Source organism: Sphaerospermopsis sp. LEGE 08334, from assembly GCF_015207205.1.
Lineage (GTDB): Bacteria > Cyanobacteriota > Cyanobacteriia > Cyanobacteriales > Nostocaceae > Sphaerospermopsis.
Window position 1 is genome coordinate 1 of sequence record NZ_JADEXH010000017.1, and the last position, 104,225, is coordinate 104,225.

A 104,225-nucleotide genomic window follows, 5' to 3' on the forward strand; every position below is an offset into this window, starting at 1 on the left:
CATCATTAATAGTACCTTTGGCTGTACCATTGGTAGAACTAATAATTGATCCATTAGTGGCATTACTTAAACTGACTGTAAAAGTTTCATCACCTTCAAATAAGGTGTCTTGAGTTGTTTGAACTGTGAAAGTCTTGCTTGTTTCACCTTGTGCAAATGTTAGAGTTTCTGTTTTTGCAGTGAAGTCATTTGCACTTGCTGTGTCACCACCAGCTATGGATGTTGCTACGTTTACTGTTTGGTTAGTTTGAGCGTTACCTGTACGAGTAACTGTGAAAGTAATTTGATTACCTTCTATTGCGGAAGCATTAGTGATAGAGAAAACGGGAACGATAAAATTAAAGTCATCTGCTGTTAGAGTATCGGCTTGGACATTTCTTAAAATTCCTAATACTCTCTGAGAGCCATCAATTAGTGCTTTGATTTTAACGATGGTATCATTTCCATCTTGTTCTAGTTTGATATCATCAAAAACTTGAACTTGGGTAATACCAGCAATGATAACTTTATCATCTCCCTGGGTGAAGTCTAAGACTTCTGCTGGTACATCAGGGATAGAGCCATTACCAAAATAAAAGCGGTCTAATCCAGCACCGCCAGTCATTTGTGTACCTAGTTTACCAGCGTACAGAAAATCATTTCCTGCATCACCAAATAATTTGTCGCTTGCTAAATATCCAATCAGAATATCATCGCCTTCACCACCTTCTAAAATGTTATTACCTGTGGTACTTGATGTTTTGAGGAAATCATTACCCATCCCACCTTTGAGAGTATTTAAGCTACCTTCGATTACATATAGCTTATCATCTCCATCATCACCATTTAATCGGTTAAAATTTCCTTCAGAAACAAATAATTGATCATTGCCAGCACCACCATTTAATTTGTTATTATTCCCTTCGACAACAAACAAGAAATCATCATCTTCACCACCTTCTAGATAGTTATTTCCTGAACTTCCTTCAGCATATAAGCTATCATTCCCTAAACCACCAATTAAAGTGTCGTCATTGTCTGCAAAAAGTTCATCATTACCATCAGTAGCGTATTGTGGTACGAGGTTCTTTGATAATTCCAAAATCCCTAATTTTATAGGAATTGTTGTACCACCGACACTGAAATCATTATCATTCAGTAAAGCTAAAGTATTGCGATCAACTAACGCTAAACCCTCTAACTTTTCAACTCCTGTATAACCTACCTCAGCAGCATTAACAATCAGTTTTTTACTAACTACAGAAATGCCCGCCGCAGTTAATTCTGCCTCAGTTAATTGTTCAATTGTCGTCTTACCAGCAGGGAATGTAACTGTCAGATTATTAATATTTGTCGCCCCTGCTAAATCAATTTGATAGATGAGTTTGTTAGAATTTTCATTACTTAAATCATCTCTTTCGACCACAGCAAATTTACCACCACCCAAGGAAACAGCATCACCAATTTTATCAGTTTTGGCATTACCAGTTCCGGTAATATCATCAAGTAGATAGAGATATTCACCAGTTACCTGTTGAGTAGCTACATCAAATTCTAAAATTCTCAAATTACGGGAATTTCTAGAATTTGCATCATTAGTAACATCAGGATTATCAATTGCACTTTGAATAAAAGCATAAAGCTTATTACCTTCCAAAGCTACTGCTTCAAAACCTCTGTTATTGCGACGTTGAGCGTAAACTGCTGGTAATACTTCCGTGCCAAAAGTTCCTTCAGTTTGACTTACTGCTGCTGCTGTTCCTTGGGGAATAAAACGAGCAATTAACTTACCATTGACATCAAAATGATAAATTGCTGGACGGTATTCATCTACCATCCAAAAATCACCATTAGGTGCAACAACAATACCTTCTAAATCTGCACCAAAGGGATCATTTTGTAAAATTTGACCATCTAAATTAACACCAATTTCATCAGTGTAAGCAGTTCCACCCGCACCTGCTTGTAAATTTGGTAGTCCAGTTAATGGAGTAGTACCATCTTCTCTAAATAACCCAGTTCTCTTGGTAATTGTAATTTCACCAGTAGTTTTATTTAACTCAAAACTAACTATTTCTGGTTGAAAATCAGGTAACAAAAACGGTCTATTTTGTCCTGTAGGTTCACCATTAGGACCTCTGTCTGTATGGGTGACAAATTTGAGATTACCGTTTGCTGCAACTCCTTGGAAATACAACCCAGAAAAACCACCTAAAAAGATATTTTGACCTGCGGAAGTTGTTCCTAATAATGGCAGGTTTTGAAATTCATAATTAGTTAAAGTTGGTGGTGGCAGAATTTCATATAAAGTCACAGTATTACTCACTTCATGAGATACTGCCAACATTGGTTTATTACTGGGACTATCTTCAGCAGCAATAAATTTTAAACCTTCAGGACTGACATCTCCAGGAGTTCTAATATATTGCACAAACTGAGGTGCTGTTGGGTTACTGAGGTCATAAACCATCACCCCACCACCAGCACGTTCTAACCCAATAAACCCATAGGGTACACCATTAATTACACCCACAACTACACTTTCTGGTTCTGGACCTTTATTATCAGAACGAGTATCACGATCATTGGTAGAACCATTATTAGCATTAAAAAGTGTAGGAGTTTTTTGGGCTGTAATTTGCTCTAATTGATCACCACTATCAAAGACTAATTTACCTTGGCTATCCCATATAGAGAAAGAACGAGCGCCGAAAGTATAAAGCTGATCATAATCTCCGTCTCCGTCTGTATCTCCTAGTTTATTAGTAATAGTGAGACGACCTAAATTGGCATTATTTTTTAATTCTGCTGCATTAGGAAAGGCTGTTGGATCAAGTATGACACTACCACTACCAACCCTGACTTCTTCATTAAATATTGACCCTTCATTACCAAAGCTATTATTTGCTGTGGGACGGATGCGAGCATCTCCTTCATTAGCAGTAATATAATAGGTTGTACCATTAATTTGAAAGGAGCTAATACCGTCAGGTTGGTACATTCCAAAAATAGGCCAGTTTTGAATGTTAATTTTACCACCACCTGCGGAAGTTCCATTAACATCTCTATCACTAGCGTCTAGAGCATTTCCTGGTAAACTATGGTCTTTATAACCCAGAGGTACAACATCAGTAATAGTACCGCTTGCAATATCCAGAATTGCAATAGCGTTATTGTCTTGTAATGTGATAAAAGCCGTTTTACTATCAGGAGAAACTGCAATATATTCTGGTTCTAAATCTTGAGCTACTGTAGCGTTAAGTCCAAAAATTCTTACTCCTGCTGCTTTTAATGTTGCTTCTTGACTATTAAATGTAGTGAAAGTTGCAGTAGTGACTTTACTATTATCTAAACTGGCAATATTTCCCGAAACATCAATGATACTAATTGAACCTTCTGGGTCAATAGTATAATCTTCGCTGGGTTCTCCTTCGTTAGCAACCAGTAATTTACTACCATCGGGAGTGAAGGTGATCATGTCAGGTAAAGCACCTACTGTCACTTGGGAAATTTTCGTGAGAGTAAAGGCATCGTAAAAAGCAACTATACCCGGATCTGTGATATTATTCCCAGAGATAGCGACAGCAACAATGCTATTTGCTGTTCCTGTTCCTTTCCTAACTGCTACGCTTTGAATTCCTGCGCCTAAACTAGAAAGATCAATTTGATTAATTTGTGTAGGATGCTGTGGATCTGAAATATCAACTACTTGCAGAACAGGTTTACCTTCAGCTTCTCCAGTTACGAATAAGCGTTGAGTTTTGGTATCAAAATCAGAAATTTCTGCCCCACTTAAATTGACAGTACCAATATGGTTAAGTCGGATGTAATTTGTCATTTTTATTTCTAGAATTATTGCTTGAATGCGACTAAGTTGGTAGTGAGGACTAAAGTCCTATAGTAATTTTAGCACAAGGGTTAAAACCCTGACTACAAACAAAAAGCTATCCCAGTTAAGTTAAGAGATAACTAACAATAGTTTAAAAAATTAGATATTAATACAAGTTGATAGCAAATTTGAAACTTAAAATTTCCAAAGATAGGAGAGGTGAAATAAACCATGCTCTCCTATTTGCCGAAATTTTTACACAAATGCGAAGTGATCAGCAGTTAAATTTGCAGTATTAACACCATTGAGAACTGCAACGGTTGTTCCATTAATGATAATACTATTACCACTCAAGGTCAGATCATCAAAACCAAAATTAGCACCTTGACCAGCAATACCCAAAACATCAATACCCATTGCAAAGTCAAGGATGGTATTAGCAGTAGCAGGTAGATCACCGTTAACGATCCAGAATTGATCCGCACCTGCACCACCGGAAATGATATTGTTTCCACCTTCTTGAACAAAGAATTTATCATCACCGTCACCACCCAAAGCGCGACCATTAGCACCCAGGTAGAAGGTATCATTACCAGCACCACCGGAGAGACGATAACCTGTAGCTTCGGTAGCGTCTAATGTATCATCACCACTACCACCAAAAGAGCGATCGCTATTTCCTGCATAAATAATATCTGCACCGCTACCTGTGAAAACACGGTTATCACCAGCGCGACTACCAGCAAAGGGAACATCTACCTCATCGTTTCCTGCACCGGTGAAAACTATATCTCTGATAGCATCAAAGTCTATTCCACCGATTAATGTATCATTACCGGGAGTTGCAAAAACTAGCGTTTGAGCAGCATTGTTTAAAACCGTATCTTCTCGAAAATTGAGGTTTTGAATTCTGGTATCTTCCTCTGGGGAAGTTTCTATCATATTGAAAGCTATATTTCCACCAATGGGGAAATTTTGCGCGAAAAATTCCGCTAGGGTATCTTGTTCTGAACCATCCGCAGCAAAGGTAGCTACACCGGTTCTAGGTGCATCCGCAGCTTGAGTTAAATTAACACGATTTTCACCAAATACAGGGAAGGGATAATTATCTCCACCACTGGCCAGAAAATCTAAGGTTACTAAACGAATTTGCCGATTTGGGTCTCCTACTAATTGCCCATTTTCGACAATTACATCGAGAATTTGGTCATTTTCAGGATTGACGATTGCTAAACTACGAATGCGATCTCCATCGGTTTGGATACCAGTAACCATACCATTTGCGTCTCGTGTAAATGCGATCGCCTGTTGACTCGGATCAAAACTAAACTTAATCCCACCTACCTGGGGAAACTGACCAGGAGTAGCACCTTCAGCAGTTGCAGCTACACCATATTCTAAAATCTGCTCTAATTCTGCGGCAGTTACAGTTAATAAAGATAAACCATTATTGAACCGCAAACTATTTAAAATGTCTAATTGGGAAATTTCCCCAGCTTTCTTACCAGAAATAGGGTTTGCTTGGGGAGGAAGCAAAGTCCCAAATTGATCTACCTCACCAATAGCAGCACGAATACCACCACCATTTTTAATAGATACTTGCACAGTCGGATCAATAGTTTGAGCAAAGCTCAAGTTTGCATCCGCGGATAAATTACCCAAAGTAGTTTCTTGGGTTCTCACCTGTTCTCGACGACCTTCAATAAATACCTCAGTCCGACCAAAAACATTACCATCTTGTACTCCAACCAACCCTGCTACAGCATCAGTTAACTGTTTAACTAGATTACCTTTTGTACCTTCCGCAAAAGCAGTTTCTATACTACCCCACAAAGCAATTACATTTTCATCTGTGGTGGTAACTGGTCCATTAATACTTAAATCTAAATCACTAACTTCATCTATGGGATTACCATTAGCATCCACTAAAATACCATTAGTATTAAAATCTACTACTAATCTTCCCACATAGGAATATTCGCCATCGGTGCTAACAATGACTGCGGGATCTCCATCCGCATTGGTAGTCACAATAGGATAGGTATTTGCGGGTACATCTCCCAGACGTAAAATATCATCATCATTAGCCAAAATGGTATCAGAACCACCGGCAACAACTACATCTACACCACGTAACTTGGTAATTAATTCCTGTTCTAAAGCAATTTGTTGGAGATGGGAAACTACAATGATTTTATTAATACCTTGGTTTTGCAACTGATCGATCACAGGCTGCAAAATAGCAGCTAAAGCATCCATATCATTGGAGTTTATTCCCTTTACCGTTGTCCCAGTGGGGGAAGAAATACTTTCTAATAATTGGGTAGTAGCACCAACTACACCTATTTGTTCACCACCTCTTTCAATTATTGTCGCTGGGGCAATTTTGGGGGTGGTTGTTCCTGCTAAGGATGCAGTGGGATCTGTTTTAAATGCAGTATTGAGAAGAATATCAGGAGTAAATAAACCAGATAAATTACTATCTGCGGAAAAATCCAAGTTAGCGGATAGGTAAGGAAACTGAGTCCCTACCCATCTATCATCACCTAAACCCGCACCTCGAAATTCTGGTGAGATAATTGTTCTGATGACTTCTGAACCCAAATCAAATTCATGATTACCAAGGGCAGAAGCATCAAAGCCGATGATATTCATAATAGAAATATCAACTCTACCACTACCTTCTCGCAAACTACCATAGACATCACTGATGCTTGCATTAGGTAAACCAAAAAGTTGATTATAGACATCGTTGAATAAACCGTTGTTGCGGAAAGTTATGTCTCCTGCGGCACTAAAAAATGGTCCGGCTATGTAGTTATCTCCCGCAGATAGAGTAATGGAATGGTCAACTAAGTTTTCTAAGCTATCAACAATGGCCGCAAAGTTAGGTGCATCAGAAATCGCATTTACACCACCTTCTAAGTCTGAAGCATGGAGAATTTGCAGTCTAAAACTTGTCATAGTGTAACCTAAAACTCTTTAGACTAGAATTTAATAGAGATGTTAAGATAGAATAAAGAGTATATAAAATAGTAGTTAATTTTTTAAATTTTTGTAAAAGTTTCTATAGATCCCCGACTTCTTGGAAAAGTCGAGGATCTTATTTAATACCTGCTGGTTTTATACAAAAGCGAAGTTAGCAGCAGTTAAAGTTGCGGTGTTAACACCGTTCAAAATTGCCACAGTTGTTGCACCGATCGCAACACTATTACCACTCAAGGTCAGGTCATCAAAACCAAAACCAGCACCTTGACCAGCAATACCTAAAACATCAGTACCCATGCTAAAGTCAAGGATGGTATTTGCAGCAGTAGGTAGATCACCATTAACGATCCAAAATTGATCCGCACCTGCACCACCGGAAATGATATTGTTTCCACCTTCTTGAACGAAGAATTTATCATCACCGTCACCACCCAAAGCACGACCATTAGCACCTAGGTAGAAGGTATCATTACCAGCACCACCGGAGAGACGATAACCTGTAGCTTCGGTAGCGTCTAATGTATCATTTCCACTACCACCAAAAGAGCGATCGCCATTTCCTACAAAGACGGTATCAGCACCGCTACCTGTAGCAATGCGGTTATCACCTGCGCGACTACCAGCAAAGGGAACATCTACCTCATCGTTTCCTGCACCGGTGAAAACTATATCTCTGATAGCATCAAAGTCTATTCCACCTATTAAGATATCTGCATTCGCTGAACCTGTCACCAGGTCTTGTGGTGGTTCACCTAATTCTGAAGCTAAGTTAAGAGGTTGATCTAATTTGAGAACAATAACTTCATTGTTGTCAATATCTGGACCACGACCAACAGAAAAAGGATAGTTATTGTCATTTGTCACCACAATGGTATTTTCGTTAATAACTAACACACTTTCAATGGTAACAAATGGGAAAGTAAAGGTAGTTTTACCATCTCCGTTGAGGTCGTTAGGATCTTGGATATTTAACAGATCAACAATTTCTACCTTTTCTACAAAGCCGGTAGCATCTCTTTTAGATAAATCAACTTTGTAGATTTTCTTAAACTCAGCCGCTGCACCTTGACGACCATCTCTTTCAATCACCAAAAATTCATTCCTATTGATGGGAGTAAAATCACCGATCGCATGACCAGCAACTTCAGTCCGATAATAACCTAATAAACCTTTGTATTGTTTGGTAGCTACATCAAATTCATAGATCCGCAATGAATTAGCTGGATCACCCTGGACTGTTCCTTCTAATAAAGGATATAGGGTACTCCGATCAGGGCTATAAGCCATCCCTTCAAAGCCACGGGAAGTAGCAAGGTTGGGTAAATATTCATTTAATACCATTCTTCCAGTTGCAGGAAAATCGGTAAAGAAACCATCTACCCCTAATTCAATTAATTGTCTATATTCATCCTCTGGACTTTGAGGAGTACCATCAGCATTTAAAGTTAAAAACCGTTCTTCATTCCGCAAAGTGTAGGGGTGAACCTGCATTCCTGCTTCATGCGCCCATTGAATAAAAGGACGAACTTCGCCGGTGAGTTGAGTTCTAATTTCTGCTACACCATCACCATTTCCATCTACAGGAGTGGCGATACTTTGCCTTAATAAAAAGCTATTTTTCCAAGGTCCAACACCTTCAGCGTAAGCACTACCAATATACTCAAAAACTTCTCTGGTAGCTAAATCTTGGTAATTGGTGTCTTGTATACCATCACCAGTAATATCTTTACCAAAATTGGGAACGATATCAACTAAATTACCGTAAGTTGCACGGGCGGCTGCTTCATCAAATGCAGGATTACTGAAGTTATAAAGGATATCGTAGGGAACAGAGAAAGGTCCTCCACCAGAATCAGAATTACCTGCTTCTACATCTCCATAAAGTTGTACCAAAGGCAGATTTTCTAAACCCGCAGCAGGTAAAAGATTATTTTGTAAGTCAATGAGGTTGGCAAATTCAAAAGACTGGATAAAAATGCGACTGGGATCTGTAAAACCAGTTGCTTGTAAAGTGGCAATTAAAGGTTCTTCTAATGATAAATTTTGCTTATCAAAGAAGGTAGGATGTTTAGTTTCGGGATAGATGCCAATTTTTTTCCCAGTTTCCGCTTCTACTTGTTTAACTAATTCAATTACTTCTTGAAAAGTAGGAACTTCATAGAGTCCATTAAAACTTTGATCGCGGTAAGGACGGGGTTGAACCGCACGTAATTGTTTAATTTCTGCGAGGGTGAAATCTTCTGCAAAATACGCTGTTACCTCGACACCATCCAGCATTTTTGTAGATTTGCGCTCTAAACCAAAAACTTGAGCAACGTTGGTGGTATTATCAAGCATAGGCTCATGACGAGCAATGAGAACACCATCTTTAGTAATGACTAAATCGGGTTCAACAAAATCTGCACCTTGTTGAATTGCTAATGCGTAAGCTGCTAAAGTATGCTCTGGTAAGTCTCCACTTGCACCTCTATGGCCAAGAACTAAAGGTGCAGCACCTGTGAGAGAATTAAATGGTTTTTGTGGCGATCGCACTCCCGGAGTTTCTATAGGTGCTTCTAGTAATTTTCCAGTGGCATCAAAATGTAAGAGATAGGGTCCAAATTCATCACCGATCCAAAAACTACCATCTTTACCAACTACTATTGATTCTACATCTAAATCAGCACCAGTTAATAATCTTTCGTTAGTTCCTTCATTGACTATTCTAAAAGGAATTTTATTATCAGGATCAGATAGCTGAATGTAGCCTAAAACTTTAACAGAACCATCGCCATTTTCTATTCCTACAAAGCTTGGATCTACTTCATAAATTCGCAGTAAATAATCTGCACTATTCTGTTTACTACCGTAACCATTGTCTGACAGAAAATAGAAACTATTATCGTTTGCAAATTGTATACCGCTAAAACCTTGGACTGGTTGTCCTGGAAATAGACCAGTTCTACCATTTGCAGAAATTCCATTACCAGAATCAGGACCTTCTGCAAAGGTATCAGCAGGAAGAGAAGCAAACCCGATTAACTGAACATTCTGAACCATATCTTTATATCTCTCTTCTTGGTTGTTGTGATGCAGATCATCAATTTTTCTCTACTCATGGCAAACAAATACCTCTAATTTCATCACAAGGAGGTGATTGAAATGAGTAAGAGATCATTTTTTGATTGCTAGTCATTATTCCTTATAAATTTCATATAAAGATTAAGAAAAAAGTAAATTTATTCAAACAAAAGGTTAAAATTAATAGAAGTTAAGAAATCACTATAGTATGACTATCTTTTAATTATTGCTAGGTTATTAATTAGTTAAAATCAGTAATTTTCAGTATAATAAATGTGTTGGGTTACATTTCATTTAACTCAACCTACAAGAGTAATTTAAGCTATAAATTAACCATTATCAACATCTTCTGAAACAGATTCTAGATCATCGGAAGCCTTTAAAAGATCATCCCAACTATCTGGAGGATTACCACTTGCAAGCATTTTACTAAAAATGTTGTATGGATCTGTTTTTGCTCCCTCTTTCCTAAGCGTATTTTAATCATTTATCCAAGCATAAATAATGACTTTTTCTGTACTGCTATAGCGAAAGAATAAACGAAATCTTCTATTAAATTTAGCTCGAAACCAATGTTTTTTATCTGTTCCTAATGTTTTACCTTGCCTAAATTCTGGTGCGCTCGGATCTTCAGGTATTCTCCTAAAAATAAGCTCATTAATGTTGTTGAGAAACTTTGTAGCTGGATGTTGCTGATATCCTTCAGGATCTTTTTCTTTAAGTTCCTCAACCTGAATAATTAATTTTTTATATTTTTCACCAAAGGCAGGATGAATTTTTAATGTCCACCCATTAACATTCATACAAACATGAAATCCTCTGGTAATTCTTCATCCAGATTAGTTTCCATTCCTTCTGTAAGAATAGATGCACGACGATATATATCTTCTGTAAGTGGTTCAATATTGCTGGGATTTTTCTTGATATCTCTAGCAAGGAAATCTAAGAACGCCTTAACAAAAGAATGATTTTTTGTGATTGTAGGCACTATTTTTTTCATTTCTAGTGTTTCTCCCTTTTTCTGATGAATAATTATGTACTTACTGGAACGATTTACACCAGTGCGAGAAGAGTTTGCATTGTTGCGAAGCTTCACTTTCATGATTCTAACTCGTTTGTGTTGACGTAATAATATTTATACATATATTTTCAATGATACCATATTTTTTAAAGCCTGGGAATTAATTCCCTGTCTAATAGCAAAAGTCGGCTTCAGCCGACTATAATATTTTCATTTTTATGATAGGTTTGTGATTAATTCTGTAGGTTGGGTTGAAGCAAGGAAACCCAACATCAATTAATAATAATAAATGTGTTGGGTTGAGTTGCATTTCATTATAAATAAACCCAACAACTATTTAAGATATGACCTATTGATAAACCCAGTCTTAATTCTCTCAAACACTAAATCCATCAGTTTATCAACCAGTTTAATTGCTCTTTCTAAATCTTCTCTATTGACGACTATAGAACTTTGTTGTCCATGAGCAACTGCATTTCTAATTTTGATAAATTGACTCAGTTCGGCTTTAAATGAATATCCAGATCCAGGTTCTGAATATTCTGGAATTTTATCTAAATTAAAATCTGACAATATTCTATTTAATACTTGAAAACCTACATTGCTTTCTGTATTGATATTTGGATTAATTTCCAACGGATTAGTTTTATAAAATAACCCTAATTTATTAAAAAAAATTACTTTTTTGTTAAATTTATCTGCATCTAGATATTGTTTAAATTGGGGAAATGTAGATTCAATGTGATATATTATTATTGAATCACACACTTGATCAATAGTAAGTTCTAACTTATTTAACTCTCGAACATAGATTTGCAAAGAAGTTTGAATAAAACCTTCCCAAATAGCATAAACTATGGGGATGGAATAATAAAGAAATAATTCCTCATCTATATTTGAAAATCCATATCTAGCGCACAGCAATTTTAACCATGACATTAACTCTCTTCTTTCCTCAATGTCTGACATTATTTCTTGTTCTAAAAGAGTGATATTATTACTCATTACTTATTAATTATTTATTGATGTTGCCAAATATTCGCTTTGCTTCTGTCAGACGATTGATAATTCTATCTTTTTGATTATTTCCGCCTCTTCTAGAAAACTTGATTAAAATTGTATCTGTACGCACTTCCTTGTTTATTTTATTTAAGATCACATTTGAGGGTTGAGATTTGTAATAATCATAGTTTTCTGCAACACCAATAGTAATAACATCATAAAGAGCAGTGGCAAAATTGCCGTCATTCTGACGAAAAATCTTTCTTCCTAAAGGTTGGAGCAATGCAAAAACTTGAGTAAATATTTTTTTGTAACCTTCATAATCAAAATGTTGATTTTCTAACGCATCCTTCATGAACTTAGTCATGTGTTGTGAAATACTGGTGCGAACTTTTTTGAGATTTTTGTAAAGAGAAATAAATCTCAAAGCCAACTCTTCATCATATAATTGCTCATACTGCTCATTACTCAAATCAATTAATGTCCGAAAATCTTGATTAGCTGCAAGTTCTTTAAGAAAATCATTAAACTTAGGTGAAATATCCCTGTAAATACAATTTCTAATCTCCTGAGTAGTTAAAGGAGAACCACCAGTATTCAATCTATTAAAAAGTTCAAACCGCATATCATAATTACTATTGGTTCTAAGAATTTCTACTCTACAATTAGCTCTTTTTAAATTTAATCGAAATTTATTGGGTATAGTTTCATAAGTGAATCCTTCCAAAGATTCAACTTTTTCACCTGCTGTTAACATCCAATTGTTATTCTTCCTAATACCTTCATCTTCGCTTTTCAAAACTCCAAAAAAGGAAAGTACAGTAGAAATTCTTTGCAAACCATCCACTAATTCCCATACTCCTTCACTGTCTTCAGCTACAAATATGGGAGGAATAGGAATACCTAAAAGTATAGATTCAATAAACCGTGTTCTCTGTTCTATATCCCAACGAAAATATCTTTGAAATGCAGGTTTAATAACTATTTCCTTACGTTCATACATACCCATTATTTCACCGAAGGATACGTCAAGTCTATCGGTATGTAATAAATTTCTCTGTTCTTCGATTTGTATTGTTAGTTTTTCCGTATCCATATTATTTACCGTTAGCAATGGGTAATTGTTATTATCTGATTATATCAATTTGTAGGTTGGGTTGAGGAAACCCAACATCAAGCAATAATAATAAAATAATCCGCATGGGAATTAATTCTCAGTCTCATAATATAACTGCCTGGGAATTAATTCCCAGTCTAATAACAAAAGAATTCATTCTGAGGCGGGTTTGGTGATAATTGTAAGATGGAATAAAGTTCACGGAAATAATCCCAAACGAATCCATAATTGCCTTGCTATCACTTGTGATTGACTATTGAAATCTAAACAGTTGACAGTTACTCTTCCGATAGGTGTTATACCCATAATCAAACCCGGTTCAGAATTAACTTGAAAATGATTTTCCCATCTATCTTCTCTAGGATGAAAAAGACGTACTTCCGTATTAGATTCAGAATCTATTTCACTAAGACGAGAACCTTTACGCAGATTACAAGAACGACAAGCAAGGGCTAAATTACTTTCAACATTAGCACCTCCACGAGAAGTAGGAATAATATGTTCAACTTCAAAGGGAAAATTAAATACTAATTCTGGTGCATGACAATATTCACAGCGATGAAAGGCGCGATCTGCTACCAGATGATAAAATGGATTCATTGATTTAATTGTTGTACTAAAGATGCACTTCTAGCGGTAGCAGCGTTGAGTTCAAGATTTACAAGATTATCCAATTCAATTTGTAATTCTTTAGGAAATAAATTTCCTTGATCTCTTGCATTTCTCCACATAGTCATGAGTTCAGATAAACGCTGTTGTTGTGCGCTAGTAAAAAATTGATCAGGTTGAAAATTATCAATAATTAATAATGCCCGAAATTCAACTTCACCTAATTGTTGAGTTAACGCATCTAAAGCTTGACCGGCTGTTTTACCAATAGACTGTTTATCTCCAGCGATCGCACGGTAAGACTTTTCACCATTGGCATTTGATGTAGGTACAATAGCAACTGTAGTCATAATGCTGATTAAGGATATCTGTTATTTATCTATTATAGTCTGTAGGTTGGGTTGAGAAAACCCAACATCAAGCAATAATAATAAATCTGTTGGGTTGCATTTCATTTAACACAACCTAATTCCCAGTCTAATAGCAAAAGTCGCCTGAAGCCGAATATAATATTTTCATTTTTAATTTTCAATTAATTTATATAGAGTCTTAAAAAAATAAGGAATATGATTTTCAACATTTCCATCTTGTTTTGAATAAAATTTACCAATTTCTAAAGATAACTGTTCTCTAAATTTATGTTCTGAATATGGCCAATTCTCATCAGGTAAAATCTGTTTCCAATATTCCTTAGATTTCACCAACATTAATAAAGCATTGATTAATTTATTCTTATCATCTGAACTTTGATGATTACAATACTCTTGATTCCAGCAATATTGAAATTTATCTATTTCCACACCATCCAAATTAGCAAGATAACTAATTCTCTGAATGACTCTTGACCAATGATCTTGTAATTCTTTATCATTAGTCATATCATTAATCATATCTAGATAAATATTTTCTAAATTCACAGCATTTTCTTTATATAACGGATAACTAACATAATGATTATCAAAAACTTCCTGAATACCAGGGGATAAAAAATATGCCTCTTTATGAATTAAACCTGTAACCCAAATACGATGATGGTCTGTGTTAGATTCATTGATATTTCCTTGATGATAAAGACTATAAAAAATATCTTCTGTATTTTGAAAATTGTAATCTTCTTTAATTTCTTCTGATTGAATATCTAAATCTACAATAGCAAAAAGTTTATCAGGATTTAAAAATGATTGACTACTGTTAGCATTATGCAATTCTAGAATTTTAAAATATGTCTTTAAGACACTACTTCTACCTCCACAATTAAAAAATTGCGGTCTATATTCTTTCCACCATGTAGGTACACAAGCATGATAAAAATTAGCATCTGGCATTTGTTCCATTTGCTTGTATAATTGCGGTGAACGTCTCCCTTGTACTTCCGAAATCACACCTTCACAGAGAATCACTATTCTATTTCTGATTCTTGCAGATTTAATAATATTTAAACAATGTTCTTTTAGTTCGGTTTCACTTAAACTCATATTCTTTTTTATACGGCTTATTAAATAGTTTTTGATGGTAATTTTGGTTCTAATTCTTTAACATGAGCAGGTGTAACTGCTTGACAAATTTCATAAGAGTGGGTAGCTAAAATATATTGATTAGTCGCACCCCATTCTTCCAAATCTCTAACTATTTGATATTGCCAATCTGGATGAAATGATATTTCTAATTCATCCATAAGGACAATTGCATCTTTTATATTATTATATTTTAACCACATATAAATACATAATCTTTTTAATTCTCCATGACTTAAATCTTCTGGATAAAGTTCTGTATCATCACCATCAATTTTAAAATTAATTCCCGATAAATCAGGTTGGACATTAATTTTTTTATTAGTTAAAAGATTATTGAGTTCAGCTAATAGTTTTACATAATTATTACCATAATTTCCTCCTTGCTCTACAGCTTGTTTAAAATCTTCATCCCGTGCTTTTTTGAATGCTTCAATCAGGATATCTATGGCTAGAAAATCATAGGTAAAAAATCCAGGTAGTTTAGAATTAGCTGTTTTAATTATTTGGTAATAGTTGGTTTGATTGTTTTCCTGTTTTTTAAATAGAGATTTTCTATTATTTGGTTGTAAAAATAAGAATATTTGTGAAATATGAGCAGCTAGGAATATTTGGTTTGAGATGGTTATTAAAAACTCATTTCCTTCATTTATATCAATACCGTCAATTTTACATACTAGAGCTTCTTCTTTTAATTGGTTATTTATAGAGATGTTTTTGTGAGCGGAAATAAGCAATAATTTATTTCTTTTTAAGAAATCATTTAGTAAAGATTTTTGATTTGTGGATAGTTCTGTTTGATTACTATTAATAACAGATAATGTTTCATATTTAGCGGCATCAGCTTCATTATAAACTCTTATAAAATTCAATATATAACTTTCATTACAAACAAAGAAATCAAGTCTAATAGTTTTACTGCCATCCCAAATATCAATAATAGCTAAAGTCCTTTTTCCTGATTCATCATTAACCTGAAAACTATAAAGTAAATTTGGTATAAACCCTACTCTATCAGGATTACCAGCACAGTGCAACAAAACAAAAATCAACTGTAACAATGTACTTTTACCCCCTCCATTTTGACTACCAAGGGGAAAAATACGCGGAATAAATTCCTTCTCAAAAGTAATATCTACATTTTCTAAAGCTCGAAAGTCAGGTACTTGGACTCTTTGTATGTGCATAAGTAAAAAATATTGTGTTAACTGTAAAGTCCTATTATACTATCTTCCCAGTCTAAAATTACTTATCTTATTTTCTTCTTTCTTCCTTCGTGTCTTCGTGCTTCAATCACTCCATAGGTTGGGTTGACGTGAGGAAACCCAACATCAACCAATAATAATAAATGTGTTGGGTTGCATTTCATTTAACCCAGCCTACGAACTTTCATCCCCAATGTGGTTATTAAGCCCAAATCCATACATGATAAGCGTTTCAGGCTATTTGCAGTTAATGTGGTTTCAAAGCCGTTGTTTGCAGTTTCATTTAGTCTTATTTGCAAATAATGTGGTTTTGTGAATATTTTTATTTGCAAATAATGTGGTTTCAAAAATGCCTTGTTTGCAGTTCGCTACAAATATTGCTATTTTTGCCCTCTTGATGCCTTGTATTTAGCAAACCAGTCCATCAATTCTGCCCTGTGTTGGATGCAGATATTGTCAACAGCGGAAGTTGTTACACCAAGAGCATACGCTACTTCTTCTGCAAGTCTTTTGTCGTCACCTTGGTGGTTTTTGTAAATTGCAGAGAACACAAAATAAAAATGATCAACAACGGCATATTCCTGCAATAATACACAAGCGATATATCCATCACGTCGCCTTTCCCTCTTTGTTTTTCTTGCATAAGCTCCCGTGTTCAATATGGTACTTTCGCTCATAAAGAATGAAGCTAAGTCCATTTCGTAGCGGAGGAATTGCACTTCTGTTGGCATTGGTATCTCCGCTGGAAGTGCTAATCCTGGAATGCTAGAAAACACTGATAGCGCGATCGCCGGAGTAGCTGCTAAAATCTTGTTAAGCATAAAAAATATCCTGAAGTCTCTAACTCCAGGATACCCGTATTGCTAAATCAAATTAACAATTAATAATTTCTAGATATTGAGCCGAGGTACGTAGTCTGTAGGTTGGGTTGAGAAAACCCAACATCAACCAACAATAATAAATGTGTTGGGTTGCATTTCATTTAACCCAACCTACAAACTAAAAACCTAACCCAAAACGAAATTCACCAACTTACCAGGAACAACAATCACCTTCTTAACTTCCTTACCTTCAATATAACGCTTCGCCACCTCAGACTCCCGCGCATATTTTTCCAACTCAGCTTTATCTAACTGCGAAGGAACTTGAATAGCACCGCGAGTTTTACCCATAATTTGAATTACCAAAGTAATCTCATCAGCTATCAACGCCGCAGGATCAAAACTCGGCCAAACTTGAGTATGTACCGTCCCCTTATTCCCCAACAAATGCCATAATTCATCAGCAATATGGGGCGCGAAAGGCGCTAACATAATCACCAAAGTTTGAATCCCTTCCGCATAAATTGGCGAATTATTACACTTAGCATCAGTCAACGCATTACTTAACTTCATCAATTCCGAAATAGCAGTATTAAATTGATATTCTTCCTGCACATCTTCCGTAATTGCTTGAATCGCTAAATGAATCGCTCTCCGTACATCTTTTTCCTCTTTACTTAACTTCTCCAAATCAGCTTTTTGCTTACAAACTCCCGCCGCAGCGTAATCAGTAACCAACCGCCAAACCCGATTTAAAAATCTAAATTGCCCCTCAACATCAGCTTCATCCCATTCTAAATCTTTCTCTGGAGGTGCTTTAAATAAAATGAACATCCGCGCTGTATCAATGCCATATTTATTAATCACATCTTCCGGTGCTACACCATTTCCTTTAGATTTAGACATGGTAGCATAAACCTTTTCTAAAGGTTCTCCAGTTTGCGGATCAACAGGATTATTAACATCAACTAAATGAGAAGGAATCCATTTATCCTTACCGCTTTTTTTCGGGTTCATGTAAGTTAAACCCTGTACCATTCCCTGAGTTAATAACTTTTGAAATGGTTCATCAAAATTCAGTAAACCTCTATCTCTTAATACTTTGGTAAAGAAACGAGAATACAACAAATGTAAAATTGCGTGTTCAATTCCTCCCACATATTGATCTACCGGCATCCAATCATTTACCCTACCACCATCAAATATTTTCTCTGCATTTGTGGCATCAGTAAACCGCAAGAAATACCAAGAAGAATCAATAAAAGTATCCATCGTGTCGGTTTCTCTTTTTGCTGGAGTACCGCAACTGGGACAAGGAACATTTACCCAACTTTCTAATTGTCCTAAAGGTGAACCACCACGGCCACTTAATTCAATTTCTTCTGGCAATTGTACAGGTAAATCTTTTTCTGGTACTGGTACAATTCCACATTCAGGACAATGAATAACAGGAATAGGTGCGCCCCAATAACGTTGACGAGAAATTAACCAATCTCGCAAGCGATATTGTACCCTTTCTTTACCAAAACCATGCTTTTCTGCATAGTCAGTAATTGCCTTTTTCGCATCTACTGAATTTATGCCATTAAACTCACCGGAATTAACTAAAATTCCCGGTTCTGTATAAGCTGCTTTTAAATTTTCATCTGCGCCAATTTCGGGAACAATGACAACTTTAACCGCTAAATTCTGTTCCTTTGCAAATTTGAAATCTCGCACATCATGGGCAGGTACTCCCATCACCGCACCAGTACCATATTCATACAGTACATAATCTGCAATCCAAATGGGTACTTCTTCCCCGGTGAAGGGGTTGATAGCTTTCCCCCCGGTGGGTATACCCCGTTTTGGTTTGTCTTCTGCGGTTCTTTCTAATTCGCTTTGGTTAGTAACTTCCTTGATAAAAGCCTCTACGTCCGCTTTTTGGTCTGACGTGGTGACAACTTGAGTTAAAGGGTGTTCTGGGGCTAATACAACGTAACTCACGCCATAAACGGTGTCGGGACGGGTGGTATAAACGGCGATTTTTTCATCTAAGCCGACTATGGGAAATTCTAAATATGCACCAGTGGATTTACCTATCCAGTTAGCTTGCATTACTTTAACTCGTTCTGGCCAACCAGGTAATTTATCCAAATCATTTAATAATTCTTCGGCATAATCGGTAATCTTTAAAAACCATTGACGCAATAATTTACGTTCTACTATTGCTCCACTACGCCAAGAACGTCCTTCACTGTCTACCTGTTCGTTAGCTAGTACGGTTTGATCAATGGGGTCCCAATTTACAGCCGCTTCTTTTTGATAAGCTAAACCCGCTTCTAAAAATTGCAAAAATATCCACTGTGTCCATTTATAATAATCGGGAGAACAGGTAGCCAATTCTGCATCCCAATCTAAGGATAAACCCAGACGTTTTAATTGCTGTTTCATCTGGTCTATATTTTTATATGTCCATTGGGCAGGAGGTACACCCCGATCAATGGCGGCGTTTTCTGCGGGTAATCCAAAGGCATCCCAACCCATTGGATGTAATACTCTATACCCTCGCATTTGTTTAAAGCGGGCGATTACGTCTGTAATGGTGTAGTTACGGACGTGACCCATGTGCAAGCTACCGGATGGGTAGGGGAACATGGAAAGCGCGTAGAATTTAGGCTTGTTTTTGTCTTGAGGTGTTTTATCTAAGCCTAATTCTAACCATGTTTGTTGCCATTTTTCTTCAATTGCGGCTGGGGTGTATGATGCTTTTGGGGTGGACTCCACAACTAAAAACTCCTAATATTTTTCCTAGTTTCGCTATTGTGGCATAATATAGAGTTGTCCTGAAGTCATTCAGCCAATCGCTTTCTATCTTCCAAAAACTCATCAGCAGTACAAGTTCAAAAACTCAAACTGAAAAATTTTTATGCAAGACTCAGTGAGTAATTAGCAAAATTGACATAGCTGTCATACCCCAAACATGAGAAAACACCTACAAAAAAATTCTTATTTGATCAGCATTTGAGGCTTATTGATAGAAACTCAGTGTAGTAGCAATTGTTTGCTATATAATTGCTCAGATGTACTGGTTAAAAATAAACTTAATAGGGAACACTAAGTTCTAAATCATTGACTCGATGTGAGGGTAAAATTAAGCCGTTATTAGTAAGGATTGTTTCGATTGTTTGTTGACTCACCATAAAATATTCGGATGCTTCTTCTATCGCAGACTCTGAGTAGTCATTATTCAAATAAGCCTGCAAGCTATCGAGGGGACAAAGAAGCTCTGCTGCAAAAGCACGCTGATATTTTTGTCTTGATGTTCTGATGTCAGTGCTGGCAAGCCATGATTTCCCACCGTTGCCATAAAGCAAATAATCACCAATAAGCCTGGCAAATTCAAATCTTTTGGCAAGTGGATGGCTTTTTCTCGGATGATAGTGAAACCCATTGTTACCTAATGGGACTGCAACTGAAATAGGTTGTCGTTTCTTTTGAGGCTGCCAGTCGTCATATTCAGATTCCTTTATACCAAGCAAATCGGAAAGGATTTTGTTTGTTAGGGGTTGTTCCTCGTTGTCAATCTCCTTACGCACAAAAGATGCAACTTCCTTTGCTCGTTGCCAAGGCACTTTTGCTGTCTCTTGATTTACAGGCAAATTACTCCAATTAATTGGTTTTCCTTTGAGTCCAGTGGATTCTATCAGTTCTCTAATTGCCCTGAAAGGTTTACTTTCTGATGATTCTTTGCCGCAAGTGGGAGCTAGTTCAGAAAGCGTTTCATTTCCCATTTGTTCAGCCAAATCAAGAGCATCTTTGACGATATCATCGGGGCATTCATCGGGATCAAAGCCTAATTCAGCTTCACGACGACGGTACATTGTTGAATACGGGTCAGATCGTTCTTCCTGAACTTCTTCCCAAAGGTGAGCTAAGGACGTGGCATGAACTCCTGTTTCATGAAGATGGGATATAACAGACTCTATGAATGCTGTTGCTATGCTATCAAATTCAAGGAAGTTTTCTGAGATTGGGCGATCAAGACCATTTATGTATCTAACTGACTGTTTATCACTAGGATTCGATGGAGTAGCCCATATTTGCATAGATTCAGTATCAGAAGCGAATATGACCCTTGGCCAAATAAACCCTTGATTGGATGCAGTTAGTTCATGCGCCATTCTCCAATCAACTGAGGGTTTAATTCCTGGGGGTGGAAGAGGCTCGAAAAGTAATCTCCACCATGAGGAGGCCATCCACGATGCAAGCGGATAGGCAGAAACCAGAACGCTAGGGTAAATCTCTTGAGACCAAATACTCTTGTTTTCAGTTAAATTTACTTCTCCTGCTTGCAAACTAAACATACCCATAGTCTGATGAATTTCGGGCAAATCATTTCCTCTGGGCAACCAGTTAAAATTAAGACTGAGCTTTTTCACTCCGAATCCTCCATTGCTTAATGACCTCTTCACAGAAAGGATCTTCCTTTGGCATAGGATAACCATGATACGATCCTTGCTCAGACGACTCAAGCTGTGCTTCTAGTGGAGTCTCATCATCCATGATAGACCAAACATTTTTTGGACACTGACCTATAAAGCGATCGCTAACTAATCCATTTTTAATGCCTTTTCTCAGCACAGCTAGAGCTTCCTTTCTGGTGAAAACCTTAACGGAGTCACAAAGTGATTTAGCTGATCTAGGAGAACTAGGGGGCGTAAGATTGAAATCACCTGGATTCTTTTTATGTTCGGGATTTCCGCCATACTGCACTTTTGATGCCAGGTCTGAAAGGTGTTGAAAATCACATTCCTCCAAATTACACATTTTGCGTTTGGGGTTGAAATTTCCGCTACGTTTTTTCATGAAAATAAAGTGATGGCTCAACCGTAGAACATTTCAGTCATCCAGTAGTTATCTTGCAGTGCTTTTATTTTTAAACTCTCTCTAACTATGGATTATACAGAAATTTTCTAGATAATACCCCTAAAGAAACGATGATGAACTCTGAATCGCAATTTTTGGTACTAATAATACTAACTAACCGAAACCCAAAAACTAGGTATCTTGCTATAGGATAATTATAAAAATTACTGTACCTGAGAAATCACAGTGATTAACGTTTTTGTGTATGGTACTTTAAAACCTGGTGAATCAAATTATTACCTATGTGAAAATTATGTGATAGCAGCAAAACAAGCGATCGCATCAGGTAAACTATTTAATTTACCAATGGTTTATCCAGCAATGACTCTGGGAGATGGCAAAGTTTATGGCTATTTACTGTCTTTCCCAGACTCCCAGATTTTACCAGCATTGGATGATTTAGAAGATTACGAGTCTACCAGACCAATGTCAAAAAATCTTTACAATCGCCAATCTATCGAGATTTTTGATTTAGATGGCTTGTCTTTAGGTTGGGCTTGGGTGTACTTAATGACACTAGAAAGAGTTGATAAACTCAGTGGTATTCCTCAGATGGACGGCTGTTGGATCAGTTTCAGTTAAAGTCAAATCTTTTAAACTGTCACCTGTCACCTGTTACCTGTCACCTGTCACCTCTAATTAGTTAATATCTAATTCCGTGCCTTTTTCTAAAGTTTTTGACTGATTAACTGGCTTTTTCGGAGAAGCTACCGCCGTTTTGGGAATTTCAATCACTGGGTTATTCAAAGCTACCATTAACGGTGAGGTAGGAACTGCTGGCTGTGTTGTTACCGTTATTGGCTGTATTTTCTGTTGTGCCAGTTGCAACTTGGATGTATTACCAGGTATGAAACCAGATATTGAGCCAATGATACAAGCAGCTACAGCAGCCCCTCCAAACATCCAACCTAGTTGGTAACGGTAGCTCAAGCGTTTCCAGACTCGCTGGAATGTAGCTTCTGGAGGCTGTGCAGATGCTGGTATGGGCATGGTTCTTACACCTTGCCGCAGTTTTAACAGTCGTGCATACAGACACTTAACTGATTCATCTGTGGACAGCCATTGCTCTACTTGCTTACGTTCGGCAGCGGTAACTTCGCCATCTAGGTAAGCACTTAATAACTCAAAGCGGTCAGTTTCGTTGTGTTGTCGGCAATCATGTTTCTCCATATCCTTAGTACCCGTTGATTCATTGGTATATTTAGCCATTCCATTTGCTACATCACTAGGGAATTGGGAGGGGGAACGGTCATCAAACTGAGAATCAGTATTCATTTTAACGTTTTTACCAAGTCATACACGGGTAAACACAGCGGATAAATTTGAGAATTTAAGCAATTTTACTTCCAAATGGCAGAAAAAAATTGAGATTTCACCACAGTTCTTGATCTTTTAAAATTCTACCATTGAATTAAGGAAAGATGTTGTAAATTTACTTAACCATCTAGATAACTTTGCAACTGTGTTTGCAATCTGGATCTAGCCCTAGCTATTCTCGATTTTACAGTTCCTAGAGAAACGCCGGTAATTTCGGCAATTTCTTCATAGGGTAATCCTTCGATTTCTCTCAGGACAATTGTAGTACGGAACACCTCTGGTAAATCGGCGATCGCATCTCGCAGTTGTTCGTAAAATTCTCTAGTAGTGAGTTCTTCCTCTGGTCCTGGTGTATCACCAGCAATTTCCCAATCCATCTCGCCGTCGTCTACCGAGCGGGGAGCATCCAATGACAGGGGGCTAACAACCCGTTTGCGTTTACGCAACTCGTCATAAAACAAGTTAGTAGCAATACGGCTTAACCAACCCCGAAATTTAGCAGGGTCTTGTAAGCGGTTAATATTCCGATAGACTCGAATCCACACTTCCTGAGCCAAGTCGGCTCTGTCAGACCAATCAGGAGCCAGATGGTATAAAACCCTATCGACTTGAGTCTGATAGCGCCGCAACAGTTCTGCAAAGGCAGCTTTATCTGGGCGCAGTCCTGCTTGACAGCGTAAAATAATATCGTGGTTTGAGAGTTTGTCAACTTGCACCGATGCTTGTGAATAATTGGCATCAACAGTTGACCAGGATACAGTAATCGATTGACTCATAGATCGTACTGGCTGTAAATCATCCCCTCCTATTAGACTAGATAATTAGAGAGATGTTCCTGGGTTAAGTGACGGATTTATGAGATCAACACGGAAATATAAATCAGGAATTATAAAAAAAGTCTTGAGTCTACAATGCCGAGTCTTGGGTATAGGGCAAAAAATCAGTAAGATGTATTCACTTGAACAACTGACTACTACCCCTTGACAATTGGGACTGGGGACTGGGGATACAATGAAAGGATTTTGGATTTTGGATTGTTTCTGTCAACTCCAATCTAAAATCTAAAATCTAAAATTATTCTGACTCCTAAAACTCCTAAATCATAAAGATATTGTCAGGGTAATGAGATAACTGATAATTATTGATAAATTCTTTGCTAATTGGCTGCTGTTGGCAGTCCATAATTAATTTTAATGAGCCAGATATGTCAGGGATACACAATAAGCAATGGCAATGGCAAGAAATGAATCTGTAGCACGGATGGTAATGTTCCTCTGTTTTGGCACAGCAATTTTATCTCTGGCTGTCCATTGGCACAGTATGAGAACAACAGCCCAGTTAAATCCGTCGGTATCCACTACATTAAGGAAAAATTCTACTTCCCCGACTGACTCTAGTAAAAATATTTCTCCAGGTATTAGCATTGGGGAAACCGCTTTCGGCGCGTCTTTTCCCTCTTCTCCATCAAATTCTACTGCTGGGAAAAAATATGTAGCTAGTGCTGCGGATACACCAAAAAATACAAAGTTGGTGTTTCCAGAACAGATCGAGAAGCAGAAGACAAACAGCAAACCAAAGGGCTTTTTCTTTCGCGGTGTGGATGAGTCCACGTCTGTTCAAGGTTCTCAATCTACTCAGATAGAAGTGGTGGTTGATTTAAGCGATCGCCGGGTTTATGTTTACCGCTATGACCAAGTTATAGCTAGTTACCCCATTGCTATCGGTAAAAAAGGTTGGGAAACGCCCACAGGTAATTTTCAAGTCATACATAAGGAACATCATCCAATTTGGAAGCATCCAATTACAGGGAAAATATATGAAGCTGGTACTGATAGTCCTTTAGGAGACAGATGGATTGGTTTTTGGTCAGATGGCAGAAACGAAATTGGCTTTCATGGTACACCTGATACTGATTTAATAGGTGCAGCCGTGTCTCATGGTTGCTTGAGAATGCGTAACCCTGATGTGCGAATGTTATATGAGCAAGTAGATTTAGGCACACCAGTATTAGTGCGCGACTAAAATAGCAGTGGTCAGGAGGCAGGAGTCAGGAGAATTTTAGATTTTAGATTTTAGATTTTAGATTGGATTCATGAAATACAATCCAAAATCCAAAATCCAAAATCCAAAATAGAATCACCAGTCCCCAGTCCCCAGTCCCCTATTTTTCTTGTGAGTTTTGCTCAAAATTAGGTGCGTAAACTTGAAGTAAGGTACTGACTTGGCGGAGAAGTTCATTCCCCGTAGTTTTACCTAAAGCTTGACCTTCTGGGAAGAATTCAGGCTTGGAGAGCTTGTTCAACAATTTTTTCAATACTCATAATTCTGCTATATAAAACCTAGACAAAGCTAGACTTTACTTTCTACTTCAACGGGAGCATGGGAGCGGTTATCCCTCCGTAGACTTGCACGCTGTAGCCCAACGCGATCTTTCTGGTGTGAAAGGAGGCAGGAGTTGAAAGGCAGTTTTGCTGGAGGCCGATTATAGGGGATTTTCAACCCACCTCCAATCATAGACTGCCAAATCACCAGATTATGGCGGGGGACTTAAACCCAAATGGGCGAGTCAAAAAGGCTTTATTCTTAATTCAAAATTCTCCATCCTCCTGCCCCCTGCCTTTTGCCTCGCCCGAAGGGCAGTTAAGATTTTCAAAAAGACTACCACTATCATTGCTTGGTTTTCGCGTCGGCAATAGTCTTAATTCAATACTGGATATCCCAGGATTATATATCAAGATAGTTGATTTTTTAACTCAAGAGAAATTGATTTTTGTCTACATAAGTATAGCTTTGTCTAGAAAATCGCCAGCTTAGGACTAGCTCACGGCTAAATTTTAGCCATAGTATTTATAGTTCAGAATTTATCATTCATAATTCATAATTGGATCTTTAATTATGAATTATGAATTATTAATTAAGAATTACTAATCAATTATCTTTGTTTTCCAAGATGAAGGATCAATAGATTTTCCATTTACATATAAACCCCAGTGTAGATGAGGTCCTGTAGAAGCACCTGTAGAACCTACTGCACCAATTAGTTGACCAGCTTTGACCATATCACCTTCTTTGACATTAATCCGACTGAGGTGCATGAAAATGCTGGTTACTCCTTGACCGTGGTCAATGCCAACTACATTACCATGAACTATGAAACCTTGGGAGACTGTACCTACTAAAGCCACTTTTCCTGCTGCTGGGGCAACTACGGCTGAACCTGCTGCACCAGCGTAGTCCAGTCCTCGATGGTAGTAATCATTGGCAAATTTACCATTATAGTAGCGCCTTACACCATAGGTTGTGGTCATCCGTCCTTGATTTGGTCTCAGGAAAACACCGTCCCAATATTTGTCAGGTGTTTGTAGGGCTTTAAACTCTTTAACTCGTTCTAGTTCATATTCTGTTGCTTTAACTCCGGCTTTTCCTGGGGGTAAATTAATACGTTGGATGGGAAAGTTGCGATCGCCCACAAACACAGCTAAGTTTCTCTGTCGTTGTCCCTCTCCTGACACAGTAACCGTTCTCACTCCTGCTTTTTCTAATGGAGTGGTAGGAATAAAAGCACGGTATTTATTCGGAGCAATTTCAAAGGCTGGATATGTTTGTTCTCCGACTGTTACCGTAGGAATACCAGGTTTATCTTCACGCTCAAGCTCAATTAATACGGAAATTGTATCTCCCAATTTCACTTTTTCAGGTAGAATTTGTACTTCTAAAGCCTCTGCTGGCAAGGTTAGAGCTATGGGAACAGCTGCAAACATTCCCATTAACATCTTAGTGACACTGCTGACACCAACACGCTTTAACTTATTCTGAGGATTAATAACTTGAGCTTTGGTAGTCATAGGTTATGAAAAAATATGTTGCTGCTGTTGAACAACAGACTAACTTATCAGGGATAGTGTTTCCACAGCGCAGTAATTTTTTGTAATTCTCCCCCTGCTTCCCCTACTTCCCCTACTCCCCTACAACCTTATAAAAATCCTCGTTTACCATTAGGGCGCACTGTCAACCAATTAACTTTTGCTAATGCCAATTGCTCATCTGTCACCTTAGCACCAGTGAGATTAGCACCACACAAATTAGCACCTCTGAGATTAGCCTGACTCATATAAGCATAGCTGAGGTTTGCACCTCTGAGGTCTGCTCCTTCTAAATCTGCATGACTCAAGTAAGCTTTGCTTAAATTCGCATCCCTAAGATTTGCTTCTTTGAGATTAGCTCTACCAAAGTCACTATTTTCCAGATTTGCTTCTTTAAGATTAGTTTTTGTGAGTTGGGCGCTGTGGAAATTAGTTCCCGATAAATCTGCACTTTGTAGGTTCAACAAACTGATGTTGTATGAGGCAAAATCCCGCCTTCCCTTCATATAAGCTGTAAGCAAAGTTTGGGAACTTAATTTGCGTTCAGCTTGAGAACCAGTGCTGTTACTATTAAGCAGATTGGGAGATTGGGATATCAACTGCTTACGCTCTCTTCGTCCAGCCTGTAATGCTGAATTTTCTCCTAACTTAGCTCGTCTAGCACGAATTGCATCTGCAACCTGAGATAGACCATTACCATTATTGCTATTATTGCTACTGGAAACCGAATCATTAAATAAAACCGCAGAATTGTCTGAGGTATTATAAGTTCGCTCTTTAATATCAGTATCAGACTTTATATCTGGTTTAACTATTAATCCCTTGGCTAAACTTTCCAGATATGGTTCCATCTCCAACGCTCTCAGTACATCTGGGGCTGACTGGTAGCGATTGCGAACGGAAACTTCCAACATTTTTTTTAACACGCTGGCGAAATGCCCACTCACATTTACAAGCTGTTCCCACAACATTTCTCCTGTTGTGGGATTATATGGCAAATCTTTAGGAGTTTTCCCTGTTAATAAATAAATGCAAGTAACACCTAGCGCATAAATATCGCTGGCGTACACTGGACGCATAGCCATTTGTTCAGGAGGCGCAAAACCAGGAGTACCGATGGCATAGGCTGTTAACGCTGTCTGTCCTGATGGGTTAGACGCAACTTGCCCAACTTGGTTTTTTACAGCACCAAAGTCAATCAGTACCAGCCTAGCATCTTGAGAGCGACGAATTAAATTAGCTGGTTTAATATCACGATGAATTACTTTTAACTCATGAATGTATTGCAGTAGTGGCAGAATCTCACTTAAAAACTGTTTCACTCCCACTTCGCTATAGCATCCAGTTTTTTTCACTTCCTGTTGGAGAGTAGCACCACTGATATATTCCTGAACTAAGTAAAATTGGTTTTCCTGTTCAAAATAGTCTAGTAGTCTTGGTATCTGTGGATGATTGCCAATCTTACCCAGGGTTTTAGCTTCTCTTTCAAATAAGTCCCGTGCCATTTCCAAGATATGTGGGGCTGTTCCTGATGGACGTAGTTGCTTGATGACACAACTCGGTTCTCCTGGTAAGACTTCATTCTGGGCTAAAAACGTTGCTCCGAAGCCTCCCAAACCTAACTGTTTGATTGCTCGATATTGACCACATTTACCGATCAACAATAATTGATCGCCACAAGATAGACACCTTTGGCTAGATGCCGAATTTTTGGGCTGGGGACAAGTAGGATTGAAGCAGTAGCTCATGCACTCTTAACTCGCTGCACGACGAATAGGTAAGAAAATTTGACTCTTATTACATTAATGTTAGCAAATGGTAAATTATCAAAAGCTATTGCCGATATCGACTACTTAGTTAGCTTTTTTGTATCGGCATCAAACTGTCAAAGGTTGTGGACATAAAGGATGTGGTTGTTAAAAAATAGGGAATAGGGAACAGGGAATAGGTACAAGGCAAAAGTAAGAATTTAGTTTTTACCCAGTCCCCAATCACCAATCACTAATCCCCAATCCCCAGAAATTAGAGACTAGAAAGCACGTCCTTTGCAGCGGCTAACGTTTGCTCAATATCTTCATCTGTGTGGGCTAAAGAAGTAAACCCAGCTTCAAACTGAGATGGTGCTAAGTAAATACCACGCTCTAACATCCCACGATGGAATCTTCCAAACTTGGTTGTATCAGCTTTTTTCGCATCTTCGTAGTTGTGAACTGGACCACTAGTGAAAAATAAACCAAACATGGCGCTAATACTACCACCACAAGCTGCATGGCCTGTTTCTTGAGCAACTTTGAGCAAACCATCAGCTAGTTTTTTGGTGATGCGTTCTAGCTGTTCATAAGTGCCTGGTTTTTGTAGTAATTCTAGGGTTTTGATTCCCGCAGTCATAGCTAAGGGATTTCCAGAAAGAGTACCAGCTTGATATACAGGACCGGCTGGGGCAATCATTGACATGATATCGCGGCGACCACCATAAGCTCCCACAGGTAAGCCTCCACCGATGACTTTACCCATTGTGGTTAAATCGGGAGTGATGCCAAACTTCTCTTGAGCGCCACCGTAAGCAATACGGAAGCCTGTCATCACTTCATCAAATACCAATAAAGCTCCATGTTCGTGGGTAAGTTCCCGTAAACCTTCCAAGAAACCAGCATCGGGAGGAATAAAACCTGCATTACCAACAACAGGTTCAAGAATAACACCAGCTATTTGATCACGGTTTTCTTCAAATAAAGCTTTGACAGCTTCTAAATCATTGTAAGGCGCAGTTAAGGTACTTCTGGTTGCAGATTTAGGTACTCCTGGGGAGTCGGGTAAACCGAGTGTAGCTACACCAGAACCGGCTTTAACCAGGAACATATCAGCGTGTCCGTGATAGCAACCTTCAAATTTAATGATTTTTTCGCGGTTGGTGAAAGCTCGCATCAACCGGAGGACGGCCATACAGGCTTCTGTTCCAGAGTTAACAAATCTTACCATTTCGATGCTAGGAACTGCATCAATCACCATTTCTGCTAAGACATTTTCTAGCACGGAGGGAGCGCCAAAGCTAGTACCTTTTTCTAAAGCTGCGTGTAATGCGCTGATTACTTCTGGATGGGCATGGCCACAAATAGCAGGACCCCAAGTACCCACATAGTCGATGTATTTGTTGCCGTCTACATCCCAAATATATGCTCCGTTAACGCGGTCAAATACTATAGGTTGTCCACCAACTGATTTAAAAGCACGCACGGGAGAACTAACGCCTCCTGGCATGAGATTTTGAGCAGCAGTAAAGATTTCTTGTGATTTTGTGGTTTTAATTGTGGTGTTTACCAAGGTTATCTCCTATAGGTGGTAATTAAATTGAGCTTCTTTAATTAGGATAGGACTAAATGGGTAATGGGTAATGGGTAATGGGTAATGGGTAATGGGTAATGGGTAATGGGTAATATTTTTCCCAATCACCAATTACCAATTACCAATTACCAATTACCACTTTCTGCTAAACTCCTGTTAGCATCTGCAATTGATTAATAATTGTTAACTTACTCTAGTTTTTGTATGTCTTCTCCTGAACTGCTAACGCTCCAATCTGCCATCCCTGTGGAAAAAATCCGTTACGATGACAAAGGTTTAGTACCTGCGATTATCCAAGATTATCTAGATGGTACTGTATTGATGATGGCCTGGATGAATCAGGAGTCTCTGCAAAAGACTTTGGAAACTGGAGAAACTTGGTTTTGGAGTCGTTCCCGTCAGGAGTTTTGGCATAAGGGCGCTACTTCTGGACATATTCAGAAGGTGCAAAGTATTCGTTATGATTGTGATAGTGATGCTTTACTGATTGGTGTTGAGCAGTTGGGAGATATTGCTTGTCACACTGGGGAACGCAGTTGTTTTCATCAGTTTGATGGTAAGGTTCAACCACCTCCAGCAGATATGTTATCTCAGCTTTTTCAGGTAATTTGCGATCGCCGTGATCATCCTCATGAAAATTCCTATACCTGCAAATTATTGGCTGGTGGTGATAATAAGATTTTGAAAAAGATCGGTGAGGAAAGCGCCGAGGTTGTTATGGCTTGCAAAGATGATGATGCTGAGGCGATCGCCGGAGAAGTTGCAGATTTGTTTTATCATACCCTGGTGGCTCTAGCACATCATCAAGTTGATTTAAAAGCTGTTTATCGGAAATTACAAGAACGCCGGAAATAGGGACTGGGGACTGGGGACTGGGTAAGAGTTTTTACCAATGACCAATGACCAATGACCAATGACCAATGACCCATTTATTAACGTAAGTTGCTAGTTCTGCAAGAAAGGCTCTCAAATCGAAGTCACACTGAGCTAAATTGTTACTAAACCTTGATATTTTTGTAATTCTTATTATTTGCGGCTATTATCCTCTTTAGTTCCACAGAATTTCCACAGGAAGTTTGCCAGTTTTCCACAGATGCTTGACGAACTAACAAAGCCTTGCTGGCTTACTGGGGATTTTATGCTTTGATGACTGAACTACATCACCAACTGAGTTTTTATTAAATTAAGTAACAAAAATATAGCTCTAGTCCTGATTAGTTCGTGAGTATTTATTTTTTAACTACCGATTTTTAACATTTCGCAGCATTGACAAACCCACCCCCTCTGAGCGCACAATGATTCGGCTTGCTTTTTTATTCCGTTCCGATATGAGCATCAATTTTGCACAGTGAACTCAGGTATGAGTGGGGATTTTATGGCTGGTGACAATACTTGACCAATAATTCCTTGATGGTATATCCCTGATTTATTTGTGGGTCGATCCAAAATCCAAAATTCGGATAAATGCAAGCAAAATCTCTTGATAGACCGTATAGAAGGGAAATCTTATGAACACAACAGTTAGTATCTTTACAGTGATTCCCGAAGCACTCCACGAATCCCTAAACAAATACTTAGAAACCCATCCCGATTGGGATCAAAACCGAGTATTAACTGCGGCGTTATCGTTGTTTTTGCTACAAAATGGAGAGAGCGATCGCCAAGCTGCTCGTATTTATTTAGAAACTTTGTTTCATCAAGAACAAAAATTTCTTTGATCCAACTCTTGAAACTATTCCCTGTTCCCTGTCTCTAAGAAAAGACTTTTTCAGCAAACCCTAAGTATTAGCACTGTGAGAGGTAGGTGATAGGGTGATATGGTGATGTAATACACCAGACACCCTACACGCAATACCATTAGAGTTATTCGTTTTGTGGATTGGTAGTAGATTCAAATTTGTAACCTACACCACGTACAGTCTGAATTAATGCTGGTTGAATAGCATCAATTTCAATTTTTTTGCGAATTTGACCGATGTGAACATCGACAACTCGCTGATCTCCTACATATTCATAGTCCCAAACCTCTTGTATAAGTTCTGATCGCCGCCAAACTCGACCTGGATGACTGGCTAAAAAATGTAACAAATCAAATTCCAAAGCGGTCAAGGGTACTGGTTCGTCATTAAGTGTTACTTCTCTCCGCACTGGGTCAATCACGAGTTTGTCAAAAATGAGGCGTTTTTGTTCTGCGGTGGTAACAACCCGCTGTCGCCTCAAAATTGCTGCTACTCTGACCTCTAGCTCTCCCAGTCCAAAGGGTTTGGTGAGATAGTCATCAGCACCTTTGGAAAAACCGCGAATTTTGTCAGTTTCATCTGTGCGACTGGTGAGCATCAGGACAAAAACGCCATTTCGGCTTTGCATCTCTTGGCACAGGTTAAAACCAATCGTATCTGGTAGGTTTACATCTAGAATTACCAAGTCTGGGTTAAATTGCTCAAATAAGGTGAGGGCAGTCTTACCATCTTCAGCAGCTTCTACTTGATAATTCTGTTTGATCAAAAAGCGTTGAATTAAATTCCGAACGGCGGGGTCGTCATCAACTACAAGAATCTTGGCAGGAGCCATGACCATTACTTTGCACAAAAATTCATTATGATTAACAGAGCTATTACGTAAAAACGCATTTTCCACTTTGGCTGTACTGAAAAATCTACAAGGAGTAGATACGAGTATCCTGATTGTTCCAATAAACTGTAATTACAATTATGAAAGATGTACACACTAATTTTACGAGTATCAGGTCTGCATTTCAGAATATGTACTATATCTACCGTATGGTTTTCTTGACCCTATTTGTAGCTTTCTGTTTCAGTTTGCATAGTGTGTACTTAGTGAAACAGCAATTTAAATCGGTTTCATTTTAAATCAATATGCGATTTTATACCATATGGTTATCAGAAAATAGGTTGAAAACCTTTGATGGATGTCTCTGATGGCAATATGTTAAAGTAACTATGGTTTAAATTCTTGAGTCGAATAAACTCAGCTGTGCTAATATCCTGATTATGAGGATAAGAATCGGCCGAAAGCACTGTTTCGATTATCATAGAACTTAAGGTTGTTTTTTCTTCAACAAAAGACTGCTGCTGACTAGGGCTGAAGTAACACACTGCCATGAGCGATCAAAATCCCTACCAAAAACTTGGGGTATCAGAAGATGCTAGTTTTGATGAAATTCAGGACGCTCGCAATCGCCTGTTGGAGCAACATGGTGGTGATAGCAAGGGTCGGGAATCAATTGAATCAGCTTATGATGCGATTCTAATGGATCGCTTACGAATGCGCCAAGAAGGTAAAATTAAAGTACCAGAGCGTATCCGCTTTCCAGAAATGCGAGTTCCATCTCCACAAAAAGAAAGTCCGGCTCCTCTCAAGCAGTCACCTGCATGGCTGCAACGAATATTGGATCAACCGAGTCTATCAGATGTACTCGCACCAGGAGCTTGGTTCCTGGGTTTAAGTGCTATTAGTTTATTTGTTCCTGCTGCCAGCGATCAGGTTTTGCAACTGGGATTGGTGGTTGGGGTTGGAGTCAGTATTTATTTTCTCAACCGCAAGGAAAATAAATTTGGTCGAGCAGTTTTGTTTACCCTGGCAAGTCTTATTATTGGCTTAATAGCTGGGGGATTGATTGCAGTACCTGTATTACAGCAACTAGCTTTGATCAATATTACAGCAAATCAGTTTTCTACGGTTCTGACGTTTATTTTGATGTGGTTAATTAGCAGCTTTCTGCGTTAATGCTGCTTTGAAACTGAGGATTCATAGCAGCGTATTGCAGTTTGATCTAAAAACCAAAGAATATTGACTGAAGGTTTGATGAAAAGGCCTTTTCGTGGGGGGAGGCAAGAGGCAAGAGGAAAGGGCTATCTGTATCAAAATGATCCATTTTGCAACTCTTACCTTCAAAAACCTTGCACCTATTTTCTTGTTTATCAACTCCAAACCTTTGATTGATCTGGATTTAGAGTTTATATGACTTACGCCACGCTCCGCTATCAGCAAGCCCGACTTAGATATTCTTATTGCCGTAGAGACGTTACCCAGAAACGTCTCCTTTTTGTGATTTTGTATATTTGATGTTGTATCTTTCAGCCGATGGGATAAACTAATTCCCTGACACTGGTGGCTGAATCTTGTTGTAATGCCACAGATGCGATCGCTTGGGCTTCTGAGATGGTTAAATGGGAAATAGCTTGTTTTAATGATGCTATAGCTTGGGGATTGACACTTAATTCATCTAATCCCAAACCTAATAAAATGGGTGCTACTAAGGTTTCTGCGGCCACTTCTCCACACAACCCCACCCAAATATTAGCAGCATGGGCAACTTCTACAGTTTGGTGAATCATGCGTAATACCGCAGGTTGCAAGGCATCGGCTAAAGTTGCTACTTTGGGATTAGTGCGATCGCCTGCCATCACATACTGACTTAAATCATTTGTACCTATACTAAAAAAGTCAACTTCCCTAGCTAACTGATCAGCAATAGCTACTGCTGCGGGTGTCTCTATCATCATTCCCACTGCCATTTTTTCATCAAAAGCTATTCCCGCTTGTCGCAGTTCTGTTTGCACTTCGGTTAAAATTGCTTTAGCTGCTCGTAATTCTGTTAACGTGGCAATCATTGGCCACATAATTTTGATATTATTTCCGGCACTGGCGCGTAAAATTGCCCTTAATTGAGTTTTTAAGAATTGAGGATTTTCTAAACAGAAACGTATTCCCCGCACACCTAAGAAGGGGTTAGCTTCTTCACTAGGGTGACTCAGATAAGGAAGTGGTTTATCTCCACCCACATCCAGGGTACGAATAATTAAGGGACGCTGGTCTAAAACCTCACCTATAGCCTGATAAACTTGTAATTGTTCCTCTTCTGTGGGTGCTTTTGTTTTTTCCAGATACAAGAACTCTGTACGCAGTAAACCCACACCTTCTGCACCATGACTGACAGCGGCTTTGCCATCGGCAATACTACCAATATTAGCAAAAATTTGTATTCTCCGACCATCACGGGTAATCGCTGGCTGATGTGCTTTAGCTTTCGCTTCGGCTTGGGCGGTTTGCCATGTTTGACGTTTGGCTTCTAGGGCAGTTAATGTTTCTGCTGGTGGTGCTACCCAAACCTTACCGCTTTCCCCATCAATTGCGATCAAAGTACCGCTTTCTAAGGTTAACACTTGAGGAGCTACACCCACAACCGCTGGAATGCCTAATGTGCGGGCGATAATAGCACTATGGGAAGTTGCACTCCCAGAAGTCATACAAATGCCTAATACTTTGGTAGGATCGAGTTTAGCGGTATCTGAGGGACTTAAATCTGTACCGACAATAATTGATGGTTCTGTGATGTGCAAGTCAGTGGGCAGACTACCAAGTAAAATTCTTAACACCCTACGCCCGACATCAACTACATCATCTACTCGTTCTTGTAAATAAGCATCTTCCAGTTTACGGTAAGAATTTGCTACTTCATCGACTACAGCTTGCCAAGCTACTTCTGCATTAAGGCGTTTTTCCACAATATGTTGACGTGCGGCTTCTAGCATGACTGGATCTGCTAAAAATAACAGATGGGCATCAAAAATAGCCGCTTCCGCGTCACCAATTTGTATTGATGTATGAGAAAGTAAAGAAGCAATTTCCTGTTTAGCTATTTGGATAGCAGATTGTAATCTGTGCCACTCGATTTCAACGTTTTCTATGTGATATTCTGTAATTGGGATGGTGACAGATTGATAATAAATTAATGGGGCGATCGCTATTCCCGCAGAAGCAGCAATTCCTCTCAGTTCTCCTTCAGTGGGCGCAGTAACTTCCTCACGGGGGGCTGGTAGCTTTATGATGCTATTATCTTCACCAAAGTTGTTAATAATCAATCCTTGTAAAGCTCTGAGTGCCTCCTGAGCATCCATACCAGTAGCAGTTATCAGCAATTCATGTCCTTGACGTACTCCCAAAGTAGCAACTTGGTTAATACTGTCACCTCTGACCGCTTCTGTATTTCTAGTTAAATTTTGTACTTTGATTTGAGATTGAAACCGGGATGCAGTAGCTACAAACTGAGCAGCAGGACGAGCGTGTAAACCCAAGCGGTTAGTGATTTTGAGGCGAATTTCCTGGGTAGGAATTGCTGCTGTATTACCAGTTTGTGTACTGATGTCTGATAATGGACTGGTGACTAAATTTAACTGAGTTGCTTTTGCTATTAATGCCCCTTGTGCTTCCGTGATCACTTGCTGGATGTTTTTGCCAGCAGCAGCAGCAACAACAGCAGCAATAGCGCCTTCTACTAATGGCGCTGCACATAAATAGATTTTTTCTCGCTGTTCTGGGGTTAGAAACTCCAGAGCCATTTCCGCACTCATTAAAGCACTACCCAAATCCATCAGCACGAGAACACCATCATCTGAGAATACAGAGGCGATCGCTTCATAAACCTTGATCGCATCTGTACCTAGTGGGTGTTCTGGATCATCAACACCTGCTGCTACAGCGAGGGGAATTTTTCCTTGAACCATCTGTGCAGCTAGTTCCTGTACTCCCAGAGCCAATTGTTTACTGTGCGAAACAATAACAATACCAACCACTGTAATACCTTAGCCAGTTACCCATCCTATTATGAATTGTGAAATTGGAAAGACTGTATTTATTTAGGTTCTATTTAGGTTTGAGAAGAAAAGATTAATATTTCTTAACAAGAACAAATCAAAGGAGTCAGGAGTCAGGAGAAAGAATTAATGTTATTGTTTATGCTGTACTATCAGCATTTAGTAAGTTTAATAACTGCTCTATAACTTCAATAAGTTCAAGTACAGAGTTTATAGTTAGTGAAGTAGTTTTGAAACCGTGAGCGATCGCATTTCTTGACTGAAAATTATTTACCAGTAATTGGTAGTCAGTTTGAGAAATAATACCCTCAGTTGCTAACAACTTTAATAAATGCAATGGTGATTCTAGTTTCTGCAACATCAAACCTTCGTGTTCCAAAAGAAGTCTGAGAGTTGCTTCAGCTAAAGACCAAATAACAAGCATCGCTGCTTCTGGATAATTATTTGTCAGTTGTTTAGCTATTTGTAATCTTGATTTTATTTCATCTGCTTCTAGAGAATCTTCGAGTTTATATGAATAAAATTCATCATCTGGATTAGTCATTATTAATTCTAATCTCCACCCAGGATGGGCGTTTATTACCTCTGCTAATCTTTTGAAATTTGATGCAGATGACATCATAGAACGACGTGATTTTACTTCAATGACAGCGGCATCTTCTCCGCGACGTACTATCATGTCAGGTAGGTAGCGATAGTCTTTAAGAAACTCAGGTAATTCTTCTTGCCTGGGTGAAATTATCACCTCATAGCCTTTTTGACGATATTCCTGTGCTACTTTGAGTAATCTTTCTCTTTCCAGTTGTTTTGTTTGAGCATTCATCATTCAATTCCCATCTTCATCTATCATTAATCATTGAAGTTTCTTAACCTGATTATCTGCCAATTTCAATAATCTTTGTGCTTCATTATATGAAGTTGTCCCTGATTTTACATTACTCAATTGATTCATAACTTTAATAATTTCCGCCTTAGCTTCATTTTTATTACTGGGTGGTGAAGCAATCAAACTTTGAATTTCTTTATTAGCTGCATCGAGAATTTCCTTACCCTCGCTTTCCGCTTGACGACGATTTTGAATAGTTCCCAAATTCGTTTGATATTGTGCAATTAACTTTTGTGCTTCTACATAACTGGTTTCGGAAACTTGCACATTTTCTAATTGTTGAATTGCCTTTTTCCATAAATCTGCAATTTGTTCCCATTTTTGGACAGTATGAGGTGGATTTTGAGAAGCTTGGGCTGCTGCTAGAGCATATTGTTTTGCTGCTGCAATCAATGTGGTACTACGTGGATCAATTACAGTTTTTTGTTTAACTTGATAGGAAGCAATTAATTTTTGTGCATCCACATATTGAGGATTTTCATTTGGCACTCTTTCCAGTCTAGAAATTGCCTGTTGCCATAATTCCGCAGCCACTTGAGAATTTGTTGGTTGGATTTTTTGAGCTTCTAAATCAAATTCTTGGGCAGCAGTAATAAAACTACTAATCCGCGCATTTTCAAAGTCTCGTTTGTAGGCTATAAGTTGCCTTTGGGCTGTTTTTCCTGCTAATGTTTGTTGAGAAATTTGATCTAATTTATCTATAGCAATTTGCCAATTAGCAATAGCTGTTTCTCGCTCTTTTGTATCTTTAGCTTGTGCATATTGTTGTTTTGCAGTTTCTAGAGAATTTTTCGCTTCATTAAAGGGAACTATAGCATTTTTGTCTTGAAAAACTACAGCGTCTAATCTTGCTACTCGTTCTCTGGCCTGTTGAAATTCATCTAAGGTAAATTGCCAACTACAACTAAACAAAGTACAATAACGCTGAGGATAATAACCCAAAAACCACACTGGTAAATTATCTAAATGTTTTTTTGCTGCTTTAACTTTTTCTCCACCCAGTTCAATATCCGCAGTGCTGGTTGCTCGACTAATTAATTGATCCGCTTGTTCTAAAGCATCTATCGCACCCCGGTAGTTATGATCCATACTCATAAAACTAGGTAACAGCAGAATGGGTGCTACCTGTGCTACAGGTTTGCGGATCATGGGATATGGTAAATTGACAACCCATATAACTCCTGCTGTACCTGCGATGAAAAAAGCCGCAAATTTGATTTTACCGAACATAATCACACCCAGAACTGACTAAATCTCTCTAAATCTAGTATTCCCTGTTCTGACTAGAAATAATACAAGGATTCCCAAAAAAATTTTCCCATCTCCACACAATCGCTAGGCTGGTTTGCTACGATAAGTAAAGGTGAAGGAATAAATCAGATAATATCAAAATGTCAACAGCTTTAATTACTGGTGCGTCAGGTGGAATAGGTAAAGCTTTTGCTGAAGAATTAGCAGCACGCAAAACAAATCTTGTTCTCGTTGCTCGTTCAGAGGAAAAACTTAAACAAATAGCGAAAAAATTAGAACAAAAACATCAAGTAAAAGTTGAAGTTATAGCCAAAGATTTGACAGAAACTAATGCTACTAATGAAGTTTTTGATTTTATTAATAACCGAGAAATAACAATTGATTTGTTAGTTAATAATGCTGGTTTTGGTGACTATGGAGATTTTGCCGAACGGGATGGAGAACGGCAACAAAAAATGATTCAATTAAATATTATGGCGTTGGTAGATTTAACTCACAAATTTCTACCTTTAATGCGTCAACTTCGTTCTGGTAGTATTATTAATGTATCCTCAATTGCCGGCTTTCAACCAATGCCTTATATTTCTGTTTATGCTGCAACTAAGGCATTTGTTATCAGTTTTAGTGAAGCTTTGTGGGCGGAAAATAAAGATTATGGGGTGAAAGTTTTAGTAGTTTGTCCAGGTCCAACAGAAACAGACTTTTTCATTGAAGCTAAGTTTCCTGAAAATTTAGCATCTGCAAATAATAAAATAGCCACTCCTGAAGAAGTTGTCAAAGATGCTTTACAAGGTTTAGAAAAAGGTGATTCAAATGTAGTTAGCGGTGGTTTAGCAAATAAAATCATTGTCAATATGCACCGCTTTTTACCCAGAGAATCTTTGGTAAGCGCAATAGCAAAACAGTTTAAGAATAATTCGTAATTCGTAATTGATAATTCATAATTTAGTAATTCGTAATTATCAATTATCAATTATCAATTATCAATTGACTACATATATCTGGTTAATTGCACGCGGTAACGTTCTTTTTTAGTCACGGCAATTTCGCCAACTTCTAAACGTCCTTTTCCACGAATTGCTATTAAATCTCCGGTTTTGACTTGCGAACTCGCTTGAGTAATTTCTTTCCAATTTACCCGCACATCACCAGAGTCAATTAAATCAACCATTTTATTACGAGACATCCCAAAACCAGCAGAGGCGATCGCATCTAATCTTAAAGAAGCTTCTACTGTAGTTAATTCTTTCTTTTTCGGTTCTCTAATTTTTAATTCGTTAATATCAATAGGTTGAGTTTTCACAGGCACAGAACGCACCTGTTTTAAATTCATTTCTAAAAATTCTACCAGTTCAGGAACTACAATTGCTTGCGCTCCTCTTTCCCCCAAAATAATAATATCTCCGGTTTTTTCCCTGACAATTCCTGTACCCAACATTGCGCCTAAAAAATCACGATGGGTAGCAGTATCAAACAGAAAATTACCAGCAATTTCTAAAGCAGTAATAGCAACTTGAGATGAATCTAAAGGAAGTTCAGAACGGGCGATCGCCACTCTTTGTCTTTCAGCTTGAGGATATCCACCCCAGGCTACTAAATGCACCTCTGTTAACCGGCTAAAAACCCTTTGAATTTCTGCTAACTCCGGCGGAGATAAAAAATCCGTTACAACAACTTCCCAGGTCTTTATAGCCTGTTCTGCTTGGTCAATTACACGGGCGATACTATCGCGGTTTTCAACACCTTTTAAAAGTTCTTCTCTTGGTAACATGGTGATTGGTGATTGGTGATTGGTGATTGGTGACTGGTGATTGGTGATTGGGAAAAATTAGGAATTATGAATTACCCATTACCAATTACCTATTACCTATTACCCATTTTCAGCATAACCTTGGATATTTTCAGGGTCATATTGACGTAAAATGCGGGTAGCTTGGCGAGTCAGAGTTTCTGAACCTTGAACCACAATTAAATATTTACCAGCATCCAAGCGGTTACGGTAGGGTAAAGCATCGCCACTGCCGGCAACTAAACCCACACCACCACCAACAAACACACTACCCATAGCACCGCTACCAGCACCCAGTAAACCACCAATGACATGATTACCGATTTCACCAGCCCAAGCAAAGGTATCTAAACCAGTGATGAGACTGAAGGTAAAACCAGCAAAAAAGCCGAATGGTATTAACCAGAATGCCATCAAGCGTACTTGTTTTTTCGCTTCTTCTTTGGGGTCTATTAAACCAAACTCATCAGCGGTTTTGTATCCTCTACCCAGGATAGTGCTATTTATCCCTTCTTTTTCTAAGCCTAAGTAAGCAGATTCAGCTTGGATACGGTCTGATAATACGGCGACAAGGTAATTCATTGGTCTAAAAAAGTTATATAAAACAGGGTTTCTTTAATTATCTTTAATTAACAGAATATCAGCACTGGTTCAACGACAGATTCAGCACCAAATATTATTTTAAAGAATCTAAAGGTTCACAGAAATTATTTACACCTTGCTTGAGGACATATATCAAAACTGGTGTTGCCAAAATTTTGGGAAACTCTGGAATACTTCTCAGGTTTGACATCATCCCAGAAATTGAACCATTTAATAAATTATCTCTATATTCTTGTTCGCAGATAACAGCACGCCATTTTTTTGCTAAAGCGTCTAACCATTCAGAATTTGTTCTACCAGGTTCTTGTCCCGCTTTAATAGCCAGGGTCATGGCTGCATCTTCTAAGTCTCCCTCACAGTCTTCTATCAAGTCTAATGCTTCCATTGCTTGAATATCATCTGCTAATTGAGAGCGAAATTGGGCTATTTCTTGTGATGTGATTTTAGTCATTAGTTATTAGTTATTAGTTATTAGTTATTAGTCATGGTAGGGAACAGGGAACAGGGAACAGGGAACAGAAGGCAAGAGGCAAGAGGCAATAGGCAATAGGCAAAAGTTAATATTCTTCCCCGTCTCACCAGTCCCCTGTAACAATATAGCGTTTTTAACTAAAAAGCCTCATTTTTCAGTGTAATAACTGGTAATGAGGCTTTTTGGGGCTTGTAAACAATTTTTATAGCCGTAGACAGAGTAGTTAGGACATCAATTAATCATGAAACTCTTACTATAAAAGGGTTTTACTCCTGACTCCTGACTCCTGGGGCAACCACGGGGGGATTGCCCCTACTGACTTCTGCTATATTTGTTTACTTCTGAAAAGGGGCAACCACGGGGGGATTGCCCCTACTGACTTCTGCTATATTTGTTTACTTCTGAAAAGCTCTGGAGGTGACGAAGCGTTGTAACTCTGTCAAGGCACGATTGTAATCCAAAATGGCGCGAATGCGATTACCTTCGGATCTTGTGAGTTCATTTTCTGCGTTAATCACGTCAGTTTGAGTACCTACACCAGCTTGAAAACGTAAACGCGCTAATCTTAATGATTCTTTGGCTTGTTCTAGAGCAGCATTAGCAGTTTGCACGTTTTCCAAGTTAGCGAGTTGGGTAGAATAAGCTTGTTCTACTTGAAAGCGAATTTCGTTGCGTTGTTGTCCAAATCGAGTTTCCTCAACTGCCATATTAGCTTTAGCCTGGGCTGCTCTTGCTCTTGCAGCACCACCATCATATAAATTCAAAGTGGCTCGCACTCCCACAGAATAACCGTCACTGACGTTGACATTATCATTAAACACATCTAGCAAGTCATAGCTGGCTAGTAAGCTTATTTGTGGTCCCAAAGATGCTAAAGCTTGTTTTCTACGTTGTTCACTGATGTTTCTCCGTGCCAACTGTTGTTGTAATTCGGGACGGTTTTGATAAGCCAAGACAATGCTATCTTCTAGGCTTCTTTCCCAAAGGCCAGCTAATTGTACAGGATCAGCCGCACTAATATTTGCGGACTGGGACAGATTTAATCTCACCGCTAACCGTCGCCGAGCAATGATTTGCTGAGAAAGGGCATTAGTTAAGTCTTGTTGGGCATTGGCTAAATTCACTTGCGATCGCAACACATCGAATCTTGTACCCACTCCAGCCCTTTCTAAAGCCAAAGCATCTCGCAAACTAGCCTGAGAATTTTCGACTGCTGATCGAGAAATCCGCACATTTTCATCTGCTTGTTGCAAAGCATAGTAATCTGTGGCGACATTTAAGCGAATTTCCTCAGCCTGTCTTTCTACATCCAATTCCTGAAAACGTACCTGTTCTTCAGCTTCTTTAATCGCTGCGTTCCGTCTCCCAGATGTGTAAAGGTCATATCTCAGTTGCGCTTGACTATCGAAACTGCTATTAGATTCAGCGTCAGGTGCATTAGGATTTAACCTCTGTGCTTGTTTAGCTGCCAGTGTGCTGTTAGTGCTACGGCTGTTACTGATTGTACCATTCACACTTAAAGTTGGCAGCAAAGCAGCTTGAGCTTCTTTGAGAGCAGCTTTACTGCTTTCCAACTGCAAAACAGCTACCTGGAGTTCATTACTATTACGCTTTGCCAATTCTAGAGCCTGTTCTAAAGTAATCGGCTGAGTTTCCTGAAGTTTCACTTCCTCTGGTTTAGTAGGAAATACCAGAGGATTAGGACTAGGATTCAGGTTTTCCAGTGGTGTCTCCGTAGAACTTGCGGGAACAGGTGTTACATTTTCTGTATTCTGAGCAGGAGGCTGTGAAGTATTAGGCTTTTCTGATTCACTGGGCGTAGTCACTTGAGCTAATGTTGCCAAATTAGCTTTTTTTGTAGAACAGGTGCTTGGGGTTAGGAGCAAAGCTGCTTGGCTTTTCTGTTCTGCCTGTAAACATTTATTGACTTCTGTCAACCGTGCTACTTTTAATTCAGTGAATGAAATCGGTAAAACTGTTTTCGGGCTTTTTTCTGTTGGTACATTTGTAGTTTGAACCGCAGTAATTTCTGTCACACTCTGATTAGCCACAGGCTGATCACTGAGTTTACTGAAAGCCAGGGTAGGCACAAAAGCTGGAGAATTATCAACCGCAGTAATGGGCATTTGCCTATTGATGTCCACAACTGAGTTTTTAACATCAGTTGCAGTTAAGACACTAGGAGAAGACACCAGCTTTACCTCATCAACTTTGACTGTTCCAGCCCAAGCCGACTGAGTTGTTAATACTGCTGCTGTTACACCAGGTAAGAAACTATGAAATAATATTTGTTGTCCTTTCACCGCATCCCCTCACACGAAAAACCATTTAGCGGCAGAAAACTTGTCTTCTCACAGAATATAACATGATGCTAAATGAAGCAAATAATATACTATATACCGAATTTAGCTTCTTTCGGGATTTAGCAGTTTATTTGTCTTCAAAACGTTTAACAATGCGAGAAAGTTCCGCCTTTTCGTCTATGCTAACGCGGCTAGGCGCTCCACTGACAATTCTCTCGTAATTACGGAAGGAATCTTTAATATTAGGTCCATCAGCCGTAATATTGTACTCCCTAATCCCTTTATCGTGCCACGAACCCCGCATTTTAAAGACGTTGATTGCCCGTGACATTTCTCCATGAATTTCTACGTACTGCAACATAATAATTGTGTCAGTAATCGTGGAAATATGAGAATCTGTAATGGAATGTGACCCCATAAATTGGTCACTGGTATTGGTAAAGAAGCCTGTAATTTCTTCTTGTTTGGCATAACCTGTTACCCCAATCACAAATTGGCGAAAAGCATTATTACTTACGCCTCTAGCCAATGCTGAAAGGGAGTCAATAGCAATCCGGGCTGGTTTAAAATCGGCAATTTCTGATTTAATAATTTGTAAGTGATCTTCTAATCCAGTTGATTCAGGATAGGTACAAATTATTTTTAATAAACCTTGGTGTTCTAATTCCTCAAAGTCAATTCCCCAAGAATAAGCATTTCGAGAAAGTTGAGCGCGGGATTCTTCATAAGCAAATAATATGGCTCTCTCACCGCTGACACAACCATCTTGAATAAATTTGCTGACTAAGAGAGTTTTACCAGTACCTGTAGCTCCTGTGGCTAAAATAATCGAATCTTTGAAGAAACCACCACCACACATTTCATCTAGGGTGCTAACTCCTGAAGATACACGGACATTTGAGGATCTTTGTGTTAACCGCATTGCTCCCAAGGGGAATATATTAACTCCGGCATTGGTGATTGTAAATGGATATTCACCTTTCATGTGGGTTGTACCGCGCAATTTGAGAATTTCTATGGTGCGGCGGCGGCGTTCTCCTTCTAAAACGTTACGCACAATTACCACGTTGTCAGAAACAAATTCTTCTACCCCAAAAGAAGCTACTGGTCCATATTCTTCTCCCCGTTCTGTGGTGATGATTGTAGTGACGTATAATTGTTTAAGACGCGCTACGAGCCGGAATATCTCGCGCCGCACTACTCCCACGGCTTCATATTGTTGGAAGACTGCGGTAATGGAGTCAATGGAAACACGATGAGCTTTGTATTTGCGAATAGCATATTGTAATCGCTCAATTAAGGCGGAAAGGTCAAAATTCCCCACAATATCTTGCCCTTCGGGATCGGGGGAAGCGTCGAGGATAAACAGTTTCCCTTCTTCAATTAGTTTTTGTAAATTCCAGCCAAAAATATGGGCGTTTTTAATAATGTCGCTGGGTGATTCCTCGAAGGTAACAAATACTCCTGGTTCATCAAAGTAGGTGATACCATTATAAAGAAATTGCAGAGATAATAAGGTTTTTCCAGTACCAGATGTACCGCTGACTAAGGTTGTTCTACCCACTGGTAAACCGCCATGACTAATATCGTCAAATCCCTCAATCATGGTGCGAATTTTCTCTACACCACCACTTGCTGGTTTTTGTTGTTCTTGTTGCTCTTGGTCACTCATTGTTGATTATATAGGTCTTTAACCCGATTTTTTAAATTCCTAAAGTCTGTACAGAGTTTTTATGAAAAAATGTTCTTTACTAGGGTCAAGAGTTTTAAACAGCTGAATACTGACTGCTGAATGCTAACTGCTATATGTTACTGTTCCCAGTCTTCTTCATTTAATTCTTCATAAAGTAAGTCTAAACCGATTAAAACTCTTTCTCTGTCTGAAAGATCACCTATGATTTTGCGAACGGGAGGGGGCAAAATCTTTGATAATGTCGGTGTGGCTAAAATTTTGTCTTCTTCTGCCAATTGTGGGTTTTTGAGAACATCAATTACTTTTAAGGCATAAACTCCTTGAAACTCCTGTTCTAATATGTTTTTGAGTGTGTTTAATGCTCGCACGGAGTTGGGTGTGTTCCCGGCGACATACAGCTTGAGAACATAGGTTTTTTTGGCTTTATTCATAAATTTACAGTTTAGATATGAGAATAGGAATACAAAATAGGCTGACGCATTTGTTGAAACTAATAACAGATGCCTGTTGCCATAGGATTAATCTTAAACAATTTAAAAATTAATCCTGTTAATCTTTGACTCTTACTCTTTCACTCCTGAGTCAAAATCCAAGATAGCATGAATTTATCTCAGTTCATTTTAGACATAGAACATCTATATACTTCACACAAATGTGCCAGAATATCTATCAAGGTCAGCCTGTAATCTAGTAATGTTTCATCACTCCTGCCTTCTAATTTTAGCTGTTTGGAAAATTCGTCAATCAGTTCCATGTGAATTTCTATAATTTGTGGCACAGGAATATTAGCATAAAATAAGGTGTTGATGAATTTATCAATTGCAGTTTTGAGAGTTTTGTCTGTGATAAAATAGTTGATGAGAATTTTCCGGTAATCAGATTTGAGGTTCGCTAATAGTTCCTGCTTTTCCGATGGACTCATTTCTTGAAACCATTGCTGGCTTTTCTGTTCATTACACGCCAATACATGATTATTCTTATTAAGATGCTTCCCTGATAGATTGTTATTTAACTGCATCCTATTGTGTGAAAATTGTCCGTTGATAGGAGTGGTAGCAGTCAGCGGCAACCCAAATAATTGAGAAAAAATCTCATCAATCAAATTCCTGCACTGCCCGATTAAACCAGCTTGGGTATTTGCCGCATCAGCATTATATAAATATTTCTTAAGAATTGCTGGACAAATCAATAATATAGGTAATAACATTTATTGTTTATATATGATGAACGCTGAGAGTGTCGCTTCAGTGCTGATTCAGTTTGATAAAAACTTTTCAGTAAAATCAGGGTAAAGAACGCCTTTTGTCAAAAATTATTGAGAAATTACCAATTCCTAACTGGTTTTGTCCGTCAGTGATATAACTTAGTAGGTAATCGGTGAAGCGTTCAACAGAGAATGTGTGGTAGCTAATCTGATGATCTATAAATGTCTATCTATGGGCATATAGATTTTTCCATTGTACTCCTTGATAAGATGCATAAACAAATTTAAAGTATGGTTTCATTTTAAATCATTATAATTCCTCAAGGTTCTAAAAGAATCTTTGGAGCGATAATTGTTTTAGCTGTAACTATCGATCAGGAGTTTCCATACCAGTAAGATGCTGGTTGTTTACTCATTCACAAGAGTGGCACATTCAAGTATAACTGCTCTGGGAATGATGAAATTGGGAAATTGCTGATCAAAGTGAGTGAATTGCTGGGATAGATTTACAGTATCTCTAGAAAAGATTTTATGCGTCTTTTAGGAGGATATGGCTTCAGGCCTGAAAAATATCAGCACTTTGGCAGATGTTGATGCCAGAGGCAATTACAGGAAGAAAGATCCCCTAAGCCTTATGTTAATGCTACAGTACCCGCTTTATGACTTTCTAGCAACCGTACCCAGTTGCTCCCAAACAAGCACTCTGGCAGTGGTGCTGGAGATTTTGGAGAAAGAACAGTGCGATCGCTTGGTAGTGGTAAATCAACAACAAAGTCCCATAGGATTATTGTATTCTGCCCGTTTAATCCCAAAATTATTAACAGCAGCCAGTGGTGAAACGTTTTTAAATCTACAGCAATCAATTTCAACTTTGAGTCCTAGTCTGATTTCGCCCATCAAAACCATACCAGCTTCTGAACCACTGGATAAATTAAGTTTGTTTTTACGTCACCAACAAAACCAAAAAAATAAAAATTTAGATTGGGCGTTGATTGATGCAGATGGTAAATTTTTAGGTCTGCTAGATAACCTACGCCTACTCAGCTTTTTAGCTAAAAATAAAGTTACAATTGCCTCTAAAGTTGCTAGGACGACGGAAAATAATACTAGAAGAAAAAATCGCTCTTATAAGCAGAATCAACATCAATCACTAAGATATAACGCTTTAGTGCATTTATTGGAAAGACTGCCTTGGCCTTTAATGTTGCAAACAAGCACCGGTGAAGTTTTAACACAAAATCCTGCTTGGTGGCAACAATTGGGAGTTTTGAAAGATCCAGAAGGAATTAGGCTACAAGTAGAAACTATCCTATCTCCTGTCAGGCGTGAAGACCCAGAATATATCCATCGACAAACATTCAAGGTTTATTCTGATATTAGCAAGGGTGCAACTGAAGATGCTGTGACGCTGATGCCAGAAGCCAGAGGTCATAACTTGCCTACAAGCAGTCAAGCACCTCACTCCACATCGGTTTTAGCAATGATGCAGGAGCAGCAAGGAAAAACAAATGCTACATCCAGTCATTGCTATTTGGATGCTAAACAAGGTAGTTGTACTTGTGTTGTGCAGGTGCAAAATGGTCAAGAGCGAATTTGGCAGTTTGCTAAAATCCTCTTGGATAGTCCTGAATTAAAAGTTGGGGGCGGTGATGCAGAAGTTGTCAACTCAACTAATAATTCAGCAAATTTCACTGATAATCTGTGGTTGGTTTTAGCTACGGATGTGACCGAACAACAACAGCTTTTTAAAGAATTGGCAGCTAAAAATGCTGATTTAATTCAACTTAATCGGTTAAAAGATGAGTTTCTAGCTTGTATTAGCCATGAATTAAAAACGCCGTTGACAGCAGTTTTAGGCTTGTCAAGATTACTGGCAGATCAACAATTAGGAGAACTGAACGAAAGACAAGCACGTTATGCGGGTTTGATTCATCAAAGTGGCCGTCATTTGATGAGTGTGGTGAATGACATTTTAGATTTGACGCGGATGGAAACGGGACAGATGGAACTGACTCCATCGCTGGTACAGATTCGAGAAGTGTGCGATCGCGCTTTATCAGAAGCCAGAACACTTCACAGTCAACCGAGCAAAAGCACCGATTTTTCACATGATCACCAATTCAGCCTGACCATTGAACCTGGTTTAAAGGAGATGGTAGCAGATGAATTACGCTTGCGGCAAATGCTGGTACACTTACTTTCCAACGCTTTTAAATTCACTGAAACCACTGGGGAACTTGGGTTGCGGGTAAATCGCTGGGAAGGATGGATTGCTTTTACAGTGTGGGATACAGGTATTGGTATTCCTGAACATCAACAACATTTAATCTTTCAAAAATTCCAACAGTTAGAAAATCCCCTAACTCGCCAATTTGAAGGCACTGGTTTAGGGTTAGTATTAACTAGAGCTTTAGCTCGATTACATGGTGGAGATGTGAGCTTTTTGTCTCGTGAAGGTAAAGGTAGCCAGTTTACATTGTTATTACCTCCTTCTCCTCCCAAAACCAGCTTTTCTGAATCCGAGGGGGGAAATTTAGAAATACATCAACCGATTTCTTCTCAAAGGTTAATATTAGTAGTTGAGGCAGTAGCGCGATATATAGAAGACCTAACCCAACATCTGAAAGGTTTAGGTTATCGGGTGGTGATTGCGCGTTCCGGGACAGAAGCATTAGAAAAAGCGCGGCGCTTGCAACCAAAAACGATATTTTTGAATCCCTTATTACCCCTGCTTTCTGGTTGGGATGTACTGACTTTACTAAAATCCGATAGTGCAACTCGCCATATTCCTGTGATTATCACCGCTACGGGGGCAGAAAAAGAACACGCTTATGCTAACAGGGCTGATGCTTTCTTGAGTTTGCCAGTGGAACATCAAGCTTTAGTACCCATCCTAGAAAGATTGTGTGCTACACCAGAAGTTCAGCAGGTAGGTTTAACAAATAGCGATATTGTACCGGAAAAAACTCCGTTGCGGATTCTGCGGTTGGTGAATCCACAATTAGAGTCTGTTAATCCCCAACCCTCCCTGCGTGAACATCGAGTCATTGAAGTAGATGATTTAGATCAAGCAGAAATTTTAGCGCGGGTGTGGCAGTTTGATGTCATTTTGTTGGATGTTGACAGTTCTAATGCCCAACATTATCTGCAACACTTGACGAAGTACCAAAGGTTAGCAAAATTGCCTTTAGTGACTTGTGATGTAGCCACAACCTTGGCAGCTTCCCAAATACCAGGATTGGGTGTATTTCCTTGCTTAACGCCATTGGGTGGGGAAAATCTCAATAGCAACGGCAAACCAGATCCTTTATTATCGGTGTTGGAAATAGCTTCTAATATTGGCTGTCCTCCTAATATTTTAGTGGTTGATTTGGCTAAGTTTGGTGATTTACCACAGATAAAACGCAAGCCTGCTAAGGGTTATAGGTTAGAAAAGAAATCTGCTGTACAAGATGTTAACCAAACACTCACAAATGATCAGGAAATGGGTTATTCTGCACAGAATAATCAAAGGGGATATGAGTGGTTTCAAGCTTTAATTCAGTATTTACAAACTGCTGGTTTTAAAGCTGCTATGGGTAACTCTTGGACTGAAGTTTTGCAACAAATTCGCCATCAAAGTGTTGATTTACTATTAATTGGTTTGGGAGAATCTGCTGCTGATAAAGAAGCACAAGAAGCGTTAAAAGCTTTGTCAGATTTATCTTTTAAATTACCTCCAATTTTGGTAATTGATAAAAAATTAAATCAGGTAAATACAGCCATTGATAAAACCCAAAATAATCAAAATAATGATTATCTGTTGGGAGAAGTCCCCGAAAGTATCGCTATTCAGAGACTGCCTCATTCGATTTCAATGGCAGACTTATTAAATCAAATTAATCAAGCTTTAGGAAAGGGGTGATTGATAATTGACAATTGACAATTGATAATTAGGGGTTGCTGAATAAACATGAAAAGATTACAGGTAAAGGGTTTGATCTGTTTTCAGGTAAAAAAAGTGCAAGCTTTTACGGGGTGGAAACTTAAAAGCCTTGCATTTAATTCCTACTCAAAGGAAAAATTGTTCCTATCCAACTCTTGAAACTGTCACCTGTCATCACGACAAGACTTTCTCAGCAACCCCTAATTATCTATTCCCTTGTTGACGAATTAAGAAATTTTCATTTTTTCTTTTCTATCTTGTTTAATTCGTTGAAAGGGAATGCGAATCAAATTATAAGCTCCTTTGGTGGCGATATCTTTATACTTATCTGGTGGTAATTCCATTTCTATCAACTTTTTATGTTCGGCTAAAAGTAGTAATGATGGTGGATTAGTTTTTTTGGCTGCTTGAGTGTGAATATAATCTAAAGCTTCTTGTGGAGCAGAAAGGTAAGTGACTTTTTTTTGTGAGTAGAAAGTTACTGTTGGTTTTTTGAAACCTACCATGACTAATTCTTCATGAGGTTGTTTTTCTTCCACAGCAAGTACAGATAATTGTCTTAAAGGTGCTTGTCTTTGTGCATCCATCATAAATAATGCTGGCATTAAAACAATTGCTAAAAATGCCACAAATCCCACAATATTAATAGCGATGATGGGACGGAAACTACGAATTAATATGAAAGCGGCGATAATAATAGCTGTAACTAGCCAAATTATACCCCCCCAATTTGTTAAACCTGAATTTTGAATTTGTTGGTAAAGTTCAGGTGCGGCGGGATCTGTTCCTACTAATTTGAAGAGGTTAAATAAGGCGACTGCTATTGTGGATAAAAAGGCAACGTTTACCGAACTGCTGATGCGGAAAGATTTAAAAGATTTATCAGTTTGGGTGTGGGAAAATAAATCACTCCAAAATAAAGCTACCAGAATAGCTGCGGCTGGCATTAAAGGTAATACATAACTGGGAAGTTTGGTGACAGCGATGGTGAAAAAGCCAAATACACCTAAAAACCAAAAACAGGCAAATAAACCTAAGTGTTGAGAACGTTCTTGGTTGAGAAAGTGCGATCGCTGCTTCTTTTCCCAAAATTTGAATTTAGCTATGGCCGCAGGGATAAAAACTGAATATGGTGCAAAACCCAATAACACGACTAAAAAGTAAAAATACCAAGGCGCTGAGTGACCGTTAACTACCTCTGTAAAGCGTTCTATGTTGTGATAGCCAAAAAAGGCATTGATGAAATTCCAGCCATTGCGCCAAGTCACCAAGATATACCAGGGAGCAGATACGAGGAAGACTAGGAATAGTCCGAAAATTGGGCGCATTTCTCGCCATAGTTGCCAGAATTTGCCTAAGTATAGGGCAAAGGCGATCATGATGAAACCTGGTAAAACTATGCCGACTGGTCCTTTGGTTAAAATTGCTCCACCCATCAAAACATAACTGGCTAAATACCATTTATTAGGGAAGCGGGAGGGGGTGGAATTTTGAGCGTATCCCAAAAAGAAACATAGTAAGGCGGAGGCTATACAACCGGTGAGTAACATATCAGATACACCGATTCTTCCCCAAACTATCATTTCTGGGTTGAGTGCCATGATAGCTGATGCTAGGGCGGCTGTGAGGTAACGACGGCTGGGGTTTGCTGTTTGTTCTAGTTGATCTTTTTTGGCAAAATGCCACTGCACAATGTAGAACGATAAAGCTGTAACACCGGTGGCGGCTAGTGCTGAGGGTATGCGTGCTGCCCATTCGTTTACGCCCATCATAGAGTAGGCGATCGCTTGACACCAATAAATTAAGGCTGGTTTGTCAAACCGAGTTTCACCATTAAAAAACGGTGTGATCCAATCTCCTGTAACTAGCATTTGCCGGGAAGCTTCGGCGAACAGTGGCTCTGTTTCGTCAACTAAGCCGACATTGCCTAAATTCCAGCCAAAAGCTATGAAGTTAATCAACAGCAACCAGAGGATGGCAATAGTCGTCACAGCAGGGGCTGGACGTTCTTTGATTTTTTTCAACCATTGGTTAACAGAAGGGCGATCGCTCAATTTTAACCTCATAAATCCATATTCACAGACACGGTAAATTGTGTCTTTCCCATAAACACAATAATTCAAAAGTCGTTTATTAGTTATATTTTGTTCTCAGATCACAGCTAGAGTGTGGGGTGTGGGTAAACCTACCGTATTTGCGACAATAAAAAACTTTTGAAACAACCTCTAAAGTGGTTTTACCTGTTCTGGGATAATTTTCTAATAGCTAATGATTGTCCTTTGATAACTTTTTGAATTTTGTCTGCAATTCTTTGATAAATTTCTTTACCAAAATAGTTGAATTTGTTAGTTTCCCATAAGTTTTGTTAATTTAGATGAGGGAATAGGGAATAGGTGACAGGGTACCCATTAAGGAATTAATATTAATTCCCATTCTTCGGTTTGGGGATTCCATTTTGGTGAGGGAGTTTCCCCAACAACATAAGGACCCCAATAGCGTCGAGAGCCATCTTGAGCAAAGGCGACTAAAATATCTCCTTTGTTTAGTTTTAAGTTACCCTCTGGGAGAGATAAAATTAAACCTTTGTCACTACCTTCTTGGGGATCAAAATCCCAATGTGCCGGAACATTATATTTATTTTTATTGGCTGAGGTATTGTTAACTGTAGGATGTCGCGCTAAGAGAGCTAAACGTACAGGTTGATCTGTTTTATTGCTCATTCGCAAACTTCCTGCGCTTTTGCTTTGAGCAGAGGAATTTTCTGTAATGGGTTTTTCTGATTGCTTGCTGGTTGCACTGGCGACATTAGTTGTACTAGCAGATAGAACTTTCTTTGACGCACTTGGTGAGTTTGTCTCTTTTTCTAATGTAGCGGTTTGATCTGTCAGTTTTGATAAAATGTCTGGCTGCTCAGGCTCAAAGGATACACTTAGTCCTAAACATCCGGCTACAAGTCCTAGTAGTCCTAATGCAAAAGTTATTACTGCCAAATTGCGATACATAGAAGATGTCATAATCATACTTTTTAGAGATAAGATTTTTTTCAGTGGTGATTGGGAAAAATATAATTAATTACCCATTACCCAGTCACCAGTCCCCAGTCCCCAGTCACCAGTCACCAGTTCCCAGTCACCAGTCCCCAGTCCCCTATATGCAAAATACTCGTCTTAACAACCTATTCATTACCATTGCTAGGAGTGTGGAGCAATGGTTTGTTAATCCTTGGCGGCGCTTATCCTTACTTTTAATCAGTTGGTTATTTGGTTTTTTTCTGGGTTCGGCTGTGTCTACTACTGCTGGACAAAGGGCAGAATTGGATATGGTGGCCGCTGCTTTTTTAGTTCTACTAACAGAGATCACCAGCAGGATTTTTTACAGTCGCAGCTTTTTAGCTAGACAAGCTCTGTGGGTGGAAACTCTGAACCTTCTGAAAGTTGGTTTCATCTACAGTCTATTCTTAGAAGCCTTTAAGCTAGGTTCGTAAAATTTCAATAATGGACAATTAACAATGAACAGTTGACAATTACCTCTTCGGTTCAAGTCAGAGAATTGAAAAAGCGGAATTTTTTGGTTTTTCCCCTGATAAGGGGAGGTTTTAAACCGGGAATGAAACCATTATCAATTGTCAATTGTCAATTATCAATTGATCCAGTTATTTTGGTAATGGGTGCTAGTTATGCTCAGTGATTGGCTAAATGAATTTTTGCTCACAGGTGAAATAGATGCTGATTGGCAAGTGTTAGCACAAGCAACAACACTGGCTGATCCTGTGAGGGCAAAGGTTTTTAATATTACCCCCGACAATGTAACTCAAGTGATTCAAGAGCGATCGCATCTACTGAAATCGGTTTTCCCTGCTTTTAGCCAATTTTGTGAAAATAACCTGCAAATTCCCATTCAGGCTATGTTACAGGTATTGTGGGATTTATGGCTACCGTTGGGAATGAAAATTGCATCCCAGCGACAAAAGTTAGGCAGACCTTTCATTCAGGGGATTTTAGGTGGACAAGGTACTGGTAAAACCACAATGTCCCGGATTCTCTGTTTGATTCTCCAGGAGTTGGGATACTCTACTTTAAGTTTATCTTTGGATGACTTATACAAAACATACAGCGATCGCTTGACTTTAATGCAGCAAGATCCCCGTTTGATTTGGCGTGGTCCACCAGGAACTCACGATATTGACTTAGGTTTAAGTGTACTCGATCAAATTCGTCAAGGCAACAGTCCTGTGACAGTTCCCCGCTTCGATAAATCTGCTTACTCTGGTGCTGGCGATCGCACTACCCCAGAAATTGTCACCAATGTTGATATAGTCCTGTTTGAAGGTTGGTTTGTGGGTGTACTACCCATTGATCCCCAAGCTTTTACTACCGCACCACCCCCCATTATCACAGATGATGATCGGGCTTTTGCTTGTGACATGAATCACCAACTGCAAGCTTATTTACCACTATGGCAACGCTTAGATAGCTTGATAGCACTTGATCCCAGCGATTATCGTTGTTCTTTAGAATGGCGTAAACAAGCTGAAAGAAAAATGATTGTTGCTGGTAAATCCGGCATGAATGATTCACAAATCGAGGAATTTGTCAATTACTTTTGGCGTTCATTACATCCAGAATTATTGATCAAGCCATTATTAATATCCTCGAAAGTTGATTTAGTCATTCAAGTGAATACTGATCACTCTTTTGGTGCAATCTCTAGTTATCACTCTGACAAATGTTAACTGAAATTACACCTGTTTAACCATCAGAATGTCAATCAAACGTTTGATTGAAATTGTTTGACTAAATCATAAAAAGGTTGCCAATTATCCTCTTCTGTAATTGGTTTCCAAATTGACTCAATCACCGGTCTTAATAAATTTGCTTGGGGATTATATTTATTCAATTTTTGAGAAATTGTCTGCATTTCTTCAGGATCAAAATTATTCAGGATTTTATGATAAAGCAGACACCAATTATCAAAAATATTTGATGAACCTACAGATGGGACAATATCAGGACCATTCATCACTAAACCTGGTTCATCACGCCATTTCATAGAAAAAGTCCGCGCCATATCTGCAAAAAATTGATGATAATTAATTTGACTATCTTTCAAAAAAGTAACTGTCAAATCTAATAAATCATCACCTTCCGCTAAACTACCATCTTCAAAACCTAACTTTTTCAACATTAAATTTCGATATTCCTGATGATAGTATTCAGCAAACTTTCCTAAACCATGCTGTAAATCACGAATATCAATGATTGCTTTTAATGGTTCTTGTAACATTTCTAAATTCAGATGACAAATACTTGGTTGCTGTCCGTAACAATAGCGGCGATAATAATCGAAATAGGCAGCAGTAAAGTATAAATCATAAGTAGGAATAAAAGCATAGGGACCATAATCAAAACTTTCCCCGGTAATTGACATATTATCAGTATTTAAAACTGCATGACAAAAACCCGCCGCCATCCATTGCGCTACTAAATCAGCTACTCTTTTGACTAATTCAGCATAAAATAAAGCATATTTATCATCTTCATTTTTCAAGTTTGGGTAATATTGATCAATCACATGATCTAACAATTTCTGAGTTAAATCAGGACGTTTCAAATAATGCAATCTTTCAAAAGTTCCAAACCGAATATGAGATTTACTCATTCTCATCATGACTGAGGAACGAGTGGGAGAAGGTTCATCACCACGCCATAAACTTAACCCGGTTTCAATCATACTTAAACAGCGGGAAGTTTTCACACCTAAACGATGTAATGCTTCTGCTGCTAAAACTTCTCTGACTCCTCCTTTCAGAGTGAGCATTCCATCACCACCACGGGAGTATGGTGTTCTTCCTGAACCTTTTGTCCCAAAATCATATAATTCCCCATCTATTCCCCTAACTTGTCCGTATAGAAAACCTCTACCATCACCTAAATGGGGGTTATATTCACCAAATTGATAACCGTGATAACGCAATGCTAAAAATGGTTTTCTGCTTTGAAATTTACCAAATGCGTGAATAAAATCTTCGTCTTTTACTGTTGTTGCTTCAAGTCCTAAGCGTGGTAAAATTGCATTATTACGCCAGCGCAAAATGTGTTGAGGAAATTCCTCGGCTGCGACTTCATCATAGTAATCATTACCTAATGATTCTAAGGCACTTTCATATTTAAGTGATAGTAAAGGATTACTTGAAGTGGTGGAATTTGGAGTTTGGGCGAGTGTCATTTTTAGTAGTTTTTAATTTGTTCTTCTCTTAATCTTACATTATAGGGAACAGGGAATAGGCAATAGGGAATAGGGAATAGGGAAGAATAAACTTTTGCATGAGTACCTCTTGCCTCTTGCTTTCTTACTGTCACCTGTCACCTGTCACCTGTCACCTTCTAATACGGTTTCCAATTATAATTAGTCAAACTGGTGAGTATATGATCTTCCCATTGACCATTAATTAATAAATAGTCTCTAGCATATCCTTCAATTACAAAACCTGCTCTTTTTAATACATTACCACTACGGCGATTATGGGGCATATAATTTGCCATGATCCGGTGAAAATTTAGTTCATTAAATATATATTTATTTCCCGCTTTTAATGCTTCTGTCATGTAACCATGACCTTGTGCTGCTTCTGCTAAACTATATCCAACATTACAAAAACTAGCTGCTCCGCGTATAAAATTACTGAAGTTGAGAACGCCGATTATTTCTTTGGGGTTGTTTTGATGATGTATAAAGAATCTTAAACCGCAACCGTGAATAATTTCTAGATGATATTGCTCAATTTGATATTGCCAATATTCTGCTGTGAAAAAACCATCAGCCCAAGTAGGTGAAAATGGAGTAAGATGGTCTTTATTTATAGTAAAATATTTGATGATTTGCGGTATATCTTCGGAAGTAGCTACTTTTAAACATAAGCGGTTAGTTTTAATTAGTGGCAGTTCTGATTTCATATATAAGCAGGGAATAGGGAATAGGGAATAGGAAATAGGGTTTTAAAGAATATGGATGTAAGGTGTTTTTTATAGCTTACGCCAAGCTAGGTTATCAAAAATCAAATAGGAGTCATATACTAAGATTATTATTTTCCTGTAATTCTGTGTATTTTAGTAACATTTTAGTAAAGGATACTCACGGTGGGAATACGCTACGATTGGCAAAAAGATGAGATTTTGGCTATTTATAATACACCATTTCTAGAGCTTATTTATCAAGCTGCTAGTGTGCATCGTCAATTTCATAATCCTAAACAAATACAGGTTTGTAAGTTGATATCTATTAAAACTGGTGGTTGCCCGGAAGATTGTGGTTATTGCGCTCAGTCGTCACGCTATAAAACCGAGGTAAAACCGGAAGCACTGTTAGAAAAAGAAACTGTGATAAATATTGCTAAAAAAGCAAAGGAAACCGGTGTAAGTCGGGTGTGTATGGGTGCTGCTTGGCGGGAAGTGCGGGATAATTCCCAGTTTGAGCAAGTCCTGGATATGGTAAAAGATGTCACCTCGATGGGTTTAGAGGTTTGCTGTACTTTGGGGATGTTAACTGCAAACCAGGCTCAAAGGTTGGAAGATGCGGGATTATATGCTTATAATCATAATTTAGATACGTCTGAGGAATATTATAGCACTGTGATTACTACTCGGACTTATGGCGATCGCCTAAACACCATTGAAAACGTCCGCACAACTAATGTAACTGTGTGTTCTGGTGGTATTCTCGGTTTAGGTGAAAGCATTGAAGATCGGGTAGGAATGTTATACACCCTTTCTAATTTACAACCTCATCCCGAATCAGTACCTATTAATATTCTCTCACAGGTTGAGGGTACACCGTTGGCAAATCAGCCAGAAGTACCGATTTGGGAAGTGGTGCGGATGATTGCTACTGCTAGAATTATTATGCCCACTTCTGATGTGCGTTTAAGTGCGGGAAGGGCGAAACTTTCCCCAGTTGAACAAGCTTTATGTTTTATGGCGGGTGCTAATTCGATTTTTTCCAGCGATGATAATAAGATGTTGACGGTGACTACTCCCTGTCCTGATTATGATGCAGATCGGCAAATGTTGAATTTATTGGGTTTGGAAATGCGTCCACCATTTGAGAAGCAGGGGAAAACACCTGCTGCTTTGAGCAGGTGACAGGTGACAGGTGACAGGTGACAGGTGACAGGTGACAGTAGAACACCTGTTAGCGTTTGAGTTGGTATATCAAGGGCGGGTTTTTCCGCCCCTAGACAGGTTTTAGGGTAAATAATTAGCTATTAGATGATCTTTGCGGAGCGTAGACCAAATAATAAACCAACTGCGATACCCATAAACGCGCCCAAAAATGCAATGTATTCAACGATAGCCATTTGTATTACTCCTGTTTAGTGACTTATTTCTATTCAATCATGGAAACAGGTGACAGGTGACAGGTGACAGGTGACAGAAAAATTATCAATTACCAAACTACGGTAAAATACGCGAAATTGTGATTATATCAGGATTGTTAAATGAGTTCTGTAATTAAAGTAGATATACCAGAAAAGTCTTATGAAATCACTGTTGCACCTGGAAGTTTAGATCAACTGGGTGAACAGATGGCGGGTTTAAAACTGGGTAAAAAGGTGTTGCTGGTTTCTAACCCGATGATATTTAAACATTATGGGGAAAGGGCGATCGCATCTTTGCAAAATGCTGGTTTTGATGTGGTTCACTACAACCTCCCCCCTGGAGAACGCTATAAAACTTTAAACTCTATCCAAAAAATCTATGATGTAGCTTTGGAACATCGGTTAGAACGTTCTTCTACGATGGTTGCTTTGGGTGGTGGTGTAGTTGGTGATATGACTGGGTTTGCTGCTGCGACCTGGTTAAGAGGAATTAATGTTGTCCAAGTTCCTACCAGCTTATTAGCAATGGTAGATTCATCTGTAGGCGGAAAAACCGGCGTTAACCATCCTCATGGTAAAAACTTGATCGGTGCATTTCACCAACCCAGCTTAGTATTAATTGATCCTGAAGTCTTGAAAACCTTACCAGCAGCCGAATTTAGGGCGGGAATGGCGGAAGTGATCAAGTACGGCGTAATTTGGGACGCTGAATTGTTTACTCAATTGGAAGCGAGTAAGCACCTTGACCAACTCCGCTATGTAAAATCCGACCTGATAAATTACATATTAACTCATTCTTGTCAAGCGAAGGCAGATGTTGTCAGTCAAGATGAAAAAGAATCTGGACTGCGGGCAATTTTGAATTATGGTCATACTATCGGCCATGCGGTGGAAAGTTTAACCAATTATCGCTTGTTAAAGCATGGTGAAGCTGTGGGTATTGGCATGATAGCAGCAGGGGAAATCGCTGTAAAATTAGGACTTTGGCAAAAAGCCGACACAGAACGTCAAAACGCATTGATTAAAAAAGCAGGTTTACCGACAAAATTACCAGCAGGTTTAGATATTGCAGCGATTATTGATGCTTTGCAATTAGATAAAAAAGTCAAATCTGGGAAAGTGCGGTTTGTGTTACCTACTCAAATAGGTGCAGTTAAGGTGACAGACGAAGTACCAACGGATACTATCAGGCAGGTATTAGAGGAAATGGCAGGTTAAAGCATTTCCACATCAGTTTAGCGGGCAAGATGATCGCACCACAAAACTTAACCATTCCTCGCTACTTCTAATTCTTCTTCCTGACTCCTGTACTCTTTGTAGGTTGGGTTAAGCGATAGCGCAACCCAACAAAAGCCTGTCACTGTTGGGTTTCCTAACGGAAAGAATGTCTCAGGTAAACATAGTTACAAATAATTCTCAAAAATTTCTCACTAAATAAGAATAAGTAAGAATACAGTATTAGTTACTAGTGTTAATTTATGTTGTTATTATTATGTTAATAACTGTTAATTTTTAAGTTCTAATGTATGTAAACTGAGCTATAAACCGCCATAAATAAGCTATTTTCCCCTTTCGGGAGGATGGTAATTTGTAGCTGTGGGATACTTTGACAAAAAACTTTACGAAAATTCATATTTAATTAGTGATAAATTATCTCAATAAATCTGATATGATATGCCTAGAGCTTATTGAATATCTATCTCAATAAGTAAATTAAGCATCCTAGCTATTTCCCACAATTCACAGGAAAATACACCATGACGAGCATGGCTGTGCAAACCCCGGAGTCCATACCTTGGTGGTCAGGGAACGCCCGGTTAACACATCTTTCAGGCAGATTATTAGGCGCTCATGTTGCCCATGCAGGATTAATCGTGTTTTGGGCAGGTGCGACAACCTTATTTGAACTTGCTCGTTACCAAACATCTCAACCAATGTACGAGCAAAACTTAATTCTTCTACCCCATCTAGCAACCTTGGGTTGGGGTGTGGGTAGTGGTGGTCAAATTGTAAACACTTATCCCTACTTTGTTATTGGTGTATTACATTTGATTAGCTCTGCTTTTCTGGGTTTGGGAGGAATATTTCATGCACTTTGGGGTCCTGCTATCCTCGAAGAGAAATTTTCCTTTTTTGGCTACCGTTGGCAAGATGCCAATAAAATGACAACAATTCTCGGTATTCACTTAGTTTTATTGGGACTAGGGGCTGGGTTATTAGTTGCCAAAGCCTTATTTTTTGGTGGTTTATACGACTCCAATTTAGGAGTAGTGAGAATTATTGACCACCCAACCTGGAATTTTACCGTCATTTTCAGCTACTTTTTGGGTAGTCATAAATACTGGATTGCTGGAGTTAATAACCTAGAAGACTTAGTTGGTGGTCATATCTGGGTAAGTATTGTCTGTATAGCGGGCGGTATATGGCACATCACCACTGAGCCGTCGCAGTTTGTCAAAGGGCTGTTTGTTTGGTCAGGAGAAGCATACCTATCTTACAGCTTGGGAGCTTTAAGCTTAATGAGTTTTATAGCTGCCTATTTTGTCTCCGTAAACACACTAGCCTATCCGATAGAATTTTACGGCGCACCTTTAAGCATTGGCTTTGACCGTTTCCCCTATTTCCACAACGGAGATTTATTATCCTCTCGTGTGTGGTTGGCAAATGCTCACTTTTGGCTAGGCTTTTTCTTCCTCCAAGGGCATCTTTGGCACGCTTTACGGGCAGCAGGTTTTGATTTTCAGACCGGTGAAGTACGTCCTACTCGTGGTGAGGTAATGTAACTATGACCACTGCAACTATTAACTCACCGGAATATGGCTGGTGGGCAGGTAACGCACGGTTTATTAACCAGTCTGGGCGAATTTTGGGCGCTCATGTTGCCCATGCTGGGTTAATTGTCCTCTGGGCTGGGGCAATGACCCTATTTGAAATCAGTAAATATGACCCTTCCCGACCAATATATGAACAAGGGTTAATTTTACTACCTCATTTGGCAACATTAGGATTTGGGATTGGTGATGGTGGCAAAATTATTGATACCTATCCCTATTTTGTTATTGGTGTGTTGCATTTGGTTAGTTCGGCTGTACTTGGTGCTGGGGGGATTTATCACGCTCTATTAGGACCCAAGGTATTACCGGAAAATAGAACTTTTCCTGGTTCGTTTGGCTACAACTGGGAAGATGAAGACAAAATGACCAGCATCATTGGTATTCATCTACTGTTGTTAGGGCTAGGAGCATTTTTACTGGTGCTAAAAGCCACGGTTTGGGGGGGAATTTATGACCCTGCTGTGGCATCTGTGAGGATAATTACCGCACCAACTCTCAATCCTGTACGGATATTTAGTTATCTGTTTGGTGGCCAAGGTATGGCTGCTGTCAATAATTTAGAAGATGTAATTGGTGGCCATGTTTGGGTAGGACTACTTTGTATTGGTGGGGGAATTTGGCATATTTTCACCACTCCTTTTACCTGGGCAAAAAAGATTTTATTTTGGTCTGGTGAGGCTTATTTATCTTACAGTCTTGCTGCCTTGGCATATATGGGTTTATTGGCAGCGTATTTTGTGACTGTTAATGATACCGTTTATCCAACGGAGTTTTATGGATCATTGGGACTGGGTAGCACATCAGGAGTAATTTCGGTTCGCACTTGGTTAGCAACTAGCCATTTTGCCTTAGCTATTGTCTTTTTAATTGGCCATATTTGGCACGCTTTAAGAGTGCGTGTGATTGCGGCTGGGTTAGATTTTCAGCAAGGAGTTGTCAATTATTTGGATTTCCCAGAAATGGGCAGTTTACAAACTCCGATCAATGCTTCAGATTTGACTTTGAATTTATTAGGAAATCTGCCTATTTACCGTCCTGGTTTGTCTCCCTTTGCTCGTGGTTTAGAGATTGGCATGGCTCATGGTTATTTCCTGCTTGGTCCTTTTGTGAAATTGGGTCCTTTAAGGAATACGGAGTTAGCAAATCAAGTTGGTTTATTAGCTACTTTTGGCTTGCTGTTGATTTTGTCAATTTGTCTGTGGCTGTATGGTGGTGCAACTTTCCAAAGTCGCAAATCTCCTCAAGGCGAATTACCAGATAATTTAACCTCAGCTAAGTCTTGGCGTAAGTTTAATTATGGCTGGCTAGTTGGTGGCTTTGGAGGTGCGTTGTTTGCTTTCTTGTTATTAACTAATAGCAGTTTATTTTTCTAAGTTGTTAGTAATTTTTGGGGTGTGAAAATGTCGAAAAAAATTGGTTTGTTCTACGGAACTCAAACAGGTAAAACTGAATCTGCGGCGGAAATCATTCGGGATGAGTTTGGTGATGATGTGGTTACTCTCCAGGATATTTCCCAAGCTGATACTGCTGATTTTGATGATTATCAATGTCTGATTATTGGTTGTCCTACTTGGAATATTGGCGAACTTCAAAGTGATTGGGAGGGCTTTTTACCGGAATTGGATAATATCAATTTCTCAGGAAAATTAGTTGCCTATTTCGGTACTGGTGATCAGATTGGTTATGCGGATAATTTTCAGGATGCAATGGGTATTTTAGAAGAAAAAATTTCTGAGCTTGGTGGTAAAACTGTGGGTTGTTGGCCTACGGATGGCTATGATTTTAGTGCTTCTAAGGCTCTGAAAAATGGTAAGTTTGTCGGTTTGGCATTGGATGAAGATAACCAGTCTGATTTAACTGATGAACGTATTAAGGCTTGGGTGACTCAGTTAAAAACTGAATTTGGTTTGTAGAAGATTCGTAAGCATTCAGCCATCAGCCGTCAGCTATCAGCAAGAGGTTGAAAACAAAAAACAAAAGCCCAACTTTTGCCTTGATGAAAAACCTATCTATCTATTTATAGATTAAAGCTGATTACTGATAGCTAAATACTTATGAAGATTCTGTTTTTAATTATTCACCTGTCAGTTGTCGCTTGATTATGGTGTGGGTATTTTACTCATCTCTTTACCTACACCTTCTTTTCTATCCTCTATCCTATTCTGTGAGCATATTTATGTCTGATATTTTTGATGTTTTGTGGTTAAGTTCTAGCCCTGCTTTGGCAAGGTTTGATCAACCGTTATTAAAATACTTATCTAAGTATATGACGGTGGCTCAGTGGGAGTACCATCACGAAAAAGATGAAGGTAGTTCTATAGATGAAGCTGTGAATTTGCTCAATGAATTTTTGACGGCTAAAAATGATTCTGTTCATTTAGCTGGTCATGGTGCTGGTGGTGCGTTGGCTTTAAGTTTTGCTAGTCGTTATCCCGAAAAGGTGCGATCGCTCACTTTATTAGCAGTGGCCGCTCAACCTGCACATACTTGGCACACTCACTATTATGTCCAAAGAGAAATGTTTCCTATCAGTCGTGAACAACTATTAGCAAATAGTGTTTGCAATCTTTTTGGCAAACAACCTCATCACACGACCAAAAAGTTAATTACAGCTTTAGATAAAGATTTGGATCAAACTCCATTATCACACTCTTTATTTAAGTTAGTTGATTTACCAAAAGGAGGTGTTTCTATGCCGATGATGGTCTGTGGTAGCAATAATGATCATGTTGTTGATCCATCGACTTTACAGGAATGGTCAAAATATTTAAAACCTGAAGATCATCTCTGGCAATACCCGAAAGGACATCATTTTTTTCATTATTTCTATCCTCAACCAGTTGGGGAACAAATATTAAGTTTTTGGCAACTTTATCATCTACAATCTATTTTGTTAACTCAATCTATCTCCCCAAAGTTAGCAAAATAAGTGACTTCTAAATCAATACTTTCTGTTAAGTATTTTTGTAAGTTGGATTAAAAAAAGTGAAAACCAACAAATGTTTATAAATGTTGTATTTCTAATTAATGTATGGTTTTGGCAATGCTAAAACCATACTAAATCCTGCTGTAATATTAAACTTTTTCGGCGACAAAATTGCCTATTGTCGCTCTTTTTTTGTTGCTATATTTTTCTAATTTTATAATTGTTAAGTTTTGTTAAAAAAGTTTTTAAATAAGAATAATTTGCAATATAGTAAAGTTGTCATCACTGGAATTAGTAATTAAATTCAACCACCTAAATGAATTGAGCGATATTGTTTTTTTATCGGTTGAAGTTAAACAGCTAACAATTAATTAAGTCTTCCTGTCAACAACTAATAATTAGTGAAAAATGCAGACATACGATAATCCCAACGTCAAATTTGATTGGTGGGTTGGTAATGCCCGCTTTGCTAATCTTTCTGGCTTATTTATTGGCGCTCACGTAGCACAAGCCGCACTAACAACTCTCTGGGCTGGAGCATTTACATGGTTTGAAATATCCCGTTATAACCCTAATATTCCTATGGGAGAACAGGGATTAATTTTGTTACCACATCTAGCAACTTTGGGTTTTGGTGTGGGAAAAGGTGGTCAAATTATTGATACCTATCCCTATTTTGTCATTGGAGCTTTGCATTTAATCTCGTCTGCCGTTTTGGGCGCAGGTGCGCTCTTTCATACCTTTAAAGCGCCAAAAAATTTAAAAGACTCTAGCGGTTTTGCTCGTAAATTTCACTTTGAATGGAACGACCATAAACAACTAGGATTGATTTTGGGTCATCACCTCCTATTTTTAGGCGTAGCAGCCTTGTTATTGGTAGGAAAAGCCATGTTTTGGGGAGGAATATATGATGCAACAATTCATGATGTCAGAGTTGTAACTAACCCCACTCTTAACCCCTTTATTATCTATGGCTATCAAACTCATTTCGCCACAGTTAATAATTTAGAGGATTTAATTGGTGGTCATATTTATGTAGGGTTAATCCTCATTGGTGGCGGTATTTGGCACATTATTAAAGAGCCTTTCCCCTGGGCAAGAAAGCTATTAATTTTCTCTGGTGAAGCTATTCTTTCCTATTCATTAGGTGGTATTGCCTTAGCAGGATTTGTAGCTGCTTATTTCTGTGCAGTAAATACCCTTGCCTATCCAGTGGAATTTTATGGTTCTACCTTGGAATTAAAACTAGGTGTCAGTCCCTATTTTGCCGATACCATCAAATTAGCAAATGGTGGTTATAGTTCTAGAGCATGGTTAGCTAATGCCCATTTCTTCTTAGCTTTCTTCTTCTTGCAAGGTCATTTGTGGCACGCACTCAGAGCAATTGGTGTGGATTTTAAACAGATTGAAAAATCATTAAATACCATTAACAGCGAATCATAAATAGTCATTAGTGCTGAGTTAATTAACAACTTGGCACTTTCCTCAAAAAGCCTTTTTCTATGGCTTAATCAATCGAACATCCAACATCTAAAATCCACAATTACCAATTGTATGACTGTGACAATTTCGACTGATAGAACCTTTGCAGCTAATACAAAATTACCTTGGTTAATTGGTAATGCCCGTTTGACAGATTTATCGGGTCAATTATTAGGCGCTCATGTTTCCCATGCTGGTTTAATTATGTTTTGGGCAGGAACTACTACTATTTCTGAAGTTCTGAACTATGTTCCTGATATACCAATGTATAAACAGGGTTTGGTTTTATTACCTCATTTAGCAACTTTAGGTTGGGGTGTGGGTAATGGTGGTCAAATTGTAGATACCTATCCCTATTTTGTCATTGGTGTTTTACATTTAATTGCCTCTGCTGTCTTGGGTGCTGGTGGATTATTTCATGTGTTTCGCAGTCCAGCAATTTTACATAATGCTGGTGGGAGAGTAGCGAAATTTCACTATGAATGGAACGACCCCAAACAATTAGGTTTAATTTTAGGACATCACTTAATTATTTTAGGGTTAGGGGCATTTTTATTAGTCCTAAAAGCTATGTTTTTCGGTGGAATTTATGATACCCATTTGGGAGATGTGCGCCTCATTTCTGACCCTACTCTCAATCCAAATATAATTTTTAGCTACCTATTTGGGATGAAAGATGGTAGCTGGAATATTTTGGGAATTGCCAGTGTAGACAATTTAGAAGATGTCATTGGTGGTCATATTTGGATTGGTTTAATTCTCATTTTTGGTGGCATTTGGCATATTGTTGTTAAACCTTTTGCTTGGGTGAGAAAAATTTTACCCATAGAAAATGGTGAAGAAATTCTCGCTTATAGTTTGCTTGGTTTAGCTTTAATGGCTTGGATTTCTGCCAGTTTTATCGGTTACAACAATACGGTTTTTCCAGTAGAGTTTTACGGTTCAGAACGTCTTGGTATGGCTAATATTCAATTCTTTTTGGGAATAGTAGCCTTCTTAGGTTATGTTTGGCATACTTGGCGTTCTCGTAGTATCTCTTCATAACTTAAAGTTTTCTCATTAAAGTTTCCTCAACATCAGCTAGTCATATTTTCGGCCTGCGGTTAATAGCAGTTGACTGTGGGCAGTTTCTTAAATTATATTTTCCCTAATCATCAGAAAAACAAGGAGTAATCACTATTTATGGCTGTCATTTTTTGCGCTTTCTCTGCTTGGATCATGACGATATTACTACTTTGTAGCATTTGGTTAACTGTCAAAAAAGGCATCAATTATCTACAGAAATTACATCAAATTCCTTGTCATAATTGTGAATATTTCACTAATGATTATCGTCTCAAATGTACCGTCCATCCTTGCAAAGCTTGTTGTGAACAGGCTATTGGCTGTGTTGATTTTGAGCCAAAAACTGCTGCTTGTAACGCTACTCAAAAAGGACGTATTTGGAAAGTAGGAAAAAGTCATTTACAGCATGATTAAAACACTAAGATTAAAATTTTGATTCTATTCCTCAATATCTAGCATCTTAATATGTAAATTTGTTACCTGATTCTGAATAAATCCCTATGAATACTAACTCTGATTTCCTCTGTGAATTATGTGATTTTTTGTATCCTCGTCATCCCTATCATGGTCAGTTAAAGGAAGAATATTTATTATTCAATGGACATCTGCAAGAGTTTTCTCAACGAGTAAACTACATTTGTAATTTACAAACCGGTGGTAAAATTTCTCCAGAGGAAGCTTACAAACAGATACATTTGCTTTGGAAGCAATTAAAACGGAATAAAAAACAAATTCAATTTGATTAATTTAGGACTTACGCTAGATTGGACTAAAACCCTGATTCTTGCGTAGGGGTAATTCATGAATTACCCCTAATTTCGTTCTGTTTTGCGTAAGTCCTGTAATTAAGATTTGTTAAATTGGTGTTATGTCTATTTAGCAGGAGGTATAAAGTTTTAATGTAAAAAGCTGACGGATAGCTGTTCCCTATTGATAACTGATACAAAAAATTATTGCCAATTCAGGTAAGCTCAAAACAGCAGTTTTTCACATCAAAACAATGACGGTAAATAGTCCTACAATTTTAGCCTTAGACTTTGATGGAGTGATTTGCGATGGACTAATTGAATATTTTGAGGTAGCATGGCGTACCTATTGTCAAATTTGGCCATCTGTTAACGACACACCACCAGATAATTTAGCTTTAAGATTTTATCGTTTGCGTCCTGTAATTGAAACTGGTTGGGAAATGCCGGTTTTAATTAAAGCTTTGATTGATGGTTTTTCTGATGATAAAATACTGCAAGAATGGGTAAATATTACCCCAGGAATTTTAAAAGCAGATCATCTAGAAGCTAAAGAAATTATGAAAAGACTAGATGGTTTGCGGGATAAATGGATAGAGACAGATTTAGATGGTTGGTTAAGTTTGCATAAATTCTATCCGGGAGTGATAGAAAAATTAAAGATAACTCTTGCAAGTGGAGTACAACTATATATTGTAACCACTAAAGAAGGGCGTTTTGTTAAGCAGTTGTTACAACAAGAAGGGGTTAATTTACCAGATACAGCGATTTTTGGTAAGGAAGTAAAACGCCCAAAATACGAGACTTTGCGAGAATTAATTTCACAGGAAAAAATTAAATATGAAAATTTATGGTTTGTGGAAGATAGACTCAAAACCTTAGAGTTAGTTAAACAGCAATCTGATTTAAAGGATGTGCAACTATTTTTAGCAGATTGGGGTTATAATACTCAACCAGAACGGGAAGCAGGACAAAATGATAATCGGATTCGGGTAATTTCACTGGATCAATTTTCTCAAGATTTCTCTCATTGGTAAATATTAATTATCAGGTGACAGGTGACAGGTGACAGGTGACAGGTGACAGTAAGAAAATAGTAGTAGTTTAGAAGTCAGGAGTAAAAATAAATATTACCAATCACCAATCACCAATCACCAATCACCAATCACCAATCACCAATCACCAATCACCAATTATGCTAGATTTAACAAAAGTAGCGGGACAAATGCAAGGTTTAAGTCAGCATCTTTCTTCAGAAGTTGCTGAAAGTAACCGACGTTTAGAGTTAGCAAAAGAATATTTAACAAAAGCTTTTGAATGTCAACAAGAATTAATAGAACGTCAAGAAAAATGGCGCGATCGCATTCTTTTTGCTAATGCTACACCCATCGAACCTTTAGAAACTTGTATTGATATTCCTGTACCTCCTAAAGTTCATACTGTCATCGCTACCGATGGTTCACAAATTGCCCCTAACCATCACGAAATTGCCTATTGTTACTTATTAAATATCGGTAGAGTTGTTTTACATTACGGTCAAAATAAACACCCAGTTTTAGATAGTTTACCAGAAGTATTTTATAAGCCAGAAGATTTATATATCGCTCGTCAGTGGGGTTTAAGAACCGAAGAATGGATGAGTAACCGCCGCACAGCTTCGGAAATTACGGTATTAGCTGAACTAGCTTGTAGTGTAAAAACCGAGATTCCCGCTTTAGCAATGGTTGATGGTTCGTTAATATACTGGTTTTTAGATCAATTACCTATGGATGCACGCGATCGCATTTTACCCCCGATTTTAGCAGCTTGGCAACAATTACAAAAAGCCGAAATTCCCATCATTGGTTATCTTAGCGCCGCTCGTAACCTGGAATCTACAAACTTTTTACGCTTGTTAGCTTGTCCCTACCCCGTCCCTGACTGTATCAGTTATTGCCCTGATCAACTAGATCATGTACCATGTAAAAAATTTGAAAACCTGCGAGATACGACTTTATGGACAACCCAACTAAAACCAGGACAAAGAGGACCCTTATGGCGCAGTAATAACAGGATTTTACAACTTTATGAAGAACAAACAATTTATTTTTGTTATGTTCACGTAGGTACGGAAATTTCCCGGATCGAGTTTCCTGCTTGGGTAGCAAATAATTCTCAAATGTTAGATCAAGCATTAGGCTTAATGTTAGCACAAGTACAAAAAGGATACGGTTATCCTGTGGCAATTGCGGAAGCGCATAATCAAGCTGTAGTCCGAGGTGGCGATAGAAATCATTTTTTTGCGCTTTTAGAAAGAGAAATGATTAAAGCTGGTATAAAAAATATTGGTATTTCTTACAAAGAAGCAAGAAAACGGGGAAGTATTGCGTAAAATAATTGATAATTGATAATTGATAATTGATAAGCTGTACTGCATTTAATTTATATAATGTTAACAGGCAAGATGCCTGTTCCACAAGACCTAAGAATATTAAGATTATACAGTTTAGCTGCGTAACAGCTTAATGCGTAATTTTAATTTTGAAGATTGAGATCCCCGACTTCTTTTATTATTCTATTTTGAGAAGTCAGGGATCTGAATTTCATCTGTCACCTCACCTGTCACCTGTCACCTATCACCTCTTTACCTAAACATTAAATCGGAATAACATTACATCCCCTTCTTTAACAATATATTCCTTTCCTTCACTTCTCACCAAACCTTTTTCCTTTGCACCATTCATTGAACCATGAGTGACTAAATCATCATAAGCAACGGTTTCTGCACGAATAAAACCCCGTTCAAAATCAGAGTGAATCACACCTGCTGCTTGAGGTGCAGACATTCCAGCATTAATAGTCCAAGCACGGGTTTCTTTCGGACCAGAAGTGAAATATGTCCGCAAACCTAACAGAGTATAAGTAGCACGAATTAAAGATTTTAAACCGCCTTCTTTTACACCTAAAGATTCCAGAAAATCGGCTTTATCTTCTTCTGGCAATTCTACTAATTCCGCTTCCACTTGTGCAGAAACAATCACAACTTGAGCATTTTCTTGTGCTGCTACTTCTCGCACTTTTTCCACAAATTCATTACCCGTTGCTAAGTCATCTTCAGAAACATTCGCAGCGTAAATAATAGGTTTATTTGTCAATAATCCTAAGCCTTTAATAATTGCGGCTTCTTCTTCATTTAAACTGACTTGACGGACTGATTTACCTTCATTTAAAGCTGCTGCTAATTTTTCCAAAACGGTAATTTCAAATTGTGCATCTTTGCTGGTACGTGCTAGTTTACGGGTGCGTTCAATGCGTCTTTCAATTTGTGCTAAATCTGATAAACCCAATTCTAAATTAATGATTTCAATATCTCTCGCAGGGTCTACAGAACCGGCAACGTGAATGATATCATCATTTTCAAAACAACGCACAACATGAACTATGGCATCAACTTCGCGGATGTGGGATAAAAATTGATTTCCCAAACCTTCACCTTGACTTGCACCTTTTACCAAACCTGCAATATCCACAAACTCAACGCGAGCAGGTATAATTTGTTCAGAATTAGCAAGTTTGGCGAGAACATTTAACCGGTCATCTGGTACTGAGACAATGCCAACATTCGGTTCAATGGTACAAAAAGGGAAGTTAGCAGCTTCAGCTTTAGCATTAGCCACTACAGCGTTAAATAAGGTTGATTTTCCGACGTTGGGAAGTCCGACTATTCCGGCTCTTAGCATTGTAGATTTTTAGATGTTGATTGCAATTATAAGGATAATTCAAACAGGTTTCGGGATGGTTTGGGGAATTGGTCCGGGTACTGTTTGCGGTATTGGTTCGGGTATGGTTTGGGGAATAGGTCCGGGAACGGGTTCGGGAACGGGTTCTGGGAACGCAGGAGGAATGTTTGGTTGTGGAGGTGTTTCGGGTTTTGGTAAGGGTTGGGGTTCAGGGATGGAGATGGCACAGGGATAAGTCATAGTCATTTTGGCATGATGCGACTTTTCCAAACTAGATGATAACTTAATTTATTGACATCTTCCCAAATGGTTATACTCGAATTGTAAGGGAGCATCCCAATTTTGAAAAAATAACCACAGCAACACTAAAAAATCTCTTAAACTCTCTTACCTTTGTGTCCTTTGCGTCCTTTGCGGTTCAATCATATCAAGCCTTGGATCATTTTTTACGTTAGATCAAAATTAATTTACACATTTGGGATGCTCCCAATTTTAAGGATTACGATTTTCCCACAATTCTAATAACCCAACTGTTCCTACAAAAAATGTATAAATTGCATATTTAATGGGGTTGTGATTTTTAGAAGGTGCATAAAAAGCGGCGATGATTCCTTCAACAAAATGCGCTGATAGGGCAATGTGAGCAAGGATTAAAACAGGATTTAATATATTTGGTAATTGGTTGTTAGTTGTGATTGTTTCGATGTTCCATATTTCTAATCCCATTCCCGCAGTAATTAAGGGTATGGAGATGAATTTGATACCAGTGAATAGTGTTTGCTTGATAGATTTGATGTCTTTGAATCTCATTTTTCCTGTTTTTTTCTAGTGATTGCATTTTACATTTTACATTTTACTTCATTAAAGTATTAATTAATTCATCAATTTTTAAAATATCCTGAGTAATTTGTAGTACCGTATTTAGTTCAGTTGCCGGATCTGGTAATTGAACAGTCATGTATGATGTAGCTGATGTATGTGCAACAATCCCTCTTTCTTTACCAAATGTATCCATAATAGCAAGCCACGCGGGTCTAAATCATCACTATCTATCCCTATGGGTAATAATAATGCCAAAATATTGGCTTCTTTGACTCCATGATTGTTATCAATAACCCACTTAAAACTTTTGATAGCTGAATCTATTTTTTTACTTAACTTGATTTTATCTAATGAAACCTTTTTATTTCCTTTAGTTGGTGTCAGTGTTTCAGGAGGTATTTCCATCATTTGACCAGAGAATGCTAATAAACTTATTAAAGTTAAACGAGTTTCACCTGAGTTATCCCAAGCTTTTTTAGCATCTTGAGCAACTTCCCAAGCTCTATCTTCCAAGTAAGATTCAATTTCAGCATGAGCTAAAACTCTATATGCCAGAGTTCTCGCTAACTGTCTATCAGAATATAAACCGATAGGACTAATTTTAGGTAGAAATTGCTTTTTTAACCTATTTAACTCCCTGGTTAAAATCCTAAATCTAGCAGATTTTGGCATAATATTATATAAATACCCTACCTCAACCCGTTAAAAATTATCCGATTATCAACAAGTTCAGGTAGGTTAAAATCTACATCTAAAACTGTTAATAGACTTTCACCCCACAATCTCAAACGATTGTAAGTTTCTCGAATGTTCTTAGTTGTTCCTTCAATAGCTTCTTTAAAGTTACTGTTGGATGAACATAAGCTTTTAAAAGCTTCTTCAACTTTTTCCTTATTTCTTTGAGCAGATTTCCTTATAGTCTCATCTTTAAAGTAAAAAACCATTACATCTAAAATTGCTCGATTAAACTGGCTGCGGTATTTATTACCCAACCACATACGAGAAAAGTTATCTCCAAATATATTAATAGTTGTTTCTACTGCTTCCTCGAATTGATTAACTGTATTTTCAATATCATCATCTATTTTTTCCCAATCTTTATTAAGATTTTCACAAGTCATATCAAGAAATGCTTTGAGATTTCCACGATATTCAGATATAAAATAATGAAATCCTATGTAACGTAATAGTAATTCAACATCTCGCATCCGAAAATCAGGATTTGGTGATCTGAATATTTTTTTAAGAGCCTGACTTTTAATTGATTGATCATCTAAGAAATTGATAAAACTACCTGGATGTAATGCTTGTCTAAGTTCTTGAGGAGATAATGGAGTGCTTTCTACATTTAAGCGCAGGAACATTTTATATAGCAAATCTTCACTATACCAATTCCTAATTAATATAGTCCGAATAGTTTGGTTGTCTAGAGCATTAAGGTCAGAACTCAAAATAACATCATTTTGGAAATCATCATATTTTTTGCCAATCAAATCACGTCTAAACTCTAAATTTTTTAAAGCAAAAGCATTATTTGGAGTATCTTCACTTCTACCATAAAATTGAAGAATAGTTAACAATCTTTGTTTACCATCAAGAACGATAAATTTACCTTTTTCTTTTGGCTTAACAGCTAATACTATTTGTGGTACTGGAAATCCAAGTATTAGTGATTCGATAAATCTACTTTTACGAGTTATATCCCAAGCATCTCGTCTTTGAAATCTTGGAGTTAATTGGATATTATCCCGAACAAGTTGATCAAGTATTGTTGCTGTTGTCCAATCACTACCAGAAACAACTATTTCTTTAATTTGCTTTAATTCAGGAATTAAGTTACTCTGAGATTCAGGCTCAATTTCCTGATCTTCTTCTTCCTCAAAAAAAGTTACTTCTTCTTCTGTTGTAAATTTAGTCTGCATAGAGTTTAATCAGAACCTAATATAGTCTATTAATTAATTATATGCGATAATTGATCACTTTTTACCTTGAAACTTAAACGCTAAATTAACCCAAAAATGCTCAACCAAAACCAAACCCCTCTCATTGATGCTCTCAAAACTTCCATCTCCCGTCCCCATGCACCATTTTACACCCCTGGACACAAACGCGGTGCAGGAATTTCCCCAATTTTAACCGATTTAATCGGTAAAGATGTCTTCCGTGCTGATTTAACAGAATTAGCCGAATTAGATAATTTATTCACTCCTGAAAGCGCAATTTTAGCCGCACAAGAATTAGCCGCAGCAGCTTTTGGTGCGGAAAAAACCTATTTTTTAGTTAATGGTTCTACCTGTGGCATTGAAGCCGCAATTATCGCTACTTGCGGGATAAATGATAAAATAATTATGCCCAGAAATGTCCATTCTTCTGTAATTTATGGTTTAATTCTTTCTGGTGCAATTCCTATTTTTATCAATCCTGAATATGATGAAAATTTAGATATTGCCCATAGTATTAAACCGGAAGATTTAAAAGCAACTTTAGCTCAACATCCTGATGCTAAAGCTGTGTTAATGGTTTACCCAACTTATTACGGTGTGTGTGGAGATTTAAAAAGTATTGCCCAAATTACTCATCAATATAATATTCCTTTAATTGTAGATGAAGCACATGGCGCACATTTTCATTTTCATCCCCATTTACCTACCTCAGCTTTAACCGCAGGTGCAGATTTAACAATACAATCTATTCATAAAACATTGGGTGCAATGACTCAAGCATCAATGTTACATATTCAAGGAAATAGAATTAATATTGATAGATTAAATAAAGCATTACAATTAGTACAATCTACAAGTCCGAGTTTTATTCTTTTAGCTTCTCTTGATGCTGCACGTCAACAAATGGCAGTTAATGGGGAAATTTTGATGTTTCAAACTTTGCAGTTAGCGGAAATTGCAAGAATTGAAATTAGTCAAATTCCAGGTTTATCAGTTTTAGAGATCCCCCAAATTAATAAAAATGGCTTTTTTGATTTGGATAAAACCCGGTTAACTGTAAATGTTGCCAACTTAGGTTTAACGGGTTTTGTAGCTGAAGATATGCTCAATGAAATGGGTGTAACTCCAGAATTTTCATCCTTACAAAATCTCACTTTTATTATTAGCTTAGGTAACAATAAATCAGATATTGCTGAATTAGTACAAGGGTTTAAAAAATTAACTCAGATACCACAATTGACAAGTCGGTACAAAATATGTAAATATAATAACGATGCTATAATTGATCATGTTTTGTGCATTTCGCCTCGTGAGGCTTTTTTTGCTGATAGTGAAACCCTACCTTTAGAGAAAACAGTAAATAGAATTTGTGCAGAAAATATATGTCCATATCCCCCAGGAATACCGGTATTAATGCCTGGGGAATTAATTACAAAAACAGCTTTAGAGTATCTCCAAAAAATTCAGTCTTCAGGGGGATTTATTAGCGGTTGTGTTGATTCAAATTTGCAAACTGTAAAAGTAGTGAAAGTCTAGATTTCATCAATTAAATCATTCAGCAGTCAGGAGTTACTTATTTTAGATTTTGGATTTTGGATTTTGGATTATTTTTGTCAATTCCAATCTAAAATCTAAAATCTAAAATTTTCTTTCCCAGTCACCAGTCACCTATTAAACTCCTTTTTTCACCAAGTCTTTATAGATTGGAATTTTGGATTTAAATAAACTACTGACAGCAGTTTCTAAATCTTCTTGTTTGAGTAAAGAATCTCCCATCAAAACTGCATTTACACCTGCATCTGACATTAGGGATAAATCAGCAGAACTTTCAATTCCCGATTCACTGACAACCAAAATACCTAAGTTTTGTAAATGTGTTCTCCTAGCTGCCATTAATTGCTGAGTAGTGCCAAGATTAACACTAAAATCTTCTAAACTGCGGTTGTTAATGCTGATAATGCGGACATCTTCTAACTTGATCACCCGATCTAATTCACTCAAATTGTGAACTTCAACTACAGCATTCATTCCCAAATAGTGAATCACCCGCAAAAAGTTATTAATCTGCTGATCTGTAAGAATAGCAGCAATTAATAAAATTGCATCTGCACCCGCTGCACGTGCTAAATAAATTTGACAAGGATCAAGAATAAAATCTTTGCATAACAAAGGTAAAGTTATGCGATGTCGAATAATCCGCAGATGATCAAAACCACCATGAAAAAACTTTTGATCAGTCACAACAGATATACAAGTTGCTCCACTACGTTCATAGGATTTAGCTATAGACAAAGGATCAAAATCTTGTGTAGCGACATCTTGATTAGGGAATGTTTTTTTAACCTCTGCGATCAAACTAGGTTTGTAAATACTTTGTTGCAAAGCAGTGAAAAAATCTCTGACAGTAGGAGCAGCAGTTAATTGACGTTGCAAAGACGCGAGAGACATTTCTTGTTGCATTTGTGCAACTTCTAGTTTTTTCTGCCATACAATCTCTCTGAGTATGGGTTGCAGAGAATTATTAGACATAGAAATTGGGTAAATCATGATGAGAATGAATTAATAATTATTAGTTAACAGTTAAGAAATTCCCACCTTCGTTTTTCTTACAGTAAGTTATGAACAATATGGCTGGGATAACAAAACATTTTTTAATTTAATTTTCTTGGATATGAGATTGAAAACGCTTATCAATTTAATGTGCCAATATGTGGGTTTACCAAACATATCTAATACCTGAAAACACTTCTAGTAAACCCACACCTAGCTTCATTTTTGGGATTAATTAGAGTTTGATTAGAAATGAATCCAACTGGATTTGAGGTTAAACATTTCTACCTCTTTTTTAGTAGCATTTTGCTCTTGTCCAGAGCCACCAAGTAGGCAATTATTTTTGAGCAATCTGATATATGTACGGTAGGGTATATAGTCAATAGGGTTGTGTCCAGAAAAACGCAACAGCAAAACACAAGCCCAGGAATACTTGCCAGCTATAATTGCCTTAACTATTTGTTCTACTTGTTCAGTATTAATTTTCCTATTAATTTGTCTATTATAATCAGCAACGTTTTGACTCATGGTATGCACTCCTATTTGTGAATGAAATTCAATCAATAGCTTGGTAGCTTTTCCTCATATTTCAAAAATCTCAGCACAGTTGAAGTAGTAGTAGTAGATCATGCTGAGACAAACACCTGCTGATGAAAAATTTATAAACATATATCAAGGGTTTTCTCTGTTTTGATTGGGGTTGGGGGTAGACTGAACCAGCTAGAGCAGCTGTTTGGTTAAGAGATATATAGCTAAAACCACCAATACAGATTCAACCTCTTGCAGAAGTTACCTCTTTCATTAAGCCTACTCAAAGTTTCACACCGGATAAATGAACTATTTTTTGATCGATTTGTCTATTTTTTCGCTCTTGCATTTTTTTGATGATCCTTCACTCTGATAGCTTGTATTTCTAAAGATGATTTTTGACGATGGAATCAGTATTTTATATTTTGTGTCCCTCAACACATTCTTTCTTTACAATTTATATATCTTTGGTAAGAGGTTTCGTTACTTACAGGTTTTTTTTACAGAAATCTCTTCCATAGGAAGGATGACTGGGCGTATTTAGATATAGTTAAATCCTTTCTATGGTAAATTTATTACATTCTTAGATAATGTTCCCAATTGAGCAAATTTCTGAAACTTAACGCACATAAACGCACATAGAAGAGGCTGTTTCTGTCATGGGGATTTATACGCGGCTGCAAAAACTTTGCACGAAGTCCGGTTTTCCAGCCAATTTTTCGATAATCTAGGTAAAATACACATCTATTACATTTGATATGAAAGTTTTTTATAGTTTCCAGAATGTAGTCTTATCAGTAGACTCTCAAATTTTTAACAAATTTTGTGGGGGAGTTCACTAAAAATCTTACCTGGGATTCTTTTAAAGTTCAAAATTGAAAGTATGGTATTTTATTTTTACAAAAAAATACTTAATTTAGGAATAACGAACACTTATATATGCAACAAAATTGAAATAATGATTTCTTTATTGTTAAGATTAAACCTAAATTCAATCGGACTGACAAATTCATAGCATCATCAATGTTTATGAATTTTGGAGTTTGATTGAACTATTGACTTATAGTGATCCGATTTGATTCATGAATTGTTCGTGGAGGCAGGGAACAGGGAACAGGGAAGAAGGCTTTCAGTATGTACTGAGTTCTGTATGGCTTACGCCACGCTACGCTATCAAAAATCAAATAGGAGTCCTATAATACCATCCATACTATACTATGAACTAAGACTCTGGAGTAAATAGTGATATGATTTCTGGGGATTCCGGGTTAGCAAAAGTCAACTCAAAATGGAATTTACAGCCAAGCTTGGAGTCTAGATTTTGCACCTTACTAGAAGCTACAAAGGCTGGTATTTTCCTAATTCAAGGTAGAAAAATTTACTATGTCAATTCTGCGGCGGAATTACTCACCGGCTATACAAAAAAGGAACTGTTAGCAAACTTTGATTTTAACCAACTTATCAAAAGTCGCACATCTAAACCCCCAGAAACAACTAACTTGGAAGTTGAATATCAGGAGATAAATATTATTACTAAAGATGGTAAAGAACGATGGTTAGATGTTGCCATGACTCGCTTTGATGGAGGGGTATATTTTGATGTTCAAGAAGTTGAAGTCCTTACGGCTACTGATATCACAGATTATAAATTTGCACAATTGGAATTGCATCAGGCTTTAGAACAAGCACAAGAAATCAGTAAAATTCGAGCTAATCTTGTGGGTATACTCTGCCATGAATTTCGGACACCACTAAATGTTATTTCATTTTCCAATAGCTTACTCAAACGACATATAGATAAATGGGAAACAGACAAGAAATTAATATTTATTGAACACATTCAAACAGCAGTTGAACAAATCAATCAGGTATTAGATAATATTTTATTATTATCTAAAGCAGAATCAGCGCAAATTATAGTTGAGCCGCAAAAGGTTAATATTGTGAAATTTTGTCAAGATTTAATTACACAAATGGTAATCATTGATAGTAATAAATATATTAATTTTCAGAGTCAAGGCAACTGTTTAGACGTATGGATTGACCAAAAAATACTGAAACCAATTTTGAATAACTTGCTAGACAATGCAATTAAATATTCTCCCCCTAGTAGTGTGGTGGACTTAACTGTTTCCTGTCACCAAGAAAAAATACAGTTTCAGGTTAAAGATAAAGGTATTGGTATTCCCGAAATAGACCAACAAAGACTTTTTGAACCGTTTTATCGAGGTAGCAATGTTGATAATACTTCGGGAACAGGACTAGGCTTATCAATTGTCAAAAATCTAGTTGATTTATATGGAGGTCAAATCACAATGGTTAGTCAAGTGGGTGTCGGTACTACATTTACCTTAGTTCTACCATCAGTTCCCATATTTCCCATTTCATAGAAAAAAGGGCAAGAGTCTTTTGCAGGATGAATTACAGCAGCTTTCAGCTATCAGCAGTCAGCTATCAGCTTGGAAATCCTTTTGGTGTCAGGCTTTGTGATGTAAATTTGTACTTCATTTACGTCGAAACTGCTGTGTCAATTATCAATTATCAATTATCAATTATCAATTATCAATTGCTATTAATCATTCTCTCTGACAACTTTTATTGGTTTCAAAATGATACGTGAATCGTCGAAAACAATTCTTGTAATTGAAGATGATGCTATTACCCGCAATCTCTTCTTAGACAGTCTTGAGGCTGAAGGTTTTGTTACGATAGGAGCAGAAAATGGTCAAGTTGGTATTCGGCAAGCAGAAGAAAATTTACCTGATTTGGTAATTTGTGATCTGCTCATGCCAGTTATGGATGGTTACAGTGTTTTAACTCAGCTACGTCAAAATCCTCTCACAGCAATTATTCCTTTTATTTTTCTCACAGCAAGTAATTCTAAGGCTTCTATGAGAACAGGAATGGAGTTGGGAGCAGATGATTATTTAAGTAAACCTGCTACTGTCGATGAGTTGCTAAAAGCAATTTCTATTCGATTAGAAAAACAATCTTTGCTCAGATCCTGGTATAGTCAGAACTCTCATCAAGCTTCGCCAAAAGTTTCAGAATTTCCAGCTACATTAGGAAATTCAGAGTTAATCTTCCCTAATATTTCCCACCTGCAAAAAGTTTTTGACTATATTGAGGCTCATTATCACCAAGGTATTACTTTATCAGATGTTGCGGAAGCTGTTGGCTATTCTCCAGCTTATTTAACTAACCAAGTATCCAAACAAACGGGAAAAAGTGTTAATACTTGGATAGTTAAACGTCGTATGGCCGAAGCCTGTTCTTTACTAAAAAATACGAATTTGACAATTGAAGAAATTGCTACCAAAATAGGTTATCAAAATGTTTGTCATTTTTCTCGCCAGTTTAGTCACCATCACAAATTGTCGCCGACTCTTTGGAGAAAACAAAATCAATTACTTCAGGTTTCCGCATCTGCAAAACTGCAATTTATCAAATCTCGTTCCCAATTAACAAACCCTGTTTCTTGTTAATATCAGAATAATGGACAATGGACAATGGACAATGGACAATGGACAATGGACAATGGACAATGGACAATGGACAATGGACAATTACCAAACCTGGAAGTGAGAGGATTAGAAGATAGAAATTTTTTTCTTTCTTGTCCTGGGAAAAGTTCAGTTTTCAAACCTGAATAAAACAATTGTCAATTATCAATTGTCAATTGTCAATTTTTAGAGGTTGTAAACTGTTGGATTAATAATTGTATTGCCAAGGCTAACAAACCCAAAGCTACTATACCAAATATTCCCGTTCCCAAAGCCACCACACCCACCACTAAAGTACGAACAGCGGAGGCGATATTGAGGACAATTTGGTTATCAGAATGAATAGGTTTATTAGCAAAAGTGGTAGCGATCGCAATCATTAAAGAATACATCGCAAATGCAAATCCTCCTGACATTACCGCCCCAGTTATACACCTTAATGGTGTTGGTGGAACTTGTCCGGGAGTCTCTTTTTCTTTTACTTTGGGTTCGTTCATAATTTGCTCATTGGTAATTGGTAATTGGTAATTGGTAATTGGTAATTGGTAGTTGTTAAAAACTCTTAACTGTCACCTGTCACCTGTTCCCTGTTTAGTTTAATATCTGAATCCCATTGCCAATTGTCTGAGTTACAAACAATTCTAAATCCTCATCAGGAATTACGGATCTGATCCTTTCCTTAACTATTTCTGCTTGTGCTTTTGATTCCACAATGGCAAATACAGAAGGTCCAGAACCTGACATCATCGTGCCTAAAACTCCTTCTTGAGCAGCAAATAATTCTCGCAATTGTAATACTTGAGAATAAGAAGGTAATACCACTTTTTCTAAATCATTGTGCATTTTGTTGGCGATTTCTGCTGCATCTTTATTGACGATAGCTTTGACAATTTCTGCCGAATGCACTGCACTAGCACGAGCCACTAAATCTTCAGTATTTGTCATATAGGTACTACCAAATACTTGCCGATAGGTTTTATAAGCCCAAGCTGTGGAAACTTCCAAACTGCGATATTTAGCTAATACTATATATATGTGATCTAAACTAGGTAAAGGAGAAAGTTTTTCACCTCTACCAGTAGCAATTACTGTTCCCCCAGAAATACAAAATGGCACATCTGAACCGAGTTGTGCGCCTAATTCTTCTAATTCTGATTGAGTTAATCCCAAATTCCACATCAAATCTATACCCACTAACACCGCTGCTGCATTTGTCGAACCTCCAGCTAAACCCGCAGCAACAGGAATGTTTTTTTTCACAGTAATATCAATCCCACCAAAATTACTAAAAGCATCAGGAAATTTCTTGGCCATTAGTGCAGCGGCTCGGTATGCTAAATTACTGTTATCTGTAGGTACTTGGGGATGATCACAATAAACGCGAATCGCTTCTGTGCTTGCAGCGTGTAAATCAATTTGATCTGCAAGGTCAATGCTTTGGAGTATCATGGCTAACTCATGATATCCATCAGGGCGATCGCCGATGATTTCTAAATATAAATTGATTTTCGCAGGTGCAATTAAGCTATAAGAACGCATATAAGTGGTAATTGGTAATTGGTAATTGGTAATTAGGTTATTAACCTCCCCCTGCTCCCTACCCCCCTGCTTATTCACTGTCACCTGTCACCTGTTCACTGTTCACTGAATTTACCAGTGATACCCATTGTGTAACGCTGAGGTCTTCGGCGCGAGATTGGGGATTAATATTTAATTGTTCCAGTAATTGGGTCAAGCGATCGCGCTCAATTACCGATTGCAAGTTATTTCTTAACATTTTCCGCTTTGCCCCAAACCCTAATTTAACCAGATTTTCCAACTTTTTGGGGTCATTAGCGGTAATTTCTCTCTGTCGGGGGACTAAGCGCACCACAGCAGAATCAACTTTTGGTGGTGGATAAAATGCACCAGCAGGAACTGTACAAATTAACTCACAATCTGCCAAATACTGCACCCGCACCGACAACGCTCCAAAAGTTCTTGAACCTGGTTTAGCATACAACCTTTCTGCTACTTCTTTCTGAATCAGTAACACAATAGAATCAAAGGGTTCAGGATTGGGGTTAGCAATAGTACCCAGTAACTTTTCAATAATTGGACCTGTAATATTATAGGGAATATTGGCAACAACTTTATTTTGCTTTTGAAACTTAGGAAAAGCTGTTAATTGAGAAGCTACATCAAGAGTGAGAAAATCCCCTTGCAGCAGTAAAAAATTTTCTCTTTCACCTAGTTGTTTTACCAGTAATTTACACAAATCTCTATCAATCTCAACAGCAACCAAAGAATAAACTAAAGGTAATAAACGCTTAGTTAAAATTCCTGTACCCGGACCAATTTCCAAAATCCTATCATCTTCTTGACAGTCGGCTGCTTTAACAATAGCGTTAAGAGCCTTTTCACTTTTTAACCAATGTTGAGCAAATTGTTTGCGCGGTTGTACCATTTATATAAATTTCTCCATAATTAATAAAAATGTAAGTCTTCAGCTATCAGTAATCAGTAATCAGCTTTGAGATGTAAGTAGACTAGCTGCCAATAAAATTATAATTTTACTAGATACATAGGCTTTAAGCAGAGAAATTTACAGGCTGAGATTTGTGTTTTTTGTGAGTTTTGCTGATAGCTGATAGCTGACGGCTGAATGCTTACATAAAAATAAAAATTTCCGCTAATAGTCCCAGATTTGCTTTTAGAGTTAATGTATCTATCTGAGAACTTGCAGAAACCTCTTACTTAGTTTTGTAACTATATTTTCTATATAGACAAATTAGTAAGATTAGTCTAGTTAATCCAGCGCCAAAACATTACTTATGAACACTAATATGAACACTAAGATAAAATATATTTTACCCGTAATTTTATTAGCAGTTGGCACCGGCATCAGCAGTTGTACTTCTAGCGATATTTCTGATAATACAACTTCAACACCAACACCAAACAATACAGTTTCCCCAACTCCCCAAAATTCTCCAACATCTCAACCATTTTCCAACCAACCCTCTCCAGATGCAACTTCTAAAGCTGTTTCTGGTAAAACTACTCAAGTTACCCTATACACAAGTGATGCTCAATGTCAAGATTATGTTTCTAAACAAACTTCAGTATCAGCCGACCAACCAGTTAACGAAGCTGTAGGTAAAATCTTACAGGAACGGGATACAGCCGATTTTAGCCTAGTTGGATATCGTGTGAACGTTGATAATGGAGTTGCAACAATTGATTTACGAATTGCCCCTGAGTCTAAGCGGCAAATAGTTTCTCTTTCTAGCTGTGAACAGTTCGCTTTATTTGGAAGTCTCCGTAAAACCCTCACCAGTAACCCCCAATGGAATATCAAAGATGTCCGTTTTACAGAACGAGGTCAGGAAGTTGTATTTTAAGGTGACTGGTGACTGGTGACTGGGTAATCAATTTTATGTTTCCCAATTACCAATTACCAATTACCAATTACCAACTACCAATTACCAATTACCAATTACCAATCACCAATCACCAATCACCAACTAAAGTAAAGATTTTCTAGCGATTCTGCCCAAATAGATAATCACACTATTACTATAAAAATGAGTTGAATCAACGAGGGTAAACCGATGGATGTTAAGCTGATTTTAGTAGGATTCACTGTTATCTTTACCTTTGCGTGCTTATTTTTCGGTACAAAAAATGGCTTTTATGATTCAGACAACTATCATGGCAACGGTTCGGCACATTAACCAGAGTTAGAGCGCATGAGGGATGATCTATCAGTATCGTCTCGTCCTGATCCTGGGGATGCAGCTAATGAATTAGAATGTCTGCCCTATAGTGTTCAGCATGAAGATGAAGGTGTTTGTCTATTAGTACGCATGGGTCCCCACCGCATTTTGTTAGATTGCGGTTTGGGGGATATTTCATATCTGACTAGGGACATAACTAAATCAGCACAGAAGGGTAGTTCACCATTACCAGCAGATTTAGTGTTGGTTAGTCATGCTCACCCAGATCATGCTAGAGGTTTGCTGGCACTTAATCAAGCTTTTCCTCTTATGCCTATTTATGCTAGTGAGGTGACTAGCAAGTTATTACCGTTAAATTGGCCGGAAGAAGCACCGGAAGAAATTCCTTCCTTTTGTCAGGCGTTACCTTTGCGATCGCCTATAGAAATACAAGAAAATTTAGTTGTGGAATTATTTCCTGCCGGTCATCTTCCCGGTGCTGTGGCTATTCTTATCACCTACCACACCCCACACCGTGATTATAAACTACTGTACACAGGAGATTTTTTCCTCTCCAACTCTCGCCTAGTAGATGGGTTGCGCTTGGAAGAGTTAAGAGGTTTACATTTAGATGTACTGTTAATTGAAGGCAGTTATGGAACATCTCGCCATCCCCATCGCCGCAACCAAGAAAATCAACTAGCGGAAAGAATTAACCGCGCCATAGCTGATCACTGTTCTATTATTTTACCCACCCCGGCTTTAGGCTTAGGTCAAGAATTGTTGATGTTGTTACGTTCTCATCATCATTTTACTGGACGAGATTTAGATATTTGGGTTGATGGTAATGTAGCTGCTGGTTGTGATGCTTATTTAGAACTTTTACCCCATTTTCCCGCGTCAGTCCAGAATTTTGCCCGTCATCAACCTTTATTTTGGGATGAAAGAGTACGTCCCCGTGTGCGACGCTTAAAAGTAGAAGATTTGACTACTTTAGGCAGTTCACCTTGTATTGTCCTCACTGACTCCACAGCGGATTTAAGTAAATATTGTCAACCCAACACAGGACCCTGGCTCATTCTCCTGCCAGAAAAAATAGATATCAAAGTTAATCCAGAATATCCCGCAGCAACCACCATAGAAAGCTATCTTTTGGCTCAACATAGTGATGGACCAGGAACAACTCAATTAATTCATAATTTACGACCCCAGCACGTGGTTTTTATCCACGGTTCTCCTGCTTACTTAGCTGACCTAACCAGTTTAGACGAGTTACAAAATCGTTATCATCTTCATTCCCCAGCAGCGGGAATTTTGGTAGAATTGCCCATTGGTGAAACATTTTTACAACCTTCCGCCCCAGAAACTAATTATGAAGGGGAGTTGACGGAACTAGAAACAGTCATTACAATCTCCCTACCAGAAGCAATTACGGATGATCCACGTTGGCAGCAATTTGCTGATACTGGTTTAATAGAAGCCCGTTGGCAAGGTGAAGAACTAGTATTAAGAGGTTTGTCTCAACGAGAACTGCTGAATCAAAATAGCTTAGATGCAGCCCGTAGTAAGCACCCCTATACCTGGTCAGATTTAGAGTGTTGTGGTACGTGCAAATACCAGAGGGGGCAACGGTGTTGGAATCCCGCAGCCCCATTGTATAACTTTAAAGTTACCCTGGAAGGTTATTGTCCTGCCTTTGAACGTTTATCGGATCTAGAATCCTGAATAGGAGTCAGGATTGCTGGATTTTGGATTTTGGATTGTGTTTGAATTACTTGCAATCCAAAATCTAAAATCTAAAATCTAAAATTTTCTTTCCCTAGTCCCTAAATGGTAATTTTTGGGTAGACAAAGAGTTATTAGTCGGGATTCAAGTCAGTAAAACGGTTACGGATACGTTCCGACTCAGGACAGTCTTCAGTCATGAGAGGTTCTACATTACCCCGTGGTACGGAAGCTAATTTTTGCGTTACCGAGCCAATGCTTTCTAGGCGAACCATCTCTTCCCAAGAACAAACTTCGTCTTCTTCGTCTGTTTCATAGCGTAGAGTCACTAGATCACCCTCTATATCTATAATGCGGGCCCGCTCTATCCAGCGTTGCTGATCCCGCAAAAAAACACATACCTCCCGCCCGTCGCAACACAGTTGATAAATCTTGCGGTGTAGCATGTACTACTTCTGCCTTTTTAAACAACGTAGTTAAACTTGTGAAAATTTGGGTCTTAACCCGGTAAGAGATACCCTAAAGAGTTCAATTTCATGCTTGGTGAACTATTGCAATAACCCAATCTCACAAGGACTCGGTGGTGGTAGTCAATATAAGGAAGTTTTGGGTTATAAACCAATGGTTAACTGCTTCAGTTGAGCTTAATCTTTTTTAGGGCAATGCTAGATCATTTCTACTTCATAGAAGTCCAACATTTATAGATTTTTCCTCACCTGGTGAATACTTGGTGGTGTTTCCTGATTACCATCCTGTAATAAACTGTACTGCAAAACCAGCGTTAATTGCGGTTGTTTTAGTTGCCTACTTGTAGTCATTGGCATTTCTAGGAAGTCTGGGGACTCGGCTGTACTTTTAACCCTTAATGTATTTGATCTTAACTCATTCTCAGGCTTAACTTCATGGTTTTAAACAACAATCACCCAAGACTTTTCAGTTTTGCTCTGTAGCATGAGGTGTAATACGGGCATTTTGCCTGTCAGTGGCGCAAATATGGCGATATTTCAGGATTAGGAATTTTTTTTGCTGGCAATTTTTTCTTGGTGATATTCATAAATTAGCAAAATTTATTACTCGTTATTAATTCGGTGAGTTTTTACAAATTTCAATGTAGGTAAATGCGCCAATAAATATATAATTATGATTATTTGTATATAGCCATTTCCAATAAGCGTGAGGTACAAAGTTTTTTCGTTTTAGGGAACTCTTAACAGGGAACAGTGAATAAATTTGTTTGTACTTCATTAGACTCAGAAACGCTATATTAAGCTTTAATAATTCAATCTAGGTTTTACTGAAGAAACCGAAAACTTACAGGACTTACGCAAAACAGAACCACAGTAGGGCTATAATCAACCCCAACCATCTGAATGATGAGAGCCAAAGTGTGAGTTAGTTAGGCTTCATGTTAAGTTGTATCGAGTAATTCTTAGTGACATTTGTTCAGTACAGGCAATTCTCTAAGATTCTTTGAACAAGCTTCTCGTTTAACTGTACCTATGCGAATTGCTTCGTATAGATTTGTAAGAGCTTTTAAATCATCGGATTGATAGCACTTAGTTGCCAATACCTGAAGGAGTAAACCCTCTGATTCAACACTAAGATATCCGGTTTGAAAGGCAGATGCAATGAGTGTGCGAATCATGATCAATAGGGCAAATGAACGATTTATCATTTCTATTGTCAAACATTTGCTTGCTAAATACATTGATATAAAACAGTAAATATTCGTGATTCTCATTACAGAAAAGTTGTGACCTCAATCACGATTAAAAAACAGAAATCCTATATAATTAAAGGATTTTATCTACGTACTGATAAACTATAAGCAGCCAAAAATACAACTACTTCAAATGTGTTCAAGAATGGTGTGAGTCTGCAATTATACTATGAAGATTGTATAAGAAAGAAACATTTAGTATCAAATATTACAATTCAACAAATCTTTGCTCACGGTAAAAATTGGCGGAAATCTTCATCCTGTTGACTTAACTGCACCCAATTTAAATTTAGTGATTGGAATTTTTGTACCAAGCGATCGCACGCTGGGCGTTCAGTGGCATAGTGTCCAGCATCAATTAAAATTAATCCTTGATCTCTACTTTCTTGAAATTGATGAAATTTACAATCAGCGGTGAGATAGGCTTGGGCGTTGGTTTTCACGACTGCGGAAATAAAACCTGCGCCCGAACCACCCAAAACCGCAACTCGTGAAATTTGTTGTTGTAAATTCGCAGCGGGGGAAAAAATCAATTTTGGGGGATGAAGTTGAGTTTGAATTGTGGCGAGTAATTCTTGCAATGTTAAAGCTGGTTTTAACATTCCTACCCTTCCATATCCTAAACCAGATTGGGTGGGAACTATGGGAGATACCGCTTGCAGTTGTAATATTTGTGCCAATACATCCGCAGTGCCGTCATTTACCTGGTCGAAATTTGTATGGGCGCTGTAGATACCGATATTGTGAGTAAAAGCTAACCTTACCATTTCTGCTAGTGCTTCCCCACTGCGGAGAGATTTAGGGGGATTAAAAATCAGGGGATGATGGGCAAAAATCAGATTAGCGTTGAGAGCGATCGCTTCTGCCATCACTGCTAAAGTCGGAGTTAAACACACTAATACCCGTGCTTCTGCACCCAACACACCAGGTTCAATCTGCCAACCACAATTATCCCAGTTTTCACACCAAGCGGGATTTGCCCATTCTTCAAACCAGGTGATTAAATCAGTAATTTTCATTAGATATTTTCACTTATAATTTTAAGTAATTTTATTTAAGTAGGATTATTAAACCATTTTAGCCCAAATTCAGCTATGGTGAAACCACATCCAACACAGGTAGGAGTCAAGAGTAGGAAAAATTGGGAGCATCCCACACAGGCACACCAAAAACTCTCGCTCAACTTTCTTACCTTTGCGTCCTTTGCGGTTCAATCATATCAGGACTTTGGTGCATATTATTTCCATAGATACAGCAGGAGTCAGGAGTCAGGAGTCAGGAGTAAAACTAGCTTAGTGTATAGGTTTCAATTTAGATTCTGTATCTAATGGATCTGCAATCTGCTGTAAAAATAAATGTACACATTTGGGATGCTCCCGAAAAATTGAAGGAGGAAAAATTTATGACATACTTTTTATCAAAGCTTGTTTAAACTCTTCCGCACTCTGAAAAGTAATTTGCGGCTTTTCCACCAAAGCCAAATCTATCACCTCAGCTAATTTTTTAGGAATGTTTTTATTACGCTGAAGAACAGGTACAGGATCATTTTGCAAGACTGCTAACCAAGGATCACCTGTAAAATCGCGGGGAAAATATCCTGTGATCATATTATATAAACAAGCTGCTGTTGCCCAAATATCAACTTCTGGCAATGAGTTTTGAAAATCTAGCACTTGCTGACGTGGGATAAAAGCAGGTGTACCCATTTGATTTTCTGTTAAAGTTTGACCACTTAAACCCGCTAAGTCAAAGGCTTTTTCTAAACCATAATCACCTATTTTCACAACTATTTTATCATTGATGTATGTAATCAAAATATTATATGGGTTTAAATCTCGGTGAACTAATCCTTTACCTTTTCCTAGTGTACCATTAGGTAATTTCACATTGGGAACTTCTACTTGATGGGCATAGATCAACCCGTCAAGAACTTGGATAATTATGTCTACAGCAACATCTGTAGGTAAACGCCATCCAGACCTTTGCATTAAATCCCAAACATTACCTCCTTCACAATATTCCATGATAAAAAAGAAAGTTTCTTCAGCAAATCCATAATCTAACATCTCTACTACATGGGGATGTTCTAAACATTTGGTATTTTCTGCTTCCTTGAGAAACTTATTGATACCTTCTTCCTGAGCAACAACGGCCGGAGACATTAACTTTATAGCCACAAATTTTCTTAATTTGTTGTTTTCTGCTAAGAATACTTCACCTAAACCACCTTTCCCTAGAGACTTAACTAACTTATAACAGGAGATGCTTTGCAGATTTTCTTCACCTTGTGCAGCTAAATCTAGCAAGCGTTGTATAATCTTTAAATAATTTTTGGGTTTGACTTTTTCTACAACTGGATTGGCAGTTTTAATTGGTTGTAATTTTTCTACTTCTATAGCTATTTTAAATAAAATATCCCCCACTTTAATTTCATCGCCATCTTGTAAATCATATTGTGGAAAATTTAACTTTAAACCTTCTTGTGCTGTTTGATTGCGTTTCCTTTGACCGATTTTTTTACCATTAACAAAAGTGCCATTTAAACTGCCTAAGTCGCGCACCCGAATATCTGGAGGGTTAATATCTAATAAGCAGTGATAGCGGGAAATAGTCATATCAATTTCATTGGCTAATTGTAGGTTACAATCGTGGTTTCTGCCAATGATACAAGTGCTACGAGAATCAAAACTATATTGCTTGCCAGAGAGTGTACCTTGAGTAATGGTGAGAGTAATTTTCGATGGCATGGTAAATTTATCAGATAAGTGGACTATTTTGTATATGAATATATTTTGATATTTTTTGAGAGAAGTTTGTATTTTCTTAATTTTGGGTAAAATAATTATCAGTTATTATCCCCAAATGTGAACTACCAACTCTCTGGTATGATTATGCTGGCGATGTTCCCAAATGTAAATACCTTGCCATGTTCCCAAAACTAGATGACCATTATTAATGGGGATGTTTTCGGAGGTATGGGTTAAAACTGTGCGGATGTGTCCTGGCATATCATCAGCACCTTCGGCATCATGGATATAATAGTTGCCTTCTGGTACTAATTTAGCCATAAAATTTGCTAAATCTATTAACACATCAGGATCAGCATTTTCCTGAATGATTAAACTGGCTGAAGTGTGACGCAAAAATAAGGTGCAAAGTCCAGTTTTCACTCCAGATTCGCCAACTATAGCGGCAACTTTTGATGTAATATTCTGAAAGGATTTGCCAGTTGTGGAAATTCTCAGTAATTTTTGATAGTGTGTCATAATAATTTTGGATTTTGGATTTTGGATTTTGGATTTTGGATTTTAGGTTGGGAGTGTTTCAGTAATTTTAGTTAAATTGACTTCAAATAATCTATCACTGCTTTGGCTATAGTTTCATTACCATTTTTAGCTATGGGTTGTGGTTGTTTTGGCGGTTGGGGTAAGTCATGAAGAAAATCCCAAGTTCCATCAAAAAATTCTGTTGGTGTGATAATTTGATGGTGGTTGTAATTCTTAATTCCTTCTAATAGCAAATCAGCTTCCGCAAAGTCATGACGCGGGATGGTAATAATAGGCAGTCCTAGAAGTGTAGCTTCTGCAAAAGTGCTGTACCCTGGTTTAGAAACTACTCTGCTACAAATTGGCATAAAATCAACAGGACGATATTGGCGATTTTGCACTTTAATTAAGTTAGGTAAATCTGGTGCGGAAGCATCAAAGGCGATAAATTGCCAATCAGAAAATTTTTCAATATTATTATAAGGAATTGCTTGTAAACCTAAACCTCCAAATGTTAGCAAGATGGTTTTTTCTGGTGGTGTAGTTATTCCCCAAATGGTGCGGATTTCATCAATAGGGAAACCGGGAGAACCACCTGTTAAACCCACATCTATGATATTAGGAAAAGCAGACATGGGTGTATGGAAGGGAAGACGAAATAAGCGATCGCTTTTAGTATACCAATCACTGACCCAATCAGCAATTTCTGTAAATTCTCCTCCCCAATCTTGATAAATAAAGTCCCAACTAAAGTTACTTATCATCCAACAGGGAATGTTTGCTGCTTTCCCAAACCCAGCCGCCAGAAAAGGAATATCTGCCAATATGAGGTTAACACGATTTTGGCGAAGAAAATTAACTTCCGAAGCAATTAACGAATTTTGATTTTTTTTAATTTCTCTTAACTTGTCTAAGGTTGCTGCTTTATCCATTGTCAAACTGTCAGCTTGAACTACACCTAAATCAAAAGCACGTTGACGCAGAATAAAATCACCTTTGATGTAGGATTCAAGCAGCCATCGGGGTGCAGTTGTAGCAATAATTAACAGCACTTCTGGACATAATTTTTGAATTGTTGCTGCTATTGATGCGGTGCGGGTAGCATGGCCAAAACCGTGGTTAGTGATGGTTATATATAAAATTGGACGGTTCATATAGGAGGTGATTGGTGATTGGGTGAAAATTTCTACATAAGTAATTTGGCAGGAAAAAACAATGTATGTAATAAAATATAAAATTGCTAAAAGTCTCCCTCCTCTTGCCTTTTGCCTTACCACAACGAAAATTTTCAACACTTATCTATTTATCTACAGATGAGAAAATTCTTTAATTGCTGTTATTAATTGGTCAATTTCTGATTCTAAGGTGAGGTAATGAACACTTACCCGAATACAATTAGGATTGGCAATTGTGCGAGTTAAGATTTTTTGTGATTCTAAAAACTGCACTAATTTTAAACTCGGCTGATTATTGGTTAGCACAAAAGAAACTAACCCGCTTTGGGGAGGGGAATTTTTTAAACATTTGACATTAGATAATTCTATCAACTTTTGCCAAAGATACTCACTGTTGCTGCAAATTTGCTGATATCTTTCCTCTGCTGTTCCCCATTGATGATGAATGGCGATCGCTTCCTTTAAAGCAATATATAATGGAGTTGCTAAGGTAGACACTTCATATCTTCGCCCATCTGGTTGCCAATTTATTGGTTGTGCTTGATTATTGGTTATGACTCCATCTAAACCTATAAATGTTGGCTGTAACTGTTCCCGTGATTGGGGTCGTACATACAAACCCCCTACACCCGCAGGACCGCATAACCATTTGTGTCCAGTAAAAGCATAGAAATCTACCCCCAATTCTGTTAGATTTAAAGGTAGAACTCCCACTGATTGAGCCGCATCTACCAACAACAAAGAATTATTTTTTCTGCATATTTCTGTGATTTTGTCAATAGGCAAAACTTGGCCAGTATTCCACAACACATGACTTAAAACTACCAGCCGAGTATTGGGGCGGAGGTTTTCAGCAATAATACTTACGGTATCACCTTCGTTTAAAGTCGCCATTAGCGGACAAGTGGAAACTTCTACAGCGAATCTACGACTAATTTCTTGGGCAGTGGCAATTACTCCGGGATGTTCACAGTCAGAAAGTAGTAAATGATCACCAGCTTGCCAATCAATACCCCACATTCCGATATTACAACCAATGGTGACATTACCTGTAAGAGTGATAGTGTCAGATGGTACATTTAAGGTAGAGGCGATCGCCTCCCTTACAGATTGCATTTGGGGAGATATCCAGCGATAAGCTTCCGCACCAAAAGGTCCTATTTCCTGAATATGCGCTTGAGTTTGGCTGATAGCATCCATCGCCCCTTGAGGCATTGGTCCTTGTCCGCCATAATTAAAATAAATCTTGTTCCCTAACGCTGGAAATTTTTGCCGATGGTGATGCAACATATCAATTTTAGATTTTGGATTTTAGATTTTGGATTTTGGATTTTGGATTTTGGATTTTGGATTTTGGATGGGAAATTGTAAGTATTCAGCTATCAGTAATCAGTAATCAGCTTTTACCTACAGTTAGACAGAGTTGTTTTAAAATGAGCAGAATGTTGTCAAATTTCACAACTGTTAATTAGAGAACGCTACAGGTTAGTATTGATGTTTTTTAGGCTCTTGCTGATGGAAACCGACGGATCAATGCTTACGGGAAATTTAAAAATAAAAACCCCTATTCAACTCCTATTTATTCATAATATTTTTCTCTACCGACTCCTGACTCCTGACTCCTGACTCCTGACTCCCAAAATATCCCAATTGTTGTTAACTTAAATGAATGATCATTAATGCTGAACTCCTACTCCAATATCAACGCTGTAAGCGACGGCCTTTTTTAGATACTCATGGTGACTATAGCCAGCGAGATATTGCCCATGAGTTGTTGGTAAAAGTGCAACAGGATAAAATTGCTCATCAGAAAAGTATAATTCATAACCTGTCATATCACAAACCTGTTTTTCCTCCAGGAAACTGGGAAGCAGGTGCAGCAGCCACTATAGAACTGATGCAGCAAGGTGTAGAGTATATACATCATTCTGTATTATTAGCCACTTATGAAGATGAATATACTTTACTGAGTCGTCCAGATTTACTTGTCAAACAGCCTGGAAAATCCAGTTTTGGAGACTGGGTTTATGTTCCTGTGGATATTCAACTAGGTAAACGTCCCAAACAAGAATATCAGGTTATAGCTGCTTTTCACGCAGAAATTTTGGGAGCATTACAGGAAGTAACACCGGCTGAAGCTTGGTTAATCTTGCGGAATAAAGATACAACTTATGTGGTAGACTTGGATAAATGGACACCACAAATGCTGGATATTTTGGCGGAGTATATTCAAGTGGTAGAGTCGCCAGAAGCACCAGAGGTATTTATTGCCCGTCAAAAATGCCATCTGTGTCACTGGTATAATCATTGTTATGCGATCGCTCAATCTCAGCAACATCTGTCACTGTTACCAGGTGTGACACCAATTCGCTACACTCAACTACAAGCATTATCTACTACTACTTTAGAAGCACTCGCTAACACCAATCCCAGCACTTTAGAAAATGTCACTGGTTTTGATACTCAAGTAGCATCTAAATTAATATTACAAGCAAAATCAACATTAGCAAAAACTCCTTTAATTTTACCCTTTGCTTTACCAGCAGAAAAACTCACATTTACCGCCCCCATCGAATTATATTTTGATATTGAAGCCCAACCGGATTTAAATTTAAATTATCTGTTGGGGGTTTTAGTAGTTGATAGAGAAAATAATACAGAAAAGTTTTATTCATTTTTAGCAGAAACACCAACTCAAGAAAACCTAATTTGGCAGCAATTTTTAGATTTAGTTGGCCAATATCCCCAAGCACCAATTTACCATTTTTGTAATTATGAAGTCGAGACAGTGAAAAAACTAGGGAAACTTTATTGTACACCTTATTCCTTAATTGAACCTCTAATGACTAGATTTGTAGATATTTATGAACAATTAACAGAAAGTGTTGCCTTACCAATAGAAAGTTATGCCCTCAAAGCGATCGCACGTTGGTTAGGATTTGAATGGCGTGATCAAGAAGCTAGTGGTGCTAAGTGCATTTATTGGTATGATCAATGGTTAGAAACAGGCGATCGCCATTTTCTGGAACTGATCCAACGGTACAACGAAGATGACTGTCGTGCTACCCGCAAAGTTAAAGATTGGCTAGTTAATTTTTTCCAAACCGAATATACTAGAAAATTAGCGTAATTTGCCAAGGAGTCAGGAGAATGGCTTCGCCACGCTTCGCGAACAAGGATTCAGGAGTTCAAGGAGTCAGGAGAAAAAATTAGCTCAAATTACAATTATTTTCATGAGAATTAATAATGAAAATTAATAATGAAAATTAATAATCCATGCAACTAATGAAAAAAATCAGAAAACCATTATTCATTATTTACTTGACGATTAGCATTATCATTAGCAGTATTATTGGTATATTCTTCAGTAATATTGCCTCAGCAACAGTTAAAATAACGGATATAGAATTTATTGGTGCAGCCACCTTACCCACAGGATACTCTTTCCAAAAAACCGAACTAGGAGGATTATCAGGAATTACTTATGATGCTAAAAATGATCTTTATTATGCAATTTCTGACGATAGAGGGCAAAAAGCACCTGCTCGATTTTATACCTTAAAAATTGACCTCAGCACAGGAAAATTAACCAAAGATGGAGTTATTCCCGTAGCTGTCACCACCTTATTAAATGAAAATAATCAAAAATTTCCTCCTAGTGAAACCGATACAGAAGGTATTGCTGTAACTAACAAAGCCACTGTATTCGTTGCTTCTGAAGGAGATGTGCAAAAATCAATCAATCCTTTTATTAAAGAATTTTCCCTTGCTTCTGGCCAAGCTATTACCACATTACCCATACCAGATAAATTTTTGTCAGTTCCAAAAAGTCAGCAGGGTATACGTAATAACTTAGCTTTTGAAAGCCTCACCATCTCAGAAAATAATCAATCATTATTTACAGCGACTGAAAACGCACTCATTCAGGATGGTGCAGCGGCAAAACCTGGCTTTGGAAGTCCTTGTCGCATTGTGCAATATAACCTAGCCACCAACCAACCGGAAAAAGAATTTCTGTATATCACAGAACCAGTTACACCGCTATTCAATTTTACAGGCAGATTTGACAGTGGATTACCAGATTTACTTTCTTTAGATAATCAAGGACATTTACTGAGTATAGAAAGAACTTTTACGGGTTTGGGATTTGCGGTTTCTTTGTTTCAGGTTTCCCTAGAAAATGCTGATGATATTCATGATATTAACAGCCTTTCAAACATTGACATCAACAAAATCAAACCTGTAGAGAAAAAACTACTCTTAGATTTACAGACTCTCGATGTAGCCTTAGACAACATAGAAGGCTTAACCCTTGGTCCAAAACTACCTGATGGACAAACTTCCTTAATTCTAGTCAGCGATAACAATTTTAACAAACTCCAAAGCACCCAGATCCTAGCCTTTAAACTCAAGCTAGAATCACCCTTAAATCGGTTATTGCGTCTGCTACGAATCTCTCTATAGAAACGATTCGGGAGTCACTTCTAATGATTCCCTCACAGAAAGACTTTTATGCCTACGGCACCCTACGCGAACAGCAACCCCTAATTAAGTATTTTTACGTCTATGGAAAAAATACGAAAATATGTTACATAGAAGAAGATAACTTTGATCAAGTCAATCAAAGTGATTGATATCAATTCACAAGATTGAGCAGCTATATCAATACTTATTTGTGAGGTTTAGGTTTCAGGGTAAGCTCATCAAGGAGTAAGCCTAAATGGCAAAGTTTATCCGATTATTCATAGAGATATTAAACCAGAAAATATATTCATCAATAATTATGGAAAAAAAACAGAAATAGTGAAAATTCTTGATTTTGGTATTGCCAAATTTTTTACCGAGAGTAGTGGGATGACAATGACTGAATCTTTTATAGGTAGTCTACCTTACTCCTCTCCAGAACATATGCAAGGTCAAAGAATTGTAGATATCCGTTCTGATATTTATAGTTTGGGTTTGATTATGTTTGAAATGCTTACTAGAAGACATCCATTTTATACAACAAGCCACTCTTTTAGCACTTGGTGTAGACTTCATTGTGTTCAAGCTAAAAGTCTTCTCACAATAGAATATGAAAAATTAAAAGTCGAGGTAAAAAAAAGATTAATACAAAAACGAAAAAATCCCAATTTTTTCTTTCAGCTTGGATGGCGAAAATATTTGATTTATTTAAATTATAATCAATCTATAGTCTAGCTGCTAACAGTGAAACGATTAAAAAAAACAGTTTAAAATTTAGAGGTTATTGCAGTGAACACAAACCCTCATGCGTCTCCAGAAAATCAGGAGTTGCTGGCCAACCGTTATCAACTTCAAAAGTTAATCGGTAAAGGAGGTATGGGTGAAGTTTTTTTAGCATCTGATGTTTTGCTTGGAGGTACACCAGTAGCTATAAAATTTTTAACCCAGACATTTACCGACCCCACAGTTCAAGCTAATTTTAATCGGGAAGCTCTCCTCAGTGCTGCCTTGAGTCAAAAAAGTATACATATTGTTAGGGCTTATGATTATGGTGTGAGTAAAAGTGGCAAGCCATTTTATGTAATGGAATATCTATCAGGCAAGATTTTGAAAGAATTAATTCCCGTACATCTGTCCATGTTTCTCAATCTTACCCGTCAGATTTGTGTCGGTTTGCAGTGCGCCCATAAAGGCGTTGCTATGGAAGGTAAAATTTATCCGTTAGTTCATAGAGATATTAAACCAGCTAATATAATTGTGATTCCTGATCCTATTTTGGGGCAGTTAGTAAAAATCTTAGATTTTGGGATTGCCAAATTTCTCAACACTACTACATCCAACAACACTAAGGGATTTCATGGAACTTTAGCTTACTGTTCTCCTGAACAATTAGATGCAGGAGACGTAGATAGTCGCGCCGATATTTATAGCTTAGGTGTGATGATGTTTGAGATGTTAACTGGGCAAAAACCTTGGCAACCAGAAACTAACTATTTTGGTGCTTGGTATAAGGTACATCACTTTGAAAAACCAAGGGCGATCGCTGAGGTAAATCCATATATTGAAATACCTCAACAGTTAAATGATTTAATTATGGCTTGTCTGGAAAAAAAACCAGAAAATAGACCTCAAAATATGGGTGAAATAATTCAAATATTAACCAATATAGAAAAGTCTAGCCCACAACCAACCACCACAAGTTTAGATCACAAATCCCATTCTGCCAGTTCCTTAGTTCCCGGAACTTCTGCAAAAATTAGTTATAGTTATAATAAACTGGTTTGGCCTGAAAATAAACCCATTCAAGAAATTGTTTTTCCGCAGTTGATTGATACTGGGAAAACTGTTGTTGCGGCTCTATACCTCATGCTACCCGAGCAAGAAATTAAAAATCGTGTCGATAACAAACGTTACAACCAGTTTGTCTTTATCACCTCCCCCCACCCGATGCTGCTGTGGATCACTGTTCTCTATCATCGCCAACTCGGTCCTAAGTGGTTGCCCTGCTATCTAGATATGCAAAATCCTCATAATACTCAGTTAGTATCAGCTTTGGCTGCGAATAATTCTTACTCTTTGATTCTCTTTACCCTTGAACCTCCCCATCACTGCGCTAATATTCTTAGCAGTAGTATTGCCACAGCACAGAAAGAAAAGTTAAAAGCTTGGGTTAAACAAAGTGAGCAATTACCTTCATCCTCTAAATCTCATACCAGCAAAAAATTGTTAAAGCAGCAGTACAAGCAAATCCAAACTCAAATATTGGCACATCTGGAAGCTAAAAGCCAGTCCACAGGTTAGGAGGTAGGGGAAGTAGCTCACAGGGGTAGGTTTTTAATATTATCTGTTAAGGCAGGACCTGGAAGACAAGGAGGGAACGTAGACAAGGAAGATTTTATACGCACAATGGTATTTTGACGGACTGTTATTGTTACCAAGAGAATCTGATTTTGTACGGTTTTCCTCCCTTGTCCACTGTCCTTCCAAGTCTTGCCCTGACGACAATGTAAAATACCTACCCTTGTGAGAGTAGGGGGAGCAGGGGAGGATAATAACCCAATCACCAATCACCAATCACTAATCACCAGTGACCAGTCACCTGTGAAAAAAAAATTTCAATTTTTTCTCCCAACTACTTGACAGCCAAAAAATAATAAGCAATAATAGTATAGTTGAGAAAAACACAAATACCTGCAAGGGACTGTAGTTCAATTGGTTAGAGCACCGCCCTGTCACGGCGGAAGTTGCGGGTTCGAGCCCCGTCAGTCCCGTTTTAAAACACTGAGATTAGATTCCTGGGAGAAAATGTTGAATATCTCTCAGGAACGCTGTTTTTAACAGACTGGGAAAATAACCCATATCGGTGGTTTACAACCACTCAGCACTTGTTAAATTAATAATGCTTTGTGAGAGAGAGAATTAACTGTGTCTGTAAGAGTTCGTATTGCTCCTAGTCCTACTGGTAATTTACATATTGGTACAGCGAGAACTGCTGTATTTAATTATTTATTTGCCCATCATCACGGTGGTAAGTTTATTTTACGCATTGAAGATACAGATTTAGAGCGATCGCGTGATGAATATACTGATAATATTCTCACTGGACTGCGTTGGTTAGGCTTAAACTGGGATGAAGGTCCTTTTTTTCAATCTCAGCGTTTACACATCTACCAAGCAGCAGTACAGAAATTATTAGATCAAGGTTTAGCTTATCGCTGCTATACTACATCAGAAGAATTAGACGCGCTGCGGGAAGCACAAAAAGCCAGAAACGAAGCACCCCGCTATGATAACCGTCATCGTAACTTGACCCCAGAACAACAAGCAGCTTTTGAAGGGGAAGGTCGTTCTTCTGTAATTCGCTTTAAAATTGACGATGATCGGGAAATTGTTTGGCATGACCTAGTACGGGGTAAAATGTCCTGGCGTGGTAGTGACTTGGGTGGTGATATGGTCATTGCTCGCGCTTCTGCTGAAGGTATTGGTCAACCACTATATAATTTTGTGGTAGTGGTGGATGACATTGATATGCAAATTAGTCATGTCATTCGTGGTGAAGACCATATCGCTAACACAGCGAAACAGATTTTGTTGTATGAAGCTATGGGTGCAAAAATCCCTGAATTTGCCCATACACCCTTAATTTTGAATCAAGAAGGACGAAAATTATCTAAACGGGACGGAGTAACTTCAATTTCTGACTTTCAGAAAATGGGTTTTACTGCGGAAGGTTTAGTTAATTATATGACATTGCTGGGATGGTCTGCCCCAGATTCTACGCAGGAAATATTCACGTTAGATGACGCTGCTAAAGAATTTACCTTTGAACGGGTAAATAAAGCAGGTGCTAAATTTGACTGGGATAAACTAGATTGGATTAATAGTCAATATATCCATAATATGCCAGTTGATAAACTCATAGATTTGCTCATACCTTTTTGGGAGGAAGCAGGATATACATTTACTGATGGTAGGGAGCGTCCTTGGTTAGAGCAGTTGGTAAGTTTAATTGCTGCTAGTTTAACGCGGTTAGTGGATGCTGTTTCCATGACCAAAGTCTTTTTTAGTGATGGGGTAGAGTTCAGTGAAGAAGGTAGTCAACAACTGCAACAAGAAGGGGTGAAACCTGTACTGCAATCAATTTTGACAACTTTGGAAAGTCAACCAGAATTTTCCGCAGATACCGCCCAAAGCATCATTAAACAAGTGGTAAAAGAGCAAGGTGTCAAAAAAGGTTTAGTAATGCGATCGCTCCGAGCAGCTTTAACCGGAGATGTACATGGACCAGACCTAATTCAATCATGGTTATTGTTAAATCAGATTGGTTTAGATAAATCCCGTTTAAATCAAGCAATAGCTGGGTGATAGGTGACTGGTGACTGGGGACTGGTGACTGGGGACTGGGAAGAAAGCAGGGGAGGCAGGGGGAGAATATTAACTCTTGCCTCTTGCCTTTTGCCTTCTGTTCCCTGTTCCCTTATTAATGCAAACATTGGGAACTTAAAATACAAAATTTGTGTCTTTAAAATTACTTAAATATCAATATAATTACAATGGCTAAAAAACCGTTCAGTATAGCAATCAGATTATCTTTAATCATAGCTACGTTCGGCATTACAGCAATAATTCATACTATTGTTAATGCTGATGTCAATGCTCAGGAAATACCAATTTTTGGTGATATAACCATTGGCCAAAAATTTTCGCCTGATCCTTTAAAAGTCAGAGGAATGAGTGGTGGTTCAATTCCAGCCAGCAAAGTAAATGGCACAAGTGAAACGCCGACAGGTCCTTGTAGTGGGTTTGTAGATGAAGCCCCCGACCATATTTTAAAACTAACTAGTAAGTTTGACTACCTAAAATTACAAGTAGAAAGTCCAGCAGACACAACTATCATGATTAAAGGACCTGGTGGAATTTGGTGTAATGATGATTTTGATGGTAAAAATCCTGGTATTGTCGGTGAATGGTTGCAGGGGACTTACCAAGTATGGGCAGGTTCTTACGAGAAGGGTAAATATTTTCCTTATACTTTAAAAATTACGGAAGTTAAATAGAGAATTATTTAAGGCGGGAGTCAGGAGTCAAAAGTTATTTATTTTGGATTCAGCAAGCCCTACATACTACTATTGAATAAGTTGCTGGGCGTTGAAGTTTTTTCTTCGCGCCTTTCTACTTATGCCTTTATTTCAATGGTTTATAATTATCCGTGTATTTTATTTTCCGTTAAAAAGGCATTGTTGTTATGACTCAAGACACTCCACCTTTATACCCAGGAAATAATTCACGCCAAGAATTACAAAAACTCGTGCAAGCACAACTGGAAAGACTACTCTCTCAAGAAAACTATGAGGGAGTAAAAGCTTTATTAGTTCCTGTGCAACCGGTAGATATAGCAGAAGTTATTGGTAATTTACCAGAACCGATGCAAGCGATCGCTTTTCGTTTACTTGGTAAAGAAGAAGCTATTGAAGTATTTGAATATCTTGATTCCAATATACAACAGGCGCTAATTGCAGACTTTAAGCGTCAAGATGTGTTAGATATTGTGGATCGGATGTCACCCGATGATAGGGCGCGGTTATTTGACGAACTACCTGCAAAAATCGTCCGCCAATTATTACAACAATTAACACCTTCTGAACGAGATTCTACTGCCTTACTTTTAGGTTATAAACCTAACACCGCAGGGCGGATCATGACTCCAGAATATCTGTCATTAAAACAAAATATGACAGTTACTCAAGCTTTAGAAAGGATTCGCAGTTTAGCGGAGGTAAGTGAACTAATTTACTATATTTATGTCACTGATGATGAGCGTCGGTTAACAGGAACTCTCTCTTTAAGAAATTTGATTGTCGCTCAACCAGAAGTTATCCTTAGCGATATCATGATCAAAGATGTAGTATTTGTAAATACTGACACAGATCAAGAAGAAGTTGCTCGTACTATTCAGCGTTATGACTTTGTAGCTGTACCTGTAGTTGATACGGAACAAAGATTATTAGGTATTGTTACTGTTGATGATGTTCTCGACATTTTAGAACAAGAAACCACAGAAGATATCTATCCCACATTCCGCACCCTCAACTGTCACAAGGTAAAAAAGCCATTAAAGTAGTACATAATAACTAAAGATAATTCAAAGATTAAGAGACTTAATGAGAAGAAATAGCATTAAGAGGGAGATGGTGTGAGAAAGTGAAGCTTGGTAACAAAAACAAACGAAAAAAATGAATTAATTGATAACCAAATAAGAAATAATGGATAACAACAGAATAGTAGAGGAAACTGTTGTGAAATTAAAACCTCAAGAAATAGAAATTCAGAACATAGACCATTTAGGGATAGTAGCAGGAATAATAGA

84 protein-coding genes, 1 tRNA gene and 4 pseudogenes are annotated in these 104,225 nt (G+C 37.9%); 35 read left to right on the forward strand and 54 right to left on the reverse strand.

Annotated features, from left to right (window positions below):
* From IQ237_RS11270 to IQ237_RS11340, 15 genes and pseudogenes are all read right to left on the reverse strand, one after another.
* Positions 1-3,817, reverse strand: a 3,817-nt coding sequence (locus tag IQ237_RS11270; RefSeq protein ID WP_194055134.1) for a choice-of-anchor I family protein, incomplete at its 3' end; no start/stop codon positions are given.
* Between the two features lie 246 nt (positions 3,818-4,063).
* Positions 4,064-6,772: a 5'-nucleotidase C-terminal domain-containing protein gene (locus IQ237_RS11275; protein ID WP_194055136.1), complete on the reverse strand. Its 2,709-nt coding sequence runs from the start codon at positions 6,770-6,772 to the stop codon at positions 4,064-4,066.
* 159 nt (positions 6,773-6,931) lie between these two features.
* Positions 6,932-9,835, reverse strand: a complete 2,904-nt coding sequence (locus tag IQ237_RS11280) for an esterase-like activity of phytase family protein (protein WP_194055138.1) — start codon at positions 9,833-9,835, stop codon at positions 6,932-6,934.
* Positions 9,836-10,185: 350 nt separating this feature from the next.
* Positions 10,186-10,659 (reverse strand): annotated as a pseudogene (locus IQ237_RS11285) (type II toxin-antitoxin system YhaV family toxin).
* Positions 10,656-10,958 (reverse strand): type II toxin-antitoxin system PrlF family antitoxin, encoded by a 303-nt coding sequence (locus IQ237_RS11290; protein ID WP_194055140.1) that lies wholly within the window; start codon positions 10,956-10,958, stop codon positions 10,656-10,658. Before IQ237_RS11290 ends, IQ237_RS11285 begins: the two are co-directional and overlap by 4 nt.
* Before the next feature lie 252 nt (positions 10,959-11,210).
* Positions 11,211-11,882, reverse strand: a complete 672-nt coding sequence (locus IQ237_RS11295) for an MAE_28990/MAE_18760 family HEPN-like nuclease (RefSeq protein WP_194055142.1) — start codon at positions 11,880-11,882, stop codon at positions 11,211-11,213.
* A 10-nt stretch (positions 11,883-11,892) separates the two neighbouring features.
* Positions 11,893-12,975, reverse strand: coding sequence for a DUF262 domain-containing protein (locus tag IQ237_RS11300; RefSeq protein ID WP_194055144.1), 1,083 nt, complete (start codon positions 12,973-12,975; stop codon positions 11,893-11,895).
* 219 nt (positions 12,976-13,194) lie between these two features.
* Positions 13,195-13,596: an HNH endonuclease gene (locus IQ237_RS11305; protein ID WP_194055146.1), complete on the reverse strand. Its 402-nt coding sequence runs from the start codon at positions 13,594-13,596 to the stop codon at positions 13,195-13,197.
* Entirely contained in the window at positions 13,593-13,955 is a 363-nt protein-coding gene (locus IQ237_RS11310) for a hypothetical protein (protein ID WP_194055147.1), read from the reverse strand. Before IQ237_RS11310 ends, IQ237_RS11305 begins: the two co-directional genes overlap by 4 nt.
* Positions 13,956-14,126: 171 nt before the next feature.
* Entirely contained in the window at positions 14,127-15,080 is a 954-nt protein-coding gene (locus tag IQ237_RS11315) for a hypothetical protein (protein WP_194055149.1), read from the reverse strand.
* Positions 15,081-15,100: 20 nt separating this feature from the next.
* Positions 15,101-16,306: an AAA family ATPase gene (locus IQ237_RS11320; protein ID WP_194055151.1), complete on the reverse strand. Its 1,206-nt coding sequence runs from the start codon at positions 16,304-16,306 to the stop codon at positions 15,101-15,103.
* 398 nt (positions 16,307-16,704) lie between these two features.
* Positions 16,705-17,145, reverse strand: a complete 441-nt coding sequence (locus IQ237_RS11325) for a hypothetical protein (RefSeq protein ID WP_194055153.1) — start codon at positions 17,143-17,145, stop codon at positions 16,705-16,707.
* Between the two features lie 186 nt (positions 17,146-17,331).
* Positions 17,332-19,911 carry a leucine--tRNA ligase gene (gene leuS, locus IQ237_RS11330; protein ID WP_194055155.1) on the reverse strand — a complete coding sequence of 860 codons (2,580 nt, stop codon included), beginning with the start codon at positions 19,909-19,911 and terminating at the stop codon, positions 17,332-17,334.
* Between the two features lie 317 nt (positions 19,912-20,228).
* Positions 20,229-21,566, reverse strand: coding sequence for an ImmA/IrrE family metallo-endopeptidase (locus IQ237_RS11335; RefSeq protein WP_194055157.1), 1,338 nt, complete (start codon positions 21,564-21,566; stop codon positions 20,229-20,231).
* The gene (locus IQ237_RS11340; RefSeq protein WP_194055159.1) at positions 21,547-21,993 is read right to left on the reverse strand and encodes a hypothetical protein; all 447 of its coding nucleotides are present in this window, start codon (positions 21,991-21,993) and stop codon (positions 21,547-21,549) included. The genes IQ237_RS11335 and IQ237_RS11340 overlap by 20 nt, the downstream gene beginning before the upstream one ends.
* A 246-nt stretch (positions 21,994-22,239) precedes the next feature.
* Between IQ237_RS11340 and IQ237_RS11345 the strand changes: the two genes are divergently transcribed.
* Entirely contained in the window at positions 22,240-22,635 is a 396-nt protein-coding gene (locus IQ237_RS11345; RefSeq protein WP_309225753.1) for a gamma-glutamylcyclotransferase, read from the forward strand.
* A 57-nt stretch (positions 22,636-22,692) separates the two neighbouring features.
* Here IQ237_RS11345 and IQ237_RS11350 read toward each other — a convergent pair whose 3' ends face one another.
* Both IQ237_RS11350 and IQ237_RS11355 read right to left on the reverse strand, forming a co-directional pair.
* Positions 22,693-23,328, reverse strand: coding sequence for an anti-sigma factor (locus IQ237_RS11350; protein ID WP_194055161.1), 636 nt, complete (start codon positions 23,326-23,328; stop codon positions 22,693-22,695).
* Positions 23,329-23,489: 161 nt separating this feature from the next.
* On the reverse strand, positions 23,490-24,146 hold the full coding sequence (locus IQ237_RS11355; RefSeq protein ID WP_194055163.1) for a sigma-70 family RNA polymerase sigma factor: 657 nt from the start codon (positions 24,144-24,146) through the stop codon (positions 23,490-23,492).
* A gap of 451 nt (positions 24,147-24,597) precedes the next feature.
* Between IQ237_RS11355 and IQ237_RS11360 the strand changes: the two genes are divergently transcribed.
* On the forward strand, positions 24,598-25,392 hold the full coding sequence (locus tag IQ237_RS11360) for a L,D-transpeptidase (protein ID WP_194055165.1): 795 nt from the start codon (positions 24,598-24,600) through the stop codon (positions 25,390-25,392).
* A gap of 139 nt (positions 25,393-25,531) precedes the next feature.
* On the opposite strand, the pseudogene IQ237_RS26255 reads toward IQ237_RS11360, so the two are convergent.
* The 4 genes and pseudogenes from IQ237_RS26255 to hemL form a co-directional block, all read right to left on the reverse strand.
* Positions 25,532-25,663 (reverse strand): annotated as a pseudogene (locus IQ237_RS26255) (competence protein ComFB); the annotation flags it as partial.
* Positions 25,664-26,294: 631 nt separating this feature from the next.
* The gene (locus IQ237_RS11365; RefSeq protein ID WP_194055167.1) at positions 26,295-27,215 is read right to left on the reverse strand and encodes a M23 family metallopeptidase; all 921 of its coding nucleotides are present in this window, start codon (positions 27,213-27,215) and stop codon (positions 26,295-26,297) included.
* A gap of 128 nt (positions 27,216-27,343) precedes the next feature.
* Entirely contained in the window at positions 27,344-28,981 is a 1,638-nt protein-coding gene (locus IQ237_RS11370; RefSeq protein WP_194055169.1) for a serine/threonine-protein kinase, read from the reverse strand.
* Between the two features lie 274 nt (positions 28,982-29,255).
* Positions 29,256-30,554, reverse strand: a complete 1,299-nt coding sequence (hemL, locus tag IQ237_RS11375) for a glutamate-1-semialdehyde 2,1-aminomutase (protein ID WP_194055171.1) — start codon at positions 30,552-30,554, stop codon at positions 29,256-29,258.
* A gap of 225 nt (positions 30,555-30,779) precedes the next feature.
* Here hemL and hisIE point away from each other — a divergent pair, with 225 nt between their 5' ends.
* Both hisIE and IQ237_RS11385 read left to right on the forward strand, forming a co-directional pair.
* The gene (hisIE, locus tag IQ237_RS11380) at positions 30,780-31,430 is read left to right on the forward strand and encodes a bifunctional phosphoribosyl-AMP cyclohydrolase/phosphoribosyl-ATP diphosphatase HisIE (RefSeq protein WP_194055173.1); all 651 of its coding nucleotides are present in this window, start codon (positions 30,780-30,782) and stop codon (positions 31,428-31,430) included.
* 653 nt (positions 31,431-32,083) lie between these two features.
* The gene (locus IQ237_RS11385) at positions 32,084-32,293 is read left to right on the forward strand and encodes a DUF2811 domain-containing protein (protein WP_194055174.1); all 210 of its coding nucleotides are present in this window, start codon (positions 32,084-32,086) and stop codon (positions 32,291-32,293) included.
* Positions 32,294-32,438: 145 nt separating this feature from the next.
* Here the strand turns inward: IQ237_RS11385 and IQ237_RS11390 are convergent, their stop codons facing one another.
* Positions 32,439-33,146, reverse strand: coding sequence for a response regulator transcription factor (locus IQ237_RS11390; protein ID WP_194055176.1), 708 nt, complete (start codon positions 33,144-33,146; stop codon positions 32,439-32,441).
* A gap of 549 nt (positions 33,147-33,695) precedes the next feature.
* Here IQ237_RS11390 and IQ237_RS11395 point away from each other — a divergent pair.
* Entirely contained in the window at positions 33,696-34,322 is a 627-nt protein-coding gene (locus IQ237_RS11395) for a CPP1-like family protein (protein WP_194055178.1), read from the forward strand.
* A gap of 350 nt (positions 34,323-34,672) precedes the next feature.
* On the opposite strand, the gene ptsP is transcribed toward IQ237_RS11395, so the two are convergent.
* The 3 genes from ptsP to IQ237_RS11410 all read right to left on the reverse strand — a co-directional run bounded on the left by ptsP (position 34,673) and on the right by IQ237_RS11410 (position 39,308).
* Positions 34,673-37,171: a phosphoenolpyruvate--protein phosphotransferase gene (gene ptsP, locus IQ237_RS11400; protein ID WP_194055181.1), complete on the reverse strand. Its 2,499-nt coding sequence runs from the start codon at positions 37,169-37,171 to the stop codon at positions 34,673-34,675.
* Positions 37,172-37,331: 160 nt separating this feature from the next.
* Positions 37,332-38,015 carry a hypothetical protein gene (locus IQ237_RS11405; protein WP_194055183.1) on the reverse strand — a complete coding sequence of 228 codons (684 nt, stop codon included), beginning with the start codon at positions 38,013-38,015 and terminating at the stop codon, positions 37,332-37,334.
* Positions 38,016-38,045: 30 nt separating this feature from the next.
* Entirely contained in the window at positions 38,046-39,308 is a 1,263-nt protein-coding gene (locus tag IQ237_RS11410; RefSeq protein WP_194055185.1) for a hypothetical protein, read from the reverse strand.
* A 161-nt stretch (positions 39,309-39,469) separates the two neighbouring features.
* Here IQ237_RS11410 and IQ237_RS11415 point away from each other — a divergent pair, with 161 nt between their 5' ends.
* Positions 39,470-40,252: an SDR family oxidoreductase gene (locus tag IQ237_RS11415; RefSeq protein ID WP_194055187.1), complete on the forward strand. Its 783-nt coding sequence runs from the start codon at positions 39,470-39,472 to the stop codon at positions 40,250-40,252.
* A gap of 68 nt (positions 40,253-40,320) precedes the next feature.
* Here the strand turns inward: IQ237_RS11415 and IQ237_RS11420 are convergent, their stop codons facing one another.
* The 7 genes from IQ237_RS11420 to IQ237_RS11450 all read right to left on the reverse strand — a co-directional run bounded on the left by IQ237_RS11420 (position 40,321) and on the right by IQ237_RS11450 (position 47,396).
* The gene (locus IQ237_RS11420; RefSeq protein WP_194055189.1) at positions 40,321-41,100 is read right to left on the reverse strand and encodes a photosystem II S4 domain protein; all 780 of its coding nucleotides are present in this window, start codon (positions 41,098-41,100) and stop codon (positions 40,321-40,323) included.
* A 99-nt stretch (positions 41,101-41,199) separates the two neighbouring features.
* The gene (locus IQ237_RS11425; RefSeq protein WP_194055191.1) at positions 41,200-41,700 is read right to left on the reverse strand and encodes a hypothetical protein; all 501 of its coding nucleotides are present in this window, start codon (positions 41,698-41,700) and stop codon (positions 41,200-41,202) included.
* A gap of 94 nt (positions 41,701-41,794) precedes the next feature.
* Entirely contained in the window at positions 41,795-42,172 is a 378-nt protein-coding gene (locus tag IQ237_RS11430) for a hypothetical protein (protein WP_137666272.1), read from the reverse strand.
* A gap of 416 nt (positions 42,173-42,588) precedes the next feature.
* Positions 42,589-44,496, reverse strand: coding sequence for a TolC family protein (locus tag IQ237_RS11435; RefSeq protein WP_194055193.1), 1,908 nt, complete (start codon positions 44,494-44,496; stop codon positions 42,589-42,591).
* 127 nt (positions 44,497-44,623) lie between these two features.
* Positions 44,624-46,168 carry a circadian clock protein KaiC gene (gene kaiC, locus IQ237_RS11440; RefSeq protein ID WP_187038728.1) on the reverse strand — a complete coding sequence of 515 codons (1,545 nt, stop codon included), beginning with the start codon at positions 46,166-46,168 and terminating at the stop codon, positions 44,624-44,626.
* 137 nt (positions 46,169-46,305) lie between these two features.
* Positions 46,306-46,620, reverse strand: a complete 315-nt coding sequence (gene kaiB, locus IQ237_RS11445; RefSeq protein WP_194055195.1) for a circadian clock protein KaiB — start codon at positions 46,618-46,620, stop codon at positions 46,306-46,308.
* Positions 46,621-46,799: 179 nt separating this feature from the next.
* The gene (locus IQ237_RS11450; protein ID WP_194055197.1) at positions 46,800-47,396 is read right to left on the reverse strand and encodes a KaiA family protein; all 597 of its coding nucleotides are present in this window, start codon (positions 47,394-47,396) and stop codon (positions 46,800-46,802) included.
* A gap of 631 nt (positions 47,397-48,027) precedes the next feature.
* Between IQ237_RS11450 and IQ237_RS11455 the strand changes: the two genes are divergently transcribed.
* Entirely contained in the window at positions 48,028-51,297 is a 3,270-nt protein-coding gene (locus IQ237_RS11455; RefSeq protein ID WP_194055291.1) for an ATP-binding protein, read from the forward strand.
* 248 nt (positions 51,298-51,545) lie between these two features.
* Here the strand turns inward: IQ237_RS11455 and IQ237_RS11460 are convergent, their stop codons facing one another.
* A complete protein-coding gene (locus IQ237_RS11460) occupies positions 51,546-53,384 on the reverse strand; it encodes a glycosyltransferase family 39 protein (RefSeq protein ID WP_194055199.1) in 1,839 nt (612 codons plus the stop codon).
* Between the two features lie 342 nt (positions 53,385-53,726).
* Positions 53,727-54,332, reverse strand: coding sequence for a hypothetical protein (locus tag IQ237_RS11465; protein WP_194055201.1), 606 nt, complete (start codon positions 54,330-54,332; stop codon positions 53,727-53,729).
* 137 nt (positions 54,333-54,469) lie between these two features.
* Between IQ237_RS11465 and IQ237_RS11470 the strand changes: the two genes are divergently transcribed.
* Together IQ237_RS11470 and IQ237_RS11475 are read left to right on the forward strand one after the other, a co-directional pair.
* Complete coding sequence (locus IQ237_RS11470; protein WP_194055203.1) at positions 54,470-54,802, forward strand: DUF565 domain-containing protein; 333 nt, start codon at positions 54,470-54,472, stop codon at positions 54,800-54,802.
* Between the two features lie 192 nt (positions 54,803-54,994).
* Positions 54,995-56,050, forward strand: a complete 1,056-nt coding sequence (locus IQ237_RS11475; protein ID WP_194055205.1) for a glycerate kinase — start codon at positions 54,995-54,997, stop codon at positions 56,048-56,050.
* Positions 56,051-56,085: 35 nt separating this feature from the next.
* Here the strand turns inward: IQ237_RS11475 and IQ237_RS11480 are convergent, their stop codons facing one another.
* The gene (locus IQ237_RS11480) at positions 56,086-57,543 is read right to left on the reverse strand and encodes a YdiU family protein (RefSeq protein WP_194055207.1); all 1,458 of its coding nucleotides are present in this window, start codon (positions 57,541-57,543) and stop codon (positions 56,086-56,088) included.
* 158 nt (positions 57,544-57,701) lie between these two features.
* Positions 57,702-58,271 (reverse strand): GNAT family N-acetyltransferase, encoded by a 570-nt coding sequence (locus tag IQ237_RS11485; protein WP_194055209.1) that lies wholly within the window; start codon positions 58,269-58,271, stop codon positions 57,702-57,704.
* Between the two features lie 183 nt (positions 58,272-58,454).
* Here IQ237_RS11485 and bioB point away from each other — a divergent pair, with 183 nt between their 5' ends.
* Positions 58,455-59,456 carry a biotin synthase BioB gene (gene bioB / locus IQ237_RS11490; protein WP_194055211.1) on the forward strand — a complete coding sequence of 334 codons (1,002 nt, stop codon included), beginning with the start codon at positions 58,455-58,457 and terminating at the stop codon, positions 59,454-59,456.
* Between the two features lie 122 nt (positions 59,457-59,578).
* Here bioB and petL read toward each other — a convergent pair whose 3' ends face one another.
* Positions 59,579-59,671, reverse strand: a complete 93-nt coding sequence (gene petL / locus IQ237_RS11495) for a cytochrome b6-f complex subunit PetL (RefSeq protein ID WP_194055213.1) — start codon at positions 59,669-59,671, stop codon at positions 59,579-59,581.
* 141 nt (positions 59,672-59,812) lie between these two features.
* Between petL and aroB the strand changes: the two genes are divergently transcribed.
* From aroB to IQ237_RS11550, 11 genes are all read left to right on the forward strand, one after another.
* On the forward strand, positions 59,813-60,910 hold the full coding sequence (gene aroB / locus IQ237_RS11500; RefSeq protein ID WP_194055215.1) for a 3-dehydroquinate synthase: 1,098 nt from the start codon (positions 59,813-59,815) through the stop codon (positions 60,908-60,910).
* 548 nt (positions 60,911-61,458) lie between these two features.
* Positions 61,459-62,475: a chlorophyll a/b binding light-harvesting protein gene (locus IQ237_RS11505; RefSeq protein WP_228020070.1), complete on the forward strand. Its 1,017-nt coding sequence runs from the start codon at positions 61,459-61,461 to the stop codon at positions 62,473-62,475.
* 2 nt (positions 62,476-62,477) lie between these two features.
* Positions 62,478-63,899 (forward strand): chlorophyll a/b binding light-harvesting protein, encoded by a 1,422-nt coding sequence (locus tag IQ237_RS11510; RefSeq protein WP_194055219.1) that lies wholly within the window; start codon positions 62,478-62,480, stop codon positions 63,897-63,899.
* A gap of 27 nt (positions 63,900-63,926) precedes the next feature.
* Positions 63,927-64,439, forward strand: coding sequence for a flavodoxin FldA (gene fldA, locus IQ237_RS11515; RefSeq protein ID WP_194055221.1), 513 nt, complete (start codon positions 63,927-63,929; stop codon positions 64,437-64,439).
* A 263-nt stretch (positions 64,440-64,702) separates the two neighbouring features.
* Positions 64,703-65,455: an alpha/beta fold hydrolase gene (locus IQ237_RS11520; RefSeq protein ID WP_194055223.1), complete on the forward strand. Its 753-nt coding sequence runs from the start codon at positions 64,703-64,705 to the stop codon at positions 65,453-65,455.
* Between the two features lie 405 nt (positions 65,456-65,860).
* Positions 65,861-66,895 (forward strand): chlorophyll a/b binding light-harvesting protein, encoded by a 1,035-nt coding sequence (locus tag IQ237_RS11525; protein WP_194055225.1) that lies wholly within the window; start codon positions 65,861-65,863, stop codon positions 66,893-66,895.
* Between the two features lie 117 nt (positions 66,896-67,012).
* Positions 67,013-67,978 carry a chlorophyll a/b binding light-harvesting protein gene (locus tag IQ237_RS11530; RefSeq protein WP_194055293.1) on the forward strand — a complete coding sequence of 322 codons (966 nt, stop codon included), beginning with the start codon at positions 67,013-67,015 and terminating at the stop codon, positions 67,976-67,978.
* A 138-nt stretch (positions 67,979-68,116) separates the two neighbouring features.
* Positions 68,117-68,413: a hypothetical protein gene (locus IQ237_RS11535; RefSeq protein ID WP_194055227.1), complete on the forward strand. Its 297-nt coding sequence runs from the start codon at positions 68,117-68,119 to the stop codon at positions 68,411-68,413.
* A gap of 86 nt (positions 68,414-68,499) precedes the next feature.
* A complete protein-coding gene (locus IQ237_RS11540; RefSeq protein ID WP_194055229.1) occupies positions 68,500-68,745 on the forward strand; it encodes a hypothetical protein in 246 nt (81 codons plus the stop codon).
* 254 nt (positions 68,746-68,999) lie between these two features.
* Complete coding sequence (locus IQ237_RS11545; RefSeq protein WP_194055231.1) at positions 69,000-69,782, forward strand: HAD family hydrolase; 783 nt, start codon at positions 69,000-69,002, stop codon at positions 69,780-69,782.
* A gap of 158 nt (positions 69,783-69,940) precedes the next feature.
* Entirely contained in the window at positions 69,941-71,116 is a 1,176-nt protein-coding gene (locus tag IQ237_RS11550; protein WP_194055233.1) for a DNA double-strand break repair nuclease NurA, read from the forward strand.
* Positions 71,117-71,372: 256 nt separating this feature from the next.
* Here IQ237_RS11550 and ychF read toward each other — a convergent pair whose 3' ends face one another.
* The 5 genes from ychF to IQ237_RS11575 form a co-directional block, all read right to left on the reverse strand.
* Complete coding sequence (gene ychF, locus IQ237_RS11555; protein WP_194055235.1) at positions 71,373-72,464, reverse strand: redox-regulated ATPase YchF; 1,092 nt, start codon at positions 72,462-72,464, stop codon at positions 71,373-71,375.
* A gap of 39 nt (positions 72,465-72,503) precedes the next feature.
* Positions 72,504-72,704 carry a hypothetical protein gene (locus IQ237_RS26260; RefSeq protein ID WP_228020072.1) on the reverse strand — a complete coding sequence of 67 codons (201 nt, stop codon included), beginning with the start codon at positions 72,702-72,704 and terminating at the stop codon, positions 72,504-72,506.
* A gap of 252 nt (positions 72,705-72,956) precedes the next feature.
* Positions 72,957-73,274: a hypothetical protein gene (locus IQ237_RS11565; RefSeq protein ID WP_194055239.1), complete on the reverse strand. Its 318-nt coding sequence runs from the start codon at positions 73,272-73,274 to the stop codon at positions 72,957-72,959.
* A gap of 144 nt (positions 73,275-73,418) precedes the next feature.
* A complete protein-coding gene (locus IQ237_RS11570; protein ID WP_228020058.1) occupies positions 73,419-73,958 on the reverse strand; it encodes a hypothetical protein in 540 nt (179 codons plus the stop codon).
* A gap of 17 nt (positions 73,959-73,975) precedes the next feature.
* The gene (locus tag IQ237_RS11575) at positions 73,976-75,208 is read right to left on the reverse strand and encodes a DUF262 domain-containing protein (protein ID WP_194055241.1); all 1,233 of its coding nucleotides are present in this window, start codon (positions 75,206-75,208) and stop codon (positions 73,976-73,978) included.
* A gap of 96 nt (positions 75,209-75,304) precedes the next feature.
* Between IQ237_RS11575 and IQ237_RS11580 the strand changes: the two genes are divergently transcribed.
* Entirely contained in the window at positions 75,305-76,765 is a 1,461-nt protein-coding gene (locus tag IQ237_RS11580; RefSeq protein WP_194055243.1) for an aminotransferase class I/II-fold pyridoxal phosphate-dependent enzyme, read from the forward strand.
* Positions 76,766-76,900: 135 nt separating this feature from the next.
* Here IQ237_RS11580 and trpC read toward each other — a convergent pair whose 3' ends face one another.
* Both trpC and IQ237_RS11590 read right to left on the reverse strand, forming a co-directional pair.
* Positions 76,901-77,776 (reverse strand): indole-3-glycerol phosphate synthase TrpC, encoded by an 876-nt coding sequence (gene trpC / locus IQ237_RS11585; RefSeq protein WP_194055245.1) that lies wholly within the window; start codon positions 77,774-77,776, stop codon positions 76,901-76,903.
* Between the two features lie 249 nt (positions 77,777-78,025).
* The gene (locus IQ237_RS11590) at positions 78,026-78,307 is read right to left on the reverse strand and encodes a HetP family heterocyst commitment protein (protein WP_194055247.1); all 282 of its coding nucleotides are present in this window, start codon (positions 78,305-78,307) and stop codon (positions 78,026-78,028) included.
* Positions 78,308-79,554: 1,247 nt separating this feature from the next.
* Here IQ237_RS11590 and IQ237_RS11595 point away from each other — a divergent pair.
* The 3 genes from IQ237_RS11595 to IQ237_RS26265 all read left to right on the forward strand — a co-directional run bounded on the left by IQ237_RS11595 (position 79,555) and on the right by IQ237_RS26265 (position 81,960).
* The gene (locus IQ237_RS11595; protein WP_194055248.1) at positions 79,555-80,697 is read left to right on the forward strand and encodes a PAS domain-containing sensor histidine kinase; all 1,143 of its coding nucleotides are present in this window, start codon (positions 79,555-79,557) and stop codon (positions 80,695-80,697) included.
* 219 nt (positions 80,698-80,916) lie between these two features.
* Positions 80,917-81,792 carry a DNA-binding response regulator gene (locus IQ237_RS11600; RefSeq protein ID WP_194055249.1) on the forward strand — a complete coding sequence of 292 codons (876 nt, stop codon included), beginning with the start codon at positions 80,917-80,919 and terminating at the stop codon, positions 81,790-81,792.
* A 24-nt stretch (positions 81,793-81,816) separates the two neighbouring features.
* Positions 81,817-81,960: a hypothetical protein gene (locus tag IQ237_RS26265; RefSeq protein WP_228020061.1), complete on the forward strand. Its 144-nt coding sequence runs from the start codon at positions 81,817-81,819 to the stop codon at positions 81,958-81,960.
* 29 nt (positions 81,961-81,989) lie between these two features.
* Here IQ237_RS26265 and IQ237_RS11605 read toward each other — a convergent pair whose 3' ends face one another.
* The 3 genes from IQ237_RS11605 to rsmA all read right to left on the reverse strand — a co-directional run bounded on the left by IQ237_RS11605 (position 81,990) and on the right by rsmA (position 84,256).
* Positions 81,990-82,307: a DUF3082 domain-containing protein gene (locus tag IQ237_RS11605; protein ID WP_194055250.1), complete on the reverse strand. Its 318-nt coding sequence runs from the start codon at positions 82,305-82,307 to the stop codon at positions 81,990-81,992.
* A 94-nt stretch (positions 82,308-82,401) separates the two neighbouring features.
* Positions 82,402-83,349 carry a 4-(cytidine 5'-diphospho)-2-C-methyl-D-erythritol kinase gene (ispE, locus tag IQ237_RS11610; protein ID WP_194055251.1) on the reverse strand — a complete coding sequence of 316 codons (948 nt, stop codon included), beginning with the start codon at positions 83,347-83,349 and terminating at the stop codon, positions 82,402-82,404.
* A 70-nt stretch (positions 83,350-83,419) separates the two neighbouring features.
* The gene (rsmA, locus tag IQ237_RS11615) at positions 83,420-84,256 is read right to left on the reverse strand and encodes a 16S rRNA (adenine(1518)-N(6)/adenine(1519)-N(6))-dimethyltransferase RsmA (RefSeq protein WP_194055252.1); all 837 of its coding nucleotides are present in this window, start codon (positions 84,254-84,256) and stop codon (positions 83,420-83,422) included.
* A 367-nt stretch (positions 84,257-84,623) separates the two neighbouring features.
* Here rsmA and IQ237_RS11620 point away from each other — a divergent pair, with 367 nt between their 5' ends.
* Positions 84,624-85,193, forward strand: a complete 570-nt coding sequence (locus tag IQ237_RS11620) for a GerMN domain-containing protein (protein WP_194055253.1) — start codon at positions 84,624-84,626, stop codon at positions 85,191-85,193.
* Between the two features lie 348 nt (positions 85,194-85,541).
* Positions 85,542-87,233, forward strand: a complete 1,692-nt coding sequence (locus IQ237_RS11625) for an MBL fold metallo-hydrolase (protein ID WP_194055255.1) — start codon at positions 85,542-85,544, stop codon at positions 87,231-87,233.
* Positions 87,234-87,367: 134 nt separating this feature from the next.
* On the opposite strand, the gene IQ237_RS11630 is transcribed toward IQ237_RS11625, so the two are convergent.
* From IQ237_RS11630 to IQ237_RS11660, 7 genes are all read right to left on the reverse strand, one after another.
* The gene (locus IQ237_RS11630) at positions 87,368-87,679 is read right to left on the reverse strand and encodes a DUF6679 family protein (RefSeq protein ID WP_096571619.1); all 312 of its coding nucleotides are present in this window, start codon (positions 87,677-87,679) and stop codon (positions 87,368-87,370) included.
* A 983-nt stretch (positions 87,680-88,662) separates the two neighbouring features.
* Positions 88,663-88,878 carry a hypothetical protein gene (locus tag IQ237_RS11635; RefSeq protein WP_194055256.1) on the reverse strand — a complete coding sequence of 72 codons (216 nt, stop codon included), beginning with the start codon at positions 88,876-88,878 and terminating at the stop codon, positions 88,663-88,665.
* 305 nt (positions 88,879-89,183) lie between these two features.
* A complete protein-coding gene (locus tag IQ237_RS11640; protein ID WP_194055265.1) occupies positions 89,184-89,972 on the reverse strand; it encodes a Nif3-like dinuclear metal center hexameric protein in 789 nt (262 codons plus the stop codon).
* Between the two features lie 381 nt (positions 89,973-90,353).
* Positions 90,354-91,700 carry a protein kinase gene (locus tag IQ237_RS11645; RefSeq protein WP_194055267.1) on the reverse strand — a complete coding sequence of 449 codons (1,347 nt, stop codon included), beginning with the start codon at positions 91,698-91,700 and terminating at the stop codon, positions 90,354-90,356.
* Between the two features lie 105 nt (positions 91,701-91,805).
* Positions 91,806-92,219, reverse strand: a complete 414-nt coding sequence (locus tag IQ237_RS11650; protein WP_096571617.1) for a secondary thiamine-phosphate synthase enzyme YjbQ — start codon at positions 92,217-92,219, stop codon at positions 91,806-91,808.
* A gap of 71 nt (positions 92,220-92,290) precedes the next feature.
* Positions 92,291-93,373 (reverse strand): glycosyl transferase, encoded by a 1,083-nt coding sequence (locus tag IQ237_RS11655; protein WP_194055269.1) that lies wholly within the window; start codon positions 93,371-93,373, stop codon positions 92,291-92,293.
* A gap of 153 nt (positions 93,374-93,526) precedes the next feature.
* Positions 93,527-94,684: an aminotransferase class V-fold PLP-dependent enzyme gene (locus tag IQ237_RS11660; RefSeq protein ID WP_194055271.1), complete on the reverse strand. Its 1,158-nt coding sequence runs from the start codon at positions 94,682-94,684 to the stop codon at positions 93,527-93,529.
* Between the two features lie 379 nt (positions 94,685-95,063).
* On the opposite strand from IQ237_RS11660, the gene IQ237_RS11665 reads away from it, so the two are divergent.
* From IQ237_RS11665 to mgtE, 8 genes and pseudogenes are all read left to right on the forward strand, one after another.
* On the forward strand, positions 95,064-96,524 hold the full coding sequence (locus IQ237_RS11665) for a TM0106 family RecB-like putative nuclease (RefSeq protein WP_194055273.1): 1,461 nt from the start codon (positions 95,064-95,066) through the stop codon (positions 96,522-96,524).
* Positions 96,525-96,670: 146 nt separating this feature from the next.
* Entirely contained in the window at positions 96,671-97,858 is a 1,188-nt protein-coding gene (locus IQ237_RS11670; RefSeq protein WP_194055275.1) for an esterase-like activity of phytase family protein, read from the forward strand.
* A 234-nt stretch (positions 97,859-98,092) separates the two neighbouring features.
* Positions 98,093-98,429, forward strand: a pseudogene (locus IQ237_RS11675) (serine/threonine protein kinase); the annotation flags it as partial.
* Between the two features lie 218 nt (positions 98,430-98,647).
* Complete coding sequence (locus tag IQ237_RS11680; protein ID WP_194055277.1) at positions 98,648-100,159, forward strand: serine/threonine-protein kinase; 1,512 nt, start codon at positions 98,648-98,650, stop codon at positions 100,157-100,159.
* 396 nt (positions 100,160-100,555) lie between these two features.
* Positions 100,556-100,629 (forward strand) — tRNA-Asp (locus tag IQ237_RS11685).
* Positions 100,630-100,783: 154 nt separating this feature from the next.
* Positions 100,784-102,223 (forward strand): glutamate--tRNA ligase, encoded by a 1,440-nt coding sequence (gltX, locus tag IQ237_RS11690; protein WP_194055279.1) that lies wholly within the window; start codon positions 100,784-100,786, stop codon positions 102,221-102,223.
* A gap of 188 nt (positions 102,224-102,411) precedes the next feature.
* On the forward strand, positions 102,412-102,915 hold the full coding sequence (locus IQ237_RS11695) for a hypothetical protein (RefSeq protein ID WP_194055281.1): 504 nt from the start codon (positions 102,412-102,414) through the stop codon (positions 102,913-102,915).
* Positions 102,916-103,103: 188 nt separating this feature from the next.
* Positions 103,104-103,928: pseudogene (gene mgtE / locus IQ237_RS11700) on the forward strand (magnesium transporter); the annotation flags it as partial.
* Positions 103,929-104,225 lie beyond the last annotated feature (297 nt).

Bases quoted from the DNA above. Each gene is read 5' to 3' on its own strand.
- IQ237_RS11275 (WP_194055136.1), bottom strand. From the start codon at position 6,772: ATGACAAGTTTTAGACTGCAAATTCTCCATGCTTCAGACTTAGAAGGT.
- IQ237_RS11280 (WP_194055138.1), bottom strand. From the start codon at position 9,835: ATGGTTCAGAATGTTCAGTTAATCGGGTTTGCTTCTCTTCCTGCTGAT.
- IQ237_RS11290 (WP_194055140.1), bottom strand. From the start codon at position 10,958: ATGAAAGTGAAGCTTCGCAACAATGCAAACTCTTCTCGCACTGGTGTA.
- IQ237_RS11295 (WP_194055142.1), bottom strand. From the start codon at position 11,882: ATGAGTAATAATATCACTCTTTTAGAACAAGAAATAATGTCAGACATT.
- IQ237_RS11300 (WP_194055144.1), bottom strand. From the start codon at position 12,975: ATGGATACGGAAAAACTAACAATACAAATCGAAGAACAGAGAAATTTA.
- IQ237_RS11305 (WP_194055146.1), bottom strand. From the start codon at position 13,596: ATGAATCCATTTTATCATCTGGTAGCAGATCGCGCCTTTCATCGCTGT.
- IQ237_RS11310 (WP_194055147.1), bottom strand. From the start codon at position 13,955: ATGACTACAGTTGCTATTGTACCTACATCAAATGCCAATGGTGAAAAG.
- IQ237_RS11315 (WP_194055149.1), bottom strand. From the start codon at position 15,080: ATGAGTTTAAGTGAAACCGAACTAAAAGAACATTGTTTAAATATTATT.
- IQ237_RS11320 (WP_194055151.1), bottom strand. From the start codon at position 16,306: ATGCACATACAAAGAGTCCAAGTACCTGACTTTCGAGCTTTAGAAAAT.
- IQ237_RS11325 (WP_194055153.1), bottom strand. From the start codon at position 17,145: ATGCTTAACAAGATTTTAGCAGCTACTCCGGCGATCGCGCTATCAGTG.
- IQ237_RS11340 (WP_194055159.1), bottom strand. From the start codon at position 21,993: ATGAAAAAACGTAGCGGAAATTTCAACCCCAAACGCAAAATGTGTAAT.
- IQ237_RS11350 (WP_194055161.1), bottom strand. From the start codon at position 23,328: ATGAATACTGATTCTCAGTTTGATGACCGTTCCCCCTCCCAATTCCCT.
- IQ237_RS11355 (WP_194055163.1), bottom strand. From the start codon at position 24,146: ATGAGTCAATCGATTACTGTATCCTGGTCAACTGTTGATGCCAATTAT.
- IQ237_RS11360 (WP_194055165.1), top strand. From the start codon at position 24,598: ATGGCAATGGCAAGAAATGAATCTGTAGCACGGATGGTAATGTTCCTC.
- IQ237_RS11365 (WP_194055167.1), bottom strand. From the start codon at position 27,215: ATGACTACCAAAGCTCAAGTTATTAATCCTCAGAATAAGTTAAAGCGT.
- IQ237_RS11370 (WP_194055169.1), bottom strand. From the start codon at position 28,981: ATGAGCTACTGCTTCAATCCTACTTGTCCCCAGCCCAAAAATTCGGCA.
- hisIE (WP_194055173.1), top strand. From the start codon at position 30,780: ATGTCTTCTCCTGAACTGCTAACGCTCCAATCTGCCATCCCTGTGGAA.
- IQ237_RS11385 (WP_194055174.1), top strand. From the start codon at position 32,084: ATGAACACAACAGTTAGTATCTTTACAGTGATTCCCGAAGCACTCCAC.
- IQ237_RS11390 (WP_194055176.1), bottom strand. From the start codon at position 33,146: ATGGCTCCTGCCAAGATTCTTGTAGTTGATGACGACCCCGCCGTTCGG.
- IQ237_RS11395 (WP_194055178.1), top strand. From the start codon at position 33,696: ATGAGCGATCAAAATCCCTACCAAAAACTTGGGGTATCAGAAGATGCT.
- IQ237_RS11405 (WP_194055183.1), bottom strand. From the start codon at position 38,015: ATGAATGCTCAAACAAAACAACTGGAAAGAGAAAGATTACTCAAAGTA.
- IQ237_RS11410 (WP_194055185.1), bottom strand. From the start codon at position 39,308: ATGTTCGGTAAAATCAAATTTGCGGCTTTTTTCATCGCAGGTACAGCA.
- IQ237_RS11415 (WP_194055187.1), top strand. From the start codon at position 39,470: ATGTCAACAGCTTTAATTACTGGTGCGTCAGGTGGAATAGGTAAAGCT.
- IQ237_RS11420 (WP_194055189.1), bottom strand. From the start codon at position 41,100: ATGTTACCAAGAGAAGAACTTTTAAAAGGTGTTGAAAACCGCGATAGT.
- IQ237_RS11425 (WP_194055191.1), bottom strand. From the start codon at position 41,700: ATGAATTACCTTGTCGCCGTATTATCAGACCGTATCCAAGCTGAATCT.
- IQ237_RS11430 (WP_137666272.1), bottom strand. From the start codon at position 42,172: ATGACTAAAATCACATCACAAGAAATAGCCCAATTTCGCTCTCAATTA.
- kaiC (WP_187038728.1), bottom strand. From the start codon at position 46,168: ATGAGTGACCAAGAGCAACAAGAACAACAAAAACCAGCAAGTGGTGGT.
- kaiB (WP_194055195.1), bottom strand. From the start codon at position 46,620: ATGAATAAAGCCAAAAAAACCTATGTTCTCAAGCTGTATGTCGCCGGG.
- IQ237_RS11450 (WP_194055197.1), bottom strand. From the start codon at position 47,396: ATGTTATTACCTATATTATTGATTTGTCCAGCAATTCTTAAGAAATAT.
- IQ237_RS11455 (WP_194055291.1), top strand. From the start codon at position 48,028: ATGTTAATGCTACAGTACCCGCTTTATGACTTTCTAGCAACCGTACCC.
- IQ237_RS11460 (WP_194055199.1), bottom strand. From the start codon at position 53,384: ATGAGGTTAAAATTGAGCGATCGCCCTTCTGTTAACCAATGGTTGAAA.
- IQ237_RS11465 (WP_194055201.1), bottom strand. From the start codon at position 54,332: ATGACATCTTCTATGTATCGCAATTTGGCAGTAATAACTTTTGCATTA.
- IQ237_RS11470 (WP_194055203.1), top strand. From the start codon at position 54,470: ATGCAAAATACTCGTCTTAACAACCTATTCATTACCATTGCTAGGAGT.
- IQ237_RS11475 (WP_194055205.1), top strand. From the start codon at position 54,995: ATGCTCAGTGATTGGCTAAATGAATTTTTGCTCACAGGTGAAATAGAT.
- IQ237_RS11480 (WP_194055207.1), bottom strand. From the start codon at position 57,543: ATGACACTCGCCCAAACTCCAAATTCCACCACTTCAAGTAATCCTTTA.
- IQ237_RS11485 (WP_194055209.1), bottom strand. From the start codon at position 58,271: ATGAAATCAGAACTGCCACTAATTAAAACTAACCGCTTATGTTTAAAA.
- petL (WP_194055213.1), bottom strand. From the start codon at position 59,671: ATGGCTATCGTTGAATACATTGCATTTTTGGGCGCGTTTATGGGTATC.
- aroB (WP_194055215.1), top strand. From the start codon at position 59,813: ATGAGTTCTGTAATTAAAGTAGATATACCAGAAAAGTCTTATGAAATC.
- IQ237_RS11505 (WP_228020070.1), top strand. From the start codon at position 61,459: ATGGCTGTGCAAACCCCGGAGTCCATACCTTGGTGGTCAGGGAACGCC.
- IQ237_RS11510 (WP_194055219.1), top strand. From the start codon at position 62,478: ATGACCACTGCAACTATTAACTCACCGGAATATGGCTGGTGGGCAGGT.
- fldA (WP_194055221.1), top strand. From the start codon at position 63,927: ATGTCGAAAAAAATTGGTTTGTTCTACGGAACTCAAACAGGTAAAACT.
- IQ237_RS11520 (WP_194055223.1), top strand. From the start codon at position 64,703: ATGTCTGATATTTTTGATGTTTTGTGGTTAAGTTCTAGCCCTGCTTTG.
- IQ237_RS11525 (WP_194055225.1), top strand. From the start codon at position 65,861: ATGCAGACATACGATAATCCCAACGTCAAATTTGATTGGTGGGTTGGT.
- IQ237_RS11535 (WP_194055227.1), top strand. From the start codon at position 68,117: ATGGCTGTCATTTTTTGCGCTTTCTCTGCTTGGATCATGACGATATTA.
- IQ237_RS11540 (WP_194055229.1), top strand. From the start codon at position 68,500: ATGAATACTAACTCTGATTTCCTCTGTGAATTATGTGATTTTTTGTAT.
- IQ237_RS11545 (WP_194055231.1), top strand. From the start codon at position 69,000: ATGACGGTAAATAGTCCTACAATTTTAGCCTTAGACTTTGATGGAGTG.
- IQ237_RS11550 (WP_194055233.1), top strand. From the start codon at position 69,941: ATGCTAGATTTAACAAAAGTAGCGGGACAAATGCAAGGTTTAAGTCAG.
- ychF (WP_194055235.1), bottom strand. From the start codon at position 72,464: ATGCTAAGAGCCGGAATAGTCGGACTTCCCAACGTCGGAAAATCAACC.
- IQ237_RS26260 (WP_228020072.1), bottom strand. From the start codon at position 72,704: ATGACTTATCCCTGTGCCATCTCCATCCCTGAACCCCAACCCTTACCA.
- IQ237_RS11565 (WP_194055239.1), bottom strand. From the start codon at position 73,274: ATGAGATTCAAAGACATCAAATCTATCAAGCAAACACTATTCACTGGT.
- IQ237_RS11570 (WP_228020058.1), bottom strand. From the start codon at position 73,958: ATGCCAAAATCTGCTAGATTTAGGATTTTAACCAGGGAGTTAAATAGG.
- IQ237_RS11575 (WP_194055241.1), bottom strand. From the start codon at position 75,208: ATGCAGACTAAATTTACAACAGAAGAAGAAGTAACTTTTTTTGAGGAA.
- IQ237_RS11580 (WP_194055243.1), top strand. From the start codon at position 75,305: ATGCTCAACCAAAACCAAACCCCTCTCATTGATGCTCTCAAAACTTCC.
- trpC (WP_194055245.1), bottom strand. From the start codon at position 77,776: ATGATTTACCCAATTTCTATGTCTAATAATTCTCTGCAACCCATACTC.
- IQ237_RS11590 (WP_194055247.1), bottom strand. From the start codon at position 78,307: ATGAGTCAAAACGTTGCTGATTATAATAGACAAATTAATAGGAAAATT.
- IQ237_RS11595 (WP_194055248.1), top strand. From the start codon at position 79,555: ATGATTTCTGGGGATTCCGGGTTAGCAAAAGTCAACTCAAAATGGAAT.
- IQ237_RS11600 (WP_194055249.1), top strand. From the start codon at position 80,917: ATGATACGTGAATCGTCGAAAACAATTCTTGTAATTGAAGATGATGCT.
- IQ237_RS26265 (WP_228020061.1), top strand. From the start codon at position 81,817: ATGGACAATGGACAATGGACAATGGACAATGGACAATGGACAATGGAC.
- IQ237_RS11605 (WP_194055250.1), bottom strand. From the start codon at position 82,307: ATGAACGAACCCAAAGTAAAAGAAAAAGAGACTCCCGGACAAGTTCCA.
- ispE (WP_194055251.1), bottom strand. From the start codon at position 83,349: ATGCGTTCTTATAGCTTAATTGCACCTGCGAAAATCAATTTATATTTA.
- rsmA (WP_194055252.1), bottom strand. From the start codon at position 84,256: ATGGTACAACCGCGCAAACAATTTGCTCAACATTGGTTAAAAAGTGAA.
- IQ237_RS11620 (WP_194055253.1), top strand. From the start codon at position 84,624: ATGAACACTAATATGAACACTAAGATAAAATATATTTTACCCGTAATT.
- IQ237_RS11625 (WP_194055255.1), top strand. From the start codon at position 85,542: ATGAGGGATGATCTATCAGTATCGTCTCGTCCTGATCCTGGGGATGCA.
- IQ237_RS11630 (WP_096571619.1), bottom strand. From the start codon at position 87,679: ATGCTACACCGCAAGATTTATCAACTGTGTTGCGACGGGCGGGAGGTA.
- IQ237_RS11635 (WP_194055256.1), bottom strand. From the start codon at position 88,878: ATGATTCGCACACTCATTGCATCTGCCTTTCAAACCGGATATCTTAGT.
- IQ237_RS11640 (WP_194055265.1), bottom strand. From the start codon at position 89,972: ATGAAAATTACTGATTTAATCACCTGGTTTGAAGAATGGGCAAATCCC.
- IQ237_RS11645 (WP_194055267.1), bottom strand. From the start codon at position 91,700: ATGCCATCGAAAATTACTCTCACCATTACTCAAGGTACACTCTCTGGC.
- IQ237_RS11650 (WP_096571617.1), bottom strand. From the start codon at position 92,219: ATGACACACTATCAAAAATTACTGAGAATTTCCACAACTGGCAAATCC.
- IQ237_RS11655 (WP_194055269.1), bottom strand. From the start codon at position 93,373: ATGAACCGTCCAATTTTATATATAACCATCACTAACCACGGTTTTGGC.
- IQ237_RS11660 (WP_194055271.1), bottom strand. From the start codon at position 94,684: ATGTTGCATCACCATCGGCAAAAATTTCCAGCGTTAGGGAACAAGATT.
- IQ237_RS11665 (WP_194055273.1), top strand. From the start codon at position 95,064: ATGATCATTAATGCTGAACTCCTACTCCAATATCAACGCTGTAAGCGA.
- IQ237_RS11670 (WP_194055275.1), top strand. From the start codon at position 96,671: ATGCAACTAATGAAAAAAATCAGAAAACCATTATTCATTATTTACTTG.
- IQ237_RS11695 (WP_194055281.1), top strand. From the start codon at position 102,412: ATGGCTAAAAAACCGTTCAGTATAGCAATCAGATTATCTTTAATCATA.